Annotated in this window: 79 protein-coding genes, 3 tRNA genes and 2 rRNA genes (1 of these 84 running past the window's edge); 29 read left to right on the top strand and 55 right to left on the bottom strand. The window is 40.0% G+C overall.

Translation table 11 applies throughout. The features are described from left to right. The 11 genes from K348_RS0111985 to K348_RS0111940 form a co-directional block, all read right to left on the bottom strand. Positions 1 to 2,554, bottom strand: partial view of a beta-glucosidase gene (locus K348_RS0111985; RefSeq protein WP_029905187.1) — the 5' portion only. The gene continues 113 nt to the left of window position 1, outside the view; the window shows 2,554 of its 2,667 coding nt (coding positions 1–2,554); its start codon is at positions 2,552 to 2,554; its stop codon lies beyond the left edge, outside the window. Between the two features lie 112 nt (positions 2,555 to 2,666). Next, positions 2,667 to 5,036 (bottom strand): TIM-barrel domain-containing protein, encoded by a 2,370-nt coding sequence (locus K348_RS0111980; RefSeq protein WP_029905186.1) that lies wholly within the window; start codon positions 5,034 to 5,036, stop codon positions 2,667 to 2,669. A gap of 27 nt (positions 5,037 to 5,063) precedes the next feature. Next, positions 5,064 to 7,631 carry a glycoside hydrolase family 3 C-terminal domain-containing protein gene (locus K348_RS0111975; RefSeq protein ID WP_029905185.1) on the bottom strand — a complete coding sequence of 856 codons (2,568 nt, stop codon included), beginning with the start codon at positions 7,629 to 7,631 and terminating at the stop codon, positions 5,064 to 5,066. A gap of 23 nt (positions 7,632 to 7,654) precedes the next feature. Next, complete coding sequence (locus tag K348_RS0111970; RefSeq protein WP_029905184.1) at positions 7,655 to 8,965, bottom strand: glycosyl hydrolase family 28-related protein; 1,311 nt, start codon at positions 8,963 to 8,965, stop codon at positions 7,655 to 7,657. Between the two features lie 37 nt (positions 8,966 to 9,002). Further along, positions 9,003 to 10,637, bottom strand: coding sequence for a family 43 glycosylhydrolase (locus K348_RS0111965; RefSeq protein WP_231496785.1), 1,635 nt, complete (start codon positions 10,635 to 10,637; stop codon positions 9,003 to 9,005). 153 nt (positions 10,638 to 10,790) lie between these two features. Further along, positions 10,791 to 10,868, bottom strand: coding sequence for a hypothetical protein (locus tag K348_RS19200; RefSeq protein ID WP_156032902.1), 78 nt, complete (start codon positions 10,866 to 10,868; stop codon positions 10,791 to 10,793). Positions 10,869 to 11,326: 458 nt separating this feature from the next. Beyond that, complete coding sequence (locus K348_RS0111960; protein ID WP_029905182.1) at positions 11,327 to 12,076, bottom strand: DUF3823 domain-containing protein; 750 nt, start codon at positions 12,074 to 12,076, stop codon at positions 11,327 to 11,329. 20 nt (positions 12,077 to 12,096) lie between these two features. Next, positions 12,097 to 14,145 carry a RagB/SusD family nutrient uptake outer membrane protein gene (locus K348_RS0111955; RefSeq protein ID WP_029905181.1) on the bottom strand — a complete coding sequence of 683 codons (2,049 nt, stop codon included), beginning with the start codon at positions 14,143 to 14,145 and terminating at the stop codon, positions 12,097 to 12,099. A gap of 14 nt (positions 14,146 to 14,159) precedes the next feature. After that, positions 14,160 to 17,414 (bottom strand): TonB-dependent receptor, encoded by a 3,255-nt coding sequence (locus K348_RS0111950; RefSeq protein WP_029905180.1) that lies wholly within the window; start codon positions 17,412 to 17,414, stop codon positions 14,160 to 14,162. 649 nt (positions 17,415 to 18,063) lie between these two features. Next, entirely contained in the window at positions 18,064 to 20,943 is a 2,880-nt protein-coding gene (locus K348_RS0111945) for a glycoside hydrolase family 3 C-terminal domain-containing protein (protein WP_029905179.1), read from the bottom strand. A gap of 18 nt (positions 20,944 to 20,961) precedes the next feature. Next, on the bottom strand, positions 20,962 to 23,178 hold the full coding sequence (locus tag K348_RS0111940) for a glycoside hydrolase family 3 C-terminal domain-containing protein (protein WP_029905178.1): 2,217 nt from the start codon (positions 23,176 to 23,178) through the stop codon (positions 20,962 to 20,964). 252 nt (positions 23,179 to 23,430) lie between these two features. Here K348_RS0111940 and K348_RS0111935 point away from each other — a divergent pair, with 252 nt between their 5' ends. The 7 genes from K348_RS0111935 (at position 23,431) to K348_RS0111905 (ending at position 38,046) form a co-directional block, all read left to right on the top strand. After that, positions 23,431 to 26,019, top strand: coding sequence for a hypothetical protein (locus K348_RS0111935; RefSeq protein WP_029905177.1), 2,589 nt, complete (start codon positions 23,431 to 23,433; stop codon positions 26,017 to 26,019). A gap of 193 nt (positions 26,020 to 26,212) precedes the next feature. Further along, complete coding sequence (locus tag K348_RS0111930) at positions 26,213 to 28,651, top strand: glycoside hydrolase N-terminal domain-containing protein (protein WP_029905176.1); 2,439 nt, start codon at positions 26,213 to 26,215, stop codon at positions 28,649 to 28,651. Positions 28,652 to 28,700: 49 nt separating this feature from the next. Further along, entirely contained in the window at positions 28,701 to 29,966 is a 1,266-nt protein-coding gene (locus tag K348_RS0111925; protein WP_231496799.1) for a glycoside hydrolase family 71/99-like protein, read from the top strand. A 12-nt stretch (positions 29,967 to 29,978) separates the two neighbouring features. After that, complete coding sequence (locus K348_RS0111920; protein WP_029905174.1) at positions 29,979 to 31,265, top strand: hypothetical protein; 1,287 nt, start codon at positions 29,979 to 29,981, stop codon at positions 31,263 to 31,265. Between the two features lie 18 nt (positions 31,266 to 31,283). Continuing rightward, complete coding sequence (locus tag K348_RS0111915) at positions 31,284 to 34,610, top strand: glycoside hydrolase family 2 protein (RefSeq protein WP_051697827.1); 3,327 nt, start codon at positions 31,284 to 31,286, stop codon at positions 34,608 to 34,610. Positions 34,611 to 34,865: 255 nt separating this feature from the next. After that, positions 34,866 to 35,399 (top strand): hypothetical protein, encoded by a 534-nt coding sequence (locus tag K348_RS0111910; RefSeq protein ID WP_029905172.1) that lies wholly within the window; start codon positions 34,866 to 34,868, stop codon positions 35,397 to 35,399. Positions 35,400 to 35,496: 97 nt separating this feature from the next. Continuing rightward, on the top strand, positions 35,497 to 38,046 hold the full coding sequence (locus K348_RS0111905; RefSeq protein ID WP_029905171.1) for an alpha-L-rhamnosidase N-terminal domain-containing protein: 2,550 nt from the start codon (positions 35,497 to 35,499) through the stop codon (positions 38,044 to 38,046). Between the two features lie 75 nt (positions 38,047 to 38,121). Here the strand turns inward: K348_RS0111905 and K348_RS18810 are convergent, their stop codons facing one another. From K348_RS18810 to K348_RS0111875, 6 genes are all read right to left on the bottom strand, one after another. After that, positions 38,122 to 39,228, bottom strand: a complete 1,107-nt coding sequence (locus tag K348_RS18810; RefSeq protein ID WP_051697825.1) for a BACON domain-containing protein — start codon at positions 39,226 to 39,228, stop codon at positions 38,122 to 38,124. Between the two features lie 20 nt (positions 39,229 to 39,248). Further along, positions 39,249 to 40,565 carry a DUF4302 domain-containing protein gene (locus K348_RS0111895; protein WP_029905169.1) on the bottom strand — a complete coding sequence of 439 codons (1,317 nt, stop codon included), beginning with the start codon at positions 40,563 to 40,565 and terminating at the stop codon, positions 39,249 to 39,251. A 14-nt stretch (positions 40,566 to 40,579) separates the two neighbouring features. Continuing rightward, entirely contained in the window at positions 40,580 to 41,458 is an 879-nt protein-coding gene (locus tag K348_RS0111890) for a putative zinc-binding metallopeptidase (protein ID WP_029905168.1), read from the bottom strand. Positions 41,459 to 41,486: 28 nt separating this feature from the next. Further along, positions 41,487 to 43,034 carry a RagB/SusD family nutrient uptake outer membrane protein gene (locus K348_RS0111885; protein WP_029905167.1) on the bottom strand — a complete coding sequence of 516 codons (1,548 nt, stop codon included), beginning with the start codon at positions 43,032 to 43,034 and terminating at the stop codon, positions 41,487 to 41,489. Positions 43,035 to 43,051: 17 nt separating this feature from the next. Beyond that, entirely contained in the window at positions 43,052 to 46,366 is a 3,315-nt protein-coding gene (locus K348_RS0111880; protein WP_029905166.1) for a SusC/RagA family TonB-linked outer membrane protein, read from the bottom strand. A 314-nt stretch (positions 46,367 to 46,680) separates the two neighbouring features. Next, positions 46,681 to 48,678, bottom strand: coding sequence for a glycoside hydrolase family 97 protein (locus tag K348_RS0111875; RefSeq protein WP_029905165.1), 1,998 nt, complete (start codon positions 48,676 to 48,678; stop codon positions 46,681 to 46,683). A gap of 389 nt (positions 48,679 to 49,067) precedes the next feature. Here K348_RS0111875 and K348_RS0111870 point away from each other — a divergent pair, with 389 nt between their 5' ends. Beyond that, positions 49,068 to 50,669, top strand: a complete 1,602-nt coding sequence (locus K348_RS0111870; protein WP_029905164.1) for a DUF6377 domain-containing protein — start codon at positions 49,068 to 49,070, stop codon at positions 50,667 to 50,669. A gap of 63 nt (positions 50,670 to 50,732) precedes the next feature. Here K348_RS0111870 and K348_RS0111865 read toward each other — a convergent pair whose 3' ends face one another. The 3 genes from K348_RS0111865 to tyrS form a co-directional block, all read right to left on the bottom strand. Then, a complete protein-coding gene (locus tag K348_RS0111865) occupies positions 50,733 to 51,932 on the bottom strand; it encodes a glycoside hydrolase family 76 protein (RefSeq protein ID WP_029905163.1) in 1,200 nt (399 codons plus the stop codon). A gap of 365 nt (positions 51,933 to 52,297) precedes the next feature. Then, positions 52,298 to 52,368 (bottom strand) — tRNA-Gln (locus tag K348_RS0111860). Positions 52,369 to 52,404: 36 nt separating this feature from the next. Then, a complete protein-coding gene (gene tyrS, locus K348_RS0111855; protein WP_029905162.1) occupies positions 52,405 to 53,697 on the bottom strand; it encodes a tyrosine--tRNA ligase in 1,293 nt (430 codons plus the stop codon). 346 nt (positions 53,698 to 54,043) lie between these two features. Between tyrS and K348_RS0111850 the strand changes: the two genes are divergently transcribed. The 3 genes from K348_RS0111850 (at position 54,044) to K348_RS0111840 (ending at position 57,048) form a co-directional block, all read left to right on the top strand. Continuing rightward, a complete protein-coding gene (locus K348_RS0111850) occupies positions 54,044 to 54,628 on the top strand; it encodes a hypothetical protein (RefSeq protein ID WP_156032876.1) in 585 nt (194 codons plus the stop codon). A gap of 122 nt (positions 54,629 to 54,750) precedes the next feature. After that, on the top strand, positions 54,751 to 55,581 hold the full coding sequence (locus K348_RS0111845; protein WP_029905160.1) for a carboxypeptidase-like regulatory domain-containing protein: 831 nt from the start codon (positions 54,751 to 54,753) through the stop codon (positions 55,579 to 55,581). A 276-nt stretch (positions 55,582 to 55,857) separates the two neighbouring features. Beyond that, entirely contained in the window at positions 55,858 to 57,048 is a 1,191-nt protein-coding gene (locus K348_RS0111840) for a site-specific integrase (RefSeq protein WP_029905159.1), read from the top strand. Between the two features lie 782 nt (positions 57,049 to 57,830). Here K348_RS0111840 and istB read toward each other — a convergent pair. Together istB and istA are read right to left on the bottom strand one after the other, a co-directional pair. Then, positions 57,831 to 58,577, bottom strand: a complete 747-nt coding sequence (gene istB, locus K348_RS0111830) for an IS21-like element helper ATPase IstB (protein ID WP_029901791.1) — start codon at positions 58,575 to 58,577, stop codon at positions 57,831 to 57,833. A gap of 18 nt (positions 58,578 to 58,595) precedes the next feature. Continuing rightward, positions 58,596 to 60,119 (bottom strand): IS21 family transposase, encoded by a 1,524-nt coding sequence (gene istA / locus K348_RS0111825; RefSeq protein WP_036930072.1) that lies wholly within the window; start codon positions 60,117 to 60,119, stop codon positions 58,596 to 58,598. Between the two features lie 349 nt (positions 60,120 to 60,468). Here istA and K348_RS0111820 point away from each other — a divergent pair, with 349 nt between their 5' ends. Further along, complete coding sequence (locus K348_RS0111820) at positions 60,469 to 62,007, top strand: hypothetical protein (protein ID WP_029905157.1); 1,539 nt, start codon at positions 60,469 to 60,471, stop codon at positions 62,005 to 62,007. Between the two features lie 363 nt (positions 62,008 to 62,370). Here the strand turns inward: K348_RS0111820 and K348_RS0111815 are convergent. From K348_RS0111815 to K348_RS0111805, 3 genes are all read right to left on the bottom strand, one after another. Then, positions 62,371 to 62,457, bottom strand: a tRNA-Ser gene (locus K348_RS0111815). A gap of 80 nt (positions 62,458 to 62,537) precedes the next feature. After that, positions 62,538 to 63,545, bottom strand: a complete 1,008-nt coding sequence (locus K348_RS0111810; RefSeq protein ID WP_029905156.1) for an aspartate-semialdehyde dehydrogenase — start codon at positions 63,543 to 63,545, stop codon at positions 62,538 to 62,540. Between the two features lie 91 nt (positions 63,546 to 63,636). Further along, positions 63,637 to 63,978 carry a helix-turn-helix domain-containing protein gene (locus K348_RS0111805; RefSeq protein ID WP_029905155.1) on the bottom strand — a complete coding sequence of 114 codons (342 nt, stop codon included), beginning with the start codon at positions 63,976 to 63,978 and terminating at the stop codon, positions 63,637 to 63,639. 139 nt (positions 63,979 to 64,117) lie between these two features. On the opposite strand from K348_RS0111805, the gene K348_RS0111800 reads away from it, so the two are divergent. From K348_RS0111800 to K348_RS0111760, 9 genes are all read left to right on the top strand, one after another. Continuing rightward, positions 64,118 to 64,522 (top strand): GNAT family N-acetyltransferase, encoded by a 405-nt coding sequence (locus K348_RS0111800; protein ID WP_029905154.1) that lies wholly within the window; start codon positions 64,118 to 64,120, stop codon positions 64,520 to 64,522. A 75-nt stretch (positions 64,523 to 64,597) separates the two neighbouring features. Next, a complete protein-coding gene (locus K348_RS0111795) occupies positions 64,598 to 65,725 on the top strand; it encodes an acyltransferase family protein (RefSeq protein WP_029905153.1) in 1,128 nt (375 codons plus the stop codon). A 140-nt stretch (positions 65,726 to 65,865) separates the two neighbouring features. Further along, complete coding sequence (locus K348_RS0111790) at positions 65,866 to 67,344, top strand: rhamnulokinase family protein (RefSeq protein WP_029905152.1); 1,479 nt, start codon at positions 65,866 to 65,868, stop codon at positions 67,342 to 67,344. Positions 67,345 to 67,380: 36 nt separating this feature from the next. Then, positions 67,381 to 68,637 (top strand): L-rhamnose isomerase, encoded by a 1,257-nt coding sequence (locus K348_RS0111785; protein WP_029905151.1) that lies wholly within the window; start codon positions 67,381 to 67,383, stop codon positions 68,635 to 68,637. A gap of 99 nt (positions 68,638 to 68,736) precedes the next feature. Further along, entirely contained in the window at positions 68,737 to 69,771 is a 1,035-nt protein-coding gene (gene rhaT, locus K348_RS0111780) for an L-rhamnose/proton symporter RhaT (protein ID WP_029905150.1), read from the top strand. Between the two features lie 108 nt (positions 69,772 to 69,879). Then, the gene (rhaD, locus tag K348_RS0111775) at positions 69,880 to 70,689 is read left to right on the top strand and encodes a rhamnulose-1-phosphate aldolase (protein ID WP_029905149.1); all 810 of its coding nucleotides are present in this window, start codon (positions 69,880 to 69,882) and stop codon (positions 70,687 to 70,689) included. Positions 70,690 to 70,815: 126 nt separating this feature from the next. After that, a complete protein-coding gene (locus K348_RS0111770) occupies positions 70,816 to 71,292 on the top strand; it encodes a GNAT family N-acetyltransferase (RefSeq protein WP_029905148.1) in 477 nt (158 codons plus the stop codon). A gap of 8 nt (positions 71,293 to 71,300) precedes the next feature. Then, on the top strand, positions 71,301 to 71,801 hold the full coding sequence (locus tag K348_RS0111765) for an SRPBCC family protein (RefSeq protein ID WP_197027656.1): 501 nt from the start codon (positions 71,301 to 71,303) through the stop codon (positions 71,799 to 71,801). A 24-nt stretch (positions 71,802 to 71,825) separates the two neighbouring features. Further along, complete coding sequence (locus K348_RS0111760) at positions 71,826 to 72,269, top strand: hypothetical protein (RefSeq protein ID WP_051697824.1); 444 nt, start codon at positions 71,826 to 71,828, stop codon at positions 72,267 to 72,269. Here the strand turns inward: K348_RS0111760 and K348_RS0111755 are convergent. Further along, positions 72,266 to 74,437, bottom strand: a complete 2,172-nt coding sequence (locus K348_RS0111755) for a helix-turn-helix domain-containing protein (RefSeq protein WP_029905145.1) — start codon at positions 74,435 to 74,437, stop codon at positions 72,266 to 72,268. The genes K348_RS0111760 and K348_RS0111755 overlap by 4 nt on opposite strands. Positions 74,438 to 74,787: 350 nt before the next feature. On the opposite strand from K348_RS0111755, the gene K348_RS0111750 reads away from it, so the two are divergent. After that, positions 74,788 to 75,822: a DUF6340 family protein gene (locus tag K348_RS0111750; RefSeq protein ID WP_029905144.1), complete on the top strand. Its 1,035-nt coding sequence runs from the start codon at positions 74,788 to 74,790 to the stop codon at positions 75,820 to 75,822. 3 nt (positions 75,823 to 75,825) lie between these two features. Here K348_RS0111750 and argS read toward each other — a convergent pair whose 3' ends face one another. After that, the gene (argS, locus tag K348_RS0111745) at positions 75,826 to 77,622 is read right to left on the bottom strand and encodes an arginine--tRNA ligase (RefSeq protein ID WP_029905143.1); all 1,797 of its coding nucleotides are present in this window, start codon (positions 77,620 to 77,622) and stop codon (positions 75,826 to 75,828) included. 598 nt (positions 77,623 to 78,220) lie between these two features. Here argS and rlmD point away from each other — a divergent pair. Then, positions 78,221 to 79,630: a 23S rRNA (uracil(1939)-C(5))-methyltransferase RlmD gene (gene rlmD / locus K348_RS0111740; RefSeq protein WP_029905142.1), complete on the top strand. Its 1,410-nt coding sequence runs from the start codon at positions 78,221 to 78,223 to the stop codon at positions 79,628 to 79,630. Positions 79,631 to 79,640: 10 nt separating this feature from the next. Here rlmD and K348_RS0111735 read toward each other — a convergent pair whose 3' ends face one another. From K348_RS0111735 to K348_RS0111725, 3 genes are read right to left on the bottom strand one after another with little or no spacing between them, the layout of a single operon-like run. After that, positions 79,641 to 80,792, bottom strand: coding sequence for an endonuclease/exonuclease/phosphatase family protein (locus K348_RS0111735; protein ID WP_029905141.1), 1,152 nt, complete (start codon positions 80,790 to 80,792; stop codon positions 79,641 to 79,643). Beyond that, positions 80,776 to 81,660, bottom strand: coding sequence for a rhomboid family intramembrane serine protease (locus K348_RS0111730; RefSeq protein WP_029905140.1), 885 nt, complete (start codon positions 81,658 to 81,660; stop codon positions 80,776 to 80,778). The genes K348_RS0111735 and K348_RS0111730 overlap by 17 nt, the downstream gene beginning before the upstream one ends. Continuing rightward, positions 81,641 to 82,411: a rhomboid family intramembrane serine protease gene (locus K348_RS0111725; protein ID WP_029905139.1), complete on the bottom strand. Its 771-nt coding sequence runs from the start codon at positions 82,409 to 82,411 to the stop codon at positions 81,641 to 81,643. The genes K348_RS0111730 and K348_RS0111725 overlap by 20 nt, the downstream gene beginning before the upstream one ends. A 228-nt stretch (positions 82,412 to 82,639) precedes the next feature. Here K348_RS0111725 and K348_RS0111720 point away from each other — a divergent pair, with 228 nt between their 5' ends. After that, positions 82,640 to 82,906 carry an HU family DNA-binding protein gene (locus K348_RS0111720; protein WP_006801109.1) on the top strand — a complete coding sequence of 89 codons (267 nt, stop codon included), beginning with the start codon at positions 82,640 to 82,642 and terminating at the stop codon, positions 82,904 to 82,906. Between the two features lie 67 nt (positions 82,907 to 82,973). Here K348_RS0111720 and K348_RS0111715 read toward each other — a convergent pair whose 3' ends face one another. The 10 genes from K348_RS0111715 to K348_RS0111670 form a co-directional block, all read right to left on the bottom strand. Next, positions 82,974 to 84,173, bottom strand: coding sequence for a hypothetical protein (locus K348_RS0111715; RefSeq protein WP_029905138.1), 1,200 nt, complete (start codon positions 84,171 to 84,173; stop codon positions 82,974 to 82,976). Between the two features lie 11 nt (positions 84,174 to 84,184). Continuing rightward, positions 84,185 to 86,890: a DUF2339 domain-containing protein gene (locus K348_RS0111710; RefSeq protein WP_029905137.1), complete on the bottom strand. Its 2,706-nt coding sequence runs from the start codon at positions 86,888 to 86,890 to the stop codon at positions 84,185 to 84,187. A 98-nt stretch (positions 86,891 to 86,988) separates the two neighbouring features. Next, positions 86,989 to 87,591: a hypothetical protein gene (locus K348_RS0111705; protein WP_029905136.1), complete on the bottom strand. Its 603-nt coding sequence runs from the start codon at positions 87,589 to 87,591 to the stop codon at positions 86,989 to 86,991. Positions 87,592 to 87,603: 12 nt separating this feature from the next. Beyond that, positions 87,604 to 88,095 carry an RNA polymerase sigma factor gene (locus tag K348_RS0111700; protein ID WP_029905135.1) on the bottom strand — a complete coding sequence of 164 codons (492 nt, stop codon included), beginning with the start codon at positions 88,093 to 88,095 and terminating at the stop codon, positions 87,604 to 87,606. A gap of 121 nt (positions 88,096 to 88,216) precedes the next feature. Then, positions 88,217 to 89,728 (bottom strand): permease, encoded by a 1,512-nt coding sequence (locus K348_RS0111695; protein WP_029905134.1) that lies wholly within the window; start codon positions 89,726 to 89,728, stop codon positions 88,217 to 88,219. 92 nt (positions 89,729 to 89,820) lie between these two features. Beyond that, positions 89,821 to 90,972 (bottom strand): HAMP domain-containing sensor histidine kinase, encoded by a 1,152-nt coding sequence (locus tag K348_RS0111690; RefSeq protein WP_029905133.1) that lies wholly within the window; start codon positions 90,970 to 90,972, stop codon positions 89,821 to 89,823. 59 nt (positions 90,973 to 91,031) lie between these two features. After that, entirely contained in the window at positions 91,032 to 91,610 is a 579-nt protein-coding gene (locus tag K348_RS0111685) for a Maf-like protein (RefSeq protein WP_029905132.1), read from the bottom strand. Continuing rightward, positions 91,610 to 92,074: a methylated-DNA--[protein]-cysteine S-methyltransferase gene (locus K348_RS0111680; RefSeq protein ID WP_029905131.1), complete on the bottom strand. Its 465-nt coding sequence runs from the start codon at positions 92,072 to 92,074 to the stop codon at positions 91,610 to 91,612. The genes K348_RS0111685 and K348_RS0111680 overlap by 1 nt, the downstream gene beginning before the upstream one ends. Continuing rightward, entirely contained in the window at positions 92,022 to 93,092 is a 1,071-nt protein-coding gene (locus tag K348_RS0111675; protein ID WP_029905130.1) for a GNAT family N-acetyltransferase, read from the bottom strand. The genes K348_RS0111680 and K348_RS0111675 overlap by 53 nt, the downstream gene beginning before the upstream one ends. A 3-nt stretch (positions 93,093 to 93,095) precedes the next feature. After that, positions 93,096 to 93,926 (bottom strand): 1-acyl-sn-glycerol-3-phosphate acyltransferase, encoded by an 831-nt coding sequence (locus K348_RS0111670; RefSeq protein WP_029905129.1) that lies wholly within the window; start codon positions 93,924 to 93,926, stop codon positions 93,096 to 93,098. Between the two features lie 147 nt (positions 93,927 to 94,073). Here K348_RS0111670 and trxA point away from each other — a divergent pair, with 147 nt between their 5' ends. Continuing rightward, positions 94,074 to 94,508, top strand: coding sequence for a thioredoxin (trxA, locus tag K348_RS0111665; RefSeq protein ID WP_029905128.1), 435 nt, complete (start codon positions 94,074 to 94,076; stop codon positions 94,506 to 94,508). Here the strand turns inward: trxA and K348_RS0111660 are convergent. From K348_RS0111660 to K348_RS0111640, 5 genes are all read right to left on the bottom strand, one after another. Continuing rightward, a complete protein-coding gene (locus tag K348_RS0111660; RefSeq protein ID WP_029905127.1) occupies positions 94,501 to 94,998 on the bottom strand; it encodes a CvpA family protein in 498 nt (165 codons plus the stop codon). The genes trxA and K348_RS0111660 overlap by 8 nt on opposite strands. An 83-nt stretch (positions 94,999 to 95,081) precedes the next feature. Further along, positions 95,082 to 95,234, bottom strand: a complete 153-nt coding sequence (gene rpmH, locus K348_RS19045) for a 50S ribosomal protein L34 (protein ID WP_081852563.1) — start codon at positions 95,232 to 95,234, stop codon at positions 95,082 to 95,084. 83 nt (positions 95,235 to 95,317) lie between these two features. Continuing rightward, positions 95,318 to 95,818, bottom strand: coding sequence for a dihydrofolate reductase (locus K348_RS0111650; protein WP_029905126.1), 501 nt, complete (start codon positions 95,816 to 95,818; stop codon positions 95,318 to 95,320). Between the two features lie 2 nt (positions 95,819 to 95,820). Further along, entirely contained in the window at positions 95,821 to 96,279 is a 459-nt protein-coding gene (locus K348_RS0111645) for a hypothetical protein (RefSeq protein WP_029905125.1), read from the bottom strand. 83 nt (positions 96,280 to 96,362) lie between these two features. After that, positions 96,363 to 97,811 carry a CCA tRNA nucleotidyltransferase gene (locus K348_RS0111640; protein WP_029905124.1) on the bottom strand — a complete coding sequence of 483 codons (1,449 nt, stop codon included), beginning with the start codon at positions 97,809 to 97,811 and terminating at the stop codon, positions 96,363 to 96,365. 291 nt (positions 97,812 to 98,102) lie between these two features. On the opposite strand from K348_RS0111640, the gene K348_RS0111635 reads away from it, so the two are divergent. Next, positions 98,103 to 98,945: a hypothetical protein gene (locus K348_RS0111635; protein WP_029905123.1), complete on the top strand. Its 843-nt coding sequence runs from the start codon at positions 98,103 to 98,105 to the stop codon at positions 98,943 to 98,945. 10 nt (positions 98,946 to 98,955) lie between these two features. After that, complete coding sequence (locus K348_RS0111630; RefSeq protein ID WP_029905122.1) at positions 98,956 to 99,738, top strand: NUDIX domain-containing protein; 783 nt, start codon at positions 98,956 to 98,958, stop codon at positions 99,736 to 99,738. Between the two features lie 71 nt (positions 99,739 to 99,809). Here K348_RS0111630 and K348_RS0111625 read toward each other — a convergent pair whose 3' ends face one another. Then, positions 99,810 to 100,520 (bottom strand): tol-pal system YbgF family protein, encoded by a 711-nt coding sequence (locus tag K348_RS0111625; RefSeq protein WP_029905121.1) that lies wholly within the window; start codon positions 100,518 to 100,520, stop codon positions 99,810 to 99,812. 93 nt (positions 100,521 to 100,613) lie between these two features. Continuing rightward, positions 100,614 to 101,891 (bottom strand): M64 family metallopeptidase, encoded by a 1,278-nt coding sequence (locus K348_RS0111620; RefSeq protein WP_029905120.1) that lies wholly within the window; start codon positions 101,889 to 101,891, stop codon positions 100,614 to 100,616. Positions 101,892 to 102,082: 191 nt separating this feature from the next. Here K348_RS0111620 and K348_RS0111615 point away from each other — a divergent pair, with 191 nt between their 5' ends. Both K348_RS0111615 and K348_RS0111610 read left to right on the top strand, forming a co-directional pair. Then, positions 102,083 to 104,824 (top strand): putative LPS assembly protein LptD, encoded by a 2,742-nt coding sequence (locus K348_RS0111615; protein ID WP_029905119.1) that lies wholly within the window; start codon positions 102,083 to 102,085, stop codon positions 104,822 to 104,824. A gap of 67 nt (positions 104,825 to 104,891) precedes the next feature. Further along, on the top strand, positions 104,892 to 107,555 hold the full coding sequence (locus tag K348_RS0111610; RefSeq protein ID WP_029905118.1) for a transglutaminase family protein: 2,664 nt from the start codon (positions 104,892 to 104,894) through the stop codon (positions 107,553 to 107,555). Positions 107,556 to 107,593: 38 nt separating this feature from the next. On the opposite strand, the gene K348_RS0111605 is transcribed toward K348_RS0111610, so the two are convergent. The 8 genes from K348_RS0111605 to K348_RS0111570 form a co-directional block, all read right to left on the bottom strand. Next, complete coding sequence (locus K348_RS0111605; protein WP_029905117.1) at positions 107,594 to 107,830, bottom strand: (4Fe-4S)-binding protein; 237 nt, start codon at positions 107,828 to 107,830, stop codon at positions 107,594 to 107,596. A 34-nt stretch (positions 107,831 to 107,864) separates the two neighbouring features. Further along, on the bottom strand, positions 107,865 to 108,152 hold the full coding sequence (locus tag K348_RS0111600; protein WP_029905116.1) for a GNAT family N-acetyltransferase: 288 nt from the start codon (positions 108,150 to 108,152) through the stop codon (positions 107,865 to 107,867). Between the two features lie 58 nt (positions 108,153 to 108,210). Beyond that, a complete protein-coding gene (locus tag K348_RS0111595; protein ID WP_029905115.1) occupies positions 108,211 to 109,404 on the bottom strand; it encodes a low temperature requirement protein A in 1,194 nt (397 codons plus the stop codon). Between the two features lie 126 nt (positions 109,405 to 109,530). Continuing rightward, positions 109,531 to 110,644, bottom strand: a protein-coding gene (gene prfB / locus K348_RS0111590; RefSeq protein WP_156032875.1) for a peptide chain release factor 2 whose coding sequence is annotated in 2 segments (ribosomal slippage) — positions 109,531 to 110,580 and positions 110,582 to 110,644 — 1,113 coding nt in all. Because the reading frame shifts where the segments join, the coding sequence is not laid out codon by codon here. Positions 110,645 to 110,750: 106 nt separating this feature from the next. After that, on the bottom strand, positions 110,751 to 111,665 hold the full coding sequence (locus K348_RS0111585) for a ThuA domain-containing protein (RefSeq protein WP_029905113.1): 915 nt from the start codon (positions 111,663 to 111,665) through the stop codon (positions 110,751 to 110,753). Between the two features lie 147 nt (positions 111,666 to 111,812). After that, positions 111,813 to 111,921, bottom strand: a 5S ribosomal RNA gene (gene rrf / locus K348_RS0111580). 166 nt (positions 111,922 to 112,087) lie between these two features. After that, positions 112,088 to 114,974: ribosomal RNA gene (locus K348_RS0111575) — 23S ribosomal RNA — on the bottom strand. A gap of 240 nt (positions 114,975 to 115,214) precedes the next feature. Beyond that, a tRNA-Ala gene (locus tag K348_RS0111570) sits at positions 115,215 to 115,289 on the bottom strand. Positions 115,290 to 115,343 lie beyond the last annotated feature (54 nt).

Genomic DNA, 115,343 nt, shown 5'->3' with positions numbered 1-115,343 from the left:
ACAGGTGTTCCGGTGTGAGAACTATTTTTACATCTTTGTTTTCTCCGGCTTTCAGGAATACATTAGCAAACCCTTTAAGCAGTTTCACAGGAGTGGCTACGCTACTAACCTTATCATTTATATATAATTGTACCACTTCCGACGCATCTATATCTCCCGTATTTCTCAAATTGACGGTAACTGTAATATTGTCCGTAATATTTGGATTCTCTGGCAAAATATTCATTCCGGAGTAAGTGAATTCCGTATAGCTGAGACCGTAACCGAATTCATATAACGGGTCACCGTTTCCATCCACATATCTACGGCTTGCCGAAGGTTTTTTCGAATAATAGATCGGTAATGTACCTTGTTCTTTTGGAAAGCTGATCGATAATTTTCCGGAAGGATTGTAGTCTCCCCACAATACATCGGCAATAGCATCTCCTCCCGATTCTCCCGGATACCATGCTTGTAAAAGGGCGGATGAATTGGCTGCAATTTCGGTAAGCACGAGAGGCCTGCCGGTGAGCATTACTGTTACAACAGGTTTATTGGCTTGTTTTGCTGTTTTAATGATATCCAGATCAGCCTGATGCGGATAGAGGTTTTGCCTGTCGCGGCTTTCACCTACTTCGCTATCTGTTTCTCCGATCACTACAATGGTGACGTCGGACACCGCAGAAGCACGGGCTACATCTTTAAACAAGGACGACGAGGTAATCTGCGTCATTCTCCACCGGAGATTTACAAAAGCAATGTCTTCCAGTTCGGCATATTCCAGCCGTATAGGTACCGGCTTACCGGCTGTCATATTTATTTTTCTGTTAATAGTTTGTTTTACCTTATCTATTCCCCAGCAATCGATAAACAGTTCATTATTTATATAGACGCGTGCATAGTCGTCCGCATTCAGGTAGAATTCATATTCACCAGTTACTGGTGCGGTAATATATCCGTTCCACCGGACTGAAAAGTTATCCGAATTTACTCCCGGGGCGGGACTGAGATTATGCCAGTATACGGATAGGTTATCATTAATCGAGTTATAAACAGGGGTACCGCTAAAGTCGGTATTATTGAAAAACTCGATATCTAATCCGTTCTTGTCTGTAGTCGATTTTGGCGTCAATGCAGTAGGTGGAATGTTGGAAAATCTTTCCGATATATCGCTATTTACAAAATTGATCTTCACATTGTCCCCGAATCTCTTTTTCAGTGCCTGATATACCGTTACCCCTTTTGCCCCGGCCGGAGAATAACCTCCTAATGAAGACACATTTGCCAGACTACCGACAAGAGCTATCGATTTTATATTTTTATCCAGTGGCAAAACATCATCTTTATTCTCAAGCAATACGATCGATTTGTGGGCAGCCTCTAATGCAAGTTTCTGATGCTCTTCGCTATGGTATACTTTCCCTGCGAGAGACTCATCCGTGTAAGGATTATCAAATAACCCCAGTTCGAACTTTATCCTTAATACACTCCCGACAGCTCTGTCTAAATCTTTTTCAGGGAGTTTACCGTCTTTCACGGCCTGAACGATTGTTCTTTGGAATACATCATGGGGATAATCATAGAATTGCATGTCCAGCCCAGCTTTCAGAGATGTGATGATTGCCTCTTCACCCGATGCAACAGTATGATGGTCTTTATATTGTTTGGCAATAGCTCCGAGATCAGATACGACGAAACCATCGAATCCCCATTCATCCCTTAGGATCGTTTTTAATAACCAAGGGTCGGATATCGCAGGAATTCCGTCTCTTTCGTGGTATGCTGCCATTATTCCTTTTGCTTTAGCTTCCGTTACGGCTTTTTCGAATACATAAAGATGAGTTGAACGGGCTTCACGCTCCCCGATGAATACGGGAGATGTATTTACGCCTCCTTCGGGTATACCATGTATGGCAAAATGTTTTGGTTCGGCTACAACTGTATTATTATCTTTCAGGCTATTTCCCTGCATTCCTTTTATCAGATTGACTGCATAGCGTGATGAAAGATAAGGGTCTTCCCCGAATGTTTCTTCGGTGCGCCCCCATCTTATATCGCGTGCCAAATCGAGATTCGGTCCAAGCACGAAATGTATCCCATGGGCTCTGGCCTCGGTAGCAATGGCTTTACCTATATTATTAATCAATGTAGTATCCCATGTAGAAGAATTACCTATAGGGGTTGGGAATGTCGTTGCACCTTCTCCCTGATAACCGTGCAGCGCCTCTTCAATGAAGATAATAGGAATTCCTAAACGGGAATTTTCAACTGCCCGTCTCTGGACTTCATTGGCTATAGCCGCCGTTTTGGGATAGAAATCATGGATGGAACCGATGCACATTGAATCGAGGAAGTAGCGGGCTTCATTCTCTTTCAATTTATCGGGCCCGTCCAAGATATCATTGGCCGAAAGCATGTCCAATTGGGCAGCTTTCTCTTCCAATGTCATACGGGAGAGCAGGTCCTTTACCCTATCTTCCGGCGAAGCATTTGCATCTTTGTAACGCGGCGTGTCTGAGCATCCATAAAGGAGCAAAAAGAAGAAAACCATTGATATGTAATAAATCTTTTTCATGGCTAAATGATTTAAAGCGATTCTATGTTAGTTTACTCCTTCAAAAATATTTTCTTCTCATTAAAATTACCTTAATAGAAACATTAAGACACACTTAATTACTGCTTAAACACTACAATTTAATATTAATTTCATCACCTGTATATACAATAAGTTTATCAGGTTTTCCTAAAGAATGCTGAATGCTTTTTCCGTGATTGAGAAGGGTGACTTTAAAATTTCTTTTTTGCAACATACCCGAAAATTTTCCCTGACGCGAAGCTATGGTTAATGTCTTTTCTTTGTCATCCCATTTCATCTTTATGACAGAGAATGCACCTTTTTCGTAATTGTAGTTATCATTCTCATCTTCATAAAGCACAAATTCTGCGTCTTCTCCCGGATAAATGAATATATCCAGATCATTCCATCTCTTTTCTTCTGCATATTGTACTTTCGGCCCCCACGGAAGAATAGTTCCGGCCTTGATATATAGTGGTATTATATCTATCGGAGTGGCTTTACTTATTTCTTGGCCGCCTTTGATTTTTTCACCTGTCCAGAAATCATACCAGTTAGTTCCTTTTGGCAAATATATTTTTTGCATAACTGCTCCGTCGATATCTTCAATCAAACGCCCTCTGCTACGATGAACGTACATGGAATCGGTAACCGGAGCAACCAGAATCGATTTTCCGAACATATATTCATTATCGATTTCATGAACCTTTGTGTCTTTTGGAAAATCCATGCTCAGAGCACGCATCATAGTGCCTGCATTTTGGGTAATATCGTACCCGATCGAATACATGTAAGGAAGCAAGCTGTAACGCATATTGATATATTTTTCCTGAGCATCGAACGCCCAATCACCTCTTTTTCCGAACTGGTAAATCTCACGTGGAGTATTCGTTCCGTGCGAACGCATCATAGGCGTAAATGTGGCAAACTGCAACCAACGGACATAGAGTTCATGGAAGGCCTTATCCCTGACTCCTTCTTTATATACCCGGTCTGCCCAAAAACCACCTATATCTGTATTCCAATAAGGAATGCCACATAGGGAAAAATTCAATCCGGCAGATATTTGCTTACGAAGCACACTCCATCGGGAGTCGATATCCCCCGACCATGAATTAGCAGCATAACGCTGCTGCCCTGCAAAAGCGGAACGGGTGAGTATATATACGCGCTTGTCGGAAGTAACCCTACGCTGATTATCATACACACCACCAACAGAAACCAAAGGATAGGCATTAGCCACATCACGGTATGGCCCCAGAAATGTTTTCTCATCGAATGATGATTCCCCAGTACTATTTTCCGGTTCTGTAGCATCCAGCCACCAACTATCCATTCCGATAGAAAACATGTTTTTATTCATGTAGCTCCAATATATTTTACGGGCTTCAGGATTAAATGCATCATATACTTTCACTCCGTTATCCTGTGGAAATGTCTCGAAATCGAATAAAAGCTTTTTCTTTTTCAAATCCTTATGAATATTGGTTTCCGGACCAAACGACGGCCAAACGGATATAGAGATATGTGCATTCATTTTATGCACATCCTCTATCATTTGTTTTGGGTCGGGAAATGCCGGATTTCCAAATTCGGCAGCGTTCCAACGTTTATTATCAGTACTCCAATATTGCCAATCCTGTATAATACCATCGAGAGGTACTCCCAGATCACGGTACTGCTTTACCGTTCCCAGCAATTCATCCTGAGAGGCATAACGCTCGCGGCTTTGCCAGAATCCATATGTCCATAGCGGGAACATAGGAGCCTGTCCTGTAAGGTCACGTATCTGTGCAATTGTGCCGTCCATATTTTTTCCATACATAAAATAATAGTCAATACACTTACCCGAAACAGAAGAAAAAGATAGTCCATCGTAAGAATCTTTGTATGTAGTAGGAGAATAATTATCCCAAAATACCGCATATCCTTTTACCGAATGAATAATAGGAATAGCAATCTCCGTATTCTTCTGGCTAAGGGAGACTTCTTTACCCCGTTGATTCATATATCCCTGCTGATGCTGTCCCAGACCATAAACAGCCTCCTGTTTGTCAAATAGGAAAGTTTGTTGTATTTCGTATGTTTTCCCGCTTTTGTAATTTCTAGGGGTAAATACGGAGGAAACGCTTTTCTCAGCGATGAAAGGGCGAGTGTCTGTTCCGTTGAAAGCCACATCTCCTGTAAGAAGATTTAATGTAACTACTACTTCTGTAGATGAAAGTGTAATTACATTGTTATATCTTTCTATCTGAAAATCCGTTTTCTCAGCTTGCTTTATTACTGATAGGCTCTGTTTCTTGGGAATATCACCTTTCGGGTATTTTAATACACGGACGATCGTCGGACTGTAGAACTGAATTTCAATGCCTGTCGGGCCAATATCAGTTTTAACTCCGGTAGCTGTTTGTTTATAGTCTTGTGCATATAGCTGTGCAGACAACACCATAATGAAAAATGTGAATAGTATAGTTTTTTTCATAATAATTAAAATTCTTAAACCATCTGATTATTTCTTCAAAGTGAAATTTCCTTTTAATTTAATATCGGAGGATGAAGAGCCAACCATAAATTCAAATTCACCAGTAGGGTTGATGAATGATTCAGTTTTGTCGTCCCAATATCTCAATAAGTCTTTCCTTATTTCTATTTCAACTTTTCTGTTCTCACCTTTCTTTATTGTATTACGTTGAAATCCTTTCAGTTCCTTCATTGGCATAACGACCCCTGTTTCCGGCATTTTTACATACACCTGAGAAACTTCATCCCCTGACATCTTTCCGGTATTTTTCAGATTGAATGATACTTTTACGGATGTACCGGCATCTTCAATCTTCAGATTATTATAGACGAAAGTTGTATAGCTCAGGCCATAACCGAAAGGGTAGAGCGGCTTCCCCTTGAAATATTGATAAGTGCGACCTTTACTAATATCATAATCATCAAAAGCAGGTAACTCGTCTAGAGTATTGTAATAGGTAATCGGTAACCTTCCACCCGGATTATAATCTCCGAATAATACTTCGGCTACAGCTGTACCTCCCTGCTCACCCGGATACCATGCATTGACGATGGCCGGAATATTTTCTTCCATCCAGTTGATGGCCAGTGAACTGCCGGCTACCAAGACAACTATTGTATTCGGATTCACTTTGTATATTTCCCTGATAAATTCCATTTGTTCAGCTGGAAGGTGTATGTCATATCGGTCCTGACCTTCGCGTTCGATAGTCTTGTTTATTCCCAATACTGCAATTACCTTTTCACATTCGCGAACGGCTTTTCCGGCTTCGCCGTACATATCGAGACGTTCTTTCGTGCCGATAGAAGGAACTTTCCAATAAAGCTTGGCAACCGAATTATCACGGTTATTAAAATACTCGGCTTTGATGTCATACTCTTTTCCAGCTTCGAGCCGAAGTGAAACCGAGTCGGTGGCTATACTTCTTTCGTGCCATGCATCTATCAGCTTTTCCCCGTTTATAAAAAGGCGGCAACCATCATCGGCTGTATAATAAATGGTATAATCTCCCGTAACTTCGGGACGTAATTTTCCTGTCCAACGGATCGATAGAGGGAAAGGAGGAATAAACGGATCGGGTGCCTGATTTGCGGGTTCGAAATTTACCCATTCTTCGTTTCTTACTTTAGCTTGTCCCGAAAGATCCATATTTGTATAATATTCGGTCTTTAATCCACCGGGGAAATATGCTGCAGATATCATTTCTTTTCCGTCCAAAGCCGATTTCCAAGGTGCATAAACAATTTTAGTTTTATCGCCGACTTTATCTTTTATCCCTTGCAGAATAGAAACAGGAGCATTTGCAGGAATACCGCTATAATCGCCGAATTCACTATTTCCAGCGTTGATACCTACAACAGCAATGGACTTAACTCTTTTAGAATTTAATGGAAGCGTATTGTTCTTATTTTTCAAAAGGACAATACTTTGACGGGCACTTTCCAGCGCCAGTTGTTTGTGTTTTTCAGATCCCACAACAGAAGGAGAAATCTTATTATACGGATTTAGCTCAGGATCATCAAATAATCCGAGTTGCATCCTTGCCCTTAATACCCTGTAAGCAGCAGTATCTATATCAGCCTGAGAGACCATATATTGATTATACGCATTCAACAGAGGTTGCATGTATACATCATCGCCACATTCCAGATCAAGACCCGCCTTGATGGAAAGTGTCGCTGCAGCTTCTTTTGTCTTTACATATTTCATAGCCGATACGAGCAGGCTGGGACCTCCACAGTCGGATACTACATATCCGTTAAATCCCCAATCATGTCGGAGAACCTTGGTCAACAGCCATGGATTAGCAGTACAGGGTACATCGTTTAGGGCATTATACGCCGACATAATAGAAGCTGATTTTCCTTCTCTCACGCACATCTCGAATGCAGGGAAATAATATTCGCGCAGTTGCCTTTCCGATATTTGAGGATTACATACAAAACGGTTATGTTCTTCGTTATTTGCGGCAAAGTGTTTAGGTGTAGATACGATTTTCAGATAGCGCGGATCGTCTCCTTGCAATCCTTTAACAAACGCCGTTCCCAGCACTCCCGACAGATAGGGATCTTCACCATAGGTTTCAGGTGTACGCCCCCAACGCGGATCCCGAGCCATATTTACTGTAGGAGACCAGAATGTAAGCAGGTCGGTAAAACGCTGTGTTTGCAACTTACCTTGTTCGAGTTCGTTCCAACGTCCCCGAGCTTCGTCCGAGATAGCAGTAGCAACCTGATAATGAAGTTCGGGGTTCCACATACTGGCCAATCCTATAGCCTGAGGGAAAACGGTAAATCGCCCCGGCCTGAGAACGCCGTGCAGTGATTCATTACCGTGGTAATACTTGGGTATCTGTAACCGTTCGATGCCGGGAGAGGTTGCCCTCAGTAGGCTGATCTTTTCCTCTATGGAGAGTTTGGATAATAAGTCAGTGATGCGGTCATGCATCGGTGATTTTTCATCCAGATATGTATCTTTTTGTTGGGCGTTTACCGAAGAAAATAGCAGGACTGCACAGATTAGCAGTCCTGTTATTCGCCTATTAACCTGTTTCATTCTTATAAAGTGTTTTTTATTAATTAATTATCAGTTCCCAGATTTCCGTTTACAAAACTGTTTTTAGCATTATTCTCGATCCGTATTTTACCTTTAATGGTATTTTCACTTATAATGGCACGGTCTACAGCATTTTTTAGGATAATTTGCGGACTATTGTGAATAAAATCACAACCTCTGACCAATACGGTACCGCTATTAGCCTGTATCGCAGCACGTCCTTCGTTATTCCTGTCCCATTGAACGAATATGCAATCTGAAAAACCGACAGTTCCCAGCCCGTCGATCTTGGCAATCTGGTTGCAAGGCCCCCAGAAGGCACTGTTCATAAAACGGACATTCCCTTTGTTGGCGGCGGTTACTTCCACCATTGTGGGATCGTCACCGTGCATGGCTACGAATTCACCATTCGTTATAAGAATACCGTATGCAGCACTTTGCTCTACCTTGACGGATGTATGGCAGGCATCTGCCCCTATACCGAGGAAATTCCCGTTGCATGAGCCCGTACTTCCCTGACTAGCCCCGAATTTGTATCCTACATTATATCCGAAACAAAATGTATTGAGAACATAGTGCCAGTCGGTACGCTCGAAGATGAATGCTTCACCGTGTTGCCGTTGCCAGTTGTACAATGTAGGTCTCATGCTCCACCATGGATTCCAATGTACATTTTCTATCCTTCCTATATCGTAGATTGCATCTATGTAGATGCCCCTGCGCAAAGGTTGTCCACTTATATTCCGGATTAGCGCCCTTTCGTTATGTGAAGCATCTATTGCATTATACGGATTGAGCATTTCCACATCCAGCAGCGCGGGATTTTTTCCTTTCATGGCTACGCCCCACGGATATGCATCCGGAACCTTATCAGGATCCTGAAGTGGCCAGTACATAACTATACCTTTTAGCGTACTATTGGTATTGATAGTAATAGCAGGTGTAGCGTCTATATCTTTTCCTTTATTTCCGGTGATAAGAAGAGTCGTACCATCTTCCCCGGGTTTTGGTAGTCCTTTATCTCTGATGCCGTTGTGTGCCGGTACAGACTCGAAAGCTCCTTTCAGTGTCACGGCCTGAGGTATATTCAGCGAACCTGCTATAAGGTAAGTACCATTTGGCAAGTATACTGTTCCTCCTCTGCTGCCGAATGAGTCCATGGCTTTCTGGATGGCCTTTGTATCATCTGTTTTGCCATCAGCTTTTGCTCCAAAGTTGAGGGCAGAAACTACATCTTTAGATTCAGCATAAGGCTGGATATCGACATTTCTTTGTTGGGCTGACAAACTAGTAACTCCAAGTATGAGGAGTACGGCTATTATTAGTTTTTTCATGATAAATAAGGTAATTTATATTATATAGATTTCAATATTATTCTGATGTACTATATATCTTTTCATTTTTTGTAATTCCGTTTTCGTTAAAAGAATCGATAGAGAAATAGTACTTTGAATTGCGGTTAAAAAATCGCCCTTCAAAGTGCGTATCGGAATATATCATTGTCGCATTTTTCAAATAATCTTTATTTACTCCCCATCTGATAATATAGCCGGTTGCATTTTCCACTTTATCCCATCCCAGATTGATAATACGCTTATCATGTTTATTTCTGAAAACCCGGAGATTTGAAACTTCGGCCGGTGATTCTCCCTGGCCATGCCCGAATACCCTGAAATCGGAAATAGAAAACTTTCCCTCCATATCTTTTGTATTTTTGATACGGATATACCTCGTCTTGGATGGAGAATTCAATACGATTAGTTCATGCACCATATCTTTTGTATTTGATCTTCTATCTGCAATAATACTCCAACTGCTTCTATCCTGTGAGCCTTCAATATAATATTGATAATATGGCCGTACATCTGTCGCTTTTAAGCTAAAATCCTGATCCGCAAAATTCACTTGTAGGGCATTTACTAGCATCTCTTTGCCCAGATCGATTTCCAACCATTCACCGGCTTTTCCCGATTGTGATGACCACCACGTTTCTACCTTTTCATCATTGGCATACCGGGCTTCGTATCCCGGTAGCGAGGATGAAGAAGAAATATCTTTAGCACATGAAAGGAGATTCCATTTCATCGAACAGTCATTATTTTCCATATCTGCTTTTTGATCGGGAATATGGAATGGATAATCAGTCAGTACTGTATGGGCATACATATTATCGTCACTTGCCATATAGGCAGGAAAGAGACCCAGACGCCTTTCGAACATATGACGAACCGATATTTTCATTGTTGCTACATGCCAATAGTTACCATACTTATCCTTAAATGTATGTCCATGGCCTGCCCCACCGATAAAACCACCGGGTTTAAAGGAAAAAGGGCCGTTTTCTACATATGTATATGGTCCCAATGGGTTATCCGAAATGTAAATCCCATCTCCATATACACGGTACTGTGTGCCGGGAGCAGCATATTGCAGATAATATTTACCTTTATATTTTATCATGCATGGCCCTTCGTTGTATCCGTTACGGTCTTCCTCGTTGTTATCACCGGGAACTTCCCATCCGTATTTATCGGGCTGATGAGTAATCAATATTTTAGCTTCTGCTTTTACCTTAAAAGCATCTTTAGGATCGACTTCTACACCTATTATCGGGTCTTTATCCGAGCATCCCCAATACATGTATACCCGTCCGTCATCGTCTTTGAAAAAGGCAGGGTCGACGCTACCTGCAATCTGGAATTCGAATTTGGAATGAATGTCTTCCCAATTATCTATATCGGGATTTGTATTTTTGAAAATTTTTGGTTCGGAGGAACTCATAAAATATAAGGCATCATCCATAACCAAAATAGTAGGCGCATAATGTTCTATAGTCGTTATCGTTTTACATGGGATATATGTCCATTCGCTCAAGTCGGGCGAACTCCAGTAGCCGCCCGATTTTGAGGCGAACAGATAATACTTACCCTTAAAATATTCAATGACAGGATCGGCGGCTTCTCTTCTGCTGGGATCATCGAACTGGAAACGATAATTCAGGTTCATAGGATTAGCTACTATCCTTTTATTATTTTGACTATTTAGGGAAAGGCTTTGAAAAAAAAGTAGCCCTAAAAAGAATATTATATGTACTCTCATATTATTTATTATAATAATTATTATTTAGAAGCCGAAAGCGAAATATCGTTGGCATATTCTCTATACAGAACTTTCAAAACAACGATACAGAGATGTATAAAATACAGATTTCTCTGTATCGTCATCACCTTGAACCATAATTCTACCTAAAACCTCATTCCATGCTAAACTATTTCTCAGATTTATTTATAATATCTTTTATGTGTCTGACTGAACAGGAAATTGTTCTTTTTCAGAATATATATAGACTATTGTATTATTTTCTAATTTTTGGAAGCCGCTTATAACATTACCTTCTATTTTTATTTCTAATTTTTGGAATAAAAATCAGGTAGAATGGGCTGTCTTGTTTTTTGAATACTCGTACTATCATGATTTGCAGATATACAAGCTTATATAATAAGAACACAAATTAAGAAAAAGGTATTACAGATTTTCATGATATGTAATTACCAAGTTGGCATTATTTTCTACAAAAGCAAAAAAACTTATCCCAACTAACAGATCGTTTATTTTTCCATTAACATCCGGATAAAAGATAATCAAAATTTCATAACCCGGAGAGCAAGTCTCCGGGTTATGAAAATCTTTAGTTGCTATTCTACCTTAAATTCTACTATTTCAGTATAGTTATACTTCTGTGCATTATCATTTACGTTAGCTCCCAACCGTACACGGTATGTATATCCGGGATTGGCAATTAACTCGATAGGACCAAATTCATAAGTCTCATTACCTACGCCGGTGGCCATATCTCCAATCTCATTCCAAGACTTATTCAGTTTCTTAGTATGCTTGTCATCAGGATTCAGCTCTCCAAGATTGGCAGTTGCCCCACAAAATTTGGTCCAACTTATAAACGGCTTAATTTCCCTTACATTTGGTAAGCCTTCAGTAATAGGAGCTTTCAGTTTACAGGTCATATAAAGGTTACTTCCTTCCAGCCTCCATGTAAAATCTGTAATCTGAAGATAAGGAGTTACTTCGAAGTTCTGGGTCAACTCACCTTTAAGCACATGGCCTTCTGTCCTTTCCGCAGGCCAGAAAGGCCCATTAAAAGGTTGCATGGCATACGTTGCGTTAAAAAGTTTGGTATTCAGATACGTTCCGTCTTGCTTCACCGGAATATTCTGCGGCGAAACAGCATCTCCCCAACTTGTTTCCCATATACGGATCTGAAAATCGTCCGTGCTGGTAAGAATATTCTTACCCGTAGTTTTATCAATCACATTTCCCATCATGGTTGAAGAGGGAGCATCGTAGTTGTCGACATCGGTATAGCAAGATGAAAACATGAGCGTTGCTACTATTACCAGCGACAGTTTATATAATAATTTTCGTTTCATATCTGTTATTTTATTAATTGTTACCATAGAGGATTCTGGATCAGTTTCGGATTTATATTTATCTCACCGCCAGGTAGATTTTCGTAATACGCCTTTTTTTCGAAAGTAAACTGCTTCCAGTCTGTGGTGTATTCACGGATAAAGATATATTTACCTTCACTGAGTACAAAGTAAGGATAGACTGCATGTGGGCGGAATTGCTGAAGAGCGAAGGTAAAGCCTTTGGCTCCGGTCACAGGATTCACAGCATCGCCACCGTCGAGCCTGTTGAGCTGGTCAGCCACCCTCCACCGACGAATATCCCACCACCGGTGGTTTTCGATAAGCAATTCCCTAGCGCGTTCTTCGCGGATGTATTCCAGGTTTTCGTCCACAGTTTGGCCATTGATAACATATGTAGCTGACGGAGATGACTTAGGAGTCCATGCAACGCCGCCGGCACGCTTGCGGATGCGGGCTATATTCTCGTAGGCCAGGTCTTTTTGTCCCAATTCGTAAGCGGCTTCCGCCTCGTTCAACAGGATTTCGGCAAAGCGGAATACTTTCCACGGATGATAACATATATTTGCAGCTGCCATTGCTATGCTCAGCTTATAATCCACATACTTGCGCATAAAAACACCCGTAAGGCTGTTGTTCTCAGCTCCTCCCCAACTACCATGGTAATCGGAAATCAACTTATCCGGACTCTTCGACCAGTCCCAAGCAGTCTGATTCGGATTATTAGGATCGAATGTCCATCGTTTACCTCCTCCTACAGCCCTGTTATTCAGCGCGTTTATACCACTTGGGGCATTAATATCTCCCTGTGCGGCATCAAGCATTGTTCCCGTATAAGTATTGTAAACCCCTCTTTGTACTGCGAATTTGTTTCCGCGGAGTTCTTGTCCCGAGAAGTAGAAGTTCGCCCTCATACGTGGTTCTAAGTCAGTGGTTTGCCACAATTCTTCGCGTGTATTGAAGCGGCGCGGTTTACCGTCCGCATCTTCCAGCGGCAGCTTCTGATACAGTTCCAGTGTTTCTAAAGAAGGATACCACTGCGAGCCGGGCCACTGTGCCATACCATCTATATTTCCGTTTTGATATTGTGGCGAAGCAGCGCCATCGTAACTGTGGTAAAGCTGTGCATCGGTACTCGCGTCCTGGCTATATTGCTTTACAAAAATATCTTCCTTATTAATTGTCAGGAACAAATCCACATAATTTTGCTCTTTCTGGTCCTGTGGAAGATTTTCACCAACCAGTTCATAAGCGGCATTACTCTTTATCATTGCGCTACCTTTCAGCGATTCGGTAAAGAAATAATTGGCCTTGTCGATAGGGATACCTACCAAACCAGCTTTTGCAGCAGGGTCGGACGAAGCTGTGGTATAATCGCCGTACTTGGCAATGGTACCTGCATACAGCATAGCGCGCGACATCAGAGCAGCAGCTACATATTTATTGCCTCGTCCTATATCCGATTTTTCAGCCATGTTGTTCATGGCAAACTCGAGGTCATCGTGTATAAACTGCCATGTATCCAGTTCGGTAGCACGGCCCACCATCAATTCTTCCCGGGGTGCCGTAGGACTTTGCACGTTGGCGATGAGGGGTACACCTCCATAACGTTTCGCCAACCCGAAATAATAGAATGCCCTCAGAAAACGGGCTTCACCCATCAATTCGTTATAAACCTCTTCGCTAAAATTTTGCCGATAGTTAGGTAATGCTTCTATCGCGGTATTGACATAGCGTATACGGTCGTAGGGCCAATAGTCAAATCCCCCGATTTCGTCTACGTTGCCCCGATGACCTACCAGTTCACCGTTCACCGTACTCTGATAATCTTTGGGAATATCCCAATGATTACCACCATTGAAGCCATAACCCGGGCCGTTTATTTTATAATTGAAATCTTCGATGGGCAGCATCTGATAGGCAAGCACAAAATACGATTTAATACCTGCTTCACTTCCTAACAAAACGGAAGCATCCATTTGCCCTTTCGGGTCCAAATCCAGATCGCTACAAGAAGCCAGTGCCAGCGCTGCCAGTCCTGAAAGTAATATGTATTTTATCTTTTTCATAATTATGAATATCTTTAAAATTTAATAGTTGCACCAATGTTCCATGTACGGTTCAGAGGATATCTGTAATTGCCAGTAACATCATTGCTATTTTTGTCTCTATTATCATCTATCGCACCACCCTGTCCTCCGGGATGTTCCGGGTCCATGCCGTCCAAGCCGGTGAAAGTAAGCAGGTTGTATCCGCTTACATACAAACGCAGACTTTTCGCTCCTACTTTTGATATTATATTTCTAGGGAAGGTATATCCTATTTCTAAAGACTTCAGGCGCAGATAAGAAGCACTCTCGATGCGGGTCGATCCGTCAGGGTCATATTCACCGCCTGTAGTAACCGGGTATTTTCCGGGTATCCATTTAGATGTAGGATCATACATTTTGGCAGGATCTTCCGGATGCCATCTGTCCCAGAATTTAACATTTGTACCTCCATCGTTCCATCCCAAAGGCATAGCATAAGTTTCGGTATATCTGTAATGGATTCCGGCAGCCCCCTGGAAGTTGGCGTTCAGGTCGAAACCTTTGTAGGCGGCTCCTAAATTGATTCCGTAATTGAACAACGGCATGCCGAAAGTGGCCAATGGCTGCATGTCGTCATCGTTGATTATACCGTCGCCGTTCCAGTCTTCATGATAGTACTCACCCGGGCGCATACCACCGCCACCGCCGATATTATAGCCATTAAAATTGTAGATTTGATCGAAGCTTTGGTATTGTCCCAATGTATTTCGTACAAACCAGATATCCTTGTAGCGATTGGTATTGTCTCTGCGTTTCCAATTCTCGAAAGAGTTGCCGGCCGGTCCCTGATCCAACTTTTCTCTCCACTTATTACGGGTAGCAAACATATTGGCGCCGATGTTGTATTCCACTTCGCCTATCTTGTTGCGATGGTACACTGACATATCGTATCCGAATGTGCGGTCCGTGTTCATGTTTTCTTCAGGCATTTCAGCACCTACAGTTTTTGGAAGTGCATCTGTTGATCTACCTATAAGCCCGCTTCTGTTGCGCACATAGTATTCGAAACTACCCCCTAGCAGGCCATTCCACATTTCGGCTTCCACACCTACGTTAAGCATATTGGCTTTATACCATGTGAGGTCGGGATTCGGTAAAGAGGTCGGCTTCAATCCCGATTCCACGCCAGTGCCATATATCCAGGCTATTTCCCTGTTTATCTGATACGCTGCACTCACTGTAGGATAAGTGGATGCGGCGCCGTCATCTCCCATCACGCCATATGATCCTTTCAGTTTCAGGTTGTTGATAAATGCCAGAGGCGATTCTTTGAAGAATGTTTCTTCGCTGATGCGCCAGCCTGCCGAAACCGAGCCGAACAGTCCCCATCGGGAACCTTTCGGGAATTTCGATGAACCGTCGTAACGGCCGGAAACTTCCATCAGGTATTTACCTGCATAGTCGTAGTTAAATTTACCTACAAAAGCTTGGGTCGATCTGTCCCACGGAGAACCTGAGTTCATAGATCCCACCTGACCGAGAGCATCGCCGGCAAACAGATATTCGGAATTCAACGACATGAATCTTTTTGCATAAAAGTTATCGCCTGTGCTGTATCCGTCTTCGAAGAGCACAAGGGCTGCTACGTTGTGCACCTTGTTGAATGTACGATTGTAGTTCAAAGAGAGTTGCAGATTGCGGTTGTCCCATTTCTCGTCCATTCGTTGGATGGAGCGCTTCGAAGGCGAGCCAGCGTCTCCCTGTATAGCCCCTCCTGAAACATAAGTATCTGTAGCTTCATCATATATGTAGAGACTGTAGCCTTTTTTGAACCATTTGGAGTCTTTGTCGCGGAAATCATAATAGTAAGAAGCCTTAGCCGATAATCCTTCGATACCCGGAATATCGTAAGTAAGAGACAGTTGTCCGTTAAATTTACGGTTGATATACTCATTTTCTCCCACATATTTGGAATCGGTGTTGGCTAAAGGATGTCCGTCGATCAGGCGATTGTATGTTTCGCCGGGAGAAGCGTTCAGATAGTTCGGATTATTATTTGCGTACAAAGGAACATGAGGTTGCTGTACAAATACATTCTTATAAACAGTCCAGATATCTATGCCTGGTTCTTTCATTTCATCCATATATCCGCCCAAAGAAACTGAAGCCCTGAGACGTTTCGAGATATTCACATCCACATTAGAACGGAAATTCCAACGATTGTAGTTCATAGAATTGCTTCTGAGGGCAGATTCCTGATCCATATAACCCAGATTGAAGAAATAACGAACCTTTTCGGAACCACCGTCCATGGTGATATTATGTTGCTGCTGCATGGCATTGTTTCTGAAGGTTGCCCCTAACCAGTCGGTTGTTTGTCGCGTTCCATCCCGAAATGGTTGGTAGTCTGCATCCGTAAATATAGGCATTGTGTTACCCCTCAGTGTATTGTACCAGCTACTAGCATAGGTCTTTTCATTTACCAGATCCATGTATTGCATTGCATTCACGTTATTGGGCACATGCAGGAATGACTGCCAACCGAAGTTAACTCCATATTGGATTTCAAAGGCCTTAGGACTGGATTCTCCTCTCTTGGTGGTTACCAGTAAAACACCGTTAGCTGAACGCAACCCATAGATAGCGGCAGAAGCATCTTTCAGGATGGTAACGCTTTCTATTTCTGAAGCATCCATACGTTGGAATGTATCGTTATCGGAAGGAACGCCGTCGATGACAATCAGCGGGCTACCTAATCCGCGGATATCGAACTTAGACTCGAATGCCCCCGGACGGCTACTGGTCTGCGTTACACGCAATCCCGGTAGTTTGCCGGCTAGCATGTTCACCACGTTTTCGTTCTTTGTTACGGTAATTTCCTTGCTGCCTACGCTTGCTACGGAGCCCGTCAATGTAGCTTTCTTTTGTGTACCGTAACCTACTACCACTACTTCCTCTAATTGAGTATTATCTTCAACAAGCCTTATGATGAAATCGATATCACCACCAACATTTATTTCCTGTTTCAGATATCCTAGAAAGGAAATAGTCAACTTTTCCTGAGGTGTAGCTTCGATAGTAAATTTTCCGTTGACATCTGTTAAAGTACCCCGTTGAGTACCAGTGACAATGACAGATGCCCCGGGAATAGGTTCATCCTGAGTGTCGGTAACCACTCCTTGGATTGTTTTAGTCTGTGAAAATGCAATTAAGGGCATCATCAGGCAGACAAACATGAGAATGAAATGCCGCAAACGGCAAATTGCACTCTCTTTCTCAGATTTTCTCTTTTGTTTGTGATTTTCCATAATATAACATCTTAATAAATGGAGGGTAATTAAATAATACTAATGTGTTTTTTATGAATGTGAAGGTCATGCATATAGGATTATGCCTCGTCGTAAATAGTGCCGGATATAAAAAGTCTTATTTCAAGGAATTATTAATTCTCTGAAATAAGACTATGGGATATAACAAGTCGGGACAAAATATTTTTTATTAATATTTGTCCTTCTGATTTTAGAATTTGTGTTACATTCTCTCTCTCTCTCTCTCTCTCTCTCTCTCTCTCTCTCTCTCTCTCTCTCTCTAATAAAATACAGTTAACTTCCAAATTATCATGACAATAATTTGAAAATAAAGTTGTAATATCCTGTATTTTTATTAGCATAATTTGTTATTATCTTTATTGTGTGAGAGTCAAATGTAGTATAAATAAATCGTTTTTAACCGGTAAATTATCTCGGACTTTTACTTTAGCATGACGACAGATTCAATGATTTTTCCTAAGAGGAATTAATTGCATTTCTTTTTTTCATATTAAATATCAGATTTATAGAGATTAGTTTTTAGCGAAATTAAATAACATATATTAATACTTATCTAAAAATATCATTAATGGTATCATTAAAATTTCTATAATTATCAGATTTAAATCTTTTATTGATGCGTTTTTTCTTATTTTTCAGTATAAGTAACACTTTTGTATTTTGTTATAAATTGTAAAATTTGGAAATCGCCTTTCTTTATTTCAAATGTGAATTGTTTTTCTTCATTCGGATCGAGATCATAGTGGCGGTCGTCACCTGTTTTAATACCATCTATAAACAACGATAATTTTCCTGTATCTGTAATCGTTCCCGTATTGGTTACTGTTACGTAGGCAACTTTACCTTCTCCTTTCGGATTATTTTCAACATTTACGATTGTAGTTGCAAAGTCAGACCTGAAATCATAAGGATATTCAATCTCTGTCATTACGCCGTCTTTACTATCTTCGAATCCTACACTGTCTTTGATTCTGTCGGCAGCTATGTATGAAGGGCTTTTACCTCCAATTATTATTTTGAAAGTTCCTTTCTCCACTACTCTGTCCATTTTGTCGTTTAGTAATGAAAGCTGATATGGATTGAGGGTGAACGATACAGTTTTTGACTCTCCCGGATTCAGATGCAGTCTGTCGAAATCCTTCAGTTCCATAACGCGGGTCTTTACACTGGCATACATATCGGTGATATATAATTGAACGACCTCGTCACCTGCAACTTTGCCTGTATTGGTAACTGTGGCTTCCACCAAAATATTACCGTACTTATCAATATCGGTTTTCAGGTTCGAATAACTAAAAGAAGTATAACTCAACCCATACCCGAAACGGTAGAGCGGATAATAAGGCATATCCTCATATTGATACACGCGGCCGGAAGTCTTAAAGTTGTAATAGAGAGGCAGCTGGGCGACATCTCTCGGAAATGTCATAGGCAGGCGGCCGGCAGGATTATAATCCCCAAACAGCACATCTGCAGTAGCAGGGCCTCCTTCTTGTCCGGGCAGCCAGTTGACGAGTATTGCCTGACAGTTTTTCGAAGCATAACTCAGGTTGTATGGCCTTCCTGCCTGAAGAATAAGGATAACCGGTTTTCCTGTTTTACATACAGCCTCAAGGAGCCTTTGCTGTTCGCCCGGTAGTATAAGGCTTGCATAGTCGTGGTTTTCACCGGAAGTATTGCGTATTCCTTTAAGCGCCTCACTTGTAGAACAATCGCCAAGTACCATTACCGCTACATCTGCATTTTGAGCAGCCTTTACAGCCTTCTCTATTTCTAAGTACTCAGTACCGGTAAAATCGCAACCTTTTTCGTAAATAACATTACTTCCGTTACCTACAGCGGCTCTGATTCCGGTAAGAACTGATTTCAACTGATTCGGCTGAGGTTTTGAGGTATAATCTCCCGGTTGCAGATTGTCAGCACCGGGGCCTATTACCGCAATTGCTTTTACACTTTTGGAAAGAGGAAGAATATTGTCTTTGTTTTCAAGTAGTACCATAGATTCGCGGGCAGCTCTGCGGGCTACTTCTTTATGTGAATCGCTGTTCCATCCGGGATATATTTTATTCCAATCGAGTTGTTTTGACGGGTTATGTTCAAAGTATCCGTTCCGAAAGAGTGTGTAGAGCATTGTCCTACAGGTAAAATCCAGATCGTCCATATTCAGTTCCCCTTTTATTGCCGCTGCAATTACTTCCGGATCGTTATAGGTATCTCCGCAATTTGTTGCGATACCTGCGGCCAAAGCCTGTTTTGCGGCTTCAATTCTGTCTTTTGCCGTATAATGTTTGCGACTGGTAAGATTACCTAATGCACCGCAATCGCTGACAATAAATCCATCGAATCCCCATTCGTCGCGAAGAATCCCTTTCAACAGTTCTTTGCTTTTAGCTACAGGAACTCCCAGATAGTCGGAGTAAGCCATCATCAATGATTGGCATTTATAATTCTTGATTACATGGCGAAAAGGAACCAGATGTATTTCCCGCATTTCGCGTTCAGACAGGCCTATATCATGAGAATCGCGTCCACCGAGCGGAGCGCCGTGTGCTGCAAAATGCTTAGGAGTAGTCATGAGTCCTTTCGATTGATAACCTTTTATCCATGCACCTCCTATTTGAGATACCAGCACAGGATCTTCCCCATATGTTTCTTCGCAACGACCCCATCTGGCATCTTGTGCTACATCCAGCACCGGAGACCATGCCTGCACAGCATTTGCACTTACTGTTTCATCGCCGATGACCATTGCTACTTCTTCAGTAAGTTTTTTATTCCATGTAGCTCCCATACCAATAGCCTGCGGAAAGATTGTAGCACCGCTCCCATAGGAAAATCCATGTATAGCTTCCACTTTCATGATAGGAGGAATGCCCAGATGAGCGACTCCCGGAATTCCCCAGCCTTCGCGCAAGAGTTCCATTTTATCGGCTGTTGTCATTACAGATAGCAAACTTTCTACACGAAGTTCTAAAGGGAGATCGGGATTCATATACGGCCTGTCTTTCAAAGGCACACGATCTACTTCGGCTTTTTTATCCAAAAGGAAAATTCCTATTTCTTTTATGGAAACAGCTTTTTGTATCTTTCCTTTCCTGAATGATAGTCTGACGTGTGCGCCGTATTTGGGAGTAAATGAAAGCTTGAAAGCATTTCTTTCCCTTTCCACAGTGTATTTTACCGGATTGCCCAGATTCATCGGGTCGTATGTAATATATATGTCCAACAGACTCTGGATCTCCTGTGCAGATATATTATTTGTAGTTAGTAGTAATTCTTTTACATCTCCGGGATTTTGAAGTGTAAGCATTAACCATTGGTCTGTTCCCATGTCTTTAGACGCCAGATCCCAACCCGATCTGATGTTCTTATCGGCTACATTTGCTACGGAATTTGAATTTACCGATGCTGTGGCAGATGTAATATTCGTCTGTTGCGCAATACAGGATATACTGGCTGACAGAAAGAATATTAAGCCTGCAATCAGAGACTTAACTATCTTTTTCATTGTTAAATGATTAATTATTTATTGATTATTTATAATATATTCCTGTCCTGTAATATTAAATTCTTTTTCTACTACCGGAAGTTTTTGCGCGTTGGTTTTCGAAGGCGATGTCCCTCCGATATATAATTTGCGCTTTCCTGCTTTTACTTTCAATATACCTTCCGCTTCTGCCAAAGCAAATTCTTTAGGAGATAGTCTGAACACTATATTTTTGCTTTCTCCGGCTTTGAGGAAGATTCTATTGAAAGCCTTCAATGTATACAACGGTGTCTGTTCTTTCGCTGTGGGATAACCCATATAGAGTTGAACAACTTCTCCGCCGTCGATTTTTCCTGTATTTTTCACATTTACGGTAACTTCAATGCTTTCTCCGGCTTTTATCGATGAAGGGATTTGTACAGAAGAATATTCAAAATCCGTATAACTCAGTCCATATCCGAACGGGTAAAGGACTTGTCCGTCGAAGTAGCGATAAGTTCTGTTTTTCATCTCGTATGAATTAAAGGCAGACAGATCGCTATCTTTTGCATAGAATGTAACCGGTAATTTACCCGATGGATTGTAATCTCCGAAAAGAACATCCGCAATAGCTGTTCCGGCGTCTTGTCCTCCATACCATGCATTTATTATTGCGGGGATATTAGCTGATTCCCACTCAGTGGCTATTGCGCTTCCTGTCATCATTACAAAAACTGTTGGGATATTGGCGGCCTTAAGAGCTTTCATCAGATCGGTCTGTATTTTGGGAAGTTTGATGGAAGTTCTGTCTCCACCGGTAAATCCTTCTATATTGACAGGCATTTCTTCACCCTCCAGCTCAGGGGATATTCCTCCGACAAAAACAACCATATCCATTCCTTTCATCCTATCGACCAATGCCGCAATATCTTGTCCACTATTCTCCGATGGAGTGACAAATTCGATACCCTTTTCATAAATAACTTCCGCTTTAGGCAGTTTCTTTTTAATAGCCTTGTATGGCGTCATTATTTCAGTAGGGAATCCGCTGTAGTTACCAAGTACCGATACTTCGTTATTAGCATTCGGCCCGATAACTGCAACCTTTTTCATCTTTTTGTTGAGCGGTAGGAAATTATTCTCATTTTTCAATAGTACAATCGATTCCCGTGTGATTTTTCGCGCTAGTTCTTTATGCTTCGATGATTCGAGAACTGAGATAGGAATATTCGCATATTTTACATTTTCGGCCGGATCGAACAAGCCTAGCCGTAGTCTTATAATGAAAAGCCTCTTCAACGATGTATCTATCTGGGCTTCGGTGATCAATCCCATTTTGACGGCATCTACCAATCCCCTGTAGGCATCGCGGCCACAATCTAGATCAGTCCCATGGAAGACCGCATCAGCAGAGGCATATTTTGCATCCGGATGAGTTTTATGATGCCTGTAAAAATCATCAATAGCGCCACAGTCGGAAGTAACATATCCGGTGAATCCCCATTTATCCCTTAATATCTCCTGCATCAACAGATTGTTCCCACAACAAGGCTCACCGCTATACGCATTATATGCACACATTACCCCGGCAACTTTCGCATCCACTACCAGATCGCGGAATGCAGGCAGATAAGTATCCCATAAATCAAAAGTGGTAACAAATGTATTAAATGTATGACGGGTATTTTCGGGTCCGCTATGTACTGCATAATGTTTTGCGCAGGCAGCGGCTTTCAGGTATTTAGGATCATCACCCTGTAATCCTTTTACAAAGGCTTTACCGATGGAACCGGTAAGGAACGGGTCTTCACCGTATGTTTCCTGTCCTCGCCCCCAACGCGGATCACGAAATATGTTGATATTAGGAGTCCAGTATGTCAATCCGTGATATATAGCGCGGTTTCCTTTGGAGGAAGCATCATTATAAATAGCTCGCCCCTCATCCGATATTGCACCAGCTACCTCTTCTATTAACTTTGTATCCCATGCTGCCGCCATACCTATAGCCTGCGGGAACACAGTAACCTTATATTCTGTACGTCCTATTCCATGCAGACATTCGTTCCACCAGTTATACGAGGGTATATTCAGTCTGTCAATTGCAGGAGCGTCGTTCAACATTTGCATTACCTTTTCTTCCAGAGTAAGACGAGAAACGATATCGGCTGCCCGTTCCTCAAAAGATAAATTTGTGTTTCGAAAAGGATAATCCTGTCCTGAGAGAGTATTACAGAGCGCAATACAGATCAATAGTGTAAGTGCTTTAGTTGTTTTCATGGCAGTTAGATTTTTACATTTAAATGTATGATACAAAGGAAACTGCATTGTATTAAAAAAAAGGAAAAACAATCATTAATGAAGGACTTAAAATTTAATTAATCCGCAATATTAATGAGCTATTTAATTAAAAAAGGATGAATTAATAGAAATCACATATTTTTTAGTTGTATGGGTAAAAGAAATAAAGTATTTTTACATTCATTAGCATTCGTTATATTCAGAGAAACACAATACACTCACTATAAATTGATGAAAAGAACCTCCCTATACATATTAATTATTTTCCTATCAACTTTAGCAAATACAGTTTTTGCAGAGAATATAGATTATGGCTTGTTTATAAAAGCTTTTCCATTCAACGATCAGGAAAAGACTTCTTTGGTATTAGAAAATAATCAGCCAATCAAGCTCAAAAAAGAAATGACAATGACATTCGATATGAATGTCAGGAAAGATAATGTATTCGGAATAGTTTTCAGAATCATAACAGATAGGAAAGATAATATAGACCTGATATTCACAGTCGGAGAAAATGATAAACGTTATCCGATGCTGGTGGTTAAAGAATCGGTTTATATGATTTCGGAAGAGGTCGTTTGTGATAAATGGCTCCCGGTAAGCATTACCTTATCTTCCGAAAAGAATGAAATCTCTATAGTATATGATACAACAGAACTGTCGGTTCCTTTTGAGCTGGCCCATGCTAATAATGCTATGATATCATTCGGCTTGTGTCCGTTTCAGGGATTTACGCTTTATGATATTGCATCTGTTAATATACGCGATATAAATATATCGCACGGTAAGAATCCTTTTCGGTTGTGGAAATTGGAGAATCATGACGGGGAGCAAACTATCGATCAGATTGCACAAATACCTGCGATAACTACCAATCCCCGTTGGATATCAGATATTTATGCTTCATGGGATAAAATATATTCTAAACAGATAAAGGAGAATTCTCTCTTTGCATTCGATCCTAATAAAAATGTGATCTATATCGTGTCGCCTGATTCGAAAGAGGTTATATCTTTTGATACGGAAACAAAGAAAGAAGAAATAATAGCTGTCAGGGATGGTTTGGTTGCTGCGAATGCACCGAATCAGATATTTTATGATTCGCGTAAAGACCGGTTATCCTCTTATAATCTGGACGAGAATATTGTTTCCCATTTTTCTTTTAGTTCCCATTCATGGAGTAATAAGACTAAATCTATACTGGAGCATGGGTACTGGAATAATACAGTATCGTACTCCCCGCTGGATTCCACGCTTATATCATTCGGAGGATATGGATTCTATAAGTACAATAACGACCTGATCCGTTTATCTCTCGATCAGAAGTCAATAAAGAAATCTAATTTACCCGAAATACCTCCGCGCTATTCCGTCTCTTCGGCGATAGTCAATAATACACTGTATATTTTCGGAGGAAGAGGGAATAAATCGGGAAGACAGGAATTATCCCCTAGAAATTATTATGATTTCTATTCTGTAAATCTTTTATCGGAACAGATAAATAAACTATGGGAAATAAATCAGGATAGTATAAGTTCAGAATTCCTTCCCGGCGAAAATCTGATTTTCGATGATAAAGAGGACTGCTTTTATGTTTTTACCTCTAAAGATGGAGGTACGTTATTGAGGATAAGGAAAGATCGTGCGGGCTATGAGCAGGTATCATTCTCGGTCAATGAAGATCTGACATCACACTATCTATATACAAACTTGTATTTTTCACCGGGGCAAAAGAAATTCTATGCCTTGATGAATAAGATAAAAACGGACAAATCTGCCGAAGTAGCGATATACTCATTAAATTATCCGCCTATAACCATTAATATTTCAAGCACAAGTCTTCAGGAAGCAGACGAGGATTACGATACATCTCATTGGATTATCATATGTGGTGTTCTGGGGTTAATTGCCGCTTTACTGATTTTGTATTATTTAGTGCGGAAAAAATTCGAGAATAGGAGATCCGGCAATAGACAAGAAAACGGAATAAAGGAAGTAAAAAATATATCTTCGGATATAGAAGAAAAAGCTGACGGCAAGTTAATGGAGCAGGAACAGGTCTATTATGATTTTTCCAAGCAGTCTATATGCTTTCTTGGAGGCTTTAACGTAATGGATAAAAACGGGGAAAATATTACAGGTCTCTTTACTCCTATGCTCAAATATTTGCTTGTTCTACTTGTATTAACTACCGTAAAAGACAGTAAAGGAATATCAGGTAGAAAACTTATCCAGCTACTGTGGTATGATAAAAATGAAGAATCGGCAAAGAATAACAGGAATGTATATTTGAGTAAATTACGGTCTGTTTTGGAGAATGTAGGCAGTGCCGAGATTATTAATCAGAATGGTTTCTGGACAATAAAATTCGGAGAAGATATTATATGTGATTATACAGAGGCAGTCCAATTATTTACTGCAATAAAAGATCGGGATACACAAGATCAAACAGATCTGGATAAGCTACTGGAGCTTCTACTGAGAGGAGTATTGCTACCAAACACAGAAGCCGACTGGGTAGACGGTTTCAAAAGCGACTTCTCTAACCTTACTATCGATATTCTGACGGAACTTTCTCAAAGTGATTATTATAAGCTTACAGATGATCTTAAATTGAAAATCGCAGATACCCTCTTTCTGCACGATTATATAAATGAGGTGGCATTATACCTGAAATGTTCTATTTATTTTAATTCAGGCAAAAAAGGTATAGCAAAAACCGTTTATGATAATTTCAACAAGGAATACTCTAATTTACTGGGTACGAAATATAAATACTCCCTTACGGACGTTGTCGAAGGAAAGAATATCGAGCATTAATCTTTCTTTTTCCTAATCTTTTACATTTTAATCCTTTATTAAGGTGTGTATTAATATGAGCATTAATATACATCTCTTTTCTTTGTCATGAATGCAAAGCACTAAAGGTAAGGAGATCTCTTTTTATTTTTCATTTGAAATTTCCTTATGATCATTCTGATATTTAAAACACACTAAATATTCTATTGATATTATGAAAAAGCATCTTTTATCATTTACATTATTTATTCTGGGGACACTCCTTTGCCAGGCTGATGATCTTAAGCTTTGGTATAAACGTCCTGCTAAACAATGGGTGGAAGCATTACCTCTCGGCAATTCCCGTTTGGGAGCTATGGTATTTAGTGATCCGGCACGAGAGCAATTGCAACTGAATGAAGAAACAATGTGGGGTGGCGGGCCGTACCGGAACGACAGTCCCAATATGCTGAATGTATTGTCTCAGGTGCGTACTCTGATTTTTAACGGGCAGGAAAAAGATGCAGAGAATCTCTTGGATAAGAATATGCGTACCCCCCATAATGGTATGCCTTATCAGACAATCGGCAATTTATTTCTCGATTTTCAGGGACACGAAGAATACAGCGGATATTCAAGGCAGCTGGACTTAGGAAAAGCCGTTGTAAGCTCGCAGTATAAAGTAGACGGCATAACATATACCCGTGAGATGTTCACATCCTTTACCGATGATGTCATTATCATACGGTTAACTGCCGATAAAAACAACAGCATTACTTTTGTTGCTGGATACGAATCTGTTATTCCAAACAATACAGTTTCGGCAAAGGGTGATAAACTCGTACTAAAAGGAATGGGTACGGAGCATGAAGGCATAAAAGGAGTTATCCGTTTCGAAAATCAGACTCAGATAAAAACAGAAGGTGGAAAAATAAAAGCCGGGAATAATAAGATATCAGTGACCGGAGCAAATTCAGCAACAATATACATTTCTATTGCTACCAATTATGTAAATTATAAAGACATAAGTGCAAATGAGACAAAGAAAGCAGAGGCTACACTAAAAGCTGCTGTAGCGAAACCATATGACATACTTCTGAAAGATCATATCGATGCTTACCAAAAACAATTTAACAGGGTAAGTCTTGATCTTGGTACATCCGACAGAGCGGATGAAGAAACTGATGTTCGTGTACGTAATTTTAAAGATGGAAAGGACCAGAGCCTTGTCTCTCTTTTATTTCAGTTCGGCCGTTATTTGCTTATCAGTTCTTCACAGCCCGGAGGGCAACCGGCTACATTGCAGGGCATATGGAATGATCAGCTTGTTCCGCCGTGGGATAGTAAATATACTATCAACATTAATACTGAAATGAATTACTGGCCTGCCGAAGTAACCAATCTGAGTGAAACCCATTTCCCATTGTTTGAGATGCTGAAAGACTTATCGCAAACAGGAAGGGAAACAGCGAAAGTAATGTATAATGCAGATGGCTGGGTGACGCATCACAACACCGACATCTGGAGGGCAACCGGTCCGGTGGATGGCCCGTTTTATGGGCAATGGCCGAATGGAGGTGCATGGCTTAGCCAGCATATATGGCAGCATTATCTTTATACGGGGAACAAAGCATTCCTGAAAGAGTATTATCCTGTATTGAAAGGTGCAGCCGATTTCTTTCTCGATTTTCTTACCGAGCATCCTCAGTATAAGTGGATGGTGTCAGCACCTTCTACTTCACCCGAACAAGGACCTCCGGGCAAAGACACAAGTATTACTGCAGGGTCTACAATGGATAATCAAATCGTTTTTGATGTATTGAATAATGCCTTGAATGCACAGAAGGCACTCGGACTAAATGATAATACCTATAGTACAAAACTCGAAAATATGATAGACCGTCTTGCCCCGATGCAGATAGGCAAATACAATCAGTTACAGGAGTGGCTTGGCGATTTCGACGATCCAAAGAATGATCATCGCCATGTATCTCATCTTTACGGACTTTATCCAAGTAACCAGATTTCGCCTTATTCTCATCCTGCTTTATTTCAGGCAGCGAAGAATTCCTTGCTTTACCGTGGTGACATGGCTACAGGCTGGTCGATAGGCTGGAAAATCAATTTCTGGGCACGTTTACTGGACGGTAATCATACATACAAAATAATATCGAATATGCTTTCGCTTGTGGAACCGGGCAATGATGACGGACGAACATATCCTAACCTTTTCGATGCTCACCCGCCTTTTCAGATCGATGGAAACTTCGGCTTTACAGCCGGTATTGCTGAAATGTTGCTACAAAGCCATGACGGAGCTATCCATCTTTTACCGGCGTTACCCGACATTTGGAAAAAAGGAGAAGTGAAAGGCTTGATGGCTCGTGGAGGTTTTGAGGTGGCGATGGACTGGGATGCGGGCGAAATTTCTACGGTATCGGTTGTGTCGAAAATCGGGGGGAATATGCGTCTTCGCTCATATGTTCCATTATCGGGAAACGAATTAAAAGAAGCTCACGGAGTGAATCCGAACCCGTTATACGAGACTGCAAAGATAAAAGAGCCATTGGTGTCGAAAGAGGTTAATCCTCAGTATCCGCTATTGTATAAGGTCTATGAGTATGATCTGATGACTCGGCCGGATCAGGTTTATACTTTCAAAAGAGGAAAATAAGCAAGGAATAATAAATATAATACATACACACATGAAAATGATTTTATGGATGCTGATAACAACAGCTTGCCTGTTTGTCGGTGAAACTTCGGCACAAACGCGCAAGCATGCTACGACCACAGCATATCCAAGTTACAAAGGCATGATCATGGCCGGATATCAGGGTTGGTTTAGAGGACCGGAACGCAATTTCGGGCATTATGGCATAAGTAATAAATTCGATGAAAACCACTGTAAAATTGATGCATGGCCGGATGTGAGCGAATATGAAAAAACGTATGAAACATCATTTGTACATGCTGACGGAACCAAAGCTAGAGTTTTCAGTTCCACTGATAAATCTACTACCGATCTGCATTTCAAATGGATGAAGGAATATGATATTGACGGTGTATTTATGCAAAGGTTTTTCGGTTCTACCAAAAACAGACGTGATGATGCTCCTGAGAATATAGTACTGAAAAATGCCTTTCATGCAGCATCTATTAACAACCGTGCTATAGCTATGATGTACGACCTTTCGGGTCTACGTGGTTCAGGAGAGGACTGTTCATCTGTTATCGAAGACTGGAAATATATGGTAGATCAGTTGAAAGTAACCGATCAGGCGGGAAGTAAAACTTATCTTCATCACAATGGTAAACCTGTTGTTGCCATTTGGGGAATAGGCTTTCCCGATAGGCCTTATAATATCCGTAATATAGGTCTCGAACGTTTATTCGACTTCCTCAAAAACGATCCGGAATACGGTGGTTGTGCTATTATGGTAGGTGTTCCTACTTTTTGGCGCGATCTTAACTCCGATTGTATAAACGATCCTTATCTGCATACGCTCATAAAGCAGGCCGATATTGTGTTGCCTTGGACTGTGCAGCGTTTCACACCGCTTTTGCATAACGATATGGACAGGTACCGCGATCTTATAATCGGTGATATAGCATGGTGCAGGCAGAATAATGTGGATTATGTTCCGTCTGTCACGCCGGGTTTTAGCTGGCACAACCTTAGTAAAGGAGAGTTTCCGGATGATATAAAACCGGTAGGCTCTATCCCTCGTCAGGGAGGGCGTTTCTTGTGGCAACAGTTCTCTACGGCAATGATCGCCGGAGCCGAAATGATCTATGTGGCAATGTTCGATGAGGTAGATGAAGGAACCGCTATCTTCAAATGTAGCGATAATCCGCCTGTTAGCAATGTTGCAAAGTTTATTGATATGGACGGGATGCCTTCCGACCATTATTTGTGGCTTACAGGCGAGGCAACCAAGATGATGCGCAAGCAAAAACCGCTTAGCCTGAAAATGCCAAAACGTTAATATTCGTATATTATGAAGCAATACATCTGGTTAATTATATTACTGAAAATATTTGTCCTGTCCGGTAGTCTTATGGCTGCCGAAGGGCAACTGATAGCCGGAACAGCCAAAATAAATATTACTCCTCGTAATATACTACCTCTTCACGACTCGGTATATGCCCGTAGTTTGGTGCTCGAAGCAGACGGAATACGTATTGCACAGGTCGCTGTCGATCTGGTAGGTTTTGAGAGTGATCGTGTGGCGAAGGTCTGTAAAGAAAAATATGGAATTTCTCATGTATTAATCAGTGCTTCCCATTCTCATTCCTGCCCTATCGCACTGGCCTTATTTGACAGGTCGAAAACTTATCCGTCATATACAACTTTTTTTGAAGACCGGATTATTGAGGTTATAGGAATGGCTCTGAAAAATACCTTTCCGGCGCGTGTATCGGCTGGCCACCGTACTTTTCCCCAACTCGGATTTAACAGGTTGATAATACGCGAGGATGGGCGTGCCCGCGAATCATGGTTTGCAGATGATCACTATAATACGGAGAACCCCGAACGGATACCATTCGGCCCGGTCGATCCGGAAGTGGGGGTTGTCAAGATAGAAGATATGAGCGGGAATCCGAAAGTTATCTTAATGAACTATGCCTGTCATTCCGATATCGTTTGCTTCAATTATGAAATATCGGCCGATTATCCCGGATTTGCAGCCAGAAAGGTGGAAGAAGCATTCGATAACAAAGTAAATTGCTTATTTGTACAAGGGGCAGCGGGAAATGTGGAATCATTGCAGATCAGCCGTCGGCGTTCCGGCCCGGAAGATCCTGTAAAATCGGATTATACACCGATGGTACGTACAGGTGAATTGCTTGCTTATGAAGCTATCAGGCTGGCTAAACAGCTACGCGCCGATAATGATCAGACCACTATCAACATACGAAAAGATTCGCTTCATTTTACAGGACGTTATAATAAGGAGCTATCTTTTAATGTACATCTGACTACTATTCTGATCAATAACAATATTCTGATAGCAGCATGTCCCGGAGAGTTATTTGTCCAGCTTCAACTGGAATGGAAAAACAAAGTACGATTAGCAAATGCCGTTCCGTTTGTATTCGGCTATACATGGACAGGAGGTAAATCGCCCGGATATATACCTGATATAAGATCAGCCGCATTAGGCGGATTCGGTGCCGACCAAAGTTCGCATATGATGGAGGTAGGATCGGGAGAAGTTATTATGAATAAACAACTTGAAAATTTTTATAAACTCAACGGGCTGATGCGCCAAACTCCTCAATAAATCAACTATAAAATAAACATGAAAAAGTATTTTTATATAATTACTCTGGCAATTTTATCTTTTCTCACTACCCACGCTTCGGATAGGATAAAATATCCCTATCCGTTCAATCCCGTGAAAGGATTAGTAAACGATGTGGAGAAACCTTACAGACAAGAACTTTGCCTAAATGGCAAATGGGATTTTATGCCCGTATACGACGCCAACGCTTCCGATTTTAAAGTACCTGCAGTATTTAAGAAAGAGAATGTTGCCATAAAGATACCTTCCCCGTGGAATGTAAATAATTTTACAGATGGAGAAGGGGGCGACTTTATTACGTATCCCAGTTATCCTAAAGAGTGGGAAAAAGCTCAGATAGGATGGATGCGGAAAAATGTGTCTGTACCTTCCGATTGGAATGGAAAGCAGATCATTCTTCACTTCGAAGGAGTAATGGGAAAGACCGAAGTCTATGTAAACGGACAGAAAGCTGCCGAAAACTTCGAATTGTTCCTTCCTTTCGAAGCCGATATTACCCAATTCATAAAAGCAGGACAAGAAAATGAGATTTTGGTAGGGGTGGCTAAAGGGAGCTTGTTCGATGATCATGGAAAATATGGTCGTCGCACCTATGTCGGTGGCTCTATGTGGGGTATAGAAATGGCTGGTATCTGGCAAGATGTATATATGTTTGCTTACAATCCCGTTTATGTGGAAGATATGTTTATTCAGCCGGATGTGCAGAATAAAAAGCTGAAAATAGAGATAGATATACACAATACATCCTCGCAGAAAAAGACGATCAGTCTTGATGCCGAAGTGAGAAAGTGGTATAATCTGGCGGGACGCACTATCAATGAAAGTCCGGAAGAGAAGAGTGAGTTGGCAAAGCTGGCAGCATTGGTATTTCCCGGAGAGAGGAAAGTCATACTTCCTGCAAATACAATAACCAAGATTACGATTGAACAAGCTGTGACAAACGAACTGGAATATTGGACACCCGACACACCTAATCTCTATGGGCTGGTTGTAAACCTGAAAGAGAATAAGAAAGTAGTAGACAAAAAATACGACCGCTTCGGATGGCGCCAGTTTACAATCGACGGCAATAGGTTATTACTGAATGGTGAGCAAATTTCTCTGAGAGGAGATTCATGGCACTTTATGGGAGTTCCACAGATGACACGCCGTTACCCATGGGCGTGGTTTAGTATGCTCAAAGATGCAAATGCAAATGCAGTTCGTTTTCATGCGCAGCCTTTTCCACGTTTTTATCTGGATGTAGCTGACGAAATGGGGATTTGTGTGCTCGATGAAACCGGTATCTGGTCGAGTGACGGAGGGCCGAAGATAGATAGTGACGATTATTGGGAAAGCTGTGCCGAGCATATTCGCCGTCTGATAAAAAGAGATAAAAACCATGCTTCGGTATTCGGATGGAGTGTATGTAACGAAACTGTTCCTGTAGCGGTGCATGTATTTAAAGCTCCCGAAGAACTTGTACAGAAGCAATTGGATGAGATAAACCGCTGGGTAAAGATAACTGCCGATATGGACCCGACACGTCCATGGATATCGGGAGACGGTGAAACGGATCGTCCTACCGATCTGCCGACAGTTATCGGTCATTATGGTGGTATGGATGGAATGAAAAAGTGGTCTTCGGCAGGTAAACCTTGGGGAATAGGTGAACAGAGTATGGCTTATTATGGCACGCCTAAACAGGCTTCTGAATATAACGGGAACAGGGCATATGAGAGTATGCTTGGCCGTATGGAGGGGGTCGCTATAGAAAGTTACGACCTGATAAAGACTCAACGCGAATTAAATGCATCTTATAGCTGTATTTTTAATCTGGCATGGTATGCCTTGCAGCCGCTGAATCTGGGTATGAAAGATACTTCCCGTCCGCCCGTTGCTGATGACGGTATTTTCTTCGGCTTTGAGGAAGGTGGCTATGGCATGCAGCCTGAGCGCTTGGGACCATATACTACAACGCTCAATCCGGGCTATGATGCATCATTACCACTTTATAGGACATGGCCTTTGTTTGAAGCTGTGCGTAACGCAAATGCAACGCCCATACTGCCTTACAGTGGAAAGATAGCCGATCAGACAGAAACAGAAGCTGCTGTAACGCCGGTTAATGCAATTTTATTATATGCATCGCAGGAATCATTGCTGAAAGAAAGTCTGGAAAATCTGGGGCTGAAAATACTTTCCGACAGTAAACCGACCGATAAAACCTTGATTATAATAGACGGTGCCAATCCTCCCGCAAATACAAAAGAGCAGCAATTGAAACTACAAAAAGCTATCGATGCGGGAGCAAGTATATTTGTAATGGGAATGAGTCCTCAGTCGAAAGACTTTATAAATACTATTTTACCTTTTACCGTGTCATTGAACGAAAGGGTTGCTACCTCTTTCCTTAAAGAAGGTACACCTACCTTGCTACAAGGATTGAATCATGCAGATTTTTATTTCTCGGAGTTAATCCCTCGCGGCAAAACAGCTTTGCATCATGGAATGGCGGGTGATTTTGCAATGAAGTCTACTGTGCTACTTAGAGCCTGCAATACGGATTGGCAACGATGGAATTACCGTGCGGAAACGTCCAAAACAGGGAATGTATTCCGTAGCGAACAAGAGGCCAAAGGCTCTGATATAGTAATTGCATCACTGAAAGCAGGTAAATCAGAAATTATATTATCCACACTCGATTTAAGTGAGATTGCGCTGGAAACCCAATCGTTGATGGCGAAGATACTTGCAAATATGGGAGCTACAGTTTCGAATGACAATATCAAGAATATGCAAGCCTTGGATAGCGATGCCCGTTTACATAAAGCATTGATTTTAGGTTCGCTGAGTAAGAATACCCAAACTACAGATAAGCTTTTGTCTACCGATTTTATAAATGGAGAAGCCAATATTAAGCCTGAGTTGAACACTGTTTCAGATAATATGGAATGGAAAGTAGCTACCAGTGACGATAAGGGTATTTTCTCATTATCAAAACCGGAAAGAGACAGGGTTCCCGTAGCCTATATGAGTTTCTGGATATATAGTCCGCGCTCGTTAAGCAATCTGCTGGCTGAGCCTGATATGCCAAGTATGGATATGTATGTGGCCACAATTGGAGGCTATAGTGTTTACCTGAATGGCAATAAGATAACATCAAATGCAGTAGCCGGAAATATAGAAACAAAGGTGTCTAATATTATGCTCGATAAGGGCTGGAACCATATGATTATAAAGCTAGCCTGTCCTGATAAGGAAGTACAGATAAAGACTTCTATACGTTTCGAGTCAGCAGACAAGAATTTTATGAAGCAGATATTGTCTTCGGTGGTAAGATAGTATACCGACTTTTCCACCAAATCTAATTTTCGTAGTTTTTTCTATAAATAAAAATCCCAACTGGTTCTAAATGAATCCGCTGGGATTTTTTATTTGTAACCTGGATTAACTCAATATAATAATTTTTCTATTCTCCAAATAACAGTTTTGACATTTATCTGTAGCTGTATATTAATATTTACAGTAAATTTATGCTTATAGTTATAAATATTATATATGATAAATTTGTTGTATCAGTGAGTTAAAACCATTAAAATGAACCTCCAAGATAAACTCTCCCGACGAATCGGAATTGAAGATATAAAACACATACTTTATCTGACCCACGCTAATGATAGCTTAAAGCTAGAACTTTTCGATTTAGTTATTGGCGATGATGAAACTATCGGATATCAGGCAGCATGGATTTTCACTCACTTTTCTTCACAGGATAATAAATGGCTACACAATAAGCAAAACGAATTGATAGATGAATTATTGGTCTGCAATCATGGAGGAAAGCGTAGGTTAATCCTCAATTTGTTATATAAACAACCATTTGCAACTCCTCCGAGAATTGATTTTCTGGATTTCTGTTTAGAACGGATGTTGTCTGTTAACGAATTGCCCGGCGTGCAATCTCTCTGCATGAAAATAGCTTATGAACTTTGCAGGCCTATTCCGGAGTTGAAGCAAGAATTAAAAACAACATTAGAGATAATGGAAGGAGAATTATGTCCTGCTATACGGTCTGTTCGCCAAAATATTTTTAGAGCTTTGGAAAAAGGGAAAAGCTTGCAAAAGCTATAATCTTTTCGGAAGTTTTAATATTATAATAGCGAATATAAAATCTATCTTTTAGCCAACACGTTGATTTTCTTCTTATTTTTGAGAAAAGTCTACCACTATGAAAAACATTTTACTTTTAATTCTCACACTTTTCCAAATAATAAGTGTGTATGGAGAAAATAATAGAAATACGCCTCTCGATCTTTCCCCTGCACGATGGATATGGTATCCTTCGGGAAGAACATTACAGAATACTTTCGTTCTTTTCCGTAAAGAAATCAATCTGGATAAAGATATCTTAAGTGCGAAAGGATGGATACTGGCCGACAGCCGGTATCAACTATTTGTAAATGGCAAAAGAGTACAATGGGGTCCTGCTCCGTCTGATCCGAGATGGCAGGAAGCCGACCCGATTGACCTGTCATCTTATCTTCAACACGGAAAAAACGTTATTGCCTGTCAGGTCTGCTTTTTCGGCACCGGAGATGGTACACATCCTATGGGGAAACCCGGATTTATTTTCAATCTGAATATAGATGGTGAAGAAATTATAAGTGATGATTCATGGATGTGTCACTTACCTAAAAGCTGGCAGCCCGGTAAATATAAAAGATGGTTTCTCCGGGCACTGCAAGAAGAATTTGACGCGCGAAGATTTCCTTACGGATGGGATGACTCATCATTCGTTATGAATGAAGAATGGATACCCGCAAAAATGGTAAGTAAAGACGGAGCCGACCCGTCAGTATGCACGTCATCGTCAGAATATGTATGGGAAATATTCGGAAACCGTAATATCTCTGAGATACGGCGACGAAGTATACCTAAGATGAAAGAGTATGATTATCCTGTATGGAAGCTAACCGAATCGATGTGGATAAATTGGAAACGGCCTGCCGAAGATTATTTCGATATGATAATTCCGAATTCTTTTGAGGTGGAAAAAGATTCAATCCTTGAAAGCAATTCTGAAAACAGATATATTATTCAGCCAAATTTCAGCAATGCCGCAGCATTAACCTTTGAGTTTAAAGAGCAAGGTGTGGGCTGGCCGTATTTCACTATAGACGCACCGGAAGGAACAATTGTAGAACTATTGGTGCATGAAGCGCATAAACCGGGCGGCCCCGCTATAATCAATTCGCATTTCAATTCGTGGACAAGATTCATCTGTAAAGAAGGGATCAACCGTTTTGAAACATTCGATTTCGAAAGTTTCCGCTGGCTTCAATTACATATCCGTAATTTTGATCGCCCGGTCGAGATTTCATCTATTGGTATGCGGCGACGGGTGTATCCATGGAAGAACAAACCCGAAATCGTTTTATCAGACGATACTTTACAGCAACTGATGTATGCAACAGTGAATACATTAAACAACTGTGCACAAGAAACTCTGGTAGACGGGATGGCTCGCGAGCGACAGCAATATAGCGGTGACGGGAGTCATCAGATGCATTCTGTGTTCCAGACCTTCGGTGAAAAGGAGTTGCCCTATCGTTTTATTAATACATTCAGTCAGGGATCATCTATCGACGGTTATTTTATGGACAGCTGGCCGGCTTGGGACAGGCTTGCAAGGACTGTAGAACGGCAAATGCAACTGACAAACTGGGGACCTATTATCGATCATAGCATCGGCTTTTGCTTCGATAGTTATCATTACTATATGTACACGGGAGATAAAGAAGGCCTTAAGGAAGTCTATCCCCGATTAATTAAATTCTTTAATTATATAGCAAGCCTAACAGACGATAGCGAGCTTCTGATTCCTGCCGAAAATCTAGGCATGTGCTCGGTATATATAGATCACGAAGCCTATAAGAAAACACGTCATAAACAATTAGCCCTTAATCTCTATCTTGCTGCTATGTGCCAACATGCGTTATCCCCTCTGTGCAGTGTTTTTGATGATGAGGAAAATGCTTCGATAATAGAAGAATATGGAAAGAAGATAGAGAAAGCTTGTGTAAAGAAGTTTTGGGACAAAGACAAAAGTGTTTTTATCAATAATCTTCCATGGATAGAAGAGGAACAGGAAATCCGCTACTGCGACCGCTCATTAGCCACAGCAATTCTTTACAACCAATGTCCTGATAACAAAAAAGAGGAATCTTTAAGGATTTTACTTGCTTGCCCGGTTGAGATGGGCTTCTCCTACCCTTGCAATGCTGTATGGCGTTTATGGGCGCTTAGTAAAGAAGGACATATCGATGCAGTTTTGCATGATTTACGTACCCGATGGGCGAGTATGACATCTGTATGGGAAAACAATGTCTTACAAGAGTTTTGGGTTGCCCGGCACGATGAAGGTTCACAATGGAGCCATTGCGCCGTTGGGCCTCTAGTTATGCTTCATCAGGGAATAGCGGGAGTAATGCCATTATCACCCGGCTCAAAAAAATGCAGGATTTATCCTCAGCCCGGCAATTTATCACATGCAAAGTTCGATATACACACAAATCAAGGACCTATAGGTTTTGAATCGAAAGGCTTACCGGGGAAACGGGAAATTATTCTCAATCTTCCCGCCGGTACTGAATTCGAATTATGGCTGAATAAACGGGAAAAAGTAAATTATCCATTAGCCGGAGAAGAGGAAAACGGATTGAAAAAATATAAAATAGCAGGAGGACAAACAATTAAACTAAAATTGAAATACACATAATCTTCTTAAGGGAAAAAAAATTCGGGATAAGATATCTGATCTTATCCCGAATCCAATTACTGACGTTAGTTGATGTTAATGGTTTGCATAACGTCCAAAGAGTGATATTTCCGCAAGTACTGCCTGGTTTTTTACCCCTTTCATCGTTTCATCTACATAGTATTTAATATATCGGGCTTTAGGTCTATTAGCCAAATCTGTATTTTGAGGAGTCAGTATACTTTGACTAAAATCATGTACTCCCTGATCTTCCCATTCCCAAGTTGTAGGGTCTTCCTTATTGACAGCTTTAGCATCGGTACATGTAAGTATCTGGAATTTAATTTGAGAATTAGCATCGTCCTGCCTCCTCACACTCTCGATCCGATACAACAAATATTCTTCACCTAAATCTATAATAAACCACTGCGGTAACGTAGCTGCAGGAGAACTCCATTTTGTATGCCAAAATGAGTTAATATTGCCGTCGAATACTGCAATTACACGCCCATTCGGTGAGCTTCCTTGGTTCAGAGCCTGAGAGCTATATCCGATAGTTGGAGCATCACTTGTATCCACATAACCGGGAACCGACCAATTAGTTTTAGGAATTTCCATTTCCACTTTCTGCTTAATAGTATATTCAGCCTTTAACGGGCCGGAAGATATTTTAAGCGTAGCCGTCCTTTCCGTAACTGATGAATTAGGATCGACAGAGATAGTAAATTCTCCTAACTCATCGACTGTAAAGTGCACCCAATCGGGAGCCTCGATCGTGAATTGCCGGTTGATACGAGACTCTCCCGAAACGGAACTACCATTATATGGAAACTCAATTGTATTATTGGTTATATTGGTTCCATATAACCATAAAATCACTCCCTGTTGAGATACTTCTGCATACACAACTTCATTTCCGGACTTGATAGTTATACGAGCATTGCGTGACTCCAGAATATCAACAGGTGTCACTGTTACAGAAATTGTTTTATCTGAGACAATTACTGTACACCAGTCCTGATCGGATGTAGCAGAAACAGCCTGAGTAGCTTCGACAACAATCTTTCCGGTACCTCCATCAGCCGGGAATTCGATACTTTTTTCTATGATTCTCAGTACACTCTCTTCTTTATCGTCATCACTACATCCTACTATAAAAATGCAAAAGAGAGATAACAATAATATATTGAATAAATTTTTCATAGTTCACATACCTTTAGTTGTTATTGTTTTGTAAACACTATACTGTTATACGACGTATCTGCGTTGTAGCGAGCAGCCCCTCCTGTGGCATTATACAATATTACCAAAATTCCATTGCCCGAAGTACCTGCAGCCTGCTTAAACTCTATAACATTCGCTCCTGCATTCTCTTCCATTTTTCCAATAACCTGTCCTTGTGCCGACGGATAATAGCTGCCGGAACCCGGACCGACCCAGAAATACAAGCCCGAACGAGGATAAGTAGACCATGGTCCGAGATCCTGATATATAGGTATAATAACCTGTCCCCTTTTGGCTGTTGTATATTCCAGTACTATCTTACCGCCATTGATCGCTGTAGGTACGAAGTTTTCTACATTATATGTCTTTTCTCTTTCCAATTCTGTAATTCGAACAGTCTTACTTTTCCGTACATTATCATGGTTTATATAAGACATTGTATATGTACCTATATAGTCATCATAATTTTGATAATCTATTGGCTTATAAGTTGTAAACTTAACATCTACTCCATTATCGGTACATTCGAATCCTCCGTACTCTCCCAGAGTGGCATTCCATTTAAAATTACTGAAAGTAACTCCACTTAGAGTAACGGGTTTCAAGAAAACAAATCCTTCAGTCTGGTAAAACATGTTTTGTTTGGTTCTTTGTCCTTCTATTTCGAATGTAAATACCCGGGAGAATTCATCTATTTCGGCTATACCTACTTCCGATCCATTTATTAATATTTTATAAAATGGCATTTCGGTAGAAGCTGCAAGAAGATTATTGACATTTTTCAAATAGGTACTATTATCTATGCCATCATCTATACGGGTCATCACAATTTTGAGTTTCTGAGTTTTCCCATGGAATACAATCTTTTCAGGACTTACTTCCATGAATATAAACTGAAAATCTCCGTTGTAACCATTTGCATCTCCGTTTCTAGGTTCTGTATAAAAATTCAATAATTCATTGTATGTATCGAAAATAAGAACAGGCCCCTGATCAGCATTCAGGTCATACGTAGAAGTGACAGTTTCGGCAACCGGAATACTTTTTATCTCAGAGTCCGTAGATAATGAAACATTTCCGTTCTTATCAAATTTGCAAATAAAAGTATATCCTCCAATCAGGTTGGGCTCTGTTTCTGCATAATATTCCATCAGCCAACCGTTCGGCGCACCAGCCAAGATTTCCCGATATTCTTCTAAGGCCTTATTCATACGGTTTGCCGGAGAATCGTCAAAAACATCATCATCTTTAAATAAGCAGGATTGCAATAAAAAGATGCTTAATACAGGTAATAATATGTATATTATCTTTTTCATAATCAACTAATTATTTAAGGGTAAAGATTATCAATATCTATATACTGCACTTCCTGTGAGCGCCGCTGCACGACTTCATACAGTTCATTAAAATCAATATTCCATGCCGATTTATAATAATCTATTACTATCCCCAGCTTTTCCTCTAGTTTTGCTTTTCCGTCAGCAGAAGCCTGATTCAATTTTCCATTCCACCAGTCTTTTCCTTTTGTGAGGTATTTACTTACCACTTCGGCAAAATCTTCACCTGGATTTTTCGAAGAATAACTTGTAATAAATCCAGCATCTAAAGCGTCTTTTTCACTCAGTTTTGTCCAATCTCCGGATTTATAATCTCCTTCGGAAATAAGCCCGTATCCGGGATCATAATCTTTCAACTGATTCACAATATGAGTATACTCATGCTGGATAACTCCAAAATATTTATCATTTAAAGAAACAGGATCATCAACAAACCCGTTGACGTTATAAAGCGTAATTTTCACACCACCTTCAGCCGTACCAGCTGTCGCTGTTCCATCCGGGTTATACGCCGGTGATCCTATTAATTGTATTACTTTGGGTGCTGTTTTCCGAACAAAATCTACATCACCAACTTCTTCATAAGCATCCAGCCACAGAAATTTAAGCAACTTAGTCAGCTTTTTACCCATTTCTACCGACGGCGGAGCCAGTGTATAGCTGCTTCCGGCCTCGATATCTTTATATTTATATTGCACTTTTATATTATAGGGATATACCATATTATCTAAAAGCCATTTGTCAAACTCAGTCTGTTCAACTGGCGAATCGACAAAGATGCTATTATTCTTATCTATATCTTCATCATTGCTACATGACCACGAGAGTACGAATGAGAAAATAATTGCGGTTGTTAAAATATATTTTTTCATAAGTATATATTTTCATTTATATATTATCTTATCTCGGATTTGGTTCAAAACCTGCACTAAGAACACTTACTGGAATTTGGAATGCACGTCTCGGATCATCTTTTGGTAATCTGTCTTTGACCGTAACCACGCCCGATTCATCTATCTTACGCCTGTATATTTCAATCCCGTAGCGCTTAATATCCGGCCAGCGCAATCCTTCATGTAAAGTGAGAACCCGGCGCAACTGCAGGACACAATGCAACATATTCTCATGAGTCTTATCTACTATAGGGAAATCCGGTTCCAGCCTTTTCTTTACTGTCGGCTTATCAAATTCCCAATATTCGACACCGTCGTAGAAACTGTTTACATTATTTAGTGTTAATGTAGTAAAACTCCTACCTTTAAAATAGTTAGCCAAAAACATATTAAGGTCGATCAACGCATTTGTATAATCCTGTTTCATTATATACGCTTCCGCACGGCACAGCAATATCTCATCCGTAGTAAACACTGCATGTATTCCATAAAGAAAACCTGTACCACCTATAGGATTAGTAACACGGAAATATTCATTAGCCTTAGGGATAAATCTGCCGACTTCATTATTACCTCCGGGAGTCCATATACCGCCTCCCATCAGGACATCTGTTTTACCCCACGGGCCAGATGCATATAGAGTTTCATTATTAGCGATATATAAATTGTGCGAATAGCGCCCTCCCTTATAATAACGCCCGTAATCTGTTACGTTGGCCATCAGCATCAAAGTGGCCGGATTCGTTACATCCACATATGTATTACACTGTTCGTCAGAAGTAAGTTTAGAACGCATAGTAGGCCAGTCACGCAGTGATTTAGTAACATCTACACCTAATGCTTCAGATGCATATTTTATAGTCTTATCATAGTTCCCGTAGTATAAATTAAAACGGGCAGCGAAAGCATTGGCGGCCTTGCGGTTAAAATGATATTTGGGTACCTTGTAGGCATTATCGTCAATCAATGGTAATCCGGCTTCTATATCGTCGTTGATATTTGCATAAAATTCACTCAGGGTGCCTCTTTCATACATTACATATGCATCTTTTTCAGTAGCTTTCATATATGGCATTCCCAGATCGTTATCGCTGTTTGTACTATAATGCTTACACCATATATTCGCTAACAGGAAATGAGCATAGGCACGGGCCATATAGGCCTCACCTCTGTATTTCTGCAGATCGGGCGTATTGCCCAATTCTTCTATCGACTCTAAGGCCAGATTTGCATTTGCTATTGCCCTGTAGTGAGCGCCAAAAACAGTTTCCGGCTTATCATTAGTACTTTCATAATCGGTCCTCCACTGATAATAGGCTTCTTTTATCAAACTATTATTTGCCAGGTTATCACTGTTTTCATCATAATTATCGGAAGCAGGTTCCATGACCATAAAATGGAGCCTGTCGGGATATGCCGATACCAGCAATTTTGCGACCTTATCGGGCGTATCTATTGTGGTTCTGTTATCAGGCATTACATCGAGATATTCGTCGCAGGATGAAAAAAGACCTGATATAAGAAATCCTATAATGATTATATATATTCTTTTCATATTATATTATTTTTAATTTAGATTCCAAGTCTTACTGTCAATGTAAATTGCCGAGGCATAGGTGCCGCAACACCCCCTGCATTAAAAAATTCAGGATCCTGACCGTTCAGTTTCTTATCCGCATATATCAGGAATAGGTTTGTTGCCTGTAGTTTCAGCGATAAATTGCTGATTGAATTGCCTAGCCATGCTTTAGGGAAATCGTATGTCAGTGACATCTCCTTCATACGTATGAAATCGCCTTTAGCAGAACGTACCGAAGTATAATTGTATGAGTTGTAGCCGGTAGCAAGCTGCGTATTCTTGTCATACTCCCTTCTACTCAATATAACAGGTACATGTGTAGAATTTTCATCACCCGGAAGAACCCAGCGGTTTTTAAATTCTCTCGGAGTAGCGACCAGATCATTATAAGAGGATGCGAATGCATTATCCAAACGAACTACATTACCAAAGGCATAAGTCATAAATATATTCAATTTGAAATTCTTATATTTGAATGTATTTTGCAAACTACCTGTATATTCCGGCTCGGTCGGGCCTTCGTAAATTAGGAAATTTGTATACTCGGGGCGTGATTCCTGAAATCCCATAGTGGTACTTGTCTCATCTCCATTCTGGTTTATAATCACCGGATAACCATACTGATTCAAACCCACAAAAGGAATGGAAAATAATCCACGGTGAGGATAACCTTCTTTTGTAAAACCACTTTTGGTAATAAGGTCGATAATCCTCGTTGCAGCCTGCAACTTTGTCACTTCAGTCTTAGCATACCCAAATATGAAATCGGAATGCCACGTAAAATCTTTAGTCCGGATATTATCACTACCCAAAGTCACTTCAAATCCATGACCTTTCATTTCTGCAACATTCGCCCTTTTCTGAGTTGTTCCACCCATACCCTGTGTATTCAGAGGCCCTATCAGGTCGTAGTTTTTCCTGTTAAAATATTCAACAATAGCGTTGAACCTGTTATTTATAAATCCTGCCTCAACAGCTACACTTAATTCGTGTTTCTTTTCGTATGTCAGATCTCTATTCTCCTGAGAAGTCATATTTAATCCGGATTCCTGAGCATTGGTAAAGTAACGCCAAGGGTTCACACTACCGATAACAGGCAACGAATTAGTAACATTCGACGGAGGGGCCTGTGCCACCATACTATAGGAAGTCCTTAACTTGAGATGAGAAATTGTAGACCGTAAGTTGTTCATAAAACTCTCATTGCTTGGAGTCCACGATGCACCGACATTCCATGTTGGTAGCCAGCGCGATTTACGAGACATCCCCAAACGGTTAGATCCTTCGTATCTGAATGTTCCCGATACCGAATAGCGGCTGTCATATCCGTAAGTAGCCTGACCAAAGTAGGCAACATCGCGCCGGTGCGTGTTAGACACACTATAGTATTGACTTCCTTGCTCCAGCCCTCTTTTGAAATACTGATACACATAGAATGGTGTTTCACCTAATTCGTACTGAAGCCCCCATCCATTGAAATAAGTATTGTTATTATCAGAAGCCCGTACTTCAAGACCTCCGTATGCAGATACATCATGCACGTTATTGAAAGTCTTGTTCCATGACAATGCGGGCCTTATATCATAGCCTCTTTGCGAATAATCTCTTCTTTGATATATACCTCCTTCCGGCAACACACTTATTGGCAAATTGTTTGGAAAATCAGGATCTTTGTAAAGATTTGGATTCGCTTCACGTATCGTAGCATCTCCCATTGCCCTGAATGCCATTGCCTGATTCGAATTGTCTTTTATATGATGATGTGTTGCAGATTGGCTGTATTTATATGCACCTAACAGGCTAAGTTCAAGTTCAGGCAAAGGACGCCACTTGAGTTCCATCTGGAATTTTACATTTGTAACATCAAGGTCCATGTAGTTATTTCTTAGCTCATGCATGATATTGAACGGCGCATAATTCCTTGTATAGAAAGTATTAGGATCGAGTGTCCTCGAAGTATTCAGCGCATAACTGTACGGATTGATATCATATGTACGTCTTACAACACCCGATACTCCGTCGACCTCCTGATTGACTGTACCCGGAGCCTCCTGATTACGGTAAGAAGCGCTGGAAATCAGGTTTACAGAAAGGTTTTCCAATATTTTGTGATTGATATTAACATTAGCGGTATACCTTTTTACTTCGCTCCTCTTATACCATCCCGGATCGAACATTGCACTCAAAGACCCGTACACGGAAGTCTTTTCTGTTCCCGAAGAAACGCTTACTGAATGGTTTTGCATTATCGAAGGAGAAAACAATTCACCAAACCAGTTTGTATTTCTCATTTCGGCCTCCCTCAGGTATGCATTCGCTGCCGCTTCGGTATTGTCCATCATATAACCGGTGAGAGGATCGTAAGTATTCATCAATTGATACATCTTACCATATACCCCACTATTGGAGGCCCTCAGTGTTCCTGAGAAATTGAGCCATCCTTTTTGTTCCAGTTCTCTGTAGAAGCCCATTTGCTCCTGAGAGTTCATAATATTAAATTCATTGTAACTCGGTTTCATGCGGGTTGTAAATTCGCCGGTATAGTTAACCGAACTTCTCCCTGCGCGACCCTTTTTTGTTGTAATTACAATCACACCGGCCATCGCTCTGGCTCCGTAAATAGAAGTTGCGGAACCGTCCTTCAATATGTCGAATGATTCGATGTCATCGGAATTTAAGCCTGCCACAGCAGAACTGATCAGTGTAACAGCATCACCCGAAGACAGATCGTCTGCTCCTACATCGATTACATCGTCTAATATCACACCATCCACTACCCAAAGAGGCTTGGAATTACCATAAATGGATGTTGCACCACGCACTCTGATACGGGGAGCCGCACCAAAAGTACCTGAGACATTCTGAACAGATACCCCGGCCGAACGTCCTTCGAGTGAACGACTGATATCAGACACACCGCTTAAAGTTATATTTTCGGCCTGCAACCTGTCGGCCGAACCCGTGAATGTGCGCCTGTCCATAGTTGTCATCCCGGTAATAACGACTTCGCTCAGTTGGCTTGTAGACGGGGTCATTGTTACCTTCATATCAGCTGTAACATCTATCTCCTGAGTTTCGTAACCGACGAAGCTAAAAGTCAGCTTTTTAACACTTTGAGACAGTCTTAGAGAGAATTTACCGTCAGGGTCTGTTATAGTTCCTGTCGATGATCCTTTTACTGAAACCGTAACCCCTATAAAGGGTTCTCCATTTTCATCTACAACTGTTCCCTGCACAGTCCTCGTTTGAGCCAGTATTGTTCCTACACCCAAGAGGAGATAAACAATAATGATTAATAATTTTTTCATAGAGTATTAGTTTAGATAAAAAACCAGTATTAGAGTATTTCATTAACTATAGCCACTTATTCCGAAAGTAGTCTTCAAAATAAATTAGCTTATAATAACAGCAGTAGGGCAAATCACTAATATTCGTTATTCCAAATATAGTAATATAAAAAAACAGTTAATTTTCAATTATCGGTTTGGTAGATTATTTACTAAGCATTAAACATTCAACAATCTGTATACAAATACATTGTAAAAAATATGCATAACGATTAAAGTAGGTTATTTTAATAATCACCCTACGTTTAATAAACATTTATTAACCATAACCAATCTTATATTCTATCGAATTTTGCAACAAATCCTCCACCTGCAGACATATCGATAGTTAATTTCTGATCGGATGAAATATTTATAGTTTCTTTTTTATAATCATTTGCATTCCTGTCTGCATTTATGCCGTCTTTAAATATCTCAACTCTGAAGTTCCCTTCACCAAGGAATGACAAATCGATTTCCATTTTGCGAGGAGTCCAGTCGGTCATCGAACCTAAATACCAAACGCCATCTTTCTCACGCGCTATTGTCACGTATTTTGCTATTTCTCCATTAAGTGCCACAGTCCTATCCCATACAGTAGGTATCCGGGCGATGAATTCGGTACATTCAGGCTCCCGTTTATAATTGGTCGGACTATCACACAGCATATTCAACGGCGACTCGAAAATGACATATTCCGCCAGTTGCCTGCATCTGGTTCCCTGACTCATCGGATTGTCGTATATACTGCGGTAATTCTTTTTATTAGCATTGGTCATTGCTCCCTGTGTATAATCCAGCGGACCTGCAACCATGCGTATAAATGGGAATGTAACATCATAAGTGACCTGATCTGTTGACTCGGGGTCCCATTTCATCTCTTCCAGACCGTGTACACCTTCGAAGTTTACTACATTCGGATATGTACGGTTCAGGCCTGTGGGCTTAGATGTACCATGTATATCTATAATGAGTTTGTACTTTGCTCCCACTTCTGCAGCCCGGCGATTGAAATCGATCATCAATTGATCGTCTCGATCCATAAAATCTATCTTAAAGCCTTTTACTCCCATATCGGCATAATGCCTGCATACATTTTCCATATCATTATCGAATGCACGGTAACCAGCCCAAAGAATAATATCCACATCTTTATTTCTTGCGTAGCTGATAATTTCAGGTAAATCGATCTCCGGAATAATCTGCATTAAGTCGGCCTTGCCGGGGACTGACCAGCCCTCGTCCAGAATGACATATTCGATATTATACTCCGAAGCAAAATCTATATAATATTTGTATGTCTCAGTATTAATACCGGCACGGAAATCGACTCCATACACATTCCAGTTGTTCCACCAATCCCAGGCTACCTTTCCCGGTTTTATCCAAGAATAATCGGTGAACGTGGGTGATGAAGCCAGACGATATATCATATCGTTGTCGACCAATTCATAATCTTTTTCCGATATGATGGCTACGCGCCAAGGAAATTCGGTCTTTCCATTACACTTCGCTATATATTCTTCACGTTCGCGCACCACGCCTTTTAATCCACGTACTTCCGGCACAATCTTTTTAGGATAAGAAGGAAGAACACCTTTTAGCTTTGTTGAATTATTATCATTGTGCAAATACAAACCCGGATAATTCAGCAGATCTGCTTCTGTTATACATATTTTCTTTCCATTCACACCTTCTACTATCAAGGGTAGGAATGCTATCCTTTTCTTATCCCACTGGGACAAGTTTATATGTTCGTATGTATTCTGGAATGCACTGTAGAACTGGTCTTCAAACTTATTCTTTTCGCGCCCTACTGCATACGGAACATACGCTTTTGTATCCGATGGAAAGTTGAATTCAACCTGTTCGTTTTTTACAATGAAATCCTTATCCAGATTCGACACAAAGCGATATGCTATGCCGTCGTCATATGCCCTGAATATAAGACTGTATCCGTCTTTAAATTGTAAAGTAGCTTCATTATAATTATCCTGAATTTCTTTTTTCTTATAGAGCACTGGATAAATGGTCTCATTTACCTTGCGTGTCGAAACTTTAGATATTTTCGGATTAACTGCGAAAACTGTTCCGTCTTGCAATGTCAACGATAATGGTGACATATCTATCATCAAATCTCCGGCATGTGTAACCGAATATTTTATATCCGTTTTGCTTACAACTATTTTTACCTCTATCTTCAGATCTGGAGATTTTACTATATATTGTTTTTGTCCCTGCATAGTGACGGGGTACAACAATAATATGAACAAACTAGTTATTAGATATTTCATACAAATGAGATTAAGGTTAGTAGAATATGTTATTACTAAAAAGATTCTCTACTTTGTAATTCATCAAAATGATCAAAGTATCAGTTCACGTGTGATTTGCTCTAAAACAAAATTAGTTTCGTTTTCACATATATTCACACTTAAAAACCGCTTAAGTAGGAATTTGCGCACACAGCAAAAGTATAAGCAATTGATTTTATGACTCTTAATCTAAAACTATAAAGCTTTTCTAAGTAGATTAATTATTAAATAGAAAAGACCTTTAATTCAACTTTTCTTATATAATTAATTAAATTTGCAATCAGAATTAATGTCCGAAAAAGAAAAACCAATTGTATTCTTAATATTTTTGTGGAGATTTATATATAAACCTAAAAAAGATACTGTGTATGTCCAGAACTATAAGTCTATTAATATTCCTGTCTTATTTTAGCAATATTTATCCTACCGTCAGCAGCGAAAGAGATTCTTTGCTACATCAATTGGATATAATGATTGGAAAAAGACAATATTATATGGATAGGAAAGAAAGAACTATCGACAGCCTACGCCAACAGACATTTCAGGCGAATATTTCTGATGAAAGATTATACGAATTATATGACAATATAATACAAGAATACAGCACTTACAGATATGACTCTGCCTTGCAGTATGCAATAAAAAATAAAGAAATAGCAATAAAATCAAATAAGAAGGAGCTGAGAGATAAAGCCGACCTGCGCACCATTACGTTACTTGCTACTACCGGACTGATAAAAGAGGCAATCGATATGTTTGAACAGTTAAAACTGCCCCTGGCCGACTCCACTATGATGACCGATTACTATACGACCGGAGAATGGATATATTATACAGCCAGAAATTATACCGAGGATAAAATATATGCTCCTATATATGAAAAAACAGAAAGACAATATCTGGATTCTATATATATGTGGTTACCCAAAAATACCATACAAAAAGAATATCACAAAGGATATATAGCATTAAGAGATAGAAATCTGGATGAGGCGGAAAGAATACTACTGAATGTATTTAATTCGTTAAATAACGACAACAGGCTTTATGCAATAGTAACAAACAACCTTGCTACTTTATACAGGCTGAAAGAAAAATGGGATCTATACGAAAAATTTCTGATTTTGGCCTCTATCTCGGATCAAGTCTGTGCCTTAAAGGAAAATGCAGCCATGCAAAGCCTTGCTCTATATTTATATGAAAATAAACCGGATGATATAGACCGTTCGTACCGGTATATAAAATGTGCACTGGATGATGCACAGTTCTACAACAATCGGTTCAGGACTATACAGATAGCCCAGAAATTACCCGTCATAATTTCTGCATATCATTCCAAAAGTGAGATTGAAAATTTTAGGCTGAAAACTACGATTGTCATTATCAGCATATTATCACTGATGATGGTGTTTGCTATTTTTTATATTTACAAGCAAGTGAAATTGTTAAGAACCAGCCGACGAAAATTGTATAATCTGAACGAGCAGTTGAAAGAAGCGAACAGGACGAAAGAAGAATATGTCGGTCTATTTATGGACTTATGTTCTTCATATCTCGATAAAGTGAATCAGTACAGAGAAATGGTAAAACGTAAGATAGCTGCCAAGCAAATCGACAATTTAATGGCTACACTATCTTCTAATAAACTCCAACAAAATGAGTTTAACGAATTCCTGCATAATTTCGATACGGCATTTCTTACTCTATACCCCAACTTTATAGATGAATTTAATAAGCTTCTGGATGAAGAGGGACAGATAAAATTAAAGAAGAACGAATTATTAAATACGGAACTGCGGATATTCGCTCTGATAAGACTGGGCATATCCGACAGCTCCAAAATAGCTAATTTCCTGAGATATTCAGTTCAGACAATTTATAATTACCGTACAAAGATTAAAAACCATTCTGTTGTCGACCGTAATGATTTCGAAAAATATGTGCAAAAAATCAATGCTTTTGTACGCTGAACACTCCTGATAATAAACAGCAAAGACCGGAATAATCCGGCCTTTGTCTATCTTAATATTTCATTATTTAACATCCACCGCTGCCATGCGGGCATACATTTCTACCATGGCACCCTGCGTCAATAACCATTTTTTATCATCTTTCTTTTCTCCCGTCCAATCGGTATTGAAAAGCCCGTTATCGTCACGCATGTGGTTCCACGCATAATCGAGATTCTTATTGAATGCATCCATATATGTTTTGTCATTATCCAAATGATACAATTCGATAAAACCTCTTAGCATGACAGCTATAAACCATACATCACCCCTCTTCAATAATTTAAACTGAGCGCCTTCCGACGGAGTAAAGTCTGCAAAGAAATGATTGTAACAGCCTTTCGCTATATTCTGTGCTTCTGTAAGATATGCCTTATCGCCTGTCAGCTTATATAATAATGCTGCCGACTGCATCATTTGCCCGCTGTTGTATGCGAATTTAGCTTTTCCCAGCGTACCGTCCAGCCTTATATTATCGTAGTAAAGGTAATCCGATGTATCCTGCAAATGTTTTTTTGTCCATTCATAGAGGCTTTTACCCAAATGAAAGTATGTGCTGTCTTTGGTCGCTTCGAAGAGCTTCAATGCGAATACCGACCCCGGTGCATTAGAACATGTATTTTTTGATTCTTTCTTCTGCTCACACCAGTAAATACCTCCGTCCAGTTTATCATCTATTCCACTGGCTACAAAATCCCATATTAATTTTGCTTTATCGAGGTATTTCTGCTCTTTTGTAAGTAAATAGAGATCAGAATAATCTATACCCAACCATACATTATCATCATAGAAACGGTCTGATGTCGGCGCCCCGTTGATATAAGATGCATATCCTGCAGGGTCTCTTTTCTGGTCGAAATACTCTTCCAATCCCTGGAGCACTTTCGTATCCAGTAATTGCTGGTATTTTTTATCGTTCGAAGCCTCAAACAAGGCGCTTACTGCAGATAGTGTCCCCGAATACGGCCACAGATAAGAATATTGGTTCGGTATATTTGCCTGCTCGGCCGAAGCCAGATAGGTAGCAGTATAAGTAGTATCGAACGGATAATTTTCACGCAGGAGATTCGTATTAGGGGCAGAATAGTTATTATAGAGCGAATCTAATGTAGCTTGCGCTCTCTCCAAGTTTAAATTGGATTTTTCCGGAGTCTGAGGTTTTGTACAACTGAAGAGTACAGTTAAACCTAAACATAAGCTAAAAATAATGTGTGCTTTTTTCATTTCCTGATTTTTTCTGAGTATTCCTATTGTGTTATAAATTATATTCAACTATTATAAATTACGGGCATCTAAATAAACAGAGGTATACCGGATTTGCTGTTATTTAAATTGATTGCAATAGTAGTAAAATTATGTAAAACGTGCAAATGAAAATAAGTTGTAACCGAAAGGCTTGATATTGGGTATCACAGAAAATCCGAAAGTGTGTAACATTCTCATAAATAAAGAAACCCGCCAAAAATACAGAGAAGATACTAATGGTTGGTGTAAGCTTATTCTTAAATTCAAAAGTATAGAATAATTATAAAGACCGATCATTAACCGACCAACAAAAAGCTCCCTGAGATATTTCAGGGAGCTTTTTGTTGTCTCACTAGGATTCGAACCTAGACAGGCAGATCCAGAATCTGCAGTGCTACCATTACACCATGAGACAATATTACTTTTGACAGTGCAAAAGTAATAATAGTTTTTATTTTGCAATCAAAAGAAAGTAATTTTTCTTCCCTTTTTGTGCAATTATATATTTTCCTGCAATAAGATTTGAGCTATTTATCACATCATCGAAGTTTTGCAGCTTCTCTTTATTGATCATCACACCTCCTGCCTGAACTGTTTTTCGCATTTCTCCTTTCGACGGAAAGGCAGCCGCTTTCTCTGTCAGCAGATCTACGGCCTTTATACCCGATGATAATTCATCAGCAGATATATCAAATGTAGGAACACCTTCGAATACCTGAAGGAAAGTTTCCTCATCCAACTTCTTAAATGCATCAGCTGTAGCATTACCGAATAGGATATTCGAAGCTTCTACAGCCTGCTCGTAATCTTCTTCCGAGTGGACCATCACGGTAACCTCTTTTGCCAGACGCTTTTGCAGCGGGCGTAAATGAGGCGCCCCTTTTTGTTCTGCTACGAGTGCTTCAATTTCTTCCTTGCTGAGTGCTGTAAATATCTTGATATATTTTTCTGCGTCTTCGTCGCTTACATTCAGCCAGAATTGATAAAACTTATAAGGAGAAGTATATTTCCTTTCGAGCCATACATTCCCAGATTCGGTTTTCCCGAACTTAGTACCATCAGCTTTCGTGATCAATGGACAAACCAGTGCGTATGCTTCACCTCCGGCTTTACGGCGGATAAGTTCAGTACCTGTAGTTATATTTCCCCACTGGTCGGAGCCTCCCATCTGAATGCGTGCACCTTGTGTCTGATATAAGTAGAGAAAGTCGTAAGCCTGCATCAGCTGATAAGTAAATTCAGTAAACGACATACCTTCCGAAGCTTCGCCAGTGAGGCGTTTCTTTACCGAATCTTTTGCCATCATATAGTTCACTGTTATATGTTTACCTATATCACGGATAAAGTTCAGGAAAGAAAAATCTTTCATCCAGTCGTAGTTGTTTACCAATATTGCTGCATTTGGTTTGTCAGACTCGAAATCGAGAAATTTAGCAAGTTGCTTCTTTATCGATTCCTGATTGTGGCGAAGAGTTGCTTCATCCAGCAGGTTGCGTTCGGCCGACTTCATAGAAGGGTCGCCTATCATACCTGTTGCTCCACCGACTAAGGCAATCGGACGATGCCCTGCACGCTGGAAATGCTTCAATATCATCACACTCACCAGATGCCCGATATGCAATGAATCGGCAGTAGGATCGATGCCAACATAGCCCGAAGTCAATTCCTTTTGCAGTTGTTCTTCCGTACCCGGCATGATTTCCTGTATCATGCCTCTCCATCTTAGTTCTTCAACAAAATTCATCGAATTGGTTTTTTTAATACTATTTTATTTCCTAACTAATTTTTAGTTAGTGTGCAAAAGTACGACCTTTTTTGTAAAGAAAAAAGCGGAATTTGTTATTTTAAAACAAGATAAAGCCTGCATTTAAAGAAAGAAACACAACAAAATTTTATATTTAACACTTTATCCGATTACTCAATCATATCATAGAATTGATGATTAAACTAAATCTCTTTTTTGTAGAAAAAAAAAGATTATCATATCTTTATCGTGCTCAGCAGTTCCAGAATGTATAAATTATGTAAAATCTGTTAGCCGGGTTTGCTCTTAAATTTGCCCAATTCATTTAAATTTTAAATCAACACTTATGAAAACAACATTCACATTATTATTTCTGATTATTTGTACATGCATGCAAGCCCAGAGCATACATGGTACAGAAACAACAAATCTCTTCGAATATGGAAAGCCATTAATCTCTGTTGAAAGTAATTTCGAAAATCTATTTCGTAATTGGCCTAAATTCATTTCTAATGGCAATGATATTGATCTTTTATCTTACACCAAAATCGGAGTAATAAAAAATCGGAAACAGGCGAAAAAATATGTTGAAAAAAACTTCCAGCCAGAATTGATATCGGGTTATAATACAATCGGTGGCCAGAAATCAGGGGCCAACATTGAAGAGTCGCATATCTATATGAATTTCGAGCCATCTCTAAATCAACAATTTTCCAAATCCAAAATGAAGGAAATGATAAACACAGTAGCAAATGAATATATAAATATTGGTGATGAGGTATATGAATTAAAGTTTGTCCTTCGTTTGAAAACATACAAATTCTATGTTTTTGTAAATCCTGAAACAAAAAATGTTGTAACAAAAGGAAATATATTCGGCTTAGATATACCTATGGATCATATAAAATATATGGAAAACAAACTGAAATAATCCGCCGAAATTACAGTAGTTCATAAAAACAATAATTTTATTCCGCAAACGAACAAGTGTATAATACGCTGATATTATATAAACTAATTTGCTATCTTAGTGTAATTTTATCAGTATTTGTTATGCACAAACATATTTTTCTTAGTTTAATTCTTACTGCAATTTTAATACCGGAAACTATTACATCTCAAAATGTAATTAAAGGATGTGTAACCGATGCAGCTTCAAAATCTCCTGTAGAGTTCGCCAGTATTGGCATCCTGAATAAAGATATCGGAACGGTAGCTGACTTTGACGGATGTTTTTCTCTGAATATTAGCCAAGTCGAATCAAATGATTCCATACGCTTCTCCAGTATTGGTTTTGAATCCAAAACTTTTTTGGTAAAGGAAATCATTTTTACCGAAAACTATACGGTACAACTTGTACCCAAATCCAAATTACTAAATGAGGTAATTGTATTACCCCAGAAATATCAATATAAAGTATTGGGAAACAATTATAAGGGGAAGAAAATAGTAGCAGGATTCAAGGATAATCTGAAAGGCTCTGAATGCGGTATCCTCATAAACCCGGGCAAAAAGACCATCTTAGGAAAGCTGATATGCAATGTCGCCGCATGCACCTATGACAGCATTTTTTATCGCATCAATGTATATAAAGAAACAGGAGTCGGGCAATTCAATAATATACTGGACGAACCTGTATATTTTTCGAAAGCAATGAATAAGAAAATCCGTTCCCTGGAGATCGACTTAACCCGCCATAATATAGAAGTTTCAGGAAAAACCCTTATTACCATAGAACATGTAAAAGATATGGGAGAAGGCTACATAATGTTTTCTTCGGACACAAAAGGAGCGGATACATTTTCCCGTAAAGCGAGTGAAGGAAAGTGGGTACAAGCTAAGATAAATGTAGGATTTAGTGTGGGATTATTTGTTGAGGAATAATGAAAAAATAAAATCTCCCAATATTCATCCTTTATGGGAGTAATATTGGGAGATTATTTTGTAAATCATTTATATTTAATGACTCTTGCGGAAGCGGGGGGATTCATAAAAACTTACGCTCAAACCTTTCCTGAATTGATAAAGATGGCACACCGCAGTCACTTTTATTATAAAAGTTGCATGAATTAGAGCAATCAATGGTTACAAAAACGCTTGTTTAAAAATTGAAATAAAAGAAAAACTCATAGTTATGAATTACTTAAATAATTATTAGTTATGAATTTCAATTTGTTCTTTACTGTAAGGAAAACCAAAGTAAACAAACAAGGTTTAGCTCCATTGGAAGTGGCAATTAGTATTGACAAGAAGAGAGTTATTCTCACATTACCTCGAAAACTTAAACCTGAGTTATGGAGTCAGGCAATGCAAATCGTTGAATCCGATGATGACGAAATGAAAGAGATAAACCAATTCATCAATGTCACACGATTAAAATTCTATGAATGCCAATCTAAGCTATTATCAAGGAATATTCCTGTAACAGTTGAGACTATTCGAGATTTATTTACAGGTAAAATTAAGGATAAAAACACAACATTGGTAAGTTTATATCAGGAGCATAATGATGAGTACAGAGCTATGTATAAAACCGATACAATCACTTATACTACTTATCAGAAGCATACTACTACGTTGAAGCATCTTCAGCTATTTTTAAAAGAAAAATTCAATAGGACTGACATTCAAATGAATGAGATTAGTAAATCTTTCGTTGATGGTTTTTGGAATTATATCAGGACTAATCGCAAAATTCAAAATAACACATCTGTCAACTATATGAAGAATCTGAGAAAGATATGCCTTAGGGCTTTTAATGATGGTATCATTGATAGAAATCCATTTTCAAACGTAAAGCTTCACATTGAGCCTGTAGATGTAGATTTTCTAACCATGAAAGAGATAAAGACAATTTATAATAAAGATTGTCATGTCGATAGACTTAACCAAGTTAGAGACATATTCATCTTTTGCTGTTTCACAGGACTTGCCTATATTGATGTAAGAGAGTTAAATGCAGAAAAGCATTTAATAACTGATGATAATGGAAATTTATGGATTATGAAAAAGAGAGAAAAGACAGGTATTATGTCGAATGTTCCCTTACTCCCAATCGCAAAAGAGATATTAGAAAAATACCAATATAGATTACCTGTCCCAACGAATCAAAAGACTAATGCTTACTTGAAGGAAATAGCTGATATATGTGGGATTAAAAAGAAATTACATTTTCATTGCGCACGCCATTCGTTTGCCACAAGTGTTACTCTGAATAATAATATTGCTCTCACATCGGTATCTAAAATGATGGGACATACGAATACCAAAATTACCCAACGATATGCAAAAGTATTAGAAAGTACATTGGTAAATGATATGAATAGTATAGCAAATAAGATTGATATGTAATCTTAATTTGATAGGGAATGGAAAGCTACTAATTAAGGTAGCTTTTCTTTTTAATATACAGCCTTACTAATTTTATCTTGTTGAATTTCTTTTTGTTAAACTAAAATTTTAAAGTACGAAAACAAGAAAACAAAGCAAAGAATCAGTTCAGACAACATGGAGTTTCGAACTTAGACATGATGAAAACATTGTCTGCCAACGAGATCTTATTATCCGTAATTTCAAGAGAAAATCACTCTTTTCTGTCGAATTATTAGATGCTATTGATGAAATTGTTAATTTGATTTCTGAAGATTTGAAATCGAAAAGCAGGATTTATTGTTGGGATAGATTTTCACCGACTGATATTGATGATGAGTTTATACCTAATTCAGTTGAATCGAGTAAAACATCTCACTTTTATTTTGATTTCAAGGTAAATAATCAAAGTACAATATGTAAGATGTGGACTTCTAAAGTGTATCCTGAATTTGTAAGGTATTCTGTTAACTTAATGAATAAATGTATATATGAAAATTGTGATGAAGCAGAATTACATCCCGGCGAACGGCTATTAATGGAAAAAACGGTAAAAATGACCCCTTAAAAACGGCGGAAAATGATCCCTTGAAGTTATGCCGTTCAAACAGTAAAAAGTTGTTCTCGGGATTGGGGTCTAAAAGAAGAAGATTTAAGCCCGAGTTAAACTTAATATTTATCGGTCTACCCAGGTAATGGGTCCACAGATTTTACAAAAATAGGTATAAGTCCCAACATCTCTATATTCGGACCCACATAATTTATCAGCGATACATATTTTCATTTTTAGTTTTCCTTTTTCTGATTGATTCTCCAAATAACTCTACCCTCAGGGAATGATGTACTAATCGGTCGAGTACGGCATCGGCAACTGTTTTCTCACCAATAACGTCATACCAACCTTTAACAGGGACCTGCGAAGTAATAATAGTAGATCTCTTTTGATGCCTGTCTTCTATTATATCCATCAGTATTCCCCTTGCCTGAGAGTCGAAAGCCTGCATACCGAAGTCATCCAGTATAAGCAGGTCCATCCTCTCGATACGTTTAAAGTCGTTTATAACAGAGCCTTTGACCTTTGCAATCTTCAGTTGGCTCATCAGTTTTGCAGTACTGGCATATAATACCTTATATCCATCCTGGCATGCTTTATTACCCAATGCGGTAGCCAGATAGCTCTTACCTGTTCCTGTGGGTCCGGTTATGAACAGGTCTTTACTTTCTGCGACAAACTCCAGGGCAGCTAACCGCTCAACCTGATTACGGTCCAGTCCCCGCTCAAAGGTGTAATCAATCTCTTCTATCGAAGCATTGTAACGGAATGAAGCAGCTTTAACCGCCCTTTCAATAGCCCTGTTTCGGCGGTTGTCGAACTCACTGGCCACCAGGTGTCCTATAAACTGATCCTGGGTCATTTGTTCTTTCAATGTATTTTCCAGTGATGTCTTGAAGGCGTCGTGCATACCAAAAAGGCGCATCTGACGCATTTTGTCTAATGTTTGATTGTTCATTGTTTTATTTATTAAAGGTTATTTATAATAGTCTTTCCCCCTGATATTTTCATGCTCCGGGATGTCTGCCGTTTCTTCGGGAACCTCAATAAGTTCAGACTGGGTTTTAAGTATATCCTGTATCTCAAGGAAACTATACCTGCCATAGCTGTCGGCAAGACGGCATGCGGCAGCCAGCCTGAGAGGACCTACCTTACGGGCTAAAGACAGGATGCCCGAACAGCTTTTATTAGCCTGGTCAACATAGCGCTTCTTCTCCAATACCTTACGGATGTAAAACTCGACATCTTCATTTATCTCGGCAGCCTGTTTAATAAAGGTCTCAGGTGACCATTCCAGGATAGCCTTATGCTTTGGAGACAAATGTTCAGGATTGGTTGTATGTTTAAACTCAAGGCGGTTACGGGTATGGCAAGCCACACAGGTATAGCCGTCAAATATCTCCACATCACTTGTCGTATAGGATATCTTCAGCTTTTTACCGATATAGATATAAGGGACGCTATAATAGTGGATATCTTCACGCAGACGGACATAGCCGTCTTTACCTACTGTTGCCATAATGTGCTTTTTTATCTGATAACGTATCGGATTTAGCGGACCCAATACATCGCGCTCAATCTCCTCAAAATAACTCCTGCGGGAGTAATTACGACGACTTAAAAGCTGGTAGTTATGTATCTCAAGGGCTGACCGTATAGCCGCATTCAATGACTTTAAGTCCGGACAACGCAGATGTTCTATCCGGGTAAAGATATCTTTGTATGTTAATTTTACAGCATTCTCTACTACTGATTTATCTTTAGGTTTACGCACACGGGCTGGTAGAACGGTTACGGCATAATGCTCGGCAAAACGCTCAAACTCTTCATTGAGTACCGATTCGTAACGTCCGGCTTTTGTCACGGCTGCTTTCAGGTTGTCGGGAACCATTGCCTGAGGGACCCCACCGTAATAATAAAAAGCGTTTTCACAGGCTGATATAAAATCTTCCTTTGTCTGGCTGGAAACCGCTTCTACATAAGTTAACAGGCTGCAGCCCAATATAGCTACGAAGACTTCTACCTGACGGGGAGATTCCCCATGAGGATATATCCATAATTTATCTCCTGTATAGTCGATAAACATTTTATCCCCGGCTTTATGCTCCATCCGCATCGAAGGGTTGGTAATCATCCGGTAACGCTGGATAGCCAATCGGAACTGAGTAAGTCCATAGCCATCAGGATGGTTCTGTCGATATTTATCCCATTGCTGGAGGGTAGTGGCTCCTTTACGTCCAAGTTCTTTGCAGATATCGGGCATTAAACCTTCCAATTCTTCCAGGCGGGGATTAGGTTGAAGCATACAAGCCGGTACACAAAACAGGTCGTGAAGCTCGGCATCACTTTTGCCATGAAACTCTTCGTAGGTCATTTTCAAAGAGTTCCACTTTTGAACGTATTTTTTTACTGTATTACGTGAGGTGCGAGCCATCGCTGCGATGGTCTTTAAACCCGTTTGCTCCTCATACAAACGGATAATGGTTCTAAGTTTGTTCATCTTAATTGGTATGTTCGGCATAATCTTCTGATTTTGGTCGCCGGTCAAGCTAACAAAATCTTACACTTTTAATACCATCTTTGAACAACTTTTTAACAATTACCCTTGCCGGGGTCAGTTTGAAACGTTTTTAGGGGATCACTTTCATCCGTTTTCAAGGGGTCAGTTTCGACCGTTTTTTAATGGCCATTTTCCGCCGTTTTTAAGGGGTCGTTTTTACCGTTTTTTCCATATACATACAGACCCATTTCTGACATTCGTTGTTGATGTTTTTAAGGAAAATGGAATAATACCTTATTCAGACAAAGAACTTTTTGAAATCTTAGGTTATAACTAATATAAAGCTACTATGGATAAAGCACAGCTAATACACGAAAAGATACTTGATTTTTTAATTAAGGAGAATAAAAAAAATCCTGAGTTTTATTTTGGGACACGCCAAAGAAACAATAATGAACGATTAGAAAAAGGTTATTGGTTTCAAGGAGATGATGGGTATGTATATGTATCTTTTTGGATAGGTGGAGACTCTGACACAAGGAGAAGGAATATTGGATTTGCTGTCAATTGCTATGATAAAAATAGTAGAATTATTCTCACAGCTAAGGCTGATATAAAAAAAGCAGAATTCTTAAAGATTGTAGCAGATAAGTTAGGTTTTTATAATGGTGAGTATAATGGGATATATTATAAAGATTTTGAAGGTAAAGACTATATAGAAAACTTTAAATCATTTATTAGAAATGAAAAAGTAGAGATTGATAAGTTAATTGAGGAATATAAGCCTAAAGGTATATCTATAATTAGAGAATCTGATTTTAATAAGAAGTATAAACCAATTATAGAAAGAAGAATATCACAAATAGAATTTGGTAGAAAAAATAAAATTGCACGATTGTGTTGGAATACAAATGGGTGGAAATGCCCTTCAGGCACAAAAGGAAAGTCTTTGAATAGCTATTCGTATGAAAATAAATATGGTTTTGGTCATGAAGAATGGTTGTTTGATAAATCTAAAACATTAGATGGTTATCATTATGCTTTTATTGAAGCTTTTAATATAAAGGACAATAAACATGTAGGGAAAGAATTCAATATAAAGCTTTATTCAATAGATGCTATTAATAACACAAAATATTATATTGGAGAAATAAAGAATCTTATTGGGGTTTCGAAAGAAGATTCAGAAGATATTTATAAAGCCTATTTAGAACGTGAATGGCTCAATGAAATGATTACACAAGTTAAGTCCATAGGTGGAAAATGGAGTTCAACAATAGCAAAAGATGCAAAAATATTATTTAATGTAAAATTTCGATTTGAAGATGCGCATATTCTTGAAAGAGAGGATTATGAAGTAATTGCTGCAAGTGATATCAATATAACTTCTACTCATTTTGTATTACTTCCTCAAAAAAATGAATTAGAAATTGAATATTATATTGAGAAAGATGATGAATTTGAAGGTAATGATAAGAATACAGAGCCGAGAAAAAGAACATTAAGCATTGATATAACTTTTGACCCTGTTCATGATAAGATACAAAATGAATTACGTGCCTTATTAAACAAATCTACAGAATATAATCTCGTACAAATGGAACGGGGCAGGGTTGATTTAAAGGCACGAACTACGGAAAATAAATGGCACTATTTTGAAATAAAGACTGATAGTGCAAAATTAAGCATACGAAAAGCAATAGGACAAATAATGGAGTATGCTTATTATCCTGAGGAAAAAAGGGCAACTAAGCTTATAATAGTGTCAGAAGATAAACCTACTAACGATGATATAACTTATTTGAAGTTTGTGAGAGAGAATTTTAGTATACCTGTATATTACAGATATTTTGATAGAGAAAAACAATACTTATCTGAAGATTACTAAAGAATAATAGAATATAAAGTGGAAAGATTGGCTTTTTCCACTTTTTTATATTTACAAATCCACATGAATTAAAATTAGTGACTGCTTTTTTGAAAAAAGTGACTGAATTAATTATCTTTGTTACAGATATTTAAATGAGTTCTTTATTTTATTTCAATTATAAACAGTTGCATTTTTAACCTGATTTATAAAAAACAGTCACTCGATAGTCTAAATTAGCAAGTCAGCCAATAAGAGTACGGGTAACTGTATCGGGGGTGCGAATTTCACCTAATCAATTATAAATCAACGCTTATTTTAATCTTACACCATAAAAAAAGCGACCTTATAGTCGCTTATAAACTTGGTGAAATTTTAATTTTGCGGAAGCGGGGGGATTCGAACCCCCGGTACAGTTACCCGTACGTCAGTTTAGCAAACTGGTGGTTTCAGCCACTCACCCACACTTCCTGAACCTGCAAAAGCAATATTTTGCTCAATTGCGATGCAAATATAGTTGTTTGTTTTGATTATACAAACAAGTTGCCGAATTAAATAGCTTTTTCCTTTATCAAATATTCCGCTATCTGAACGGCGTTCAATGCGGCGCCTTTCTTGATCTGGTCTGCCACTACCCAGAATGTCAACCCGTTCGGATTAGCTATGTCTTCGCGGATACGACCCACATAAACAGGGTCGCTTCCCGCCACAAATAGAGGCATTGGATATTCTTTTTCGGCAGGATTGTCCTGCAATATTATTCCTTCTGCTTCTGCAAATGCAGCGCGTGCTTCTTCCGGCGTAACAGGTCTTTCTGTTTCCACCCATATAGCTTCGGAATGTGAGCGTAGAACAGGCACACGGATACAAGTCGCGCTGACTTTTACATCCGAATGCATTATTTTCTGGGTTTCATTATACATTTTCAGTTCCTCTTTTGTATAACCATTATCGGTAAATACATCTATCTGAGGAATAAGATTGTATGCCAGCTGATAAACAAATTTCTCAACTGTCACATCCGTATTGTATGCCAGTTGCTGAAACTGGTTAACGAGTTCGTCCATCGCAGCTGCACCCGCACCCGAAGCCGCCTGATATGTTGCCACATGTGCACGTTTGATATGAGAAATTTTCTCTATAACATTCATTGCCACTACCATCTGTATGGTAGAACAGTTCGGGTTGGCGATAATTCCTTTCGGGCGTATTTTTGCATCCTCACCGTTGACTTCCGGCACTACAAGGGGAACATCTTTATCCATACGGAAAGCGCTGGAATTATCTATCATGATTGCACCATGCTTGGTTATCGTAGATGCAAATTCGACAGACACGCTTCCCCCGGCAGAAACGAAAGCAATATCTATATCCCTAAAATCGTCGTTCTGCTTAAGTTCCTTGACAGTGTACTGTTTATCGCGAAACGTGTAAGTAGTTCCGGCACTTCTGGCAGAACCAAACAATACTAATTCCTCTATCGGGAAGTTACGTTCGTCAAGAACTCTCAGGAATTCCTGTCCTACGGCACCACTGGTACCAACAATAGCAATTCTCATTTTTTACTTAAGATGATATAGATAATATTATTTTATTGAAATAAGGTTACAAATATAAGCAATTAGTGATTACATCATAGGGTTTATCTGCCTATTTTGTCTTAAAATTGCGTATAGCCCATGCCGAAATTTCCTGTATATAAGGTATCATCTCCTGCCCTACCGTTGTCAGTTCATATTCGACTTTCGGCGGTACTTCAGGAAATACAGTTCTGATTATAAACCCGTCGTCTTCCAGTGCCCTTAAGGTAGAGGTCAGCACTTTCAGGGAAATACCGTCGATACAGGCAGATAATTCATTAAACCGCATAGTGCCGTTTTCCGATAAGGCCATGAGGATAAGGATAGACCACTTATCGCCAAACCTGTCCATCACAATTCGGAGAGGACAACGGTCGGTGCAAAGTTTTTTCTTTGAAAAATCTTTTGTCATAAGCGTTTGATATACAGCATTACTAACTTCGGAGTTATAATAACACTTATTTGTAACTTATTGCTTTGCAGAATATTATAACATATTTTTGATTCATCAAAAGTAGTAATTATTATTAATCAATCAACACATTACTTATATGAATATCGTATATAAAAACATTCAGACATTCAATCCTCAGCAATTACAAAATCTTTTTCTGTCTGTAGAATGGTCTTCGGGGCAATATCCCGATAAATTAGCCATAGCCATGCAACACTCATCTCTCGTATTCTCGGCATGGGACGGTGAGGATCTTATCGGGCTTATCAGTTCCATGGACGATTCCATTATGAATGCATATATCCATTATCTGCTTATAAATCCCAAATATCAGGGAAAAGGTATTGGGAAAGAACTGCTAAGGCTAACAACCGAACATTACAAAGATTATTTACGCATCATACTCATTGCATACGATAAAGAAACAGGATTCTATAAGCATTGCGGTTTCGAAGCAGGCGAAGACAAAATTCCGATGTTCATAACCTCCCTTTGGACATAACAGTTATCACATTATATTTTTTCCGGAGCCGGTATATATTGTTAATTTTACATATTATTCATAACTATATATACTATGAGAAGGCACGACATCGACAGCATCAGGGTTATTGCATTCGGCCTGCTTATTATATATCATGTGGGAATGTTTTTCATTCCATGGGATTATCATATAAAGAATTCTGAAACATACGAAGGTCTGACTTTCCCGATGCTGTTCCTTAACCAATGGCGGTTATCACTACTGTTTGTTGTGTCGGGTATGGGCACCTATTATGCCCTGAATAAAAGAACCAGAGGGCAGTTTGCAAAAGAACGGCTGCGAAGATTGTTTATACCGTTTATAGTGGGTGTTTTATTTATTGTGCCCCCGCAAATATATTTCGAAAGGTTGGCTAAAGGGCAATTCCACGGAAGTTACTTTGAGTTCTGGCCTGCCGAGGCATTTATTGGTATATACCCCGAAGGTAACATGTCATGGCATCATTTATGGTTTATATTTTATCTGCTGATTTTCTCACTCATCCCGATTCCTGTTTTCGTATATTTACATAAACATACGAGAGCATGGATAATCCGGAAAATGGAATCGCTCTGTTCAAATCCTTTCGGGCTTTACATCCTCATAATCCCTCTTTTCCTATGGAGGTTATTCTTAGCACTTTATTTTCCGCAGACTAATGCTCTGGTTAACGACTGGTATAATCTGGTCAACTATTGCACCTTATTCTTCTTCGGATTTCTGCTGATGACTTTAAAAGACACTTTCTGGAAATCAGTCACTGCAAACAAACACATATATCTGATTTCCGGAATCATAGCTTTCCCGATTCTTATCTACCTGTGGTTTGGCGTCGGAAGCTTTACAGGAAAAAGAGAGATATCGGCTCTTCTCAGGGTATTTAATGCATGGTCGTGGATACTGGCTATCATCGGATATTCAGCTGCCTATCTGAACAGGCCTAGCAAAAAACTGACATACGCCAACGAAGCGGTATATCCTTTCTATATCCTGCACCAGACAGTGCTCATTGCTCTAGGCTATTACCTTATGAACGTTGATATGGGATTCTTCCCTAAATTTTTAATAATGGTAACAGGCACTTTCGGTATATGCTGGATTATATACGAATTCGGCATAAGGAGATATGCGTGGATAAGGCCGTTATTCGGATTAAAACCTAAAACAAAAGACCTGCATTAGCTTACATCACTGTTTTTTTAGCTTGTTATAGACCTTCGAAAAAATGAAATATGTCATTTTTTCAATATTCTATATCATTTTTTACAATTCACGGATGCGGTGAAGGACTATTTTTGTATCATGATAACTAATCTGAAATCATGAGCAACACGTACAATTTTCTGGCATTCGACATTGGCGCTACCAGCGGCCGCAGTATTATAGGCACATTATGTGATGGCAAACTGGAACTGAACGAACTAACACGCTTCCCCAACAAGATAATACATATCCATGACAAATATTACTGGGATGTATTTGCTTTGTACGAAGCACTGAAAGACGGCTTAAAGGCCGCTTCATCGCAAGGTATAAAGGTAGATGCAATAGGTATCGACACATGGGGTGTGGATTTTGTTTATCTCGGCGAAGACGGTTCCATACTGGGCACCGCACGCTGTTATCGTGACCCTTATACGGTAGGGATGCCTGAAGAATATTTCAAAATCATTCCGCGCAAGGAAGTATATGAGCTGACTGGCATACAGATAATGAACTTCAACAGCCTGTTTCAGCTATTCGCTGCAAAAAAAGAAGATTCTTCTGCACTGGCGGCCGCAAAGGAAATTCTTTTCATGCCCGATGCCCTCTCCTACCTGCTTACAAACAAGAAGGTGTGCGAATACACAATCGCCTCGACAGCCCAACTGTTGAATCCGGCAACAAAGAAAATCGAAAAGAAATTATTAGAAACCATAGGAATAAATGCCTCAATTGTCCCTCCGGTAATTATGCCGGGACAAAAAATCGGAAATCTCCATGAAGCATTAGCTAAAGAATGCGGACTGGCTGACATCCCCCTCATTGCAGTTGCAGGGCACGATACCGGTTCGGCGGTCGTATCTGTTCCTGCACAAAATAAAAATTTCGCCTACCTGAGTTCAGGTACATGGTCGCTGATGGGGATAGAAGTGGATGACCCGATTGTTACGGAAGAATCATACGAGATGAACTTCACGAATGAAGGTGGAGTAGACGGCACGGTGCGCTTCCTGAAAAACATTACGGGAATGTGGCTGCTCGAACAATGCCGTAAAGAATGGGAACTGAAAGGAAAGAAATGCAGTTATCCGGAGATAGTAGCGATGTCCGATTCTGCAAAAGCATTCCAGTCGCTTGTCGACCCTGACGATGCGAGTTTTGCAAATCCTGAATCCATGACAGAGGCTATTGCCGCTTTCTGCGAAAGAACGAATCAGAAAATACCGCAAACTGATGCGGAATTTATCCGCTGTATTTTCGACAGTTTGGCTATGAAATACCGGTATGTGTTAAGCCGCCTGCAAAAAGTAGCGCCGTTCCCTATCGAAAAATTACACGTGATAGGCGGTGGCTCTCAAAACAACCTTCTGAACCAAATGACAGCCAACGCTATAGGAATTCCGGTTGTTGCCGGCCCGTGCGAAGCTACTGCCATCGGTAACATCATGATGCAGGCAAAAGGTCTTGGACTGGTCGAATCTTTACAAGATATAAGGAATATCGTAAATAACAGCGTCAATCCTGATGTATTTCTTCCGAAAGATACGGAACTGTGGGATGAAACCTACAAACATTTTCTCACTTTATTAAACATATAATTAGCAACTTACTTAATAACATAAAAAGATCATATCATGAAAAAGAGCGAACTGGTACAAAAATCGTATGAAATAGCAAAAGAACGTTACGCAGCCGTTGGTGTAGATGTAGAAGCAACACTTGAGAAACTGCAACAAATACAAATATCCATCCATTGCTGGCAGGCCGACGATGTTACAGGCTTCGAGAATCAGGCCAACATGGGCGGCGGCGGAATACAGGCTACGGGAAATTATCCCGGAAAAGCCCGCAGCATAGACGAACTTCGTGCTGATATAGAGAAAGTACAGACTTTAGTCGGTGGTAAGCACCGCCTTAGCCTGCATGAAATATACGGCGACTTTGGCAGCAAAGTGGTAGACCGCGATCAGGTAGAACCTTCTCATTTCACCAGCTGGATGCAGTGGGCAAAGGAAAAAGATCTGAAGCTCGACTTCAACTCTACATCTTTCGGACATCCGAAGAGTGGCGACCTTACATTAGCCAATCCCGACAAATCGATACGTGATTTCTGGATCGAGCATACAAAACGCTGCCGTGCCATATCGGAAGAAATGGGTAAATTCCAGAACGATCCGTGTATCATGAACCTTTGGGTACATGATGGCTCTAAAGACCTGACTGTAAACCGTTATATGTACCGTTCATTATTGGAAAAATCGCTAGACGAAATCTTCGCCAAAGATTATAAGAATATGAAAGACTGTATCGAATCAAAATTGTTCGGTATCGCTCTTGAAAGTTATACGGTAGGTTCGCACGACTTCTATCTGGGATACGGCGCTAAGAAACAAAAAATGGTTACGCTGGATATGGGTCACTTCCATTTGTCGGAAAGTGTAGCCGATAAGATTTCGGCCCTATTGTTGTTCACTCCTGAGATTATGCTGCATGTGAGCCGTCCGGTACGCTGGGACTCTGACCATGTGGTGATTCTGAATGACGAAACTGCCGAGCTTGCAAAAGAAATCATCCGTGCCGACGCATTGAATAAAGTGCATATCGGACTCGACTTCTTCGATGCTTCTATCAACCGCATAGGCGCCTATGTAATAGGTATCCGTTCTACCCAGAAGGCTCTCCTTCAGGGATTGCTCGAACCTATTGCCAAACTTCGCGAATACGAAGCAAATGAACAATATTTCGAACGCCTTGCATTGCTCGAAGAAGCTAAAGGATTGCCTTGGAATGCCGTTTGGGATTACTTCTGTCTGAAAAACAATGTTGCTGTAGGTGAAGACTATATCGGTGAAATACAACAATACGAAAAAGATGTAACATCTAAAAGATAATTTATAGACTATCGGCTTACAACAAGGACACTATATTTCCATACCATTGTTTTTATCAGAGCCTTGTTGTAAGCGTTAGTTTGTAAGAATGTATAAAATATGAATACAATTATCGGTCTGGTTATAATAGCTATTGGCAGCCTCGGGCAATCCAGTTCCTATGTACCTATCAACAAAGTCAAAAACTGGTCGTGGGAATGCTTCTGGCTCATGCAGGGCATATTTGCATGGCTGGTATTTCCTCTTATCGGAGCATTGATTGCTTTACCGGTAGGAGTATCTCTTATCGACGTATGGTCGGCAGCGGGAGACGGTGCATGGAAGACTATCGGCTTCGGTATGCTGTACGGAGTCGGCGGACTTACTTTCGGCCTGAGTATGCGCTTTCTGGGCATTGCATTGGGGCAATCGCTTGCATTAGGCACATGTTCTGCATTCGGAACACTCATACCGGCTATTCTAGGGGGGCAAAACCTGTTTTCGGGTGACGGGCTTATCCTTTTAATTGGGGTAAGTATTGCCATTGCCGGTATTGCTATTATCGGTTATGCGGGCGCGCTGAAATCGCGGAATATGACGGAAGAAGAAAAGAAGAAGGCCGTGAAAGACTTTGCTCTTAAGAAAGGATTGCTTATTGCATTGATGGCAGGGGTAATGAGTGCCTGTTTCAATCTCGGACTGGAAGCCGGAGCGCCTATCAAGGCACAGTTGGCAAGCCTCGGGGCAAATGAACTTCTGGTACTGAATCCCGTTATACTCCTCGTTACTATCGGGGCATTCATAACAAATGCATGTTTTTGCCTGTTCCAGAATTATAGAAACAAAACATTCAAAGATTATACATCCATCAGCGGTGCAACATGGGCTAACAATCTGGCATTTTGTGCACTGGCGGGATTGCTCTGGTATTCTCAGTTCTTCGGGTTGGGTATCGGACAAAGCTTCTTCGAGCCGGGTAGTGTAATGATGGCGTTCTCGTGGAGCATCCTGATGTCATTGAATGTATTGTGCAGTAATCTATGGGGTATTATCCTTAAAGAATGGAAAGGTTCGGGTCGAAAATCAATTACAGTACTTGTCATCGGTCTGATCGTTTTGATTATATCCATCATCTTGCCGCAGGTATTGAAATAAAAGCCCCCTGTCTCCCAATAGGGGAGTTTAAAAGAAAATATATAAATTTACCCTCTGAAGTACCTCCCACTTGGGGAGGCCGGAGGGGCTCTTTAAATAAATATTACAATGAAATCTATATTAGATAACCGCCCTGAACTAGCTAAAAGAGTAAACGAAGTGGCCGAAGTGGCCGGATACCTTTGGCAAAAGGGATGGGCCGAACGTAACGGCGGAAATATCACTATCAACATCACAGATGTAATAGATGATGAGATAAGATCATTGAGACCAATAAGCGATGTAGTGCAGATAGGAAAACCATTGCCATATCTCAAAGGATGCTATTTCTTCTGTAAAGGCACTAACAGGCGCATGCGCGACCTTGCACGCTGGCCTATGGAAAACGGCTCTGTAATCCGCATATTGGACGATTGCGCCAGCTATGTAATCATTGCCGACAATCCGGTGAAACCTACATCAGAACTGCCGTCGCATCTTTCGATGCATAACTATCAGATAGAGGTAGGCTCAGGATATAAAGCAGCATTACATACCCACCCTATCGACCTGATAGCGATGACTCATAACCCTGCTTTCCTCGAAAAGGATAAGCTTACATATCTTCTTTGGAGCATGATACCCGAAACCCGTGCATTCTGCCCGAAAGGATTAGGCATTATCCCGTATAAAATGCCGAGTTCGATGGAACTGGCGGACGCTACCGTAGAAATGCTCAAGGAATACGATGTAGTAATGTGGGAAAAACACGGCGTATGTTCGGTAAGTGAAAATATCATGGAAGCTTTCGACATGGTGGATACACTGTCGAAATCGGCACAGATATATCTTACCGCCAAGTCGATGGGATTCGAACCGGAAGGAACCTCTATGAAAGATATGGAAGCATTGCGAGATGCTTTCAATCTCCCTAAATAAAGTGAGTTAAATTGGTTGAAGAGGACATATGCCGAAAGGATATGTCCTCTTTACTTTATATACGTTTTTGATATTCTTGGATAATTTCCACGATTTTTCTAATTTTAGTAAAAAATAGAAAGCAACATGTATAATATCCGTATAGCAACAACTGATGATATTCCCGAATTAAAAGAACTTTATAAAGGAACAATTCTTACCATCAATGCCAAAGATTATCCGGAAGATGAAATTGTAGACTGGGCATCATGCGGAGAAAACGAAGACCGCTGGAAACAGTTGATTTCGGATTTATACTTTATTGTAGCTACGGATGTTACAGGCAGAATAACAGGATTCTCGTCCGTTTCACCTACGGGATATCTGCATTCGATGTTTATACATAAGGATTTTCAGCATCAGGGTATTGCTACCTTATTATACAACCATATAGAGCAATATGCCACTGACTATAATATTAAAAAGATAATATCGGAGGTCAGTATTACAGCCCGGCCTTTTTTTGAACAGCTGGGATTCAAGGTGGATGAAGAACAGAAAAGGAAAGCCAACAAACTCAGCCTTATCAACTATAAAATGAGTAAGCAACTGCAATCTAAATAAAAATGAAGATGTACATCCTTATATATATCCTCATCGGCATTATTGCCATAGTTGTCCTTATAGGTATCATTGGATTATTATTACCAAAAGAACGGATAGAAACCCGTCAGTCCACATTTACCGCTCCGCCCGAAACAGTATATAATATCGTTACAAATAATGAAGATTACGAGTATCGCAGCGGATTGAAAAAGATTGTAATAACAAGTAGGAAGGGTGATATGGAAACATGGGATGAAATAGCCGATAACGGGAATGTAATACATTTTTCGACAAAGGAAAAGCACCCCTATTCATTCTACTCTTTCGATATGGAATCTGCAATGTTCTCCGGATACTGGACAGCCGAATTTAAAGAAACGGAAAACGGCGGCACTCTATTCACAGCCACAGAGTATATACAGATAAAGAATCCTTTTGTAAAAACGCTATCTTATCTCTTCTTCGATATCGGCAAACTTATGGAAACCTATCAGGAAGATTTACGAAAGAAGTTAGATAGCCTTTAATTTAAACTGACTACACAAACGAATATGACAGACAAACAACTAATTCCCGGCAGGGTAAAATACGATTGGCGGGAAGTCATGTACCTTGAAGTTCCTTCCGGTACAGATTTTGAGAGCGATTTATTTAATAAAGTTATATCGGCGCACCGTCCGCTGATACCAAAAGAGGGAGGTGTCGTATCTCAGAACTTTGTCATAACGACACCTGACGATACAACATATTACTGCCTCTCATACAATAAGGATATCGAGGGATGGCGGCAACAAATAATGCTGGGGGCAGGCATATTAGGATTAAGAATCGGGATTATAAAGGATGAAGATTTGTTTATTACATCGAAAGATGAAGTCTACGAACTCGAAGAGTGCCGTTTTGAGAAATATAATTTCTATGATGAGAACCGGGAACTGATAAAAGAACGTACACTTATCGATAAAATTATCCTATTCGGAAAATCAGAAATTTAACCGTTTTTCGCATCCAGATATTTTATATAATTTATCATAGCTTTAATATCGAGATAAGAACATTCTTTCGGCAACCGTTCTTTTATTTCCGACAATAAGGTTTGCGGCGCTATTTCCCGTAAAACCGGCAGCATGTAACCGAGTTTCTTTTCATCCACCAAACGTCCGATAAACAATTCACCCGTCAATACGAAGCCTGCAAGATGACCTTCGATAGTAGTCACTGCCAGATTGCGTTCTTTGGCAATATCTTTTACAGACATGCCTTCGTTAAATAAGGATAAGGTCAGTCGCTGGCTTTCGCCTTTCTGCGGCTTTTCCTTCTTTTCCTTATGCTTTTCAACAACTTCTTCTTTAGGTAATGATATTTTATTAAATGCCAGTCCTTCGGTAAGGTTTATATCTCCGTAACGTACAGTTTCGAGCCGTTCCAACAGACGTTGTAGAGTAGCATATATTTCTTCCGCCTTCTTTTTATATTGCTTTACTTTCGAAGCATTCTTCAAGCTATTCAGATGTTGCTCTACAGGCAGAATAATGCATTCCTGCACATCTTTATGGAAATATACTATGCCTTTCCGTACCCGTTCTTTCAGGTAATCGATATCAGGATTAGGAATGGCCAGAATCCGGTCGAGTTCCTTTATAAAATTATTCGCTATCTCTTGTTGCTCCACAGCCTTACTGCACAGACGGGCAATCATCGCCTGTGTTTCTTCCTGATTCGGAATTTTCTTCTCCGTTGCCAGTTCGTGCAATGAATGCAGGCTTCGGGTAAACGGCGACCAGTCGAAATATTTCTTTAGCTGTCCGGCGCAGTAACGCGGTTTTTCGTCTTTCAATACCTGATAAAGATAAGAAGTGCTTTGTTCTTTATTGGCAAATTCGATAGCAAACTGATCGGTGCTTATGCTCTGAGCCGTGATGCGCGAAAACAGAATAATCCCGTCGAGCGAAGTACAGCGGCTGAGCGCGACATACACTTGCCCGGCAGCGAAAGCCTGTCCGGCATCTATGACCACGCGGTCGAATGTCAGACCCTGACTCTTATGTATGGTAATCGCCCAAGCAAGGCGTATCGGATACTGCGTGAATGAACCGAGTTCTTCCTCTTCGATTTCTCCCGATTCTTCATTGAGGCAGTAACGGACATTGCGCCATGTTTCCGGCTCCAGTTCCATTTCTTCGCCGTTTTCGAAGCGTACCTGTATCTTTTCTTCACCAAGAAAAATTACTGTAGCAAGCTTACCATTGTAATAGCGGCGGTTTTCCCCTGCATCGTTTTTCACAAACATCACCTGTGCGCCTTCTTTGAGAGAAAGGCTGGCTTCGGTAGGTAGTGAATTTTCGGAGAAATCGCCGTGTATTTTACCTTCGAATTTATAATTCTTCCCATTCAATCGGGATAATTCTTCGTTATTGATACGGTCAGCCTTATAGTTGTGCGTGCAAAGGACGATGTAACGGTTTTCTTCCGGGAGTTTAAACGTCGGATTGTATCGTTGGTTGAGCATCTGCAAATCCTGCGAAGTAGCACAATTGTTACGAATACGATTCAGTATATCGATAAACTGCTGGTCTTGCTGCCTGTAAATCGTTTTCAGTTCGATATATAAAGGTGAATAATCGGCAAGCACCTGTGCATGGAAGAAAAACGGTGACGGATAGTAATGCTTGAGCAATTCCCATTCTGAATTTTGTACGACAGGCGGCAACTGGAACATATCCCCAATGAAAAGTATCTGCACACCGCCGAACGGCTGCTGATTGTTTCTGTATCGCCGGAGCATATAATCGATAGCATCGAGCATATCGGCACGCAGCATACTCACCTCATCTATAATCAGCAAATCGAGTTCGCGCAGCATTTCTATCTTCGACTTTCGTAGTTTGAAGTGATAGTCCAGTTTTTTCTTCCCTTCGAAGTTTGGGATAAACGGCTCAAATGGCAATTGCAGTAAAGAATGCAACGTTACTCCCCCCGCATTGATAGCAGCGACCCCTGTAGGCGCGGCCACAATCACATTTTTGTCGACATGCTGACGGATATAATGTAAGAATGTAGTTTTCCCGGTTCCGGCCTTACCCGTCAGGAAAACACTTTGTGAAGTATGGCTTACAATATCGGCTGCCAGTTTGAAAACTTCGTTTGCGGAAAGTTGATTCATCTAGTAACTATTTAAATTTTACCGAAATCATTTCTTATATAACTATTTCTTTTTCTTTGGCATTCACTTTTGACTCTTTTGAGCATCTTTTTCACTTTTTCCTCTCGGTTTAGCCCGCTAAACCAGCGAGTAAAAATCAAAAAAGCTATCTCAAAATAGTTCAAAGAAGATTGCCAATAAAATTTAAACAGTTACTTATTTTGATGATTATATTACAAATATAATGCTTATTTTGTACTTTTAATGCCGAAGACCTGTTTGAACCATTCTTAGTTTCTGTTGTTCAGAATAAGAAAAGTCAGGAAGATGATTTACAATTTAGAAGTAGAAAAAGTCTAAATGAACGTGTTATGAAATATCTGATTTACTCGATTATACTTGCTTGCCTGTTCGCATCATGTGCATCGACCAACTATCTGACAATAGATGTTCGCCAGCCGGCTTTTGTTTCGTTTCCTCCCGAAGTAGTCAATGTGGTGATTGTAGATAATACTTCTGATACGGAGGAAGAAAATGAGGATGAGACTAATAACACCGGGCAGTCTATTCTCTCGCTGGACAGTGCACGGACTATATTCCTGCAATCGTTACAAAAATACATGAGCGAAGAGAAATACTTCAATAATGTATCTCTTTATCATGAGAAAACTTATGAAGGAACAGGCGAAGATGTTGTTCCCCTGTCGGCAATGAAGATACAATCTATTTGCGAAGAAACAGATGCGGACGCCCTGCTATCACTCGATATATTCGGTATAGCCGCGCAGGTGGAAAACGAACAGTTGGCATATTTTACAAATATGAGCATTCTGGGGGCAAAACTAGGGGCAATCGTGAATATTTATTCTAAAGACGGAACAGAATATTCTAAGCCTTTAGGCGTAATCGATAGCTTATTCAGGGAAGTGCAGGGAAACTGGAGTCGCAAATATAAAGATGTGGGCGAGATAAACGACCTTTTGTCAGAGATGTCTATGGTAGGTGCAGATAAACTTACGAGCAATTTTGTGCCTTCATGGAAACCGGCTCAGAGATGGTACTATACGGATAATTCTTCGGAGATGAAGCAGGCAGCGCAATATGCAGCTGAAAGTAAATGGAAAGAAGCAGCCGAAATATGGGGCAAGCTGTTTGAAGAAAGCAAAAAAAATAAACAAATACGCCTGGCATCCAATATTGCTTTAGCCAACGAATGTCTCGACGATGTAGAGAACGCCGTTAAATGGATAAATATTGCACACGAACTACTCCCGTCAAGGAGCCGTTCGGAGCTTGCTTTACACATAATGGCTTACAGAAGCGACCTTATAGAAAGGCTAAATAATATTCCCAAGCTGAATGAACAACTTGGGACGGATGAATCAGGCGGAAAAGAACCGGAATAATTCCTACATTCTGTCAGGCACTTCGATGCCAAGCAACGACATACCGCTTTTTACTATCTTTCCTACCTCTTGCGACAGCACAAGGCGGAAATTTTTCAATGCCGGATTTTCTTCTTTCAGTATTGTATAATCGTGGTAGAACTGGTTGTATTCTTTTACTAAATCGTATATATAATTAGCTATCAGCGCCGGATTGTATTCATCTCCTGCCTGCTTCACCACAGCATCGTAATCGACAAGCAGCTGTATAAGGTTTTCTTCTTTTACGGTCAGTTCTGTATCGGTCGGCAACGATGACGGGATAGATAAGCCCTGCTCATTCGCCTTGCGGATAACGGACTGGATACGTGCATAAGTATATTGAATAAACGGCCCAGTATTTCCGTTGAAGTCTATCGATTCCTTCGGATTGAAGGTCATATTCTTTTTAGGGTCGACCTTCAAGATAAAGTATTTCAGTGCACCCATACCTACTATGCGGGCAATATTATTGGCTTCGTCTTCGGTGGCTCCGTCGAGTTTGCCTAATTCTTCGGAAGTGACTTTGGCTGTGGAAACCATTTCTTCAATCAGGTCGTCGGCATCTACAACCGTGCCTTCGCGTGATTTCATTTTGCCCTCCGGCAACTCCACCATACCGTATGAGAAATGCACAAGACCTTTTCCAAATTCATAGCCTAGTTTATCCAAAACAATGGACAATACCTGAAAATGGTAATTCTGTTCGTTTCCTACTACATAAATCATCTCATTCAGGTCGCGATGCTTTTTGAAACGTTGCTGAGCGGTACCAATATCCTGAGTCATATAGACAGATGTGCCGTCGCTACGCAGCAAGAGTTTATGGTCTAAGCCTTCAGCTGTAAGGTCTGCCCATACCGAACCGTCCTCCTTTTGATAAAAGACTCCTCTTTTCAATCCGTCGAGCACTGTTTCCTTACCGTCGAGATAAGTTTCCGATTCGTAATATATTTCATCGAAGTCAACACCGAGTTTCTTGTATGTCTCGTCGAAGCCGGCATATACCCATGAATTCATCATTTTCCACAATTCAACAGTATCGGCGTCTCCTGCCTCCCACTTGCGGAGCATTTCGCGAGCCTCAGCCATAAATACAGATTGCGCTTCTGCTTCTTCTTTCGATAGTCCTTTTGCCTGTAGTTCGGCTAATTCGGCTTTATAATGCTTATCGAATAGTACATAATAATCGCCTACCAGATGATCACCTTTTTTACCGCTCGATTCGGGAGTTTCGCCATTTCCCCACTTCTGCCACGCCAGCATGGATTTACAGATATGGATACCGCGGTCGTTAACTATATTGGTTTTCAATACCCGTTTGCCGTTTGCCTGCAACACTTCCGAGAGAGCAAAACCCAGCAAATTATTGCGGACATGTCCCAAATGCAGAGGTTTGTTTGTATTCGGGGAAGAATATTCCACCATAGCCAACGGAGCATCTTTTTCAACCTTGTGGATACCGTAATTCTCAGTAGAATGTACCGTATTCAATTGCTTGAGCCAGCATGATGTCGCCACTGTCAGGTTGAGAAATCCTTTTATTACATTAAAGCGGGTTACCTCCGGTGTATTAGCTACCAGCCATTCCCCTATTTCCTGTGCAGTCTGCTCTGGTCCTTTCCTGGATATTTTCAGAAAGGGAAATACGACAAGCGTAAGATGTCCTTCAAATTCTTTCTTTGTCTTTTGTAATACCGCCTGTTCCGCAGGGATATTTTGTGTATATAGAGTTTCAATAGCCTTTATTACAGCTTCTTGTAATTTAGTTTCAATCTTCATATAGTGACTTTTATATTAAGCGTGTTTAATAAGCACGCAAAATTACAAAAAAGTAGCGACAAGGCTTATATAAACTGTAAATAATCAAAGAGAAAGTAGGATATTATGATTGAACGTTTATCTATATAGAAATAGCTTTTAGCCTTTAGCTGTTAGTTCTTTGAAATGATATAGCAGTTACAAGTTACTTCGTCCTGCGGGCAGTTACAAAGTTACGGGATTATTAATTGTTTATTTTTAATTATTAATTAGTTCCTGTTACTTTTTGCGACTTAGCGTCTTTGCGAGAGATCAGAACATCTTATGCTAACGGCTAAAAGCTATCAGCTATTAGCTATAAAATCGTTACTTTTGTTACCTTTTAACTAAACATAGTTAATATATGCAAATAAGAAATTGAAGATAAAAAAAGCTAATGGCTAAAGCTATCATCTAATAGCTTAATTCCGTTACTTTTGTTACTTTTTAACATTATATAGTTAATTTATGTGAACAACCTTATCCTATTTTCTCAACAGTTAAACTCATAAGTCATAACTTACAATTCATAACTAAAATAACTATCTTTGCAGCCGATTCCGACACTAAAAAAACATCAATGAGCCGAAAGAAAAAAGAACTGCCACTTATAGAAAATGTAACAGTCATAGATATTGCTGCCGAAGGAAAGGCCATAGCCAAAGTCAACGATATGGTCGTATTTATTCCTTATGTAGTACCGGGAGATCTTATCGACCTGCAGATAACACGCAAGAAAAACAAGTATGCAGAGGGTAAGCCTGTGCGCTTCATCTCCTATTCTGCTGACAGGACAGAGGCCTTTTGCGAACACTTCGGAATCTGCGGCGGATGTAAATGGCAGATTTTACCCTATACTGAGCAATTAAAATTCAAGCACAAGCAGGTGGTGGACAATCTGACCCGTATAGGGAAAGTGGAACTACCGGAGATATCGCCTATCCTCGGTTCGGATAAGACAGAATTCTACCGTAACAAGCTGGAATATACATTTTCGAACAAGAAATGGCTTACATTGGAGCAGATACATTCGGGCGAAAGCTTTGATAATATGAATGCACTGGGCTTCCATATTCCGGGTATGTTCGACAAAGTACTGGATATAAATAAATGCTGGCTGCAGGATGATATTTCGAACCGGATACGAAACTTTATCCGTCAGTATTGCTTCGATAAAGGATATACTTTCTTCGACCTGAGAAACAGGGGCGGACTGATGCGTAATCTCATCATCCGCACTTCTTCTACAGGTGAATTAATGGCAATTGTTGTATTCTATGATGATGAAAAAGAACAAAGGGAAGACTTACTGAAAGCTGTTGCGAATCAGTTTCCGCAGATCACTGCCTTGCTATATATTATCAATCAGAAAGCGAATGATACGATTACCGACCAAGAGGTATTGACATGGAAAGGAAACGACTTCATATATGAAGAAATGGAAGGACTGAAATTTAAGATAGGCCCTAAATCATTTTATCAGACAAACAGCGAACAGGCGTATAACCTGTATAAAATAACACGTAACTTTGCACAATTGACTGGAAACGAACTGGTATATGATTTATACACCGGTACAGGAACAATAGCCAATTTTGTAGCCCGTCAGGCCAAAAAGGTAGTCGGAATAGAATATGTAGAAGAAGCTATCGAGGATGCGAAATTCAACTCGCAGAACAATACTATAGATAATACACTATTCTATGCCGGAGATATGAAGGATATACTTACACAGGAGTTTATCAATGAGCATGGACGTCCTGATGTGATTATTACCGACCCGCCGCGGGCAGGCATGCACGATGATGTGATTAATTCTATCTTATTTGCCGAGCCTCTAAGAATTGTGTATGTCAGTTGCAATCCGGCCACGCAGGCAAGAGACTTGTCGCTGTTGGATGAAAAGTACAGAGTGGTGAAGGTACAGCCTGTAGACATGTTCCCGCATACGCATCATGTGGAGAATGTTGTATTACTGGAGAAAAAGTAATATCGGAACGCTATTTAAAAGCGAGATAAGTCCATACGGGATAGTGGTCTGAGAACTTGACCTTGTCGACCGTACAGTTATAGGACTCAAAAGCTTTGGAATGCAGGATGAAGTCGATTCGCACCAGAAAATAGTTTTCATGGTAGGTAATACCCTGCCCGAATCCTGAATTAGCATATGAATCGACCAGATCATCTCCCTTTATCGTATGATAAGCATATGAAATAGGCGTATCATTGAAGTCGCCGCAAACAATGGTAGCATCGGCTTCCTGCTTATCCATGAAAGCCCTTATCATATTTGCTTGCGCTTCCCGTATTTCATAAGCTGCACCTAGTCGGGTCTGTAGGGTGTTAGCCATTTCATCGAAAGATTCCCGGTCACGGGTCTTAAGGAAATCCTTGTACAGTTTTTTATCTTCGGAAGTAAGCCTGTTAGATTCAAGATGGTTTACCACTAAGGTGACTTTCCGTCCTTGTATTTCCAATGTGAATAAACCGGAGCCATTATAGGTACTCTCTATCGGGACTTTCAGCGATTCGGTTATGGGAAATTTTGAATAACATGCAATACCGTATTTATATGATCTCTTACTCTTCCGTGGCCTACCCAACTCAATAATAGAACGGTAAGGATAATCTTTCATTATGCCATTCAATTCACTTTCGGAGATAATCATATTCTTCCCTTTTGTTTCCGACACAACAAACTCCTGAAAGCATATTATGTCAGCATTGCTATGGGTTATATATTCCCACATCGGATTACTGCGGGCTTTATCCCCTCTCAGCCAATTGAAGCCACGGACATTATAGGTAAGGACTTTGATTCTGTTCTCTGGTAAGTTTTTTGCACTGGTTTCGAAGTGTACGGGAAAACAAGTGGATATAGGTTGCCAGCAGGCAAGGATGACTACTAACTGTACTAAAGCGTACTTCCATCGCCAAAACACAGTCCATAGGATGAGATAGCCGATATTAATAAATAGGATGATGGGGAAAGCTAATCCCAGATATGCTATAATAGTCATTTTGGATGGAACGATATTCCATGCAAGTAAGGATGAAAGCAAAAACAGGATTGCGATTATATTGGTGGCAAAGACGGTGTATTTTATCACCTTGCCTATCTTATTTCCTAAGAGTTTACTTGTTGCTGGCATCGAACAATCGTTTTTTTTCTTCCTTACTCAGGCTGTTGTAACCTGAAGCTTTAAGCTTGTCCAGAATACGGTCTATTTCTTCCGTCTCGGTATTCTTACGTTGGTTATAGTTGTAATCGTTCTCTCTTTTCTTATATTTCACCTTCATCTTTTCCTTTGATTTAGGCTTGAAAAGATTAACGACCGAATCGATGACTTTGTTGAGCCACCGGGTAATATCCTTCCCTTTCAGATACTGCTTTGCATATAAGTAACCCATTAATGCCCCGCCAATATGTGCGATGTGCCCTCCCGGATTGCCAGTACTTGTCAGCCCGACGAAATCGAGGACAAAGATAACGAGTGCAATGTATATGATCTTTATCCGGCCAAAAATAAACAGTACTACTTCTGTATCGGGCCGGTAAAATGCAGCAGCAAATATGATAGCCATAACAGATGCCGATGCACCGATCATAGGTGCATTATTCATCTGCACGAACATTGGGATTGTATTAAAGGTTAGGACGAAAAGAGCAGCACCTGCCAATCCACCGAGAATATAAAGGCTTCCCAGGCTCTTCGGATTGAAATAAGAAAGGAATATCTGCCCGAACCAGTATAGCATCAGCATATTGAACAATATATGGAGAAAGTTCTCATGAACAAACATATATGTCAACGGAGTCCAGAAACGCTCGGCCAATAAATCCAGACGTGCAGGTATAGCCACATAATCCACCAGCAGATCGGTGATATCGACATTAAAAAGCTTGGTTACATTGGCAACGACCAATATGAGGAATATACTCACATTGATGACGATGAGCCGTATGAGTATATCCTTGCGCTGCAGTATCGGCTTTATATTATTTGAGTATATTCCCATTCGTAAAAAATCCTTTCTTTCGCCAGTAAAGCAATATTAAGACACCAGTAAGCAATCCTCCCAGATGAGCAAAATGGGCGACATTGTCTCCCGTACGGTTTACAAGTCCCAAAGATAATTCAAGAACTCCATACCCTATCACAAACCATTTGGCTTTGATTGGAATCGGCGGGAACAAAAGCATCAGCTGAGCATTAGGAAACAACATCCCGAACGCAACTAACACGCCGAAAACTGCACCGGAAGCACCGATCATCACCCCGTTAATCAGCAGATTCAGATCACCTAGGGTTGAATCAACATAATTGCGGTTACTCATCAGCAAGCTGAGGCCTTCAGATTTAACCTTTGCCAGTATTTCGGGCAACAATTCCGGTGGTATATCGGCCTCTATGCTTTGTATCCGCAAATACATAACCAATAACTGAAGCAATGAGGCTCCGATTCCAGTAAGCATGTAGTATAGCAAGAACTTCTTAGGCCCCCATACAGTTTCCAGCACGCGACCGAACATGAATACGGCAAACATGTTGAAGAACAGATGGCTTATATCCCCGTGCATAAACATGCAGGTTATTATCTGGTGAGGCATAAACAACTCGGATGAGAAATAATGCAGTCCGAGATAGTTGACCATACCACCACCTTTCGATAATAGAGAATCTGCGAGAAAGACGAGGACATTTATAATGAGTAAATTCCGTGTAACCAACGGGATAGAGTTCATAAAACCCGCATTATTTTGATTCATTCTGATTTCTAAAAATATGTTTTAATAAAGCCCAAAAGTACAGATATTTTTTGTCTTTTGATTCAAAATCGGGTCTACATTTAGATATTTTGCGATTTACAGTCAGTTTTTCCTATTTTTTTTTATGATTATTAAATAAAACACTTATATTTGAAACTTAGAACTAGTTGTAGAGTAAAACGTATATTTCAGTTATATAATGTTTAATTAATCATTACAAATTTTATTATGAACAAGACAGAACTCATCAATGCTATTGCTGAAAAATCAGGCTTGAGCAAAGTAGATTCTAAAAAAGCTTTGGAAGCTTTTATCGAATCAGTAACAGGAGAAGTAAAAGCAGGTGGTAAAGTAGCCCTAGTTGGCTTCGGAACATTCTCTGTAACACAGAAAGCTGCAAGAAAAGGTATCAACCCTAGAACTAAAGCTGTTATTAACATCCCTGCTAAGAAAACTGTTAAGTTTAAAGCCGGTGCTGATTTAGCTGCATTGTAATCAAAATTACATTAGAAAGATTAAGGGCAGAAAAGAGTATTAACTTTTCTGCTTTTTTTGTGGATAATTACGGCTTCTTTGCGCCCATTTCTTTCACCATTTTCACACATATGAAAAAGAGGAATAAGCCGATAAGGATGATTACAGTCCATAGAAAAACGGGGCGCTCAAACCATGACAACTGTCTCACATCCGATTCCTGCTGAATATCTATGCGTTTAAAACCTTTAGTTTTAATAACTGGCAGATCAGCCGGAATATCATTCTGAAAGTACTCGATATCATACTTTGGTGCAGCATTGCCATTATTGCCTACCTGAATAGTATATTGCTGTCCTTCTTCCAAATATGCACAAATATAGCGGTTAAGCCCGTATGCCCTGACCGAATCTATCTTTAACGGAGGATTGCTATGGTTCTCGATCACAACAGATGTATTCTTGCTGAAAAGAAAATCATTCACAAAGAAAGTATTGCTCCCCTTAGCCGAAAGGTCAAATACAGCACGGCTATGAGATAAAGAATCCGACATTACCGCCCTACGCAGATAATATGTCTTACTGCTTATATTGAACTCCAACTTATTAATGCGGTAAGTATCAATAGTGTTTGAAAAACTGATATATGTCTTCTTATCAGCACTATCAACTTGAGAGAAAGTCCCTAAATCCAGTTCTGAAAACTGTGCATATATACTGGAATTCTTCATCTTCCCGACTTTTATAACCTCTAACGGGCTACTCTGATTATTTTCCAGTGTGATTTCATAATAGCGATAGTTCCCTTGTGGGAAATCGAGCACGAGTATTTCATCCGGATTTCCGTATCCGGAAACCCCTGTCTTCTGTCTAACAATATACCATTGCTTCAAATCATTGCTGCCTCTAAGTGAAGCGTATTTATTTACATCAGCCCTGCGTATAACGACGTAAAACCTATCGATATTCTCTGCTTTCTGATTATCAACAATGACAATATTGAGACTGTCTTTTACCTGATTCTGTTTTAACACATAGTTTTCAAAGCTGTTTATTTCCTGTACAGGACTAGCCGCACGCACAAAATACGGAACCTCTTTGTTTTTGTTGTCAAATATCCTCAAATCCGAGAAATTACTATTCAGCGATTTTGCGATCAGCCTCTGTCCGAGCTGGATATTATAGTATCCGCTTTGCTCTACAGAATCAATACTTTCCTGCCACATAGACTGGCTTAATATCGTCTGTGACAAAAGCATCAGAAAGGATAAAAATAAATACTTTTTCATCGGCTTCTTTTTTACTCCTGTTCTTGTGTATGATCTTCCGCCACTGAAGGCTTATCATCCTTAACCAATACCTTTATCTTCTGCTGCATAAACGATACCAGTAATAGGATTACCCCCAGCATGATAAATGAAACTATACGTCCGGCCTGTGACATACGCCACACATCATATGCATAGAACTTGATAATGATTACTCCAAAGAAAATCAGAGAGATCTTCCGCAGAAGCACCTCTTTGCTTTTCAGCCCCCAAACCATAAGCACCATAGCGATAATACCCCAAAGTATAGGATATCCGAACGTATGGACGTCATATAATAAGTCTTCGTAATTCTCTACATTTCCAAACAGTTGTATAACCAGATTATCAAGTTCGATGCTCATTATTGCTACAGACATAATAACCAACGACCAGCATAATGGTGAGAACCAGTCTTCAGATAAAGCCTTCACATTTCTGGCCAGCAAGAAGATAATGTAAGCTATTGCCGGCAGAGAAATAAGGTGCACCACGAAATAACTTGTACCATATGCATTCAGACTGAAAATATCGAAGCGCAGATCGATAGCCAGATAACTATAAACGAACGTGTATAAGATAACGGAGAAGAATAACAGAATAAAAATATGGGCTTTGTTTACTACAGTCTTTCTGTAAATAGCTCCCAATACTGCAATGTAAACGGAAGTGTAAGTTGCCAGCGCCAAACAACGGAAACTCGAAATCATGCCTGTATCTGTATAAAGTTCCAATTGATAATTCAGTTCAAGATACGGCACAATATATGTGAGAATAACTACCACAAATTTAAATGCTCCGGTAACCGCTCCGACAGATATCGTATCGAACTTCGTCAGCTCAATATCGGAGTCAGGATCTTCTTTCTTCAAAAGGAACATATTGATGATAAAGCTGGCTATTACAACCAATCCCGTTATGAATATCCTGTTTACAAAGAAAGGCAATGCTTCGTCATACATATAGTTATGATTGACATCCATTGCATAAGAAATCAACGTCAGCACGGCAATAACAAGGAACCCGACACGGAATACCTTTATATTCGACATTTGCCACAACCATAATAGCAAAACGACTTCTGCCCCCCAGAACATGGTTATGACATGCCCGTGCAACTGCATAGGGATAGCAAGACTGACAAAAGTCATCACCATGGCAATGATCATATAAATCAGGTTGCGGTCTACTTTACTCTGTCTGAACAAGGCCAGCATAACGATAGCATTTACTACCGCAATAGCAATAGTAACAAGTCCTCTGACATCGTATTCATAATTATCGAAAACATAAATACAGGCGAGAAATACAGACAAGTTATTAGTCAATATAAGAAAAGCCTGATAAGCGGTAATCTTACTTTCAGCTTTAAAATGATCGAAGAGAGCCAGCAAATAGAACTGAACGAAGAAGAGTACTGCAAATATTGTTACCGGTATAAACTGATTTTCGAAATATCTTAATGTCCATGTCCAGAAGAATATAAGGGTAAGCACATAGCTGATTATTCCTATTACCCTCCATTTTTTAACAAATGACACAACCAGCATCCCCGAATTCAATATCAATATATATGAGAAGAGCACGATATAGTTGCCCGTTCCCGTACTTACCATTAATGGTGAAGCAAAGCCTCCTAAAAGGGAGAATATTGCCAGTTCTTTACGGTCGTAATACAAGGAAAGGATAACTGAAAATATGGTTATAGCAATGAGTATAATAAATGCTATCGTCTGATTAAACAGTTGATATTCCCTGAATGCTAATGTTATTGTGATATAAAAGACCGAGATTCCTCCACCGACAAGTATGGACGAAAACACATGATACTTCAATTTCAGCTTATGAGCGATACCAATTATAATGCCTCCCGTAAGGATACCGATTCCTACCCGGCCGACTTCATTTATCCAGTTCTGATCGATAGCATACTTTACAAAGAAACCTATACCCAGTACCAGTGTAACAATTCCGACCTTACTCAACCAGTTGTCACCTAATAGTTTTTCGATAAAGTTCTTGTCTTCATATTCATCTTCCGGTTCTTCATCCACATGGATTGGCGGTGGTGGAGAAACAGGGGGAACTTGTACTGGTGGAATTTCTGCCGTTACTTTTTCTTCCTCTTCATTACGAACAAATGCTGCAAATGGCGGCGGAGTTTCTTCTTCTGCCGTTTGCTCATCGTTTGACTCAGAAGCTAATTCTTCTTGTGGTTGTTCGTCGATATTCTCTTCCATGACAGTTTCAACAATAGATTCTGGAATAATTTCTTCTACTATTACTTCTTCAACTATCGGCTCCGGTTCCTGCTCGATTAGTTCGTTGATCTCCGGTTGAGACTGTTCTTTTACGATTGTTTCCGGTACAGGTGCTTCTGCAATAATTTCTTCTTTAAATATCTCTTCCGGTGATATGGTAACGGGCTTGTCTTCTGTTTCCTTATGAAATACAGGTGATTCCGGTGCGTATTTACTCTTATTATTTATTTCATCCAGCGCATCCATTATAACATCAAGATCTTTTACCGAAGCAGTATGATTGTGTAAATCCGTCAGCCTCTTATTCAGATTGTTTACATCACGACTTATATAATCGATATTTTGGCTGATAGAACTCATTTTAACCAGTAAGATGATGGGAATTATGAATATGCTGATCAGTACTATAATCAATAGAAATACAAGGAATCCTTCCATAGTCAGTTCGTTGTGTTAGTAATAATTCGGTAAAAATACAGGATATATTGAATAATACAGCCTTTTTATCGAAAATTCTTATTAGATCATATAGCTGTCTACTCTTTTTCGTCGTCTTCCAAATCACGTAACTCCTGCAAGCTTTTAAGTATATGGCTGATATTCTTATCATATATCTTCTTATACTGCCAGTATGAAAGGATTATTACGATTACAAATACTCCAACAACAGCTATCCACCGCCAGAGCTCCATTTGTAGAGTAGTATAAGGCAGGACAAAAAACAAACCTATAAGTGGTATGACAGTAAAAGAAGCTATTTTCTCCCTCCGTATTTGTATATTAAAGCGCTGTATCAGTACAATATTGTTACTGACTGGCTTTGAAAAATCGACTTTCATCAGCATATATACTTTCCTTATCTGCGCAATTATACCCAGAATAGAATAGCCAATAGCAAGATAAACGATTACCTGCTGCAAAATAAAATAGAGGTATCCCTGAGTAATAAGGAATATCATAAACGGAATCACTATTATAGTAAGGATAATGCCCAGAAATTCGAAATTGATCAATCGTCCCAAAGCCTTATCCGACTTGGCATGCAGCATCTCCTTCAGTATATTTTCCTTCAGCATTTCCTGCTTCTTCAGCCGTTCGTCCAACGAATGCCATGTATCTTTTAATTCATCCAATTCCATAAACAGTAATTCTTAAAGATTTGACATCTGCTTGAGTTTTTCTCTTGTACGCTTTAGCTTCGTACCCACATTAGTTACCGTCAGTCCTGTTATTTCAGCTATTTCCTGATATGACTTTTCTTCCAGATAAAGCAGGATGATAGCGCGCTCTATAGTATTCAGCTGATGAATCAGCCTATACATTTCCTTTATCTTTTCATTCATATTCTCCGGTTCGGCCAGCGATTCTTCCAAGATAGAAACCGGACTACCCTTAGGGCGGCGCATTTCCTTTCTCATACCCGATATACACGTATTCAAAGCCACACGGTATATCCATGTTGAAATCTTACTTTCATTGCGGAAACGCTGGTAACCTGTCCATAGATTACAGACAACTTCCTGATATAAATCGGAAATAGGAAATTCATCTGAGACATAAAAAGAGCATACTTTGTAAATGATCCGCTCATTGGCGCGAACCATTTCAATAAATGCTTTTTCTATATCTGTTTTAACTGTCATCCTTAAACTCTTACTCTGTTAGTCGGTGAGATGCAAAGAAAATGACAAGGTATCACATTTTTTAATAAAAAAGCCCCTAAAATTGTGAGTTTAGGAGCTTTATTAATCTTTCTATCTATGATTATATCTTTATTTCAGCAGCTTTCTTTGAATCTATATCCCTGACGACTTTTGCATATATGACAAGTGCAATAGCCGACACTAATCCTATAGCAAAGAACACATACCATAGGTAATGCGCATTTGCAGTTGCCGCAGCATAATCGGCGGCAAAGTTTGTAGAATTGGCAAATCGTTCCGATAACGGATCGGGGCAGAATGTTTCCAATAAAAATCCTGCAACAATGAAGCTCACCAGTGAAGATACAAATGTATGGAGATGACTGAACCCGAGATAAAGCCCCTCTTCTCCTTTTGGCGATTGCAGGGAAAAATATTCGAGGAAGCGCGGTGAAATAAAACATTCGGCAAGTGCCTGAAAAGCAATTCCAATAATCAGCATAAGCGTAACCGGATGAATCGTAAACAAGCCGCCGACAGATATCAAATCACTACCCATCATATTACCGAATGCCATCAGTAAAGCCGAAAAAGGAATGATAAACATCCCGACCATTATCGAAGCCAAAGGTGAACGCTTCTTCATTATAGTAGTTACCAAATTCACCAACAAGAAAACTACCAGAGGATTTACATTGGCTATCCATCCCGGAGATGCATCCGGCCCTACCATGCGTATAACATATTTCGGCATCGATGCATACATCTGTTGCTGTACTATCCAGAAACCGCTGGTAATAAGTATGAGAGCCACAAGACGGCCGTTCTTACAGACTTTTATCAGTGCCTGCCAGATTTCCGATAAGCTTTTTCCCTGTCCTTCCGTCTTTGTAGAACGATACATAAAGAAGACAACGATCAATGCAACTAATGTCATTGTTGCCGAGAAATAATTCAGATAAACTAAGCCTTGATCACCTATACTTTTACGAAGCGGGTCAACAACTGTTTTGCCTGTAAATGCCCCTATATTAACCATCATATAGAAAATGGCAAATCCTCTTGCCCGTGTATCCGCGGTCGTTTCTTTAGCTACAGTTCCCGATATTACGGATTTTATAAATGCGCCGCCGACTACTATCAACAATAGAATAGGCACGATAGTCCATTGTTGAACACTTTCTCTCAGCCCGGTGAACTCGGTAAACCTGTCAAAATTCCCTACTCCTATAGCTTTAAAGAAAGAACGGAATACGGCGACAATACCTCCTTCGTTCATTTCTGTCATGTCGGGATTCAGGCCGACTGCATTCCCAGCGCCATAGCTTACCAGTCCGGCACTTTCAAGAAAAGTTGGAATAAGCCCCAAGCCGAAATAACCGATAGTAAGAAGTGCAAAAGCCGTCATTATAGCCTTGCGGAAGCCTATTTTATCTGAATATGCACCGAGGAAAGTAGGCAGAAAATAGAGCAAAGCGGAAAAGCACCCGGCAATAATACCGCCTTCGACATCCGAAAAGCCCCAAACGTTTGATAAATATAAAGTTAATGAAATGAATACCGCATAATACGACAGTCGCTCTAATAATTCGACAGAATTAGCGACCCAAAAAGCTCTGGAAAATTTAGTCATCAAATTGTATTAAATTGTTAAAATAAAAACGAATAGTCACAAAAATAAGAAAATAATCCGGTTATATCAGGGTACAAGCTATACAGAGGATGTTAATTAGCCCTTTTTAACTCAATACAGAAAGTTGTGCCAATACCCACTTCCGATGATTTTACATATATCCTGCCTTTGTGATACGATTCTATAATACGTTTAGCCAAAGATAGTCCAAGTCCCCACCCTCTGGCTTTAGTCGTATAGCCCGGATTAAATATAGATTTAAATTTCGACTTAGGTATTCCTTTCCCCGTATCCAAAATGTCGAGGCTTATCATCTTTCCTTTGGCTGATAAAGTATATATTATTTTTCCCTGTCCGCTCATCGCATCCACTGCGTTTTTCGTCAGGTTCTCTATTACCCAGCTTAACAACGGTTCGTTTACATTAACATAAACCGGTTCTGATAACAACCTTAGTTCAAATATTACTTTTTTCGATATACGTTTTTCAAGGTATATGATCGACTGCCTTACAATTTCATTCAGGTCTTTCTTCTCTAACGAAGGTGCGGAACCGATTTTTGAAAAACGGTCTGTAATCATTTGCAGGCGGTTCACATCTTTCTCCATATCGCCGACTATCGAAGAATCGGCCTCTTTAAGTTTCAGATATTCCAGCCATGCCAGAAGGGACGAAATAGGTGTGCCCAATTGGTGTGCCGTTTCTTTCGATAAGCCGACCCAAAGACGGTCTTGCTCCATCTTCATGGTAGTAAATAATGCAAAGAATGCCGTAATCATAAATATTATAAGTACACCCATCTGAATATATGGATACAATTGCAGCCGTTTTAATGTATAAGAATCATCGTAATAAACATACTGGTCGAAATCTTCAACATCAATAACAATAGCCGGATGCTTCTTTTCGAAGCTTTTCACTTTTTGTTTCAAGAATTCCTGATCATCTGTTCCCGATAATTCTATATTTGCAGAAGTATAGAAATTATCCTTTTTGTCGTATAATATGACTGGGATAGTCGTATTACTATTGAGGATATGCACTATCAGATTCATATTCTGATTCTCGGTATTACTGGCCATTTCTTTGGTGGCTTCAGCCCATATCTCTATCTTATTACGTTCTTCTTTGGAAAGGTCTTTTACCAGAAAATGTGAAACAATAAGAGAACCGAAAGCTATTACAATAGCCACCATAATAAAGATATAGCGCAACAGTACCCTATTGTTCTCAACTATTTTCATGCAATAAAGATAAGTCTTTTATTCTTTAACGCATTTTCGGACGAAAAAAATATTGATTGTCAGAACTTTTTCAATTCCTGATATAAACGTTGTATGGGCAGACCCATTATATTAAAATAAGAACCGGATATATATTCTACCGCAATATAACCTATCCATTCCTGCACACCGTATGCTCCGGCTTTATCCAGTGGTTTGTATTTGTTTACATAATATTCAATTTCGTCTTCTTCAAGCTTAGCAAACCTGACTTCAGATGAAACACCGAAAGCCTGTTGCTTTTCGCTTGTTGTAATACAGACTCCCGTAACTACAAGATGAGTTTTGCCGGATAAGTCACGCAGCATCTGTTTAGCCTCATCTTCATCGACAGGCTTGCCGTATACTTTACCCTCAAGTAAAACGATTGTATCGGCAGTAATAAGTAGCGTATTTTCTTTAAGATGATCTTTGTATGCCTCCGCCTTTTCTTTCGATATGTATATCGCTATCTCTTCCCCCTGCAGACTTTCAGGGTAGGATTCATCTATATCTGGAAGTGTTTTGATTTCATAACTGACATCCAGCCCCGAAAGCAGTTCTTTTCTTCGGGGCGAATTAGATGCCAGTATTATGTTGTACTTAGATAAGTCGAGCATTAAAACAAGCTTTTTTGCCGGCTTTCCAGATCGAGCAGCTTCTTTTTCATTTCCAGACCGTAGGCATATCCGCCCAGTGATCCTCCTTCATTTACCACTCGGTGGCAAGGCACGATAATAGCAATATTATTCTTCCCGTTTGCAGAGCCTACAGCACGGCATCCGTTAGGTGAACCGATACTCGATGCCTCTGCCTTATATGATACGGTTTCGCCATATGGTATTGTGGAAAGATATTCCCATGCCTTTTGCTGAAATGGAGTGCCTGCCTGTTTCAATGGAAGGTCGAAATCTTTTCGTGTGCCTGCAAAGTATTCATTCAATTGTTTTACCGCTTCATCCAATACCGGTGTTGACGCACTTTGTTGTTCCGGCATTTGTGAAATTACCCTCAATGCTGATATATAACCGTCAGTTTCTTCTAGTTCTATTACTCCTACGGGAGATTGTAAAAAAGCCTTCATTTTTCTTTTTTGTTTTTGGTTTATCATCGTACTTCGACCAGCTCCAGTTTATCATCTGGCGCAGTCTTTTAAGGAATCGCTTCGAAGGCTTATCTCTCAGATACGATTCGATATGCCTCTTCTTCTTTTCTTCCAGTATTTCATCTACATTGATGAGAATCCCTGTCTCTTCCACGTTTCCGAAAGTATCGTTAACCGCAGTACCGAATACCTTCATCTGTGGCGAAAGACTCATGTAAGCATTTACCAAAGGTGGTATGTTCAGTCCGAGTTTGCGAACCGAAGTGTTCAATATCTTATAATCGGCTTTAAATGTATCTTCATCGAATAAGCGTATAAGTTTTTTCTCCTCTGTTTCTATATGAAGCGCCTGCTTAGGCCATACCAGCCTGTCAGGGTCAGGGAAATATTTACTGAGAAAATACAGTATCATATCGCGTGCCTGTGTATTGTATGTATCGTACATAGTCACTTTCCCGAAAAAATATTTCATCGACGGGTCGGCAACTGATAAGGCACCTAATCCGTCCCACAGATTATCCAGCGCAAAGATGCCTTTCGATCCGGCAAGAGTAGACTGATATTCCAGTGTTACAAACGACCTTCCTAGCTCGAATGTATAGGGCAGATATTCCTTTATAAACTTCTTAGAGAAGTGAAACAAATGCGATGTAGCCAGTATCGGCTCCCCGTTGTCATCGAAACAGATATCGGGCCCGCAAATAAAGCGATAGCCACCTATAATCTCCTCTGCATCAGGATTCCATACAATCAGCTGTTTATATGGGTTATCCATGGTATCGTATTCATCGATATCAGTAGATTTTCCGGTACCTCCTCCATAATAGCGGAACGCGATTTCCCGTAGGCGACCAATCTCCAGCATCACATTCGGCGAATTGTGATGCGTCACTATATATATTTCGTTATTGGCCTTATTGGTATGCCTAAGACGCTTGTCCTTTGTCAATTCGGCCCTGAGAAGGTTTTTATCTACCGGTGCTATAATGGCTTCCATTTGTTACCTTTTTGATTTCGCTAAGTTATATGATTTTTCCTTTACATATTCCGCCCATTGAGATGCATTTCTTGAATCGTCAAAAAATGTATAGGGAATAGGCTCTCCGAATATAATTGAAAATTCATTATTCTTATTCTTAAACATTTCATCAGGCAGAAAGATCAATTCTATATTGAATTTTATGCCAAGCTTCTTTCTTATATTTGCAAATCTATAAAAGAAATTTGAATTTTTCCCATCAAAATAGACAGGTACAATATCTCTTTTAGATTCGATCGCCTTCAATATAAAATTTTTCTGCCACTGCAAGTCGTATATTCTACCTTTTTCTCTGCGCGAACAAATGCCAGCAGGAAAAGTTATTATCTGGTCGTCCGACTCGTAGGCTTCATTAAGTGTGACGGTAGCCTGTTTTGACTGACGCCCGTATTTATTTACAGGTAGAAATATAGGTTGCAGGTTCCTGATAAAATATAACACATCGTTCACTACATATTTTATCTTCTTATCATATTTCTCACCAATCACAGCAGAAAGACAGATACCATCGAGGCCACCTAAAGGATGATTGGATGCGAAAATAAAACGTCCGTCTTTCGGTATATCGTCGAGGCCTTCTACATTTAGGGTCAGATTGAAATAGCCTACTACCGAAGTCATAAAGTCTACCCCTTCCCTGTCTGCATATATTCTCAGTATCTCGTTCAATTCATCGATATGAATCTTACGTTTCAGATAATTTATAACAAAGCGCGGTATCTTGTTATAAATTTTCGGAGCCTTTTCTTCCAGTATTTTATCTAAATCCAGTATAAGTGGTTCGCGATCCATTTCTGAAATTTGAGATGAAACACAAAATTAATTGATTTTGAGATATTATTAACTCAAAAAATTAATAAATAGTCATAACGCATGCATTTTAATTGATTCTACCTATTATATTTGTACCTTAATTATTAATATAAAACAGTTAGATAGATGAATAACAGAATATTATTTCCATTTTTAAGTATAGTATTATCCCTGTTTATACTAAGCAGCAACTCTCTTTTTGCAGCTACCGAGGATGAACCGAAAGACAAAAACCTGATTGTTACCCTCTCGGCCGCAAACTACGATAGTGAAACTGCAAAAGGCCTTGTCTTTGTAGATTTCTGGGCTGCATGGTGCGGTCCTTGCCGCCGTATGGCTCCTATATTGGATGAACTTTCTAAAGAGTATAAGAGCTCTCTGAAAGTGGGCAAATTAAATGTAGACAATTATAAAAAATTTTCTATCGACAAGGGAATTCAGGGATTGCCAACTATTGTTGTATATAAAGACGGAAAAGAAGTAGACAGAATTGTAGGATTGGTATCCAAAAGCAAATTGGTAGAAGCAATCGAAAAATATACAGCAAAGAAGACTAATTGATCCAGTCGAAACGGAGATAAGGAATTACAGTCTTTGCTATTTCGGTTACAAGGGGATATGTGTGAGAATTTTCACGAATATCCTCTTTTATTATTTTCTTATCCTGATCGAATTCAACCAAAAGATTTAGCAGTATACTAAAGACAACAAGCCATTTAGCTGCGCAAAATATGGCTCCAGCCAGCCTATTGAGTGTCGACATCTGTAAAGCATCCACAAATTTATTCACCAGCTTTCCGGCAAAAAACAAGGCAATCAGGATAATGATAAAAGCTATGATGTAAGATAACGGCCCGATAATATGTGGCGAACCATCGATAAATGAGATCAGCCATGGAGCGATATATTCCGAAAGCTTTCCGGCAAAGATAGCCCCAAGTATAATCCCTGCAAGAGAAGCGATCTGCATCACCAATCCCGAGAAAAAACCTTTCACCAGCGTTACCAGTATAAGAATCACAACAACTATATCGAACCAGTTCAATGTCATACCAATGGTCTATAAACAACAAAAGTAAGAATTAATACTAATTCCTACTCTGTATGCTTAAGCAAAATGTTTTTTATAAACTATTATTTGCTGTATTCGTCAGAAACTGAAAGTTTAGCTCTTCCTTTGGCCCTGCGTGCTGCAAGCACTCTGCGTCCGTTTGCAGTAGCCATTCTTGAGCGAAAACCATGTTTATTTTTTCTCTTTCTGTTTGATGGTTGAAAAGTTCTTTTCATCGCTGTATGTATTTTCTGTTATTATTTCTTTCCTCAGTTTCGGGTTGCAAAAATAGGATGTTTATTTAATATAAGCAAGGATATTAACGTTTTATTTTCTCGAAAGTTATAAAACTATATGCATACTTGTGCTTCTCATCGGTCTGATGATCTTCCCTTGCGACTTCTTTCCATGTTAAAGAATCAACCTGTGGAAAAAAAGTATCTGCACCTTCAAATATATGGTGTATACGGGTAAGGTATAGTTTATTGGCAATCCTCATAGCTTCTTTGTATATACTCCCGCCACCGATGAAGAAAATCTCAGGTTCTCCTTCGCATAACTTTATAGCTTCGGCAAGTGAAGAAACCATTTCACAACGGTCGAATTGCAATTCCCTATTCCGAGTTATTACAATATTTCTTCTGTTAGGCAAAGCGCCTTTTGGTAACGATTCGAAAGTCTTACGCCCCATGATAACAGGATGCCCATCTGTAACCTTTTTGAAATATTTCAAATCGTTAGGCAGATGGCAAAGCAGGTTGTTATCCTTGCCGATCGCATTGTTTTCGTCTGCTGCAACTATAATTGATTTTATCGTCATATTCACTTTTTCTTTTTAAAACCAACCGGAATCTTTAGTACATCCGAGTCGTACATATTTATATATAGAATAACTTCTTTTTCAAGGCCTTTATGCATAACGCTGTATTTATCGAGAAGTCCGCCATCGTCAAACAAACCATTTTTTGTCTTGAAGTTGCAACAACTGCCTATTCTGGTATATGTTATCGGTTCACCATCCGGCCCCATCAATGCATTCAGGAATCTCCTTTCATTCAATGGCCCGCTTCCTCCGGCACTGCCTACCATTATCGGATTTTCTTCAGTATATCCATATGTAGGATCTTCGCTGTATACATCTACGACGAAAGTCTGATCGTTCAATAATTCCTGTTCCACTTTAGGGCTTCCGTATGTTCCCCATCCTTTTTTAGCCGTTTGTTTGGATGAACTGCATGCTGTCAATAACAACAATGTCAGAATAAAAGTAATTGTTCTCATAGTATTGTCTCTTAGATTTAATTGATATTGTTCTCCTAATAAAGAGGCAAATCTACATATAAATCCACAATAATACATAAAATTTACTTTGATTTCGGTTCCAAACCTATTTTTTTAGCCTTATCTATCAGGTATTTATAAGCCGCATCATACTCATTAGCAATAGCACCGTCCAAAATAGCATCTTTGATAGATGATTTCAACCTGCCTACTTCTACACCCGGCGTAAGTCCGAATATTTCCATAATTTCTTCCCCTCCAATCGGCGGCTGAAAGTTACGGACATGGTCTTTTTCCTCTATATCTTTTAGTTTTTCGCGGACGATTTCAAAATTTCGCAGATAACGGCGGACTTTCTCCGGATTTTTAGATGTTATATCAGCCTGACAAAGGGTCATCAAATCGTCTATATCATCACCTGCTTCGAAAAGGAGACGACGCACAGCCGAGTCGGTAATATCTTCATCGACTAGTACCTGAGGGCGCATATGAAGCCCTACCATTTTTTGTACATACTTCATTTTCTCATTCATCGGCAGTTTCATCCTGCGGAATATGCCCGGAACCATTTTCTCTCCGATAAAGTTATGATTGTGGAATGTCCAGCCCAGCTTTTTATCGAAGCGTTTCGTCGCAGGCTTGGCAATATCGTGAAGGATTGCCGCCCAACGAAGCCACAGATTATCTGTTTTCAGGGCAATATTATCCAGCACGATGAGCGTATGATAAAAATTATCCTTATGCCCTATGCCTTCTTTTGTTTCAGCACCTTTAAGGGCGACCAACTCGGGAAATATAATCGAAAGCAAACCAGTCTGGTCTAATTGTAAAAATCCGACAGACGGCTTCGGGGACAATACTATTTTGTTGAGTTCATCTATAATACGTTCAGAAGAGATGATAGCAATACGGTCTTTATTCCGGGTGATTGCATCGAATGTATCCGCCTCTATATCGAAACCCAATTGAGAAGAGAAACGGATAGCCCGCATCATACGCAACGGGTCGTCACTAAAAGTAATATCCGGGTCGAGAGGTGTACGGATAATAAGATTCGCCATATCCTGCAATCCTCCGAACGGGTCTAAAAGTTCGCCGAACCGCTCTTTATTGAGACAGACAGCTAAGGCATTGATTGTAAAATCACGGCGGTTCTGATCGTCCTCCAGTGTACCGTCTTCTACTACCGGTTTGCGGGAATCGCGTTGATAAGATTCGCGACGGGCACCAACAAATTCTATCTCAGTATCTTTAAATTTGATTTGTGCCGTACCAAAATTCTTAAAAACCGAAAGGCTTACTTTAGGCCCCAGCTCCTTAGCGACAGCCTTAGCTAGTTCTATACCCTTGCCTACCGTTACAATATCTATATCTTTCGACGGGCGGTGCAGGAATATATCTCGTACATATCCCCCGATTGCATAACATTCGAGCTGCATATTATCGGCCACACGGGAAATTGTTTCGAATATTTTACCGGAAAATTTCTGTACCAGTTCTTTTTCTATTTCAGAATCGTTGTCGTATATCATTTTCAATGAGAAAGCCTCTATTTATTGAAGTTGCAAAGATAATAAATACATATACAATTTCATTACCCATAAAAGTATACCTTAGAAAAGAAATAACTGTTACATAAAAAACATTTCTCCTTTTTTGGTGTTAAATGTATAGGAATAATAGTTTTTTTGATGTATTTTTAATAACATAAATATAAATTATTAGAGAATAATTCTGCGAAAATCAAAATAATTTGTAATTTGGTGCACAATTACAAAAGATTACCCAGAATATTTTCTCTAAATAACATTAGAGTACATCCTATGCAGAATTATTTTAGAAATACAATGGTGTTTCTCTTTGTCTTTTTACTTGCATGCGGGCCAAAAGATGATGGAGCCAAGCTGCGTTTAGACTCAGCCCGCGCTTTCTATGCCAATAAAGAATACCAACTGGCAAAGCAGGAAATAGACAGCCTGAAAATATTATATCCTAAAGCATTTGATCAGATTCGTGCCGGACTGGCTTTTCTGGACACGATAAGAAGAGGTGAAAATATGCAGACAATCACCGAATGCGATTCTTTGGTAGCGGCATATCAGCCGACACTGGAAAAAATGAAATCCCTTTTTTCTTATCAGAGAAACAAGCAATATCAGGAAACAGGATCATATATTCCCAAGGAAAGTGTAACAGGGGGTGTTATTACAGGAACAATGCTTCGCTCGGGTGTAGGCGAAGACGGAGTCTTATACATTGAGAGTGTCTTTACGGGATCGAAACAAAAGCATAATCAGATAAAAATATCAGCCAAGGACGGCTCTTTTGTACAATCACTACCGGTAAATGACGACGGTCTGAATTACAGATTCTCGAACATGGGTAAAGAATACGAAATTATTCGTTTTGCGGGGGCGAACGAAAACGGGATGGCTAAATTTATATTCACAAATACAAATATTCCTTTAAGTGTAACGCTTGAAGGACAAGGGAAATATACATATACCTTGTCACAAACTACAAAATCCGCTATTTCAAAATCTTTTCAGTTATCAACGATGATGCTTCAGCTCGACAGCCTGAAAACGGCCAAAGAAAAAGCTGAATACCACATCTACTACCTCGACAACAAGAAAGATAAGAATGCGGATGATGTCGTCAAATGAGAAAATTATTATGGAAAAAGAGAAAGTGCCTGTTGATACTATAGATCAGGATCCGGATATTTTCATTCCGAACGTTTCTGTAGACTGTATCATATTAGGTTTTCATGCGGGCAGCCTGAAAGTATTATTATCCAAATTCAAGGTGAGCGACAAATGGATGCTCCCCGGCGGATTTGTGGCAAAAGATGAAGATCCCGATGAATCGGCAAAGCGCGTCTTGAGAGAAAAGACAGGCCTTAACGATATATATCTGAAACAATTCTATTTCTTTGGAAAGAAAGGCCGTATAGGCCTCGACGAAAATGTAGAAATGCTGAAGCGTTCAAAACTTAATCATGATAAAGTAAACTGGCCTCTGGACCGCTTTATCAGCCTTGGATACTACGCTTTGGTAAAATACAACGAAGTAACATTACAGGCAGATGAAGAATATGAAGAAGCCGCATGGTTCGACATAAACCAGATGCCGGAACTGTATGCAGACCACAAGGAAATAATAGACACGGCTACTTTTACAATTCGCCGGCAAATAGGGTTCGTACCTGTAGGTTACGAATTGCTTCCCGAGAAGTTTACCATGCCTGAATTGAGATGCATATATGAAGCGATACTCGGACGGCCTATCGACAGGAGGAATTTTCAGCGCAAAATGTTATCGATAGGATATATTCAGCCCTTGAATGAAACCCGCAAGGTAGGAGCTCACAAATCGCCTAATCTTTATACTTTCATAAAAGAGAAATATGACGAAGCTGAACGTTTCGGAATACAGGTTATGAGCAATAACTTCTAAATAATAAAATCTAAATAAAAAAAGGGTATCGCACTGATACCCTTTTTTGTTTTATCTAATTTCGCTCATAATCATTTTGCACCTGCTTTGAGCAGATTTGCTTCTTCTATATATTTATCCGCTTCGTATGCAATTGCAGAATTCATATATTTATTTTTTACCAGCGTAAATGTTTCTATTACTTTATCGTACTTGCCCTGATTTCTGTAGATAAGACCAGCTTTCTTATACAATATCGGGCTTTGGGCAGGATTATCTACACCCTTTGCAGCTTTTATATAATATGAAACAGCATCGTCTTCCTTACCTGTATTGCTAAGACAATCTCCGATAGTCCCGTTTACCAGTTGAGAAATGATTTTATCACTGCCGCTGAATCCTTTCAGATATTCCAGCGCATTGTCATACTTACCGAGATTTGCATAACAGATACCTGCATACATTTTAGCAAGGTTTCCGGCATCGGTAGAACCGTAATCACTGATAATAGATTCGAATCCTACATAACCGTTTGCATCTCCGTATAGAGCAAGGGAATCCTGTCCTAAACGGTAATATTGTTCTCCTTTAAACATAGCAACCTGAGCTTCATGGTTTCTCGGCCCCTGATAGAAATGTCTGAAAGCCAGAAATCCACTGACTACCACAACAACAATTCCAATACCGATCAATAATTGTTTTTGGTATTTTTCAATAAAATGCTCCGACTCGCGAACTGCACTGTCTATTTTTTCCCAGTCTTTCTCTTCTCGTAATTCTGCTTGTTTCTTTTTAGAAGACATTGTATTATAAATTATATTTTGTTTATTCTCAAAATTAGCAGCGACAAAAATAGCGGTTTTATCCTTATAAATAAAATCTTAACTGTGTTTTTTTCACTCAGTATAAAATTTTACAAGCTGTTCGATAGCATTCTGGCATACAGGACAAAAATCTTTGCAGGTATTTGTCTTCATCCTACAATCGACGGCAGGACGGTAAATGCCTTTTGCTGAATAACCTGCACCTTCATAAACACCTACTTTATATTTATCCCCCTTTTTTACATCAGTAGGTACGGGAGTTCCCGCTTTCAGCATCTTTTCCCACTTGGAAGAGAAATCTACAAGCGTAGTAATATTAAACTCCCACGGTTCCACATCATGGCTATATGTATTATCCAATACATCGCTCTCATAGAAATACTCATCGGCAAGTCCCGCAAAACTATGCCCGAACTCATGGACCACAACAGGCTTGAAGCCTTCATGGCCGGTTGTTGTCAAGGTATAAGAATTGAAAATCCCGCCGCCGCCATATACATCTGTATTAGCCAATATAATGATATGGGCATATGGTATACCAGCAATTGCATCGTGGATATCTTTCACATGTGTTGTAGTCAGATACCTGTCTGAATAGAATGTATCGAAATGCGAATGAAATGCAGTGCTATTCCATTTACCTTCGCGCGGCACACTCACACCCGAATCTTCCGAGACTGTTTCTATCGCATAGAAATTAAATTTATCCTTTAAATTATTAAATGGTGTATGATTGAAAATTTGTTTACATGCAATTTTGGCATATTCCCTGAATTTTCCCATTTCATCCGCTTTAAATCCTTCGGCCAGTATAGCTACATTAACGCACTTGCTGACTTCTCCACCCTGATGAATGAGAGTATAAGCCGGAAGATTTTTCAAACCTTTTTTTTTGATTAATATATCATTCGGATCTACGACATGCTTAATTGCTGATGTATATTTCCCAGTTTTATCACGTAAACTAATTTCGATAATCACTTTTCCCTTCGGGAAAGGCACTAAAAATGTATTTTCGAAGCTTTTCCTTACATTTCCGGCTTCAGGTGTTGTCTGCCATTCCGAGAACAAGGTACTGAAAGCATCCATATAAATACATTCGCCACTCTTTTCATCGCTTATTTTAATCTGCCCGTTACCTTTCCATTGTAATTGCGACAAATTGCTGCGGCGTCCTGCCCATTGTGGCAATTGATTAAGTTGATCGAGCGATACGGTCTGAGAAGCTGCATCTCCCGAAAATACATAGTCGATACGTAACGCATTATCAATAAAATAGTTGTCGAAGTTTTGGGCCTGTATTTCTGCAGAAAAAAGAAAAACAGCAATGGCAAGTAAAAAATATTTCATAGTCAGATCCGTTAAATGAATAACAAAGATAAAAAATATATAGATAAATATCTGTAAACGGTGCAATAACTACAAAGCACAAATATGAAGGCCAAGTATAAAAATTTAAACTTTTTTTGATTTTTCATATTCTGCTTTCATGTTTAATTGATTAGCTTTGCATCCGAATACATAAGCATGAAGTTTTGTAGATGAGCAAAATTCGTATTTGTACATACATATTTCTATGTATATTGTTCTCTGTGCCTTTTCTAGGTGCACAATATGCCTATACAAAACATCGTGCCTTCCAGTCGCTGTATATTAACGATACTCTTCCACGGCTGAAGAACGATTCTCTCCCTATGAATGATTCTCTGCGCTTACAAAGCGATTCGTTACCGCAGGATTCTACCAAACAAAAAAATGCATTGGATGCCATAGTAGATTATTCCGCTAACGACTCGGTTGTCTTGTTATCCAGCAACTGGGGTTATCTATATGGCGATGCAGAAGTAAAATATACTGAAATAACCTTAAAAGGCGAAAAATTATCCATGAATATGGACAGTAGCCTTTTATATGCAACATACGGGCTCGACTCGATAGGTGAAGAATTCGGATACCCTATATTTTCGGACGGCGGAACAGATTATGAGTCGAAAGACATGAAGTATAACTTCAAGACAAAGAAAGGATATATTACAAATGTAATCACTACGCAGGGTGAAGGCTACGTAATAGCCGGAAAAGCAAAGAAACAGGAAGATAATTCTTTCTTTATGCTCGACGGTAAATATACCACCTGCGACGATCACGAACACCCCCACTTCTATCTTGCCCTGACCAAAGCGAAAGTAAAGCCTAAAAAGAATGTGGTAACGGGGCCGGCCTATCTGGTTATCGAAGGGTTACCTCTCCCGCTCGGGCTTCCTTTCGGATTCTTTCCTTTTTCCGACAAGTATTCATCCGGGGTTATTATGCCATCCTATGGAGATGAAATGGACAGGGGGTTTAACCTGCACGACGGAGGATACTATTTCGCTATCAACGATAATATAGACCTTGCCCTAACAGGCGATATATACACAAAAGGATCGTGGGGCCTGAAAGCGCGTTCATCATACCGGAAGCGTTACAAATATTCGGGATCTTTCGATATAAACTATCTGTATAATAAATACGGTGAAAAAGACATAGACCAAACCATAAATAAAGATTTGGCTATCAACTGGACACATTCGCAAGATCCGAAAGCGAATATGTTCCGGACATTGTCGGCCAGTGTAAACTTCGCCACCAGTTCATACAACCATAATAGCCTAGACAATAGATACATACCAAGAGGAACAAGCAATACAAAAGGTTCGAGTGTGAGCCTTACGCAGCGCATCCCTAATTCGCCATGGAGTTTCGCTGCAACGATGAATGTCGCACAACGTAGTCAGGACTCTTCTATATCGATGACATTGCCGAATCTGACAGTAACGATGAGCCGTATCGCTCCTTTCAAAAGGAAAGAAGCTGCCGGCTCGGAACGTTGGTACGAAAAAATTCAAATGAGTTATACCGGAGATTTCCGTAACAGTATCGATACTAAAGAAAATCTGTTGTTCAAATCGAATTTGAAAAAAGACTGGAATAATGCGATGAAGCATTACATCCCTATATCGGCTACTTTCAGTGCCTTTAATTATCTGAATATCACCCCGTCAATCAACTATACCGAACGCTGGTATACCCGCAAAATACAGCATCAATGGAATCCTGAAACAAATTCGCACAGAAGCATGCCGGGAGATACTACCTATTCATTTAAGCGGGTCTACGACTTCAATGCTGCTTTAAGCTTCCAGACAAAACTATACGGCGAATATGTGCCTATCTTTTCTAAAACAACACGAATCAGGCACGTTTTCACACCCAGTATCGGCTTTAGCTATGCCCCTGATTTCAGTGATCCGATGTTTGGATTCTATGAAAGATATAAATACTACGATTCGCAGGGGCATGAAATGGAGCATGTCTATTCCCCTTATTCGCAGGGCATGTTCGGAACAGCTCCAATGGGGGCATCGGGAATGATTTCCTTTAGTTTTGAGAATAATCTGGAAATGAAAGTAGCTTCAGAGAAAGATTCCACCGGATTTAAGAAGATAAGCCTGATTGACAACTTAAGTATAAACTTCAACCATAATCTGATGGCAGACTCCCTGAAATGGAGCGATATTGCCGTCAATGCCCGATTTAAATTCAGTAAATCCTTCGTCGTAAACATTGGGGCGGCATTCGACCCTTATATGTACGGACTGGATAAATACGGCAACCCGACTAAGGTGGATAAACTCCGTATCAGCCATGGTAAAGGTATCGGAAAGTTGAAGAGTACAGGATATTCTATCTCGCCGTCAATCAATCAGGATACCTTCAAGAAACTATTTGGAAGAGACGAAGGTAAAGATAAAAAACAAGGGGATAGTACCTCGGATACTGATGATCCGGATGCCGAACCGGGAGAGCAGAAGAGAGGTAGTCTGATGGAGAAGAAAAAGGATGATAACCAATATGATGAAGACGGTTATATAAAGAATGAGGTAAAATGGAATCTTGCATTCAACTTCTCTATGAACTACAGCTACGGACGCTTCGACTACGATGAAATGGAATATAAAGGGCGAGTTACTAAGAATTTCGGGCTTAGCGGAAGTATACAACCGACAAGAAACTGGAATTTTAACTTCAATACCAGCTACGATTTCGATCAGAAGAAAATAGCATATATGAGTTGTAATCTTACTCGTAACCTCCACTGTTGGTCAATAACCGCCAGTTTTAACCCTGTAGGCCAATATAAATCATATTATGTATCGCTGCGGGCAAGTTCCTCGCTGCTCCAAGACCTCAAGTATGAAAACAGAGGTCGATCTTCTGCTTACGATCCCAACTGGGATTAATATTATTATTTTTGTCTTTTTGAGTTAAAAGGCCGTTATATCTGAAACCCTTAATTAACCGATAGATATGAAAAGAATCAGCTTCCAATCTATTTTTATTTCTCTAATCCTCTTATTCTCTTATTCGTGTACTAAATCCGATTCTCATTTTCTGAAAGATGAAAAATACAGGGAAGAAGTACATCAGCAATTCCTTGACAGAAAAGAACTGGCTGCCGGACGCAGCGAACAGCTTTTTTCTGTTTTAGACAGACAGGATTTAACTATAGAACAGAAAGAAGCTTTAGAATTCCTATATGCATATATGCCGTTATCCGATCTTGCCGACTACGACGGAGAGTTTTTCCTCGGACAGGTGGATGCTGCATTCAAAGCGCGTGAATATTTTGATTGGGGTAAAAAAATTCCGGACGATATATTCCGCCATTTTGTATTGGTATACCGTGTAAATAACGAAAACCTCGATACAGCCCGTCAGGTATTCTTCGAAGAACTGAAAGACAGGGTAAAAAACCTGACAATGGAACAGGCCGTACTTGAAGTTAATCACTGGTGCCACGAAAAAGTAACATACAGAGGAACTGACGGGCGCACTTCCGCGCCTCTCGCATTAGCAAAAACATCTTGGGGCAGATGTGGAGAAGAGTCTACATTTACTACTGCTGCACTGCGTGCCGTAGGTATTCCTGCCCGCCAGTGTTATACACCACGCTGGGTACATACCGATGACAATCATGCGTGGGTGGAAGCATGGGTAGACGCCAAATGGCATTATATCGGGGCCTGTGAACCCGAACCTGAACTTGATGTAGCGTGGTTCTCAGCACCTGTGAAACGGGCGATGATGGTACATACAAACGTTTTCGGACTATATAACGGGCCTGAGGAGAAGAATGTACAGACAAATCTGTATTCTATTATTAATCTGTTAGGGAATTATACAGCTACACGGGATGTGAAAGTAAAAGTGGTAGATGAAGCAGGTAAAGTTGTCGACGATGCCACTGTGAAATTTAATGTATATAACTATGCCGAGTTTTATCCGATTGCAACCGTTGTTACAAAAGATGACGGCACAGCATCCATAATATCAGGCATGGGAGACTTACTCGTATGGGCAAATAAGGGTGATACATACGGCTATGCCAAATCATCGATGAATTCGGGAGAAATAACTGTTACGCTGAATAATATACGAGGAAAAGAATTCGAAGAAAACCTGATAATGGAAGCTCCTGCACAACAGTCTGTGAAAGAACTATCAGCTGAAAAGATTGCTGAGAACGCCAAGCGCCTTGCATATGAAGATTCTATCCGCAATGCTTATATGAAAACATTCATCAAAGAGGTAGACGCCCGTAAATTCGCTGCAGAAAACAATCTGAATCCGGATAAGACATGGAATTATCTTTCGAAAGCACAGGGTAATTGGGAAGATATCATGAGTTTCATGCAAGAGAAGAAAAACAATTATTACCTCTATTCATTTATAGAATCATTGAAAGATAAAGACCTGAGAGACACGCCAAAAGAATATCTTACCGATCATCTGTGGACGGCTGACGATGGCTTGGATGCGAGTAAAATAACCAGTTTCCATATCAGATATGCACAGTATATTTTATCTCCACGTATAAGTCTGGAACTGATACGCCCGTGGCGGAGTTTCTTCAAAAAAGAACTGACCGAAGATTTTATTGACAAATCGCGTTCCGATATTCAGACAGTAATAGACTTTGTCCGTAATAATGTAAAAGTTGACGATGAACAGAACTATTTCAAATGTCCGGTATCTCCGCAAGGTGTGTATGAGTTAAAAGTCGCTGATAAATATTCACGTGATATATTTTTTGTTGCCCTTTGCCGCTCTATGGATATCCTTACGCGAATTGATCCTGCTACCGGACGGCCTCAATACCTCAGGGCCGAAGATAATCTATGGACAGATGTATATTTCGATGAAAAAGCATCTGAGAAACCCAAAGCGACTATTACCTTCACCAATGCAAGAGATAATATCGTAAAGCCGGGTTACTATAGCCATTTCACCATTGCCCGCTTTGAGAATGGAAATTTTGTAACCCTCGATTACGAAAACGAAATTAAGAATCTTCCGGCAAAAATAACCGTAGATGAAGGTTACTATCGTGTGATGACAGGCAGCAGGGGCAATGACGGTTCGGTAACAATAAATACGCGTTACTTCGAAGTGAAAGGGAAAGACAGCAAAACGGTTGAAATCGCTTTACCTAAAGTTGAAGGACGTATTCAGGTACAAGGAATAGTAGATCCGAATACTGTGGTTACACTAAACGACGGAACTAGTAAATCACTGAAAGAACTTACGAATAAGAAAGGATTGGTAATTTGTTTCGCCGACCCTGATAAAGAACCGACTAAACACATCTTGCAAGACCTTCCGGCCGTACAGCAGTCAATTGAAGAATGGGGAGGCGGTATTTTATTTGCCATACCTGACGATAAGTTAAGCAAAGCTTTCGATGCATCTGTATTCAAAGGACTACCTAAACAATCACTGTGGATGACGGATAATAACAGAGCATTGCTGAATAATGTTGCAAGGGCGTTACAGATTGATTTTTCGAATAATTTCCCTCTCACAATCTATTTGTCCACCAATGGAGGAATCCTTTATTCCTCGCAAGGCTACAGGATAGGAATAGGGGAGAGTATTATAAAAACGATCGAAGAAGAGAAGAAGACTAAATAGAAAATAAAAAGGCAATTCAATATGAATTGCCTTTTTATTTATATACTTTCTTGCTCCGGTTCGTTATTCATTCTATATCTCAATGCTCCCGAAGGGCACATCTTTATCTGAGCTATCAATTGCTCGGTTGTTGCATTCTGCGGTTTTACCCACGGTCTTTCATTCGGATTATAGACCTGCGGCAATGTCCTAACACAAATGCCTGAATGCTGGCATATTTCGGGCCTCCATATGACAGTGACTTCACCGTTGGTGTATTCAATTTTCTTTTCCATGTTTCGTTTTGTATTATTTAGTTGATCTTAAATTCTATCCTCGAATTACCAGACGCCTCCAATCGGGATGCCTGTCTATATATGCTGCTACGAACGGGCACAACGGCACCAAACGCAGACTTTTAGTATCAATATCTTCTAAAACCTTCTTTACTAATTGGCTACCAACACCTTGTCCTTCGAGGTCTACAGGGACTTCGGTATGAGTAAGATAGATTTCGCCATTGTTAGTTTTTATATATTCTATCTTAGGAAGGTATCCGTCGACATGAAATTCATATTGATTTTCATCAACATTATCTATTAGATCATAATTTTTCATTGCTGATATTTATTTCAGTTTGTTACTTATTTGTTAACAATCCCGAAAGGTAATTTGTTTAGTGTGCATTCTTCTTCTCCCTGTTCTTTCTCGAATCTACGATCTCATAAATGCTAATAAAGACAAATATCGATACAGATAATGCGTTGGCTACAATAAGATTAAAAAAAGGACTCAATGGGATCATTAGCAACAAGGCAAAAACCGCTATAATATGTGATTTTATTATACTATGGCAAGTAAACCATCTGTATACCATATTCGCTAACAAGTAAATTACCGGGCCGATAATTACCACAAAAACGGCCCCCATAGACATATGTCCTAATGGATGGTTTACAACCAGTTCGTCACCTACAGCACACAAAATCAATGCACCTACCAGTATTACATGTATCGAATGATATTTTAAACCGAGCAAACCGGGATTATCTACTTTCATTATCTTCTCCGCACCTGCCTCACTACTGCTGTCAAAATATATCCACCACATAGCCAGACTGCTTATAAACGATATTAGTGCCGCCAATACGATCGGCGTAGTCCATACTTCTATTTCACTTAAGGATGCTCCCGACATCAATATTGTTTCACCAAAAGCTATAATAACAAACAACTGACTGCGTTCAGCCAGATGATGTCCGTCTATAGTCCAGTCTGTCTTGGAATAGGAACGCCCCAGAAAAGGCAGATAAAAACCGAACATCGGAGCAGTATAATCGCAGATTACGGCAATCGCCCAGAATAGCAAACGCATCTCACTTTCCTCAAATGCCCCGATTATCCAAAATACAGCTGAAATAATAAACCAGCCGAAGATACGTGTATAATTAGGGGTCAGTTGATGCTTTCTTCCAAGCATGAAAAGTATTGAACCTGTTCGTCCTACCTGAATGGCAACATAACATAAAGCAAAAATCCATCCCCTTTCCCCGAATGCTTCCGGAATAGCTGCTGCCACAATTAGCCCCAGCATCATAAGCACAAATAAGATAGCCCGGATACTTCGTATGTTAGGATCGAACCAGTTTGTCATCCATGTGGTATGCTGCCAGCCCAGCCATACAGCAAACCACAGTACCGTACTTTGCAGGAAACCCGTAACATTAAGATGGTGTAACAGATAATGAGATAACTGGGTGACGGCGAATACATAAATCAAATCGAAAAGCAATTCCGAGAACGAAACCGTAGCTATGCCTTCACCGCGTTTGCGAAGGAGGGAATGAGAAGTATGCGAAGATTGAGACATATAATTCCTGCCGTTATTTTATAAGTTATATTATAAACGGCAGTCAATTATTTTTGTTCGAAAAAGATAAAAAAGAAAGAGCAGATCTTTTTCAAAATCTGCCCTTAATTTATATTTAGATTGGTATTAAGCTTCTCCGCCAAATTCCATAAGATAGGCCTTTATAAAATCATCCAGATCTCCATCCATCACAGCATTAACATTAGATGTCTGGTAATTTGTACGATGATCTTTTACTCGGCGATCGTCAAATACATAACTGCGTATTTGTGAACCCCATTCTATCTTTTTCTTTCCGGCTTCTACTTTCGATTGTTCGCGGCTGCGCCTTTCCAATTCCATCTCATACAACTGAGACTTCAACAAACGGATAGCATTATCTTTATTTCCGAACTGGGAGCGACTCTCCGTGTTTTCAATTACAATCTCTTTATCTTCTCCTGTTTCAGGGTCTTTGTATTTATAATGCAAACGTACTCCTGTTTCCACCTTATTTACATTTTGCCCCCCCGCACCGCTGGAACGGAATGTATCCCACGTGATATCCGATTGATTGACTTCAATCTCGATAGAATCGTCCACCAATGGCACCACAAATACAGAAGCAAAGGATGTCATACGCTTACCCTGTGCATTGAAAGGAGATACACGTACCAGACGATGTACACCGTTCTCTGACTTTAAGTAGCCATAGGCATAGTCGCCTTCTACCTGTAATGTAGCTGTTTTGATTCCGGCTTCGTCACCGTCCTGCCAGTTGGTAATGGTTGTTTTATATCCTTTCGATTCGCACCAGCGTTGGTACATACGAAATAGCATAGAAGACCAATCCTGTCCTTCAGTTCCACCGGCGCCACTGTTTATTTTTAATACTGCCCCAAGCTTATCTTCTTCACGACGGAGCATATTTTTCAACTCCAGATTCTCCACCAGTTTGAGGGCATTTTCATATGCAAGGTCTACTTCTTCTTCCGAAGTTATTCCTTCTTTCTGAAAATCAAATGCAAGCTGCAGTTCTTCTGTCGCACCCTTTACTTCATTATATCCTTCCAGCCATCCTTTAATCCCGCGGATAACTTTCGTTTGGGCTTCAGCAGATTTGGCATCGTCCCAAAAACCGGGAGCGTGAGTTCTTAATTCCTCTTCTTCGAGTTGTATTTTTTTCGCATCGACGTCAAAGATGCCTCCTTAACGCATCCTCGCGTTCCAACACTTCTTTGAGCTGGTCTGTTGTAATCATAAATTACCTTTTAAGTTATTATTAATTCGAGGTGCAAATTTATGAAAAAAGACCGAGCAGGCAATTTTAAGTATATAAAATAACGATATCAATAAGGGTTTTCATTTCAAGGTGCTTTATAATCTTTTCTGAAACTTGCGGATGTAGCTGTTGGAAAATCTTTTGGAACAGGTTGTGTAACTTTGCCTGTTGCCGCCCATTCACTGCCCCGAAGCAGTAAAACCTGAAATCCTGTGCACTGCATGGAAGGGTTATTTTCAGGACTATCACCTGCATGTCCGAGCATAATATGGAATATTTTTCCTTTGCCGTATTCTACGGTAAATATAAGCGGTTCCTCTCTGTCCGAACCTCCCAGAGACGGCTCGGAATAAGCGGTATATAATAAATCTTTAATATCACCGGGACCGCGCATCCGGTCATATAATTCATCTTTACCATGTTTCCATTTAGGAGGCAGACCCTTTACAATCGGATGTTTTGTATTCCTAGCATTCAGGACATATTCGCTTTGCTGTCCATGCGATCCTCCAACCCCGGGAGAATTATCTCTTACAAGTTTATTATCTTTCCAGTATACCCAAGGGCCTGAAGATTCATTACGATTATTCCATCCACCCAAAGCAATTATTTTATTAAATTCCACCCAATCAGTAAAAGCATTATTTGCAGCATGATATACCACTACTCCTCCTCCATTACGGACATATTCCAAAAATCGGTCTTGTGTAGTCTTAGGCCAGTTATCACCGTTATAATCAAGGACAACCAGTTGATATGGAGAAAAGTCTATAATATAATTATTCATTTTTTCACCATGTTTGGGAGAAATTGAAAAATCAACAGTAAATAATCCGGAATTTTCCATAATATTCTTCAGAACAACATGGCTTACCTGCCAGTTATGATTATTTTGTCCGGTTATTATCAGCGCTTTAATAGGCGCTGTAGCAAAAGTAGATAGGGCTATAAAAAATGAAAAGACAAATAGTAAAAACTTTCTATGGGCAAATATTTTCATATGATAAAGATTTAGTTTCTACAAATATAAGAAATTCATTAAGACATTGCTATCTTAAACCTTTTCTTTGTAGAAGGATAAACTCCAATATGAGACTTTATATATAACAAAGAAGGGAGTTCTTAATAGAACTCCCTTCTCGATTTAAAACGGCGGCAACCTACTCTCCCGCTTTCGCAGTACCATCGGCACGACCGGGCTTAACTTCTCTGTTCGGAATGGGAAGAGGTGGAACCCCGGTGTTATAACCACCTGAATAACATGCAATTAATAATTATCAATGAACAATTAATAATTATCAATCGTGTATGTTAACACGATGTAAAAGAGTAAGTAAAGGTTCGATTATGATTATCTGTTCAAACCGTTGTTTTGTCCTGGGCTGCTAGCTAATGGCTTTGGGCTATAAGCTAACAGCTCCTTTTAGAAAGCGTCCGGGCAATTAGTACTACTCGGCTATGACATTGCTGCCTTTACACCTGTAGCCTATCTAGGTCGTAGTCTACAACCACCCTTAATGGATATCTTATCTTGAGGCCGGCTTCGTACTTAGATGCTTTCAGCACTTATCCGATCCGCACTTAGCTACCCGGCGATGCTCCTGGCGGAACAACCGGTGAACCAGGGGTGCGTCCAACACGGTCCTCTCGTACTAGTGTCAGATCCCCGCAAATATCCCGCGCCCACGATAGATAGAGACCGAACTGTCTCACGACGTTCTGAACCCAGCTCGCGTGCCACTTTAATGGGCGAACAGCCCAACCCTTGGGACCTGCTCCAGCCCCAGGATGTGACGAGCCGACATCGAGGTGCCAAACCATTCCGTCGATATGAGCTCTTGGGAATGATCAGCCTGTTATCCCCGGAGTACCTTTTATCCTTTGAGCGATGGCCATTCCATACTGAAACCACCGGATCACTATGCTCTAGTTTCCTACCTGTTCGGCTTGTGAGCCTCTCAGTCAAGCGTGCTTATACCATTACACTCTGCCGACGGTTACCAATCGTCGTGAGCACACCTTTAGAAGCCTCCGTTACTCTTTTGGAGGCGACCACCCCAGTCAAACTACCCACCATACACTGTTCCCGCAACTGCGGGTTAGACGTCAAACAATCAAAGGGCCGTATTTCAAGGGTGGCTCCACAAACACTGGCGTGCCTGCTTCACGGCCTCCGGCCTATCCTACACATCAAGTGCCCAACGTCAATGTAAAGCTATAGTAAAGGTTCACGGGGTCTTTTCGTCCCATCGCGGGTAATCGGCATCTTCACCGATACTACAATTTCACCGAGATCACAGTTGAGACAGTGAGAAGATCATTACACCATTCGTGCAGGTCGGAACTTACCCGACAAGGAATTTCGCTACCTTAGGACCGTTATAGTTACGGCCGCCGTTTACTGGGGCTTCAATTCAAAGCTTCTGACCCGAAAGCCATGACTTCTCCTCTTAACCTTCCAGCACCGGGCAGGTGTCAGACTGTATACTTCTTCTTTCAAATTTGCACAGCCATGTGTTTTTGTTAAACAGTTGCCTTCTCCTATTCTCTGCGGCCGACCTTTCAGCCGGCACCCTTTATCCCGAAGTTACAGGGTCATTTTGCCTAATTCCTTAACTGTGAATCGCTCGAGCGCCTTAGTATTTTCAACCCGACTACGTGTGTCCGTTTGTGGTACGGGTGCTAGACAGATTAGCGTTTAGCGGTTTTTCTAGGCAGTCTGTTTACCTGTATTATCTACGCTCCCGAAGGATTGTAGTACTATCAGTTTCAACTCTCCCGGCGGATTTGCCTACCGGAATCAACGTCTACTTCCTTTAACCAAGTAATCCGTCACTTGGCAACAGTGTCACTCCTGCGTCCCCACTTCACTCTGTATAACAGTACCGGAATATTAACCGGTTCGTCCATCGGCTTCGCCGTTCGGCTACACCTTAGGGCCCGACTTACCCTGATCCGATTAGCGTTGATCAGGAAACCTTAGTCTTTCGGCGAGGAGGTTTCTCACCTCCTTTATCGTTACTTATACCTACATTTGCTTTTCCACACGCTCCAGTAAAGCTTACGCTTTGCCTTCAAGGCGGAGTGGAATGCTCCCCTACCGATAATATTTTATCCCATAGCTTCGGTAACATGTTTATGCCCGATTATTATCCACGCACGACCACTCGACTAGTGAGCTGTTACGCACTCTTTAAATGAATGGCTGCTTCCAAGCCAACATCCTAGCTGTCTTGGTAGTCATACTTCGTTAATTCAACTGAACATGTATTTGGGGACCTTAGCTGATGGTCTGGGTTCTTTCCCTCTCGGACATGGACCTTAGCACCCATGCCCTCACTCCCGGTAATCACTTATGCCCATTCGGAGTTTATCTGGACTTGATAGGCGGCGAAGCCCTCGCATCCAATCAGTCGCTCTACCTGACATAAGTTATAAGCCGAGGCTGCACCTAAATGCATTTCGGGGAGTACGAGCTATCTCCAAGTTTGATTAGCCTTTCACCCCTACCCTCAGGTCATCCGAAAGCTTTTCAACGCTTACCGGTTCGGTCCTCCAGTTAGTGTTACCTAACCTTCAACCTGCCCAAGGGTAGATCACTTGGTTTCGCGTCTACTCCTACTGACTAAAATCGCCCTGTTAAGACTTGCTTTCGCTTCGGCTCGGAACTTCCTAGTTCTTAACCTTGCCAGTAAGAGTAACTCGTAGGTTCATTATGCAAAAGGCACGCCGTCACACTTACGTGCTCCGACCGCTTGTAGGCACATGGTTTCAGGGTCTGTTTCACTCCTCTGTTCGAGGTGCTTTTCACCTTTCCCTCACGGTACTGGTTCACTATCGGTCTCTCAGGAGTATTTAGCCTTACGGGATGGTCCCCGCAGATTCACACAGGATTTCTCGTGTCCCGCGCTACTCAGGATACTGCTAGGCTTACTGTCGGAGTCGTATACGGATTGTCACCCTCTGTGATCGTTTTTTCCAAAACGTTCTACTTCCAACAGGTCGTGCCACGACGCAGTCCTACAACCCCAATAATGCCTAAACATTATTGGTTTGGGCTCTTCCCGGTTCGCTCGCCACTACTTCGGGAATCATTTTTATTTTCTTTTCCTCCGGGTACTTAGATGTTTCAGTTCCCCGGGTTAGCTCACTGATTAATCAGTGTAGTAACTTCTTCAGTTACTTGGGTTGCCCCATTCGGAGATCCGGGATCAAAGTTATTTGCACTTCCCCAGCTTTTCGCAGCTTATCACTCCTTCTTCGCCTCTGAGAGCCTAGGCATCCCCCATGTGCCCTTTCCTACTTTCTTTATTCTTTTTTCAAAACAGTTACAAGTTACAGGTTACAGGTTACAAGTACTGATACTTGTTAGCTGTTAACTGCAAGCTGTTTAACTGGTTTGTGGGTTTGAGAAGATTATTTCTAATCTTTCTTTACTTGCTCTTGTTTTACATCATGTCAAAGATCTTCTTTTTAGTTACAAGTTACGGGTTACAAGTTACGAGTGATAATACTCTTTATTCATAATCCTTAATTCATAATTAATCTGTGGAGATAATAACGGATTCGAAACGTTGACCCCTGCGTGCAAGGCAGGTGCTCTAGCCAGCTGTGAGCTAATCCCCGGTTTGTCAATTAGCTAATTGGTACATTTGCTAATTGCGATGCTATCGCATCG

It is taken from the genome of Prevotella sp. 10(H) (genome assembly GCF_000711235.1).
In the GTDB taxonomy this organism is placed as follows: domain Bacteria; phylum Bacteroidota; class Bacteroidia; order Bacteroidales; family Dysgonomonadaceae; genus Dysgonomonas.
Note: the sequence above shows the minus strand (reverse complement) of the source record. Positions and strands in the feature narration are given on the sequence as shown.

Excerpts from the sequence above, each read along its gene's own strand:
- K348_RS0111980 (WP_029905186.1), bottom strand. The coding sequence starts at position 5,036 with ATGAAAAAAACTATACTATTCACATTTTTCATTATGGTGTTGTCTGCA.
- K348_RS0111975 (WP_029905185.1), bottom strand. The coding sequence starts at position 7,631 with ATGAAACAGGTTAATAGGCGAATAACAGGACTGCTAATCTGTGCAGTC.
- K348_RS0111970 (WP_029905184.1), bottom strand. The coding sequence starts at position 8,965 with ATGAAAAAACTAATAATAGCCGTACTCCTCATACTTGGAGTTACTAGT.
- K348_RS0111965 (WP_231496785.1), bottom strand. The coding sequence starts at position 10,637 with ATGAACCTGAATTATCGTTTCCAGTTCGATGATCCCAGCAGAAGAGAA.
- K348_RS19200 (WP_156032902.1), bottom strand. The coding sequence starts at position 10,868 with ATGGTTCAAGGTGATGACGATACAGAGAAATCTGTATTTTATACATCT.
- K348_RS0111960 (WP_029905182.1), bottom strand. The coding sequence starts at position 12,076 with ATGAAACGAAAATTATTATATAAACTGTCGCTGGTAATAGTAGCAACG.
- K348_RS0111955 (WP_029905181.1), bottom strand. The coding sequence starts at position 14,145 with ATGAAAAAGATAAAATACATATTACTTTCAGGACTGGCAGCGCTGGCA.
- K348_RS0111950 (WP_029905180.1), bottom strand. The coding sequence starts at position 17,414 with ATGGAAAATCACAAACAAAAGAGAAAATCTGAGAAAGAGAGTGCAATT.
- K348_RS0111945 (WP_029905179.1), bottom strand. The coding sequence starts at position 20,943 with ATGAAAAAGATAGTTAAGTCTCTGATTGCAGGCTTAATATTCTTTCTG.
- K348_RS0111940 (WP_029905178.1), bottom strand. The coding sequence starts at position 23,178 with ATGAAAACAACTAAAGCACTTACACTATTGATCTGTATTGCGCTCTGT.
- K348_RS0111935 (WP_029905177.1), top strand. The coding sequence starts at position 23,431 with ATGAAAAGAACCTCCCTATACATATTAATTATTTTCCTATCAACTTTA.
- K348_RS0111930 (WP_029905176.1), top strand. The coding sequence starts at position 26,213 with ATGAAAAAGCATCTTTTATCATTTACATTATTTATTCTGGGGACACTC.
- K348_RS0111925 (WP_231496799.1), top strand. The coding sequence starts at position 28,701 with ATGCTGATAACAACAGCTTGCCTGTTTGTCGGTGAAACTTCGGCACAA.
- K348_RS0111920 (WP_029905174.1), top strand. The coding sequence starts at position 29,979 with ATGAAGCAATACATCTGGTTAATTATATTACTGAAAATATTTGTCCTG.
- K348_RS0111915 (WP_051697827.1), top strand. The coding sequence starts at position 31,284 with ATGAAAAAGTATTTTTATATAATTACTCTGGCAATTTTATCTTTTCTC.
- K348_RS0111910 (WP_029905172.1), top strand. The coding sequence starts at position 34,866 with ATGAACCTCCAAGATAAACTCTCCCGACGAATCGGAATTGAAGATATA.
- K348_RS0111905 (WP_029905171.1), top strand. The coding sequence starts at position 35,497 with ATGAAAAACATTTTACTTTTAATTCTCACACTTTTCCAAATAATAAGT.
- K348_RS18810 (WP_051697825.1), bottom strand. The coding sequence starts at position 39,228 with ATGAAAAATTTATTCAATATATTATTGTTATCTCTCTTTTGCATTTTT.
- K348_RS0111895 (WP_029905169.1), bottom strand. The coding sequence starts at position 40,565 with ATGAAAAAGATAATATACATATTATTACCTGTATTAAGCATCTTTTTA.
- K348_RS0111890 (WP_029905168.1), bottom strand. The coding sequence starts at position 41,458 with ATGAAAAAATATATTTTAACAACCGCAATTATTTTCTCATTCGTACTC.
- K348_RS0111885 (WP_029905167.1), bottom strand. The coding sequence starts at position 43,034 with ATGAAAAGAATATATATAATCATTATAGGATTTCTTATATCAGGTCTT.
- K348_RS0111880 (WP_029905166.1), bottom strand. The coding sequence starts at position 46,366 with ATGAAAAAATTATTAATCATTATTGTTTATCTCCTCTTGGGTGTAGGA.
- K348_RS0111875 (WP_029905165.1), bottom strand. The coding sequence starts at position 48,678 with ATGAAATATCTAATAACTAGTTTGTTCATATTATTGTTGTACCCCGTC.
- K348_RS0111870 (WP_029905164.1), top strand. The coding sequence starts at position 49,068 with ATGTCCAGAACTATAAGTCTATTAATATTCCTGTCTTATTTTAGCAAT.
- K348_RS0111865 (WP_029905163.1), bottom strand. The coding sequence starts at position 51,932 with ATGAAAAAAGCACACATTATTTTTAGCTTATGTTTAGGTTTAACTGTA.
- tyrS (WP_029905162.1), bottom strand. The coding sequence starts at position 53,697 with ATGAATTTTGTTGAAGAACTAAGATGGAGAGGCATGATACAGGAAATC.
- K348_RS0111850 (WP_156032876.1), top strand. The coding sequence starts at position 54,044 with ATGAAAACAACATTCACATTATTATTTCTGATTATTTGTACATGCATG.
- K348_RS0111845 (WP_029905160.1), top strand. The coding sequence starts at position 54,751 with ATGCACAAACATATTTTTCTTAGTTTAATTCTTACTGCAATTTTAATA.
- K348_RS0111840 (WP_029905159.1), top strand. The coding sequence starts at position 55,858 with ATGAATTTCAATTTGTTCTTTACTGTAAGGAAAACCAAAGTAAACAAA.
- istB (WP_029901791.1), bottom strand. The coding sequence starts at position 58,577 with ATGAACAATCAAACATTAGACAAAATGCGTCAGATGCGCCTTTTTGGT.
- istA (WP_036930072.1), bottom strand. The coding sequence starts at position 60,119 with ATGAACAAACTTAGAACCATTATCCGTTTGTATGAGGAGCAAACGGGT.
- K348_RS0111820 (WP_029905157.1), top strand. The coding sequence starts at position 60,469 with ATGGATAAAGCACAGCTAATACACGAAAAGATACTTGATTTTTTAATT.
- K348_RS0111810 (WP_029905156.1), bottom strand. The coding sequence starts at position 63,545 with ATGAGAATTGCTATTGTTGGTACCAGTGGTGCCGTAGGACAGGAATTC.
- K348_RS0111805 (WP_029905155.1), bottom strand. The coding sequence starts at position 63,978 with ATGACAAAAGATTTTTCAAAGAAAAAACTTTGCACCGACCGTTGTCCT.
- K348_RS0111800 (WP_029905154.1), top strand. The coding sequence starts at position 64,118 with ATGAATATCGTATATAAAAACATTCAGACATTCAATCCTCAGCAATTA.
- K348_RS0111795 (WP_029905153.1), top strand. The coding sequence starts at position 64,598 with ATGAGAAGGCACGACATCGACAGCATCAGGGTTATTGCATTCGGCCTG.
- K348_RS0111790 (WP_029905152.1), top strand. The coding sequence starts at position 65,866 with ATGAGCAACACGTACAATTTTCTGGCATTCGACATTGGCGCTACCAGC.
- K348_RS0111785 (WP_029905151.1), top strand. The coding sequence starts at position 67,381 with ATGAAAAAGAGCGAACTGGTACAAAAATCGTATGAAATAGCAAAAGAA.
- rhaT (WP_029905150.1), top strand. The coding sequence starts at position 68,737 with ATGAATACAATTATCGGTCTGGTTATAATAGCTATTGGCAGCCTCGGG.
- rhaD (WP_029905149.1), top strand. The coding sequence starts at position 69,880 with ATGAAATCTATATTAGATAACCGCCCTGAACTAGCTAAAAGAGTAAAC.
- K348_RS0111770 (WP_029905148.1), top strand. The coding sequence starts at position 70,816 with ATGTATAATATCCGTATAGCAACAACTGATGATATTCCCGAATTAAAA.
- K348_RS0111765 (WP_197027656.1), top strand. The coding sequence starts at position 71,301 with ATGTACATCCTTATATATATCCTCATCGGCATTATTGCCATAGTTGTC.
- K348_RS0111760 (WP_051697824.1), top strand. The coding sequence starts at position 71,826 with ATGACAGACAAACAACTAATTCCCGGCAGGGTAAAATACGATTGGCGG.
- K348_RS0111755 (WP_029905145.1), bottom strand. The coding sequence starts at position 74,437 with ATGAATCAACTTTCCGCAAACGAAGTTTTCAAACTGGCAGCCGATATT.
- K348_RS0111750 (WP_029905144.1), top strand. The coding sequence starts at position 74,788 with ATGAAATATCTGATTTACTCGATTATACTTGCTTGCCTGTTCGCATCA.
- argS (WP_029905143.1), bottom strand. The coding sequence starts at position 77,622 with ATGAAGATTGAAACTAAATTACAAGAAGCTGTAATAAAGGCTATTGAA.
- rlmD (WP_029905142.1), top strand. The coding sequence starts at position 78,221 with ATGAGCCGAAAGAAAAAAGAACTGCCACTTATAGAAAATGTAACAGTC.
- K348_RS0111735 (WP_029905141.1), bottom strand. The coding sequence starts at position 80,792 with ATGCCAGCAACAAGTAAACTCTTAGGAAATAAGATAGGCAAGGTGATA.
- K348_RS0111730 (WP_029905140.1), bottom strand. The coding sequence starts at position 81,660 with ATGGGAATATACTCAAATAATATAAAGCCGATACTGCAGCGCAAGGAT.
- K348_RS0111725 (WP_029905139.1), bottom strand. The coding sequence starts at position 82,411 with ATGAATCAAAATAATGCGGGTTTTATGAACTCTATCCCGTTGGTTACA.
- K348_RS0111720 (WP_006801109.1), top strand. The coding sequence starts at position 82,640 with ATGAACAAGACAGAACTCATCAATGCTATTGCTGAAAAATCAGGCTTG.
- K348_RS0111715 (WP_029905138.1), bottom strand. The coding sequence starts at position 84,173 with ATGAAAAAGTATTTATTTTTATCCTTTCTGATGCTTTTGTCACAGACG.
- K348_RS0111710 (WP_029905137.1), bottom strand. The coding sequence starts at position 86,890 with ATGGAAGGATTCCTTGTATTTCTATTGATTATAGTACTGATCAGCATA.
- K348_RS0111705 (WP_029905136.1), bottom strand. The coding sequence starts at position 87,591 with ATGGAATTGGATGAATTAAAAGATACATGGCATTCGTTGGACGAACGG.
- K348_RS0111700 (WP_029905135.1), bottom strand. The coding sequence starts at position 88,095 with ATGACAGTTAAAACAGATATAGAAAAAGCATTTATTGAAATGGTTCGC.
- K348_RS0111695 (WP_029905134.1), bottom strand. The coding sequence starts at position 89,728 with ATGACTAAATTTTCCAGAGCTTTTTGGGTCGCTAATTCTGTCGAATTA.
- K348_RS0111690 (WP_029905133.1), bottom strand. The coding sequence starts at position 90,972 with ATGAAAATAGTTGAGAACAATAGGGTACTGTTGCGCTATATCTTTATT.
- K348_RS0111685 (WP_029905132.1), bottom strand. The coding sequence starts at position 91,610 with ATGCTCGACTTATCTAAGTACAACATAATACTGGCATCTAATTCGCCC.
- K348_RS0111680 (WP_029905131.1), bottom strand. The coding sequence starts at position 92,074 with ATGAAGGCTTTTTTACAATCTCCCGTAGGAGTAATAGAACTAGAAGAA.
- K348_RS0111675 (WP_029905130.1), bottom strand. The coding sequence starts at position 93,092 with ATGGAAGCCATTATAGCACCGGTAGATAAAAACCTTCTCAGGGCCGAA.
- K348_RS0111670 (WP_029905129.1), bottom strand. The coding sequence starts at position 93,926 with ATGGATCGCGAACCACTTATACTGGATTTAGATAAAATACTGGAAGAA.
- trxA (WP_029905128.1), top strand. The coding sequence starts at position 94,074 with ATGAATAACAGAATATTATTTCCATTTTTAAGTATAGTATTATCCCTG.
- K348_RS0111660 (WP_029905127.1), bottom strand. The coding sequence starts at position 94,998 with ATGACATTGAACTGGTTCGATATAGTTGTTGTGATTCTTATACTGGTA.
- rpmH (WP_081852563.1), bottom strand. The coding sequence starts at position 95,234 with ATGAAAAGAACTTTTCAACCATCAAACAGAAAGAGAAAAAATAAACAT.
- K348_RS0111650 (WP_029905126.1), bottom strand. The coding sequence starts at position 95,818 with ATGACGATAAAATCAATTATAGTTGCAGCAGACGAAAACAATGCGATC.
- K348_RS0111645 (WP_029905125.1), bottom strand. The coding sequence starts at position 96,279 with ATGAGAACAATTACTTTTATTCTGACATTGTTGTTATTGACAGCATGC.
- K348_RS0111640 (WP_029905124.1), bottom strand. The coding sequence starts at position 97,811 with ATGATATACGACAACGATTCTGAAATAGAAAAAGAACTGGTACAGAAA.
- K348_RS0111635 (WP_029905123.1), top strand. The coding sequence starts at position 98,103 with ATGCAGAATTATTTTAGAAATACAATGGTGTTTCTCTTTGTCTTTTTA.
- K348_RS0111630 (WP_029905122.1), top strand. The coding sequence starts at position 98,956 with ATGGAAAAAGAGAAAGTGCCTGTTGATACTATAGATCAGGATCCGGAT.
- K348_RS0111625 (WP_029905121.1), bottom strand. The coding sequence starts at position 100,520 with ATGTCTTCTAAAAAGAAACAAGCAGAATTACGAGAAGAGAAAGACTGG.
- K348_RS0111620 (WP_029905120.1), bottom strand. The coding sequence starts at position 101,891 with ATGAAATATTTTTTACTTGCCATTGCTGTTTTTCTTTTTTCTGCAGAA.
- K348_RS0111615 (WP_029905119.1), top strand. The coding sequence starts at position 102,083 with ATGAGCAAAATTCGTATTTGTACATACATATTTCTATGTATATTGTTC.
- K348_RS0111610 (WP_029905118.1), top strand. The coding sequence starts at position 104,892 with ATGAAAAGAATCAGCTTCCAATCTATTTTTATTTCTCTAATCCTCTTA.
- K348_RS0111605 (WP_029905117.1), bottom strand. The coding sequence starts at position 107,830 with ATGGAAAAGAAAATTGAATACACCAACGGTGAAGTCACTGTCATATGG.
- K348_RS0111600 (WP_029905116.1), bottom strand. The coding sequence starts at position 108,152 with ATGAAAAATTATGATCTAATAGATAATGTTGATGAAAATCAATATGAA.
- K348_RS0111595 (WP_029905115.1), bottom strand. The coding sequence starts at position 109,404 with ATGTCTCAATCTTCGCATACTTCTCATTCCCTCCTTCGCAAACGCGGT.
- K348_RS0111585 (WP_029905113.1), bottom strand. The coding sequence starts at position 111,665 with ATGAAAATATTTGCCCATAGAAAGTTTTTACTATTTGTCTTTTCATTT.